At 51.9% G+C, this 113,632-nt stretch carries 110 protein-coding genes and 3 tRNA genes; 44 read left to right on the top strand and 69 right to left on the bottom strand.

Annotation, left to right across the window (positions count from 1 at the left end; translation table 11 throughout):
* Positions 1-100: 100 nt before the first annotated feature.
* The 5 genes from PsW64_RS00005 to PsW64_RS00025 all read right to left on the bottom strand — a co-directional run bounded on the left by PsW64_RS00005 (position 101) and on the right by PsW64_RS00025 (position 4,556).
* Positions 101-176: transfer RNA gene (locus tag PsW64_RS00005), tRNA-Phe, on the bottom strand.
* 203 nt (positions 177-379) lie between these two features.
* Positions 380-1,492 (bottom strand): Gfo/Idh/MocA family protein, encoded by a 1,113-nt coding sequence (locus PsW64_RS00010; protein ID WP_063287374.1) that lies wholly within the window; start codon positions 1,490-1,492, stop codon positions 380-382.
* A 184-nt stretch (positions 1,493-1,676) separates the two neighbouring features.
* Positions 1,677-2,456, bottom strand: a complete 780-nt coding sequence (locus PsW64_RS00015; RefSeq protein ID WP_057465013.1) for an ATP-binding cassette domain-containing protein — start codon at positions 2,454-2,456, stop codon at positions 1,677-1,679.
* Positions 2,457-2,458: 2 nt separating this feature from the next.
* Entirely contained in the window at positions 2,459-3,565 is a 1,107-nt protein-coding gene (locus PsW64_RS00020; protein ID WP_063287373.1) for an ABC transporter permease, read from the bottom strand.
* 64 nt (positions 3,566-3,629) lie between these two features.
* On the bottom strand, positions 3,630-4,556 hold the full coding sequence (locus tag PsW64_RS00025; protein WP_063302309.1) for a sugar ABC transporter substrate-binding protein: 927 nt from the start codon (positions 4,554-4,556) through the stop codon (positions 3,630-3,632).
* Between the two features lie 343 nt (positions 4,557-4,899).
* On the opposite strand from PsW64_RS00025, the gene PsW64_RS00030 reads away from it, so the two are divergent.
* From PsW64_RS00030 to iolG, 6 genes are all read left to right on the top strand, one after another.
* Complete coding sequence (locus PsW64_RS00030; RefSeq protein ID WP_063302310.1) at positions 4,900-5,751, top strand: MurR/RpiR family transcriptional regulator; 852 nt, start codon at positions 4,900-4,902, stop codon at positions 5,749-5,751.
* A 142-nt stretch (positions 5,752-5,893) separates the two neighbouring features.
* Entirely contained in the window at positions 5,894-7,834 is a 1,941-nt protein-coding gene (locus PsW64_RS00035) for a bifunctional 5-dehydro-2-deoxygluconokinase/5-dehydro-2-deoxyphosphogluconate aldolase (protein ID WP_193757729.1), read from the top strand.
* The gene (gene iolD / locus PsW64_RS00040) at positions 7,831-9,663 is read left to right on the top strand and encodes a 3D-(3,5/4)-trihydroxycyclohexane-1,2-dione acylhydrolase (decyclizing) (protein WP_063302311.1); all 1,833 of its coding nucleotides are present in this window, start codon (positions 7,831-7,833) and stop codon (positions 9,661-9,663) included. The genes PsW64_RS00035 and iolD overlap by 4 nt, the downstream gene beginning before the upstream one ends.
* Positions 9,664-9,668: 5 nt before the next feature.
* Positions 9,669-10,577 carry a myo-inosose-2 dehydratase gene (iolE, locus tag PsW64_RS00045; RefSeq protein WP_063302312.1) on the top strand — a complete coding sequence of 303 codons (909 nt, stop codon included), beginning with the start codon at positions 9,669-9,671 and terminating at the stop codon, positions 10,575-10,577.
* Positions 10,574-11,398: a 5-deoxy-glucuronate isomerase gene (gene iolB / locus PsW64_RS00050; RefSeq protein ID WP_063302313.1), complete on the top strand. Its 825-nt coding sequence runs from the start codon at positions 10,574-10,576 to the stop codon at positions 11,396-11,398. Before iolE ends, iolB begins: the two co-directional genes overlap by 4 nt.
* 132 nt (positions 11,399-11,530) lie before the next feature.
* Complete coding sequence (gene iolG, locus PsW64_RS00055; RefSeq protein WP_063301762.1) at positions 11,531-12,523, top strand: inositol 2-dehydrogenase; 993 nt, start codon at positions 11,531-11,533, stop codon at positions 12,521-12,523.
* Between the two features lie 75 nt (positions 12,524-12,598).
* On the opposite strand, the gene paaN is transcribed toward iolG, so the two are convergent.
* Positions 12,599-14,263, bottom strand: a complete 1,665-nt coding sequence (gene paaN / locus PsW64_RS00060; protein ID WP_063302314.1) for a phenylacetic acid degradation protein PaaN — start codon at positions 14,261-14,263, stop codon at positions 12,599-12,601.
* A gap of 367 nt (positions 14,264-14,630) precedes the next feature.
* Here paaN and paaG point away from each other — a divergent pair, with 367 nt between their 5' ends.
* Genes paaG through PsW64_RS00080 form a run of 4 tightly spaced genes read left to right on the top strand, consistent with a single transcriptional unit; the run spans position 14,631 to position 17,851 of the window.
* Entirely contained in the window at positions 14,631-15,446 is an 816-nt protein-coding gene (gene paaG, locus PsW64_RS00065) for a 2-(1,2-epoxy-1,2-dihydrophenyl)acetyl-CoA isomerase PaaG (RefSeq protein ID WP_208980473.1), read from the top strand.
* Entirely contained in the window at positions 15,446-15,877 is a 432-nt protein-coding gene (paaI, locus tag PsW64_RS00070; protein ID WP_063302315.1) for a hydroxyphenylacetyl-CoA thioesterase PaaI, read from the top strand. Before paaG ends, paaI begins: the two co-directional genes overlap by 1 nt.
* A 34-nt stretch (positions 15,878-15,911) precedes the next feature.
* Complete coding sequence (gene paaK, locus PsW64_RS00075; RefSeq protein WP_063302316.1) at positions 15,912-17,225, top strand: phenylacetate--CoA ligase PaaK; 1,314 nt, start codon at positions 15,912-15,914, stop codon at positions 17,223-17,225.
* A gap of 14 nt (positions 17,226-17,239) precedes the next feature.
* On the top strand, positions 17,240-17,851 hold the full coding sequence (locus PsW64_RS00080; protein ID WP_063302317.1) for a TetR/AcrR family transcriptional regulator: 612 nt from the start codon (positions 17,240-17,242) through the stop codon (positions 17,849-17,851).
* 16 nt (positions 17,852-17,867) lie between these two features.
* Here the strand turns inward: PsW64_RS00080 and PsW64_RS00085 are convergent, their stop codons facing one another.
* A complete protein-coding gene (locus tag PsW64_RS00085; RefSeq protein WP_063302318.1) occupies positions 17,868-18,455 on the bottom strand; it encodes a TetR/AcrR family transcriptional regulator in 588 nt (195 codons plus the stop codon).
* A gap of 68 nt (positions 18,456-18,523) precedes the next feature.
* On the opposite strand from PsW64_RS00085, the gene PsW64_RS00090 reads away from it, so the two are divergent.
* On the top strand, positions 18,524-19,153 hold the full coding sequence (locus PsW64_RS00090) for an NAD(P)-dependent oxidoreductase (protein WP_063302319.1): 630 nt from the start codon (positions 18,524-18,526) through the stop codon (positions 19,151-19,153).
* 26 nt (positions 19,154-19,179) lie between these two features.
* On the opposite strand, the gene PsW64_RS00095 is transcribed toward PsW64_RS00090, so the two are convergent.
* A complete protein-coding gene (locus PsW64_RS00095; protein WP_063287360.1) occupies positions 19,180-19,719 on the bottom strand; it encodes a hypothetical protein in 540 nt (179 codons plus the stop codon).
* 201 nt (positions 19,720-19,920) lie between these two features.
* Between PsW64_RS00095 and PsW64_RS00100 the strand changes: the two genes are divergently transcribed.
* Positions 19,921-20,469 carry a sugar O-acetyltransferase gene (locus tag PsW64_RS00100; protein ID WP_057464999.1) on the top strand — a complete coding sequence of 183 codons (549 nt, stop codon included), beginning with the start codon at positions 19,921-19,923 and terminating at the stop codon, positions 20,467-20,469.
* A gap of 55 nt (positions 20,470-20,524) precedes the next feature.
* On the opposite strand, the gene PsW64_RS00105 is transcribed toward PsW64_RS00100, so the two are convergent.
* Positions 20,525-21,100 (bottom strand): cytochrome b, encoded by a 576-nt coding sequence (locus PsW64_RS00105; RefSeq protein ID WP_082830969.1) that lies wholly within the window; start codon positions 21,098-21,100, stop codon positions 20,525-20,527.
* Positions 21,101-21,241: 141 nt separating this feature from the next.
* Between PsW64_RS00105 and PsW64_RS00110 the strand changes: the two genes are divergently transcribed.
* The gene (locus PsW64_RS00110; protein ID WP_063287358.1) at positions 21,242-22,144 is read left to right on the top strand and encodes a LysR family transcriptional regulator; all 903 of its coding nucleotides are present in this window, start codon (positions 21,242-21,244) and stop codon (positions 22,142-22,144) included.
* A gap of 102 nt (positions 22,145-22,246) precedes the next feature.
* Positions 22,247-22,864: a glutathione S-transferase family protein gene (locus tag PsW64_RS00115; RefSeq protein ID WP_063302320.1), complete on the top strand. Its 618-nt coding sequence runs from the start codon at positions 22,247-22,249 to the stop codon at positions 22,862-22,864.
* A gap of 79 nt (positions 22,865-22,943) precedes the next feature.
* Here PsW64_RS00115 and PsW64_RS00120 read toward each other — a convergent pair whose 3' ends face one another.
* From PsW64_RS00120 to PsW64_RS00130, 3 genes are all read right to left on the bottom strand, one after another.
* Positions 22,944-23,657: a DNA helicase gene (locus PsW64_RS00120; protein ID WP_063302321.1), complete on the bottom strand. Its 714-nt coding sequence runs from the start codon at positions 23,655-23,657 to the stop codon at positions 22,944-22,946.
* A gap of 223 nt (positions 23,658-23,880) precedes the next feature.
* A complete protein-coding gene (locus PsW64_RS00125) occupies positions 23,881-24,363 on the bottom strand; it encodes a GNAT family N-acetyltransferase (RefSeq protein ID WP_063302322.1) in 483 nt (160 codons plus the stop codon).
* 11 nt (positions 24,364-24,374) lie between these two features.
* A complete protein-coding gene (locus PsW64_RS00130) occupies positions 24,375-24,872 on the bottom strand; it encodes a MarR family winged helix-turn-helix transcriptional regulator (protein ID WP_063302323.1) in 498 nt (165 codons plus the stop codon).
* 102 nt (positions 24,873-24,974) lie between these two features.
* On the opposite strand from PsW64_RS00130, the gene PsW64_RS00135 reads away from it, so the two are divergent.
* Positions 24,975-25,400, top strand: a complete 426-nt coding sequence (locus tag PsW64_RS00135; RefSeq protein WP_082830970.1) for a PACE efflux transporter — start codon at positions 24,975-24,977, stop codon at positions 25,398-25,400.
* Positions 25,401-25,494: 94 nt separating this feature from the next.
* Here PsW64_RS00135 and paaE read toward each other — a convergent pair whose 3' ends face one another.
* From paaE to yacG, 8 genes are all read right to left on the bottom strand, one after another.
* Positions 25,495-26,577: a 1,2-phenylacetyl-CoA epoxidase subunit PaaE gene (paaE, locus tag PsW64_RS00140; protein WP_057464992.1), complete on the bottom strand. Its 1,083-nt coding sequence runs from the start codon at positions 26,575-26,577 to the stop codon at positions 25,495-25,497.
* A 43-nt stretch (positions 26,578-26,620) separates the two neighbouring features.
* Positions 26,621-27,130, bottom strand: coding sequence for a 1,2-phenylacetyl-CoA epoxidase subunit PaaD (gene paaD, locus PsW64_RS00145; RefSeq protein WP_063301752.1), 510 nt, complete (start codon positions 27,128-27,130; stop codon positions 26,621-26,623).
* A gap of 14 nt (positions 27,131-27,144) precedes the next feature.
* Positions 27,145-27,903 carry a 1,2-phenylacetyl-CoA epoxidase subunit PaaC gene (gene paaC / locus PsW64_RS00150; protein WP_153042319.1) on the bottom strand — a complete coding sequence of 253 codons (759 nt, stop codon included), beginning with the start codon at positions 27,901-27,903 and terminating at the stop codon, positions 27,145-27,147.
* Positions 27,904-27,910: 7 nt separating this feature from the next.
* Positions 27,911-28,198 carry a 1,2-phenylacetyl-CoA epoxidase subunit PaaB gene (gene paaB, locus PsW64_RS00155; protein WP_054664467.1) on the bottom strand — a complete coding sequence of 96 codons (288 nt, stop codon included), beginning with the start codon at positions 28,196-28,198 and terminating at the stop codon, positions 27,911-27,913.
* A 13-nt stretch (positions 28,199-28,211) separates the two neighbouring features.
* The gene (gene paaA, locus PsW64_RS00160) at positions 28,212-29,195 is read right to left on the bottom strand and encodes a 1,2-phenylacetyl-CoA epoxidase subunit PaaA (RefSeq protein ID WP_057464988.1); all 984 of its coding nucleotides are present in this window, start codon (positions 29,193-29,195) and stop codon (positions 28,212-28,214) included.
* 129 nt (positions 29,196-29,324) lie between these two features.
* Positions 29,325-30,215, bottom strand: a complete 891-nt coding sequence (locus tag PsW64_RS00165) for a PaaX family transcriptional regulator (protein ID WP_063302326.1) — start codon at positions 30,213-30,215, stop codon at positions 29,325-29,327.
* Between the two features lie 157 nt (positions 30,216-30,372).
* Positions 30,373-31,971 carry a bifunctional metallophosphatase/5'-nucleotidase gene (locus PsW64_RS00170; RefSeq protein WP_063302327.1) on the bottom strand — a complete coding sequence of 533 codons (1,599 nt, stop codon included), beginning with the start codon at positions 31,969-31,971 and terminating at the stop codon, positions 30,373-30,375.
* 344 nt (positions 31,972-32,315) lie between these two features.
* A complete protein-coding gene (yacG, locus tag PsW64_RS00175) occupies positions 32,316-32,513 on the bottom strand; it encodes a DNA gyrase inhibitor YacG (protein WP_057464985.1) in 198 nt (65 codons plus the stop codon).
* A 383-nt stretch (positions 32,514-32,896) separates the two neighbouring features.
* On the opposite strand from yacG, the gene PsW64_RS00180 reads away from it, so the two are divergent.
* On the top strand, positions 32,897-33,256 hold the full coding sequence (locus PsW64_RS00180; protein ID WP_057464984.1) for a hypothetical protein: 360 nt from the start codon (positions 32,897-32,899) through the stop codon (positions 33,254-33,256).
* An 11-nt stretch (positions 33,257-33,267) separates the two neighbouring features.
* Here the strand turns inward: PsW64_RS00180 and PsW64_RS00185 are convergent, their stop codons facing one another.
* The 8 genes from PsW64_RS00185 to PsW64_RS00220 form a co-directional block, all read right to left on the bottom strand.
* Positions 33,268-33,903: a Maf family nucleotide pyrophosphatase gene (locus PsW64_RS00185; RefSeq protein WP_057464983.1), complete on the bottom strand. Its 636-nt coding sequence runs from the start codon at positions 33,901-33,903 to the stop codon at positions 33,268-33,270.
* Positions 33,904-33,980: 77 nt separating this feature from the next.
* The gene (gene infA / locus PsW64_RS00190) at positions 33,981-34,199 is read right to left on the bottom strand and encodes a translation initiation factor IF-1 (RefSeq protein WP_008549604.1); all 219 of its coding nucleotides are present in this window, start codon (positions 34,197-34,199) and stop codon (positions 33,981-33,983) included.
* 172 nt (positions 34,200-34,371) lie between these two features.
* The gene (locus tag PsW64_RS00195) at positions 34,372-34,803 is read right to left on the bottom strand and encodes an arsenate-mycothiol transferase ArsC (protein ID WP_208980475.1); all 432 of its coding nucleotides are present in this window, start codon (positions 34,801-34,803) and stop codon (positions 34,372-34,374) included.
* 2 nt (positions 34,804-34,805) lie between these two features.
* A complete protein-coding gene (locus tag PsW64_RS00200) occupies positions 34,806-35,315 on the bottom strand; it encodes a UPF0262 family protein (RefSeq protein ID WP_057464982.1) in 510 nt (169 codons plus the stop codon).
* A gap of 31 nt (positions 35,316-35,346) precedes the next feature.
* Positions 35,347-36,642 carry a histidinol dehydrogenase gene (gene hisD, locus PsW64_RS00205; protein ID WP_063302328.1) on the bottom strand — a complete coding sequence of 432 codons (1,296 nt, stop codon included), beginning with the start codon at positions 36,640-36,642 and terminating at the stop codon, positions 35,347-35,349.
* A 126-nt stretch (positions 36,643-36,768) separates the two neighbouring features.
* A complete protein-coding gene (locus PsW64_RS00210; RefSeq protein WP_057464980.1) occupies positions 36,769-37,215 on the bottom strand; it encodes a DUF2948 family protein in 447 nt (148 codons plus the stop codon).
* A 206-nt stretch (positions 37,216-37,421) separates the two neighbouring features.
* The gene (gene murA / locus PsW64_RS00215; RefSeq protein WP_063302329.1) at positions 37,422-38,711 is read right to left on the bottom strand and encodes a UDP-N-acetylglucosamine 1-carboxyvinyltransferase; all 1,290 of its coding nucleotides are present in this window, start codon (positions 38,709-38,711) and stop codon (positions 37,422-37,424) included.
* Positions 38,712-39,015: 304 nt separating this feature from the next.
* A complete protein-coding gene (locus tag PsW64_RS00220; RefSeq protein WP_063302330.1) occupies positions 39,016-39,231 on the bottom strand; it encodes a hypothetical protein in 216 nt (71 codons plus the stop codon).
* A gap of 190 nt (positions 39,232-39,421) precedes the next feature.
* Between PsW64_RS00220 and PsW64_RS00225 the strand changes: the two genes are divergently transcribed.
* The 3 genes from PsW64_RS00225 (at position 39,422) to PsW64_RS00235 (ending at position 40,313) form a co-directional block, all read left to right on the top strand.
* Positions 39,422-39,496: transfer RNA gene (locus tag PsW64_RS00225), tRNA-Thr, on the top strand.
* 32 nt (positions 39,497-39,528) lie between these two features.
* A tRNA-Thr gene (locus PsW64_RS00230) sits at positions 39,529-39,603 on the top strand.
* Between the two features lie 527 nt (positions 39,604-40,130).
* On the top strand, positions 40,131-40,313 hold the full coding sequence (locus tag PsW64_RS00235) for a hypothetical protein (RefSeq protein ID WP_057464977.1): 183 nt from the start codon (positions 40,131-40,133) through the stop codon (positions 40,311-40,313).
* A gap of 80 nt (positions 40,314-40,393) precedes the next feature.
* Here PsW64_RS00235 and PsW64_RS00240 read toward each other — a convergent pair whose 3' ends face one another.
* Positions 40,394-40,903 carry a response regulator gene (locus PsW64_RS00240; protein ID WP_082597066.1) on the bottom strand — a complete coding sequence of 170 codons (510 nt, stop codon included), beginning with the start codon at positions 40,901-40,903 and terminating at the stop codon, positions 40,394-40,396.
* Positions 40,904-41,204: 301 nt separating this feature from the next.
* Between PsW64_RS00240 and hemA the strand changes: the two genes are divergently transcribed.
* Positions 41,205-42,482, top strand: a complete 1,278-nt coding sequence (hemA, locus tag PsW64_RS00245; RefSeq protein ID WP_057464975.1) for a 5-aminolevulinate synthase — start codon at positions 41,205-41,207, stop codon at positions 42,480-42,482.
* A gap of 156 nt (positions 42,483-42,638) precedes the next feature.
* Here hemA and ccoS read toward each other — a convergent pair whose 3' ends face one another.
* The 9 genes from ccoS to PsW64_RS00290 all read right to left on the bottom strand — a co-directional run bounded on the left by ccoS (position 42,639) and on the right by PsW64_RS00290 (position 52,208).
* On the bottom strand, positions 42,639-42,827 hold the full coding sequence (ccoS, locus tag PsW64_RS00250) for a cbb3-type cytochrome oxidase assembly protein CcoS (protein ID WP_057464974.1): 189 nt from the start codon (positions 42,825-42,827) through the stop codon (positions 42,639-42,641).
* 8 nt (positions 42,828-42,835) lie between these two features.
* Complete coding sequence (locus PsW64_RS00255) at positions 42,836-45,055, bottom strand: cation-translocating P-type ATPase (RefSeq protein ID WP_063302331.1); 2,220 nt, start codon at positions 45,053-45,055, stop codon at positions 42,836-42,838.
* Between the two features lie 12 nt (positions 45,056-45,067).
* On the bottom strand, positions 45,068-45,595 hold the full coding sequence (locus PsW64_RS00260; protein ID WP_063287342.1) for a FixH family protein: 528 nt from the start codon (positions 45,593-45,595) through the stop codon (positions 45,068-45,070).
* A gap of 123 nt (positions 45,596-45,718) precedes the next feature.
* The gene (gene ccoG / locus PsW64_RS00265; RefSeq protein WP_063302385.1) at positions 45,719-47,119 is read right to left on the bottom strand and encodes a cytochrome c oxidase accessory protein CcoG; all 1,401 of its coding nucleotides are present in this window, start codon (positions 47,117-47,119) and stop codon (positions 45,719-45,721) included.
* Positions 47,120-47,290: 171 nt separating this feature from the next.
* Positions 47,291-48,166 carry a cytochrome-c oxidase, cbb3-type subunit III gene (ccoP, locus tag PsW64_RS00270; RefSeq protein ID WP_057464971.1) on the bottom strand — a complete coding sequence of 292 codons (876 nt, stop codon included), beginning with the start codon at positions 48,164-48,166 and terminating at the stop codon, positions 47,291-47,293.
* The gene (locus PsW64_RS00275) at positions 48,166-48,324 is read right to left on the bottom strand and encodes a cbb3-type cytochrome c oxidase subunit 3 (protein WP_057464970.1); all 159 of its coding nucleotides are present in this window, start codon (positions 48,322-48,324) and stop codon (positions 48,166-48,168) included. Before PsW64_RS00275 ends, ccoP begins: the two co-directional genes overlap by 1 nt.
* Before the next feature lie 10 nt (positions 48,325-48,334).
* Entirely contained in the window at positions 48,335-49,069 is a 735-nt protein-coding gene (gene ccoO, locus PsW64_RS00280; protein ID WP_063287341.1) for a cytochrome-c oxidase, cbb3-type subunit II, read from the bottom strand.
* A 14-nt stretch (positions 49,070-49,083) separates the two neighbouring features.
* On the bottom strand, positions 49,084-50,736 hold the full coding sequence (ccoN, locus tag PsW64_RS00285) for a cytochrome-c oxidase, cbb3-type subunit I (RefSeq protein WP_057464968.1): 1,653 nt from the start codon (positions 50,734-50,736) through the stop codon (positions 49,084-49,086).
* 359 nt (positions 50,737-51,095) lie between these two features.
* Complete coding sequence (locus tag PsW64_RS00290) at positions 51,096-52,208, bottom strand: AbrB family transcriptional regulator (RefSeq protein WP_063302332.1); 1,113 nt, start codon at positions 52,206-52,208, stop codon at positions 51,096-51,098.
* A gap of 215 nt (positions 52,209-52,423) precedes the next feature.
* Here PsW64_RS00290 and hemN point away from each other — a divergent pair, with 215 nt between their 5' ends.
* A complete protein-coding gene (gene hemN / locus PsW64_RS00295; protein ID WP_063302333.1) occupies positions 52,424-53,773 on the top strand; it encodes an oxygen-independent coproporphyrinogen III oxidase in 1,350 nt (449 codons plus the stop codon).
* 151 nt (positions 53,774-53,924) lie between these two features.
* Here the strand turns inward: hemN and PsW64_RS00300 are convergent, their stop codons facing one another.
* From PsW64_RS00300 to PsW64_RS00320, 5 genes are all read right to left on the bottom strand, one after another.
* Positions 53,925-54,644, bottom strand: a complete 720-nt coding sequence (locus PsW64_RS00300) for a Crp/Fnr family transcriptional regulator (RefSeq protein ID WP_063287338.1) — start codon at positions 54,642-54,644, stop codon at positions 53,925-53,927.
* Between the two features lie 235 nt (positions 54,645-54,879).
* Positions 54,880-55,215 carry a response regulator gene (locus tag PsW64_RS00305; RefSeq protein WP_063302334.1) on the bottom strand — a complete coding sequence of 112 codons (336 nt, stop codon included), beginning with the start codon at positions 55,213-55,215 and terminating at the stop codon, positions 54,880-54,882.
* A gap of 172 nt (positions 55,216-55,387) precedes the next feature.
* On the bottom strand, positions 55,388-55,990 hold the full coding sequence (locus tag PsW64_RS00310) for a response regulator transcription factor (RefSeq protein ID WP_181952038.1): 603 nt from the start codon (positions 55,988-55,990) through the stop codon (positions 55,388-55,390).
* 52 nt (positions 55,991-56,042) lie between these two features.
* On the bottom strand, positions 56,043-57,149 hold the full coding sequence (locus tag PsW64_RS00315) for a two-component system sensor histidine kinase NtrB (protein ID WP_063302335.1): 1,107 nt from the start codon (positions 57,147-57,149) through the stop codon (positions 56,043-56,045).
* 533 nt (positions 57,150-57,682) lie between these two features.
* Entirely contained in the window at positions 57,683-58,408 is a 726-nt protein-coding gene (locus PsW64_RS00320; RefSeq protein ID WP_063302336.1) for a hypothetical protein, read from the bottom strand.
* 160 nt (positions 58,409-58,568) lie between these two features.
* Here PsW64_RS00320 and PsW64_RS00325 point away from each other — a divergent pair, with 160 nt between their 5' ends.
* Positions 58,569-62,102, top strand: coding sequence for a PAS domain-containing hybrid sensor histidine kinase/response regulator (locus tag PsW64_RS00325; RefSeq protein WP_208980477.1), 3,534 nt, complete (start codon positions 58,569-58,571; stop codon positions 62,100-62,102).
* 84 nt (positions 62,103-62,186) lie between these two features.
* On the opposite strand, the gene PsW64_RS00330 is transcribed toward PsW64_RS00325, so the two are convergent.
* Complete coding sequence (locus tag PsW64_RS00330; protein ID WP_014284470.1) at positions 62,187-62,861, bottom strand: response regulator; 675 nt, start codon at positions 62,859-62,861, stop codon at positions 62,187-62,189.
* Between the two features lie 473 nt (positions 62,862-63,334).
* Here PsW64_RS00330 and PsW64_RS00335 point away from each other — a divergent pair, with 473 nt between their 5' ends.
* The 3 genes from PsW64_RS00335 (at position 63,335) to PsW64_RS00345 (ending at position 65,850) form a co-directional block, all read left to right on the top strand.
* On the top strand, positions 63,335-63,631 hold the full coding sequence (locus PsW64_RS00335) for a hypothetical protein (RefSeq protein WP_208980478.1): 297 nt from the start codon (positions 63,335-63,337) through the stop codon (positions 63,629-63,631).
* Positions 63,628-65,340: a sodium:solute symporter family transporter gene (locus tag PsW64_RS00340; RefSeq protein WP_063302337.1), complete on the top strand. Its 1,713-nt coding sequence runs from the start codon at positions 63,628-63,630 to the stop codon at positions 65,338-65,340. The genes PsW64_RS00335 and PsW64_RS00340 overlap by 4 nt, the downstream gene beginning before the upstream one ends.
* Before the next feature lie 147 nt (positions 65,341-65,487).
* Entirely contained in the window at positions 65,488-65,850 is a 363-nt protein-coding gene (locus PsW64_RS00345; RefSeq protein WP_063295652.1) for a hypothetical protein, read from the top strand.
* Between the two features lie 13 nt (positions 65,851-65,863).
* On the opposite strand, the gene PsW64_RS00350 is transcribed toward PsW64_RS00345, so the two are convergent.
* Positions 65,864-66,268, bottom strand: coding sequence for a secondary thiamine-phosphate synthase enzyme YjbQ (locus PsW64_RS00350; protein ID WP_199914776.1), 405 nt, complete (start codon positions 66,266-66,268; stop codon positions 65,864-65,866).
* Positions 66,269-66,385: 117 nt separating this feature from the next.
* On the opposite strand from PsW64_RS00350, the gene PsW64_RS00355 reads away from it, so the two are divergent.
* Both PsW64_RS00355 and PsW64_RS00360 read left to right on the top strand, forming a co-directional pair.
* Complete coding sequence (locus PsW64_RS00355) at positions 66,386-67,438, top strand: alpha/beta hydrolase (RefSeq protein ID WP_082830971.1); 1,053 nt, start codon at positions 66,386-66,388, stop codon at positions 67,436-67,438.
* Positions 67,439-67,507: 69 nt separating this feature from the next.
* The gene (locus PsW64_RS00360; protein ID WP_063302340.1) at positions 67,508-68,377 is read left to right on the top strand and encodes an acyl-CoA thioesterase; all 870 of its coding nucleotides are present in this window, start codon (positions 67,508-67,510) and stop codon (positions 68,375-68,377) included.
* Positions 68,378-68,439: 62 nt separating this feature from the next.
* On the opposite strand, the gene PsW64_RS00365 is transcribed toward PsW64_RS00360, so the two are convergent.
* The 3 genes from PsW64_RS00365 to PsW64_RS00375 form a co-directional block, all read right to left on the bottom strand.
* Entirely contained in the window at positions 68,440-68,964 is a 525-nt protein-coding gene (locus PsW64_RS00365) for a hypothetical protein (RefSeq protein ID WP_063302341.1), read from the bottom strand.
* Positions 68,965-69,107: 143 nt separating this feature from the next.
* On the bottom strand, positions 69,108-69,731 hold the full coding sequence (locus PsW64_RS00370; RefSeq protein WP_063302342.1) for a 2-hydroxychromene-2-carboxylate isomerase: 624 nt from the start codon (positions 69,729-69,731) through the stop codon (positions 69,108-69,110).
* 300 nt (positions 69,732-70,031) lie between these two features.
* A complete protein-coding gene (locus tag PsW64_RS00375; protein WP_057464953.1) occupies positions 70,032-70,424 on the bottom strand; it encodes a DUF4440 domain-containing protein in 393 nt (130 codons plus the stop codon).
* 350 nt (positions 70,425-70,774) lie between these two features.
* Between PsW64_RS00375 and PsW64_RS00380 the strand changes: the two genes are divergently transcribed.
* Complete coding sequence (locus PsW64_RS00380) at positions 70,775-73,303, top strand: ligase-associated DNA damage response DEXH box helicase (RefSeq protein WP_063302343.1); 2,529 nt, start codon at positions 70,775-70,777, stop codon at positions 73,301-73,303.
* A 68-nt stretch (positions 73,304-73,371) separates the two neighbouring features.
* Positions 73,372-74,043, top strand: coding sequence for a ligase-associated DNA damage response endonuclease PdeM (pdeM, locus tag PsW64_RS00385; protein WP_193757730.1), 672 nt, complete (start codon positions 73,372-73,374; stop codon positions 74,041-74,043).
* Positions 74,044-74,107: 64 nt separating this feature from the next.
* Here the strand turns inward: pdeM and PsW64_RS00390 are convergent, their stop codons facing one another.
* From PsW64_RS00390 to PsW64_RS00400, 3 genes are all read right to left on the bottom strand, one after another.
* Entirely contained in the window at positions 74,108-74,893 is a 786-nt protein-coding gene (locus tag PsW64_RS00390; RefSeq protein WP_063302344.1) for a TIGR02186 family protein, read from the bottom strand.
* Positions 74,890-75,819 (bottom strand): sulfite exporter TauE/SafE family protein, encoded by a 930-nt coding sequence (locus PsW64_RS00395; protein WP_063302388.1) that lies wholly within the window; start codon positions 75,817-75,819, stop codon positions 74,890-74,892. Before PsW64_RS00395 ends, PsW64_RS00390 begins: the two co-directional genes overlap by 4 nt.
* A 157-nt stretch (positions 75,820-75,976) precedes the next feature.
* A complete protein-coding gene (locus PsW64_RS00400) occupies positions 75,977-80,587 on the bottom strand; it encodes a peptidoglycan-binding protein (RefSeq protein WP_063302345.1) in 4,611 nt (1,536 codons plus the stop codon).
* 477 nt (positions 80,588-81,064) lie between these two features.
* Between PsW64_RS00400 and PsW64_RS00405 the strand changes: the two genes are divergently transcribed.
* Complete coding sequence (locus tag PsW64_RS00405) at positions 81,065-81,511, top strand: MerR family transcriptional regulator (protein WP_057464950.1); 447 nt, start codon at positions 81,065-81,067, stop codon at positions 81,509-81,511.
* A gap of 139 nt (positions 81,512-81,650) precedes the next feature.
* Here the strand turns inward: PsW64_RS00405 and PsW64_RS00410 are convergent, their stop codons facing one another.
* Positions 81,651-81,959 (bottom strand): antibiotic biosynthesis monooxygenase family protein, encoded by a 309-nt coding sequence (locus tag PsW64_RS00410; protein ID WP_063287327.1) that lies wholly within the window; start codon positions 81,957-81,959, stop codon positions 81,651-81,653.
* A gap of 29 nt (positions 81,960-81,988) precedes the next feature.
* Complete coding sequence (locus PsW64_RS00415) at positions 81,989-82,309, bottom strand: NIPSNAP family protein (RefSeq protein ID WP_063287326.1); 321 nt, start codon at positions 82,307-82,309, stop codon at positions 81,989-81,991.
* 135 nt (positions 82,310-82,444) lie between these two features.
* Here PsW64_RS00415 and PsW64_RS00420 point away from each other — a divergent pair, with 135 nt between their 5' ends.
* From PsW64_RS00420 to PsW64_RS00440, 5 genes are all read left to right on the top strand, one after another.
* Positions 82,445-83,125 carry an ArsR/SmtB family transcription factor gene (locus PsW64_RS00420; RefSeq protein WP_063287449.1) on the top strand — a complete coding sequence of 227 codons (681 nt, stop codon included), beginning with the start codon at positions 82,445-82,447 and terminating at the stop codon, positions 83,123-83,125.
* 245 nt (positions 83,126-83,370) lie between these two features.
* Positions 83,371-85,167 carry an acyl-CoA dehydrogenase C-terminal domain-containing protein gene (locus tag PsW64_RS00425; protein WP_063302346.1) on the top strand — a complete coding sequence of 599 codons (1,797 nt, stop codon included), beginning with the start codon at positions 83,371-83,373 and terminating at the stop codon, positions 85,165-85,167.
* A gap of 100 nt (positions 85,168-85,267) precedes the next feature.
* The gene (locus PsW64_RS00430) at positions 85,268-85,906 is read left to right on the top strand and encodes a glutathione S-transferase family protein (protein ID WP_057464945.1); all 639 of its coding nucleotides are present in this window, start codon (positions 85,268-85,270) and stop codon (positions 85,904-85,906) included.
* 21 nt (positions 85,907-85,927) lie between these two features.
* Entirely contained in the window at positions 85,928-87,136 is a 1,209-nt protein-coding gene (locus PsW64_RS00435; RefSeq protein ID WP_063302347.1) for an acetyl-CoA C-acetyltransferase, read from the top strand.
* Between the two features lie 14 nt (positions 87,137-87,150).
* A complete protein-coding gene (locus PsW64_RS00440; RefSeq protein WP_063302348.1) occupies positions 87,151-89,364 on the top strand; it encodes a 3-hydroxyacyl-CoA dehydrogenase NAD-binding domain-containing protein in 2,214 nt (737 codons plus the stop codon).
* Between the two features lie 18 nt (positions 89,365-89,382).
* Here the strand turns inward: PsW64_RS00440 and PsW64_RS00445 are convergent, their stop codons facing one another.
* On the bottom strand, positions 89,383-89,688 hold the full coding sequence (locus tag PsW64_RS00445; RefSeq protein WP_063295639.1) for a hypothetical protein: 306 nt from the start codon (positions 89,686-89,688) through the stop codon (positions 89,383-89,385).
* Between the two features lie 198 nt (positions 89,689-89,886).
* On the opposite strand from PsW64_RS00445, the gene PsW64_RS00450 reads away from it, so the two are divergent.
* Positions 89,887-90,693: a hypothetical protein gene (locus PsW64_RS00450; protein WP_063302349.1), complete on the top strand. Its 807-nt coding sequence runs from the start codon at positions 89,887-89,889 to the stop codon at positions 90,691-90,693.
* A gap of 9 nt (positions 90,694-90,702) precedes the next feature.
* Here the strand turns inward: PsW64_RS00450 and PsW64_RS00455 are convergent, their stop codons facing one another.
* The gene (locus tag PsW64_RS00455) at positions 90,703-92,052 is read right to left on the bottom strand and encodes a GNAT family N-acetyltransferase (protein ID WP_063302389.1); all 1,350 of its coding nucleotides are present in this window, start codon (positions 92,050-92,052) and stop codon (positions 90,703-90,705) included.
* A gap of 210 nt (positions 92,053-92,262) precedes the next feature.
* Here PsW64_RS00455 and PsW64_RS00460 point away from each other — a divergent pair, with 210 nt between their 5' ends.
* A complete protein-coding gene (locus PsW64_RS00460) occupies positions 92,263-92,535 on the top strand; it encodes a DUF6460 domain-containing protein (RefSeq protein ID WP_057464942.1) in 273 nt (90 codons plus the stop codon).
* Positions 92,536-92,561: 26 nt separating this feature from the next.
* On the opposite strand, the gene PsW64_RS00465 is transcribed toward PsW64_RS00460, so the two are convergent.
* Both PsW64_RS00465 and PsW64_RS00470 read right to left on the bottom strand, forming a co-directional pair.
* Positions 92,562-93,125, bottom strand: coding sequence for a TetR/AcrR family transcriptional regulator (locus tag PsW64_RS00465; protein ID WP_057464941.1), 564 nt, complete (start codon positions 93,123-93,125; stop codon positions 92,562-92,564).
* Positions 93,126-93,282: 157 nt separating this feature from the next.
* The gene (locus tag PsW64_RS00470; RefSeq protein ID WP_063302390.1) at positions 93,283-94,122 is read right to left on the bottom strand and encodes a histone deacetylase family protein; all 840 of its coding nucleotides are present in this window, start codon (positions 94,120-94,122) and stop codon (positions 93,283-93,285) included.
* A gap of 282 nt (positions 94,123-94,404) precedes the next feature.
* Here PsW64_RS00470 and PsW64_RS00475 point away from each other — a divergent pair, with 282 nt between their 5' ends.
* Positions 94,405-95,736, top strand: a complete 1,332-nt coding sequence (locus PsW64_RS00475) for an MATE family efflux transporter (RefSeq protein WP_063302350.1) — start codon at positions 94,405-94,407, stop codon at positions 95,734-95,736.
* 73 nt (positions 95,737-95,809) lie between these two features.
* Here the strand turns inward: PsW64_RS00475 and PsW64_RS00480 are convergent, their stop codons facing one another.
* The 4 genes from PsW64_RS00480 to PsW64_RS00495 all read right to left on the bottom strand — a co-directional run bounded on the left by PsW64_RS00480 (position 95,810) and on the right by PsW64_RS00495 (position 99,238).
* Complete coding sequence (locus tag PsW64_RS00480; protein WP_082830972.1) at positions 95,810-96,847, bottom strand: zinc-dependent alcohol dehydrogenase family protein; 1,038 nt, start codon at positions 96,845-96,847, stop codon at positions 95,810-95,812.
* Positions 96,848-96,975: 128 nt separating this feature from the next.
* The gene (gene wrbA, locus PsW64_RS00485; RefSeq protein ID WP_063302352.1) at positions 96,976-97,575 is read right to left on the bottom strand and encodes an NAD(P)H:quinone oxidoreductase; all 600 of its coding nucleotides are present in this window, start codon (positions 97,573-97,575) and stop codon (positions 96,976-96,978) included.
* Positions 97,576-97,789: 214 nt separating this feature from the next.
* On the bottom strand, positions 97,790-98,896 hold the full coding sequence (locus PsW64_RS00490) for a quinone-dependent dihydroorotate dehydrogenase (RefSeq protein ID WP_063293830.1): 1,107 nt from the start codon (positions 98,894-98,896) through the stop codon (positions 97,790-97,792).
* Positions 98,897-99,238, bottom strand: coding sequence for a DUF952 domain-containing protein (locus PsW64_RS00495; RefSeq protein ID WP_063293829.1), 342 nt, complete (start codon positions 99,236-99,238; stop codon positions 98,897-98,899).
* 212 nt (positions 99,239-99,450) lie between these two features.
* On the opposite strand from PsW64_RS00495, the gene PsW64_RS00500 reads away from it, so the two are divergent.
* Genes PsW64_RS00500 through PsW64_RS00510 form a run of 3 tightly spaced genes read left to right on the top strand, consistent with a single transcriptional unit; the run spans position 99,451 to position 102,213 of the window.
* Positions 99,451-100,095, top strand: coding sequence for a S24 family peptidase (locus PsW64_RS00500; protein WP_063293828.1), 645 nt, complete (start codon positions 99,451-99,453; stop codon positions 100,093-100,095).
* Positions 100,096-100,110: 15 nt separating this feature from the next.
* Positions 100,111-101,007: a thermonuclease family protein gene (locus tag PsW64_RS00505; RefSeq protein WP_063302353.1), complete on the top strand. Its 897-nt coding sequence runs from the start codon at positions 100,111-100,113 to the stop codon at positions 101,005-101,007.
* A gap of 36 nt (positions 101,008-101,043) precedes the next feature.
* A complete protein-coding gene (locus PsW64_RS00510; RefSeq protein ID WP_063302354.1) occupies positions 101,044-102,213 on the top strand; it encodes a calcium:proton antiporter in 1,170 nt (389 codons plus the stop codon).
* Here the strand turns inward: PsW64_RS00510 and PsW64_RS00515 are convergent.
* Positions 102,151-102,927 (bottom strand): SGNH/GDSL hydrolase family protein, encoded by a 777-nt coding sequence (locus tag PsW64_RS00515; RefSeq protein ID WP_082830973.1) that lies wholly within the window; start codon positions 102,925-102,927, stop codon positions 102,151-102,153. The genes PsW64_RS00510 and PsW64_RS00515 overlap by 63 nt on opposite strands.
* Positions 102,928-102,961: 34 nt before the next feature.
* Positions 102,962-104,623, bottom strand: a complete 1,662-nt coding sequence (locus PsW64_RS00520; protein WP_063293824.1) for a lysine--tRNA ligase — start codon at positions 104,621-104,623, stop codon at positions 102,962-102,964.
* Positions 104,624-104,880: 257 nt separating this feature from the next.
* Between PsW64_RS00520 and PsW64_RS00525 the strand changes: the two genes are divergently transcribed.
* The gene (locus tag PsW64_RS00525; RefSeq protein WP_200962360.1) at positions 104,881-105,303 is read left to right on the top strand and encodes a tellurite resistance TerB family protein; all 423 of its coding nucleotides are present in this window, start codon (positions 104,881-104,883) and stop codon (positions 105,301-105,303) included.
* Positions 105,304-105,381: 78 nt separating this feature from the next.
* On the opposite strand, the gene apaG is transcribed toward PsW64_RS00525, so the two are convergent.
* The 4 genes from apaG to PsW64_RS00545 all read right to left on the bottom strand — a co-directional run bounded on the left by apaG (position 105,382) and on the right by PsW64_RS00545 (position 108,841).
* Positions 105,382-105,774, bottom strand: coding sequence for a Co2+/Mg2+ efflux protein ApaG (gene apaG / locus PsW64_RS00530; protein WP_057465027.1), 393 nt, complete (start codon positions 105,772-105,774; stop codon positions 105,382-105,384).
* A gap of 108 nt (positions 105,775-105,882) precedes the next feature.
* Positions 105,883-106,509 carry a CDP-alcohol phosphatidyltransferase family protein gene (locus PsW64_RS00535; protein ID WP_057464930.1) on the bottom strand — a complete coding sequence of 209 codons (627 nt, stop codon included), beginning with the start codon at positions 106,507-106,509 and terminating at the stop codon, positions 105,883-105,885.
* 153 nt (positions 106,510-106,662) lie between these two features.
* Positions 106,663-107,463: an ion transporter gene (locus PsW64_RS00540; RefSeq protein WP_063287308.1), complete on the bottom strand. Its 801-nt coding sequence runs from the start codon at positions 107,461-107,463 to the stop codon at positions 106,663-106,665.
* 559 nt (positions 107,464-108,022) lie between these two features.
* The gene (locus PsW64_RS00545) at positions 108,023-108,841 is read right to left on the bottom strand and encodes an ion transporter (protein WP_063287447.1); all 819 of its coding nucleotides are present in this window, start codon (positions 108,839-108,841) and stop codon (positions 108,023-108,025) included.
* Positions 108,842-109,107: 266 nt separating this feature from the next.
* Between PsW64_RS00545 and PsW64_RS00550 the strand changes: the two genes are divergently transcribed.
* Positions 109,108-109,551, top strand: a complete 444-nt coding sequence (locus tag PsW64_RS00550; protein WP_063302356.1) for a DUF1810 domain-containing protein — start codon at positions 109,108-109,110, stop codon at positions 109,549-109,551.
* Here the strand turns inward: PsW64_RS00550 and PsW64_RS00555 are convergent.
* Entirely contained in the window at positions 109,548-111,500 is a 1,953-nt protein-coding gene (locus PsW64_RS00555; RefSeq protein ID WP_208980480.1) for a glycosyltransferase family 2 protein, read from the bottom strand. The genes PsW64_RS00550 and PsW64_RS00555 overlap by 4 nt on opposite strands.
* A gap of 361 nt (positions 111,501-111,861) precedes the next feature.
* On the opposite strand from PsW64_RS00555, the gene PsW64_RS00560 reads away from it, so the two are divergent.
* Positions 111,862-112,734: a transporter substrate-binding domain-containing protein gene (locus PsW64_RS00560; protein ID WP_063287306.1), complete on the top strand. Its 873-nt coding sequence runs from the start codon at positions 111,862-111,864 to the stop codon at positions 112,732-112,734.
* Here PsW64_RS00560 and PsW64_RS00565 read toward each other — a convergent pair whose 3' ends face one another.
* The gene (locus tag PsW64_RS00565) at positions 112,735-113,580 is read right to left on the bottom strand and encodes a sterol desaturase family protein (RefSeq protein ID WP_063287446.1); all 846 of its coding nucleotides are present in this window, start codon (positions 113,578-113,580) and stop codon (positions 112,735-112,737) included.
* Between the last annotated feature and the right edge of the window lie 52 nt (positions 113,581-113,632).

Below are 113,632 nucleotides of genomic sequence, written 5' to 3' on the forward strand. Positions count from 1 at the left end.
AGTTAGAGCAAAAGTGTCAAACCACACTGAGAAAAGTGTCAAACCTTGAGAAAGCTGAGCGAATACTCGGTTTATTATCTAGTAATTTCAAGAATATAAGTGGTGCCCGGAGGCGGATTCGAACCACCGACACGCGGATTTTCAATCCGCTGCTCTACCAACTGAGCTATCCGGGCATTTCGCGTTGGGCAGTGTGCCCCGCTGAGGTGAGGGTCTTATAGGGCGCCTGATTTCCTCTGTCCAGCACCTCAATGAGTTTTCCCAAAGGCTTTTAGGGGGTTAAATCTTTTTTTCTCAGAACGTATTGCAAGGAAGGGGCTGGCTCACAAAAAAAGGGCGCTGTTCATGCGCCCTTAGTTCTCTTCTACTCTCAACAGACTTAGACGCTGACCCAACTGGCCTGTTCGTGAGATTTGGCCATGGTCTGAACGAGGCCTTCAATGAAGATGCCACGTTCGAAGTCGATCAGGTGACTGTCTTCACCCTGCAGGCTTTTCAGAATCTCGTTGACTTCAATGATCTTCAGATCGTTGAAGCCGAGACCGTGGCCCGGGGCCGGGATGAAGCGGTCGTATGGCGCATGGGCTGGCCCTGCCAGAACTGTGGTGTAGCCCTGCCCTGCGACATCGCCTTCAGCTTTGTAGACGTGCATCTCATTCATACGTTCCTGATCATAAACGATGGAGCCTTTGGAGCCGAAGATCTGTACGGCGATGCGGCCTTTACGTCCCCATGCAGAGCGGTTGAGCTGGAGGGTGCCGTTGCCACCATTTTCCAGTTCAAACAGCACGGTGGCTGCATCAAAGGTTTCAACGGCTTTGTCGTTGCCAGCAGCGTCCTTGCGGGTCGCGTATGGCTTGGTCATATGACACATGACTTTGGCAATGCGCAGATCCAGCGCCATGAGCAAGGACATGGTATGCACGCCGAAGTCATCCAGTGCGCCAAAGCCGGAGGCCAATCCGCTTTTCATGCCCCATTCATCATCCGGGTTGGCCATGAAGTCTTCGTCCATCTCAAGACGGATCTGAAGTACATCGCCGATTTCGCCTGAGTTCAGCAGGTCGCGGATGCGGCGCATCATGGGGTTTTGGATGTAGTTATAACCAAGGAAGGTCTTCTTGCCGGATTTGCGGGAGGCTTCCAGCATTTTCTGCGCATCCGCATAGGATGGAGCCATAGGCTTTTCGCAGTAAACGTGCTTGCCAGCTTCCAGAGCTGCGATTGCCATTTCCGGGTGGAACTCATTCGGCGTGGTAATCGAGATAATGTGAATATCCGGATCGGCCAGCATATCACGCCAGTTGCCCGTGGACCTGGCAAAGCCAAAATCTTTTGCGCGTGCTGCTGCCAGTTCTTCATTCACCTCAGCAAGCGTCACCAATTCTGGCTTCAGCTCACCACCAAACACACCGGATACAGCATTCCATGCCAGAGCATGACATTTGCCCATGTATCCGGTTCCAATCAGACCTACGCCGATTTTTTCCATCTCAGTAATCCTGGAAGTGCCCCTAGAATAGAGTTCATTGGAATAGAACGCGTTATGAACGGGGCATTGATAAAATGAAGGAGCGGCACGATCGGGTAATGCCGCTCCTCAGTGTCTCACTGAACATCCTGTAAGTTGCGTATGCCTGACCCGAAAACCGACAGAGGGTTTTCAGGAATACACATCACACAGTGCCGCCCAATGATGCCTCCAAACTGGCAAGCTCTTGCCCGCCAGCCATGAGATCTTGAAGTTCTTCAGCAGTGATTTCGCCTTTCTTCGCAGTACCAAGGGTTTGCCCCCTGTTCAGCACTGTGAAGCGGTCTCCCACTGCCATGGCGTGGCGTACGTTGTGCGAAATGAACACGACGCCAACACCTTTTTTGCGGACCTTATCCATGGTCGAGAGCACGTTTGACGTCTGGCGTACACCCAGAGCAGAGGTCGGCTCGTCGAGGATGAGGACTTTCGCGCCGAAATACACAGCGCGCGAGATTGCGACTGTCTGGCGTTCCCCACCAGACAGTGTGCCCACAGCCTGATCCGGTTCGCGCAGATTGATGCCCATCTTGGACATTTCTTCCATAGTGACTTCGTTTGCGTACTTATGGTCGAAATAAGAGATCGGGCCGAACTTTTTGACCGGTTCACGGCCAAGCCAGAAGTTGCGGGTGATGGACATGAGCGGGATCATCGCAAGGTCCTGGTGCACCGTTGCAATGCCTGCATTCATAGCATCACGCGGGCTTTCAAAGACTTGCTTCTGACCATCAACGACGATCTCGCCTTTGCTTGGCTTGTGCACGCCGGACATGGTTTTGATGAAGGTGGATTTACCTGCACCATTGTCACCAAGCAGACAATGCACTTCGCCGGGCATGACGGAGAAGGAAACACCTGCCAAAGCAATGACGGAGCCAAAGTGCTTCTCGATGTTCTTCATCTCAACAATAGGTGTCGTCATGATCAGCGCTCCCCTGTGACGCGCTTGCGGATCATGTTGTTAAACAACACCGCGATCAGCAGCATGGAACCGAGGAAGACCAGATACCAGTCCTGATCGATATTGGTGTAGCTGAGGCCGATCAGCACCATTCCGAAGATGATGGAGCCGAAGAAGGCACCGATTGCAGAGCCATAACCGCCTGTCAGCAAACAGCCACCGATCACCGCTGCAATGATTGCCTCAAACTCCTTTTGGAAGCCACGGCGGGCGTCCGTTGAGCCAGCATCCATAACAGTCAGGATGGCAACGAGAGCTGCACAGCATGCGGTGAACATGAACAGGTACATCTTGACCTTGCGCACTGGCACACCGGAGTTGCTTGCTGCGTTGCTGTCGCCACCAGCTGCAAAGATCCAGCTGCCAAACGGAGAGCGAAGCAGAACCCAGGTTGCCAGAAGAGCCAGCAGGCCAAACCAGAGAATATCGACCGGGATGCCGTCTACTTTTGGCTTGCCGGACTTGAAGGTGTCGATCCAGCCCGCTTCAGCCAGCCAGTAGAAGAATGGTGTGAATGCTTCTCCGCTAAAGAAGTCAGCAAGCCAGCTGCCTTCGAATTCTGCACGGATGCCGCGCAGCTGAGTGGAGCCGCCGGTTGCCGCTTTGAGGCCTACCAGAGACAGGCCACGCAGGATAAACAAGAACGCAAGCGTTACAATGAAAGACGGCAAGCCCGTACGGATGACGATCTGTCCGTTGATGGCACCCATTGCAGCTGCCACGATGAAGGTGACAATAATTGCTGCATAGAGTGGCAGGTCGAAGGTGACCATTGCCGCGCCGAAAATCAGGCCTGTGAACGCAACCATAGAGCCAACGGAGAGATCAAACTCACCGCCGATCATGAGAAGTGCTGCCCCAATAGCCAGAATGCCGAGTTGGGCAGCAGGCGTCATGAAGTTCAGGATCCCCGCAAGGGTGAACATCTTAGGGTCAGCAGTAAAAAGAAAGAAGATTGTTACGAGAGCAAGGCCAGCAATGGCGCCGAGTTCAGGACGCTTCATGAGCCGGGAGATGAGCGAGACGTTTTTTACTCTTTCGTCCGCGCTCTCAACAGCAAGATCGGACATTTTATTTCCCTCAGTTTTGCATGACATGAGAGGGATGCGTGCACCCCTCTCATAGCAAAGCTCCTTAGCGGATGCCTTGAGCGGACAGCTCTACAACCTGACCGGCTTTATCAGCGGTGATCAGGTTTGGACCGGATGGAACGTTGCCACCAGGGATAAGTCCGTACTCTGCATTGAGAGCGAGGAAGATAACAGGCAGGTAGCCCTGAAGGAACTGCTGCTGGTCGATTGCAAATGCTGCTTTACCGTCAGCGACTGACTGCAGGAAGCCTGCGGACATGTCGAAGGTTGCAACATTTACTTCGCCAGTGCGTCCAACTGCTTCAACAGCTGCCACTGCTGGCTCACCTACGAGAGATGCACCAAGACCCATGATGGTGTCGATGTCTTCGTTGGATTCCAGAGTTGCCTTGATCTTCGCTTCAACTTCAGCTGGATCGTTGTTGGTTGGAACAACAGTTACGTTGCCGCCAAAGCCAGCTGCAAAACCGTCACAACGCAGGTCGAGGGACACGTTGCCCACTTCCTGGTTTACGCAGATGCCGACTTTGCCGCCCATGTCAGCAAGCTTTTCGCCTGCTGCTTTACCAGCGTCATACTCGTCCTGGCCCACGTGCAACAAAGCGCCAAAGCTTGCAGACACATCACTACCGGAGTTCATGGAGATGACAGGGATGCCAGCTTCAACTGCTTTGGTAATGGATGGGCCGAGCGCGTCACCATCTGGAATGGACACAACAATTCCGTCCGGCTCCTGAACGATCGCTGCATCGATCAGCTGGCTCATGGCCACCATGTCAAAAGTTTCTGGAGCACGGTAAGAAACATTAGCGCCGCTGTCTTTTGCTGCTTTGTCTACACCGTTTTTAACAACAGACCAGAATGGGTCATTTGCCTGGCCGTGGCTCACAACAATGATGTCAGCAGCCATTACAGCAGGTGCAGTCATGATCGCAGCAGCAGCTACGAACGCGCGTAAAGTCTTTTTCATATAAACCTCCCAAGATTGGCGGATGCCAATTTTAAGTCAGGGTTTCCCCTAGAAATCCGGTGTTTATCTCGTCCACAAACACTGGAGTTCGAATGCGTTTCCGCACGAATTGTAGTGCTCAGCCGTCCCACGGGCAAAAGCACCCATCACCCCCATTATATCAACGCAAGCCTGATTGCGGCAAATCCGTGCTGAATCAGCACTTTAAAAGGGTGATGGACAGAGCACGTGTTACCGGCCCTACAATCGTAGAATTCATCCAAATTTGAGTAATTCGGAAAATTCATTCCAAATTTATAGAACGTACATTGCGGTTTTTCAAGTTTTGGAATAGATTTTTTTCATGACACAGAATTTAGACGCAATTAGCCCAGACATTCCCTCGGATTACGAGAGCCTGAAAGCTCGAATAAGTACTCTTTCGGACAGCATGCCCAAGCGCCTTTTGCAGTGCGCAAGATATGCTTTGGCGAATCCGGACAGAATCGCTCTTGGCACCACAGCCGAGATTGCCAGCGCTGCAGGCGTGCAGCCTTCTACTCTTGTTCGCTTTGCCCAAACGCTGGGATTTGACGGTTTCTCGCAGATGCAGCAGATCTTTCAGGGGCAGCTGGTTGGCCGCAACTCTGAATATACGGAGCGCCTGACGAAGATCCGCGAGAGTGGAACAAACACTCCAGGCAGCATTCTTGGCAACTTTGTAGAACGGTCCAAACAGTCGCTTGATGATCTTCTGCGCCAGGTCGACACGGTTGCTCTTGAGCGTTCCATTGATGCACTGTCAGCTGCAGAAAACATACACTTATTAGGCCTGAGACGTGCATATCCGGTCGTCAGCTACCTACACTATACATTGGGCAAGATGGGCGTGAGAACAAACCTGCTGGAATACACGGGTGGCATTTTGGAGGAACGCGTTCAGTTCATCAACGAGAACGACGCATTGTTTGTGGCGACCTTCAGCCCCTACTCTCCTGAGGTGGTTGAGTTTGCAAGCAAGGCCTTTGGCCGAGGTGTCTCCGTTATCTCCTTGACCGACAGCGTTCTGTCTCCAATTGCCCGCGTTTCTTCAACCGTTCTGGAGGTTAATGAGGCTGAGCATGGCGCGTTCAGATCACTCTCCACAACCATGTGTCTTGCCACTTCTATCGCTGTTGCGGTTGGTGATGCGCGAAAGTGGACGTCCCTCTCCTAGAGTATCTCTAAGGAATCAATAGGAAGCCGGCAAAGGACTGAATTTGGAAGAGAGCTTGTTTAAAATTTTGGAACAAAGCTCATTCTATTTTGAACAGATATTCCACTTGTGATTATTTTTGGAATATGTAATCTTTCAGGAAATGCTAGTACCTGATTGGGAGAATCCGTTGAAATCACTTGATGTCATCACAATCGGCCGGTCATCGGTCGACCTGTATGGAACACAGGTTGGCAGCCGACTGGAAGACATGTCTTCATTCAATAAGTATGTCGGCGGCTCACCAACCAATATGTCAGTGGGAACAGCCCGTCTTGGGCTGAAATCTGCCCTTATCTCCCGCGTAGGGGATGAGCACATGGGCCGTTTCATCCGCGAGCAGCTGGTTAAAGAAGGCGTTTGCGTTGATGGTCTTGTTACTGACAAGGACCGCCTGACCGCCCTTGTTATTCTTGGCATTCGCGACAAAGAGCAGTTTCCGCTGATTTTCTATCGCGAAAACTGTGCCGACATGGCGCTGTGCGAAGATGATATTGATCCTGAATTCATCGCCTCAGCTGGCTGTGTGACTGTTACCGGTACCCACCTCTCGCATCCACGCACGGAAGCTGCTGTTCTAAAAGCGCTGCGTCTTGCGAAAGAGAACGGCTCCCGCACTGCTCTGGACATTGACTATCGCCCCAACCTTTGGGGTCTTGCAGGTCATGGTGATGGTGAAGAGCGTTTCATCGCCTCTGAGAAAGTGACCGCGGAACTGCAAAAGCACTTGCACCTGTTTGATTTGATCGTGGGTACGGAAGAAGAGTTCCACATCGCCGGCGGTTCTACCGACACTCTTGAAGCATTGAATGCTGTGCGCAAGGTCAGCAAGGCTGCTCTGGTTTGCAAGCGTGGCCCAATGGGCGCTGTGGTGTTTGAAGACGAGATTGGTGCGAGCCTTGATGATGGTAAATCCGGTCCGGGTTTCCCGATTGAAGTGTTCAACGTGCTTGGCGCAGGCGATGGCTTTATGTCTGGCCTGCTGCGCGGCTGGCTGAAGGATGAGACCTGGGAAACCACCCTCACCTATGCCAATGCATGTGGTGCGTTTGCGGTCTCCCGTCATGGCTGTGCCCCTGCTTACCCAAGCTGGGAAGAGCTGCAGTGGTTCCTTGATAACGGTTCCTCCGAGCATGCTCTGCGCAAAGACAAGAAGCTGGAGCAGATCCACTGGTCTACCAACCGCAAGGGTGAGTGGTCCAACATGAAGGTGTTTGCCTTCGATCACCGCTCTCAGCTGGAAGACATGGCAGCCAAAGTTGGCGCATCCGAAGACAAGATCCCTGAGTTTAAAGAGCTTTGCCTTAAAGCTGCTCAGCAGGTTTGTGCTGGTGGTGACGACTACGGTATTTTGTGTGATGGCCGCCTTGGTGAGGACGCTCTGTTCAAAGCAACGGGTTCTGGTCTTTGGATTGGCCGTCCGGTTGAACTGCCGGGCTCTCGCCCACTGGAGTTGGAGATTGGTCCGGACCTTGGTTCGCAGCTGGCGGAATGGCCGGTTGAGCATGTGGTCAAGGTGCTGTGCTTCTATCATCCAGATGACAGCGCTGAGATGAAGGCCCGTCAGGAAGAGACCATTTTACGCCTTGCGCATGCATGCCGCGAAAATAATCTGGAATTTTTGCTGGAAGTCATCCCGTCCAAGGTTGGACCGGTTGATGATGATACCACCGCGACCATCATTCAGCGCTTCTATGATCTGGGTGTTTACCCTGACTGGTGGAAGCTGGAGCCTTTGAAGACCGATGCAGGCTGGCAGAAAGCTTGTGACGCGATCAAGGCGAATGATCGCTGGTGTCGCGGTATTGTTGTTCTTGGCCTTGATGCACCAGCTGAGGAGCTCGCTGCGAGCTTTGAGGTTGCAGGCAAGTATGACCTTGTGAAGGGTTTTGCTGTGGGCCGCACTATTTTTGCTGAGGCTGCTGAGAAGTGGCTTGGCGGAAACATTTCTGACGCAGAAGCCATCGCTAACATGGCTGCAAAATTTGAAGACCTTGGATCTGTCTGGGAGCAGGCCCGAATGGATAAGAAAGAAGTTGCATGAGCACGATCAGATTAACAGCCGCGCAGGCTCTGGTTCGCTATCTAGCAGCCCAGAAAACGCCTGAGGGAGACAGCTTTATTGCTGGGGTCTGGGCTATTTTCGGTCACGGCAACGTGGCGGGTCTTGGTGAAGCGCTTTATCACACGCAGGACACGCTGCCGACCTATCGCGGTCACAACGAGCAAGGTATGGCCCATGCGGCTATTTCCTATGCCAAGGCATCCAACCGTCGCCGTGCGATGGCTGTGACGACCTCCATTGGTCCCGGTGCAACCAACATGGTGACAGCTGCTGCGCTGGCTCACGTGAACCGCCTGCCGGTTCTGCTGTTGCCAGGTGATGTGTTTGCAAACCGTGCACCGGATCCAGTGCTTCAGCAGATTGAAGACTTTCAGGATGGCACTGTCAGTGCGAATGACTGTTTCCGCCCTGTAAGCCGTTACTATGACCGTATCCAACGCCCTGAGCAGCTTTTGACAGCTTTGCCACGCGCTATGGCGGTTATGACTGATCCGGTCGAGTGTGGCCCTGTCACGCTGGCTATGTGTCAGGACGTGCAGGCAGAAGCATATGACTGGCCTGTGAGCTTCTTTGAAGAGCGCACCTTGCACTTCCGCCGCCCTGCACCTGATGCAGCTGAGCTGGAAACTGCGATTGCTGCAATCCGTGCTGCGAAAAAGCCAATGATCATTGCTGGTGGTGGTGTGCACTACTCTCTGGCAACGGATGATCTGAAGAGCTTTGCCGAGACGCACAACGTACCCGTTGCGGAAACGCAGGCTGGCAAGTCCGCTCTGCCATGGGATCATGAGCTGAATCTAGGCAGTGTTGGTGTGACCGGCTCTTCTGCTGCAAACGCTGTTGCTGAAGATGCTGATCTGATCATTGCAGTTGGCACACGCCTGCAGGACTTCACGACAGGGTCCTGGGCACTGTTTAAGAACCCGGATCGCCGTATTTTGCAGCTGAACGCAGCTTCTTATGACACTGGCAAGCACAATGCACTTCCGCTGGTGTGTGATGCGCGTGTTGGCTTGCAGGCTCTCAGCCAAAACCTGGGTAGCTGGAAGGCCGAGACCGAGACTGCGTCTCACCTTGCGACCTGGCTCTCTGCCGTTGAGAATGCAACAGCTGCCCCTGAGGGCGGTAACGAATTACCAACTGATGCGCAGGTGATTGGCGCTGTTCAACGTGCTTCCAACGCAGACACCACTGTTGTGTGTGCGGCTGGTGGCCTGCCGGGCGAGCTGCACAAGCTCTGGAAGACCGACAAGCCGGGTGGTTACCATCTGGAATACGGCTTCTCCTGCATGGGCTACGAGATTGCAGGTGGTCTTGGCGTGAAGATGGCCAAGCCAGAGAACGAAGTGGTCGTCATGGTTGGTGATGGCAGCTACATGATGATGAACTCCGAGCTGGCGACCTCCGTCATGCTGGGTCACAAGATCATTGTGGTGTTGCTGGACAACCGCGGTTACGGCTGCATCAACCGTTTGCAGATGGCAACCGGTGGTGACAACTTCAACAACCTGCTGGATGACGCCTACCACGTTGAGCCATCCAACATTGATTTTGCTGCACATGCGGGTGCAATGGGGGCAACCTCTGAGCACGTGAAGAGCATCGAAGAGCTGAGTGAAGCTCTGGAGCGCGCAAAAGCCAGCACCAAGTCCTACTGCATTGTGATCGACACTGATCCGCTGCCAACCATGCCGGAAGGTGGCCACTGGTGGGATGTAGCTGTGCCAGAAGTATCAAAAAGAAAAGAAGTTAATGAAGCTCGCAAGGGCTATGAGCATGCGCTGACCAATCAGCGTTTGGGGGACTAAGGCCAATGATCCGTTACGGAACCAACCCAATTGCGTGGAGCAATGACGACGACCGTACTCTTGGTGCGCACATTTCTCTGGAACAGTGCCTGAGCGAGGCTGGCGAAATCGGCTTTGACGGCATTGAAAAGGGCCACAAGATGCCAACCGAGCCAGCTGCTTTGAAAGCTGCGCTCGACCCGCATGGTCTTGCCTTTGTTTCTGGCTGGCATTCCCTGAACCTGTTGGCTCACAGCGTTGAAGAGGAAAAAAAGGCGATCCAGCCGCACCTCGATCTGCTCAAAGCCATGGGCTGCAAGGTTTGCATCACTTGTGAAACCTCCAACGCGATCCACGGTGCTGATGATACCCCGCTGGCAGACAAGCCTGTGCTGGCTGATGACCAGTGGGCGCAGTTTGGCGCTGATGTTGAAGCAGTTGCTGCCTATTGCGCGCAGCAGGGTATCTCGCTCGTTTACCATCACCACATGGGTACTGTGGTACAGAGCGGTGAAGAGATTGATCGCTTTATGGACGTGACCGGACCGAACACCTACCTGCTGCTGGACACGGGCCATGCATGGTTTGGTGGTGCAGATCCGGTGGAAGTTGCCAAGAAGCATATGGCACGTGTACGCCATTTGCATGCGAAGAACGTTCGCCCGACTGTCCGCGCACAGGTTGAAGGCGAGCGCCTGAGCTTCCTGGAAGGCGTCCGCCGCGGTGTGTTCACCGTTCCTGGCGATAAAGAAGGCGGCGTTGATTTTGAACCTGTGCTGAAGGTTGCAGCCGAGCATGGCTATGAAGGCTGGCTGGTGATTGAAGCAGAGCAGGACCCTGATCAGCGCAATCCGTTCACATACCAGAGCATGGGCCTGAAAGCACTGCGTGAGATGGCTATCAGCGCTGGTCTTGATAAGAAGGTAGTCGCATGAGCAAGCTTCTCGTAAAACCCAATGGCACAGAGGGCAAGGTGCACGACATCACGCCTGAATCTGCCGGTTGGGGCTACGTTGGTTTTGGCCTTTATCATCTGGAACCGGGCGCAAACGCCAAGCAGCTGATGAAGGGCAAAGAAGCCATTCTGGTTATCGTAGAAGGCAAAGCCTCCATCACTTCAGATGGTCAGGACTTTGGTGTGCTTGGTGAGCGTAAGAACGTGTTTGAGCGCATCAAGCCATGGTGTGTGTACGTTCCTGCCGGAGCTGAGTGGAGTGCAACTGCTGTTACCAAGCTGACACTGGCTGTGTGTACTGCCCCTGCAAAAGACGGCAGCTACCCTGCCCGCGTGATTGGCCCGGATGACATCCCTAGCGTTGAGCGCGGCGTTGGTGCCAACACCCGCTACATCCACCCGATTGCCATGGAAGACCAGGACTTTGCAGAGAGCCTGCTGGTGACTGAGGTTTACACCCCTCAGGGCAACTGGTCGTCTTATCCTCCGCATCGTCATGATGAAGATAACTTCCCGGAAATGACCTATCTGGAAGAGACGTACTACCACCGTCTCAACCCGGACCAGGGTTTCGGCTTCCAGCGTGTGTTCACTGAAGATGGTGAGCTGGATGAGGCGATTGCTATGTCCAGCGGGGATGTTGTGCTTGTTCCAAAAGGGCACCACCCTTGCGGCTCTCCGTATGGCTACGAAATGTACTACCTGAATGTGATGGCTGGCCCGATGCGCAAATGGCGCTTCCAGAACCACCCTGACCACGACTGGATTGCACAGCGCGACGCAAAACCTGCGGACGCCTAAGGCAACTGATATCCGCGTGTTCCCACTGATATATCCTTGGGAGCACGCGTTTAATAAGCGCGTAGGTTCTGCGGAAACCACCAGGCATTCGTTGGAAATGCGCGATATAAACGCTGTTGTGAAAGATAAGCTATGACTGTTTCAATTGGCCTGTTGGGAGCTGGCCGTATTGGCAAGACCCACGCAAAAGCTGTGAGCCAGCTTGAAAATGCCAAGCTGGCTGCTGTGTTCGACCCGTTTGAAGATGCTGCGAAGGAAATTGCAGCTCAGACAGGTGCACGCGTTGACGGCCTTGACGCCATCATGAATGATCCGGCTATTGATGCTGTGATCATCGCAACCCCAACTGATCTGCACGCTGAGCAGATTGAGCAGGCTGCGCGTGCTGGTAAGGCAATCTTCTGCGAAAAGCCAATCCATCTGGACGGCGACCGTGTGCGCGAATGCCTCAAGGTTGTTGAGGAGACAGGTGCCAAGCTGATGGTTGGCTTCAACCGTCGTTTTGACCCGAACTTCGCTGAAGTGAAGCGCCAGATTGAAGCTGGTGTGATTGGTGATGTTGAGATGGTTCAGATCACCTCTCGTGACCCTTCCCCGCCACCAGTCGACTACGTGAAGCGCTCTGGTGGTCTGTTCAAAGACATGATGATCCATGACTTTGACATGGCTCGCTTCCTGCTTGGCGAAGAAGTTGTTGAAGTAAACGCCATGGGCAGCGCAATCGTATCTGAAGAGATCGGTGCTGCTGGTGATGTGGACACGGCAACTGCAACGCTGAAGACAGCAAGCGGCAAGATCTGCACCATCACCAACTCCCGCCGCGCCACTTACGGCTACGACCAGCGCGTGGAAGTGCACGGTTCCAAGGGTATGGTGTCCGCAGAAAACATGCGCACCACCACTGTGACTGTCGCAAATGGTGACGGCTACACTGCTGAGCCACTCATGGACTTCTTCATGGAGCGCTATGAAGCAGCTTACCGCATTGAGCTTGCTGCCTTCGTTGACGCTTTGACCAGTGGTTCCGAGATCTCTCCAAACGGCTTTGATGGCCTGAAGGCTCTCGAACTTGCTGAAGCTGCAACTGCAGAAGTTGCCAAAGCACGCGATCTGGCAAACGCTTAAGCTGCTTTAAAAACTGAATATGAAAAGGGCCGATGCATTGCATCGGCCCTTTTTTATTGGTCTCAAGCCTTCGCTTTACGCCATTGCTGCCTGACGGCGGACGGTGGCGATGCGGAAGCGGTTGGCGACGTAGGCGCCGTCTGTGAGGCTGGCGTTGCCGGCCGGGTTGGCACCGGTGACGTGGAAGTCAGAGTACGCTGCTGACTGGTTCACGTAGATGTTGCCAGTCAGGTTCACAGAAAGCGGTGCGCCTGCCCAGGCGTAGGCATCGGTGGCCTTGTCAATCACATCTTCATTGGTTGAATACAGCGCTGCGGTGATGGCACCGTGGCTCTTGGCTGAGCCTGCTGCGCGGGCGATGGCATCATCGATATCATCACAGGCGATGATGAAGGAGATCGGGCCGAAGCGCTCCTGCATGTAGGCTTCTTCCTCTTTGGAATCGACCGCCACAACAGTTGGCGTTGCAGAGCGAGCACCGTTCATGCCTTCCACTGGCTCAGAAGAGCGGATCACTTTACCCAGTTTTCCTGCTGCAAAAATACGTTCCAATGTGGATGGGTTCTGCACGGCACCGAGGATGGCAGCGGCACGAGCCGGATCGCCAAGGAGCTTGTCCAGTGAGATTTTGATGGCTTGCGCCACTTCCTCAAAGCTCTTCTTGCCGTCATTGGTTTCAATGCCGTCACGGGGAACGAAGATGTTCTGCGGTGTGGTGCACATCTGGCCAGAGTAGAGCGACAGGGAGAACGCAATGTTGCTGGCCATGCCGCGCAGGTTGTCAGTCGATTCAATGGTGATCGCGTTGACGCCAGCTTCCTCGGTGTAGACCAATGCATCACCTGCATTTTCACGCACCCACGCTCCAAAGGCATTAGAGCCGGTGAAGTCGATGATCTTCACGGCATCATTGGTGACCAGTTCCTTGGTTTTTGGCGCCTCTGCGGTATCCGCAGCCAGCATCAGTACGTTTGGATCGAAGCCAGCTTCTTTGAGCACCTCACGGCCAACCTGAATGGAGATGGCCATTGGCAGGATCGCCATTGGGTGCGGTTTGATGATGACCGGATTGCCAGTGACGAAGCTTGCGAACATGCCCGGATAGGTGTTCCAGGTTGGGAAGGTTGCACAGCCGATGACCAGCGCAACACCGCGCGGCACAACGCGGAATTTCTTGTCCAGCACAATCGGATCATGCTTGCCCTGCGGCTTGGTCCAGGTCACCTCGGTTGGAGTCTGGGTCATCGCGTCATAGGCATAAGCGACGGCTTCCAGTCCTCTGTCCTGCGCGTGCGGGCCACCTGCCTGAAACGCCATCATGAAGGCCTGACCGGAGGTGTGCATCACCGCGTTGGCGATGAGGAAGGATTTTTTGTTGATGCGGCTCAGCATTTCCAGCGCAACGCCAACGCGTTCTTCAACGGTTGCTTTCGCCCAGCTCTTGCCAGCTTCTGAGGCTGCTTTGACCAGCTCTGCAGGGTCGGCATCTTCATAGGTGACGCCCAGCTCTTTGCCGTAGGGAGATGATTCTGCGCCTGTCCAGTTGCCGTTGGTTGGCTGGCCCAGTGCGAATGGCTTACTGAGAATCCCCTCAAATTCTGCAAGCTGATCGTCTTTTGCTGTTTCGCCGTAGATCTTACCGGATGCGATCTCAGGATAAGCGGACCAGTAATCTCTTGATTTACTTGTCTTTACTGCCTGAAAGAGCGTGTCTTTATGCGTTTCAAAAAAGTTACTCATTGTTCCTCCTCGAAAAACCTGCGCCTACCGCAGTGCTTCTTCGACCAATGTGTGACCTTAAAGCGCTCCACAATTACTCCAGATCGCGCGAACACTTTAAGGTCTCTTGTTTCCTGCGTATTCTCTTCCCAAAACCGGATTCCACTTTTGGCGAATACGCTCTGAATTCCAATTGACAGCGGTTTCACTTCCAGACAATAATTTACCGACCGGTCAGTCATTTCAAGCAAAAAGTGCCAGAACCATCGACCAGTCTACGAAATGATTAGGTTTTCCAGAGGGCTCTCCTCATGAATTTGGAAGTTCATTGGGAGCAAATTGGTGGTTCACTGGTGAGTGATGATTGATCTATTTGGAGGGAGAGACCATGAGCGAGACCACAGTCATTTCCGAGCAGAGCATTTTGGTGGATGTGAATGACACCTACCACGTGATTACGCTGAACCGCCCTGACAAGCTGAACTCGTTCAATGACGAGATGCACCGCGCGCTCTATGCGGCGCTGGAAGCTGCGGACGCAGATGACAACTGCCGCGCCATTTTGCTGACGGCTGCAGGCAAAGGCTTCTGCGCTGGTCAGGATCTTGGTGACCGCGTGAAGCCGACACCAGACTCCCCTCCACCGGATCTGACCCAGACCATCGGTGATTTTTATAATCCTCTCATCCGCAAGCTGAAGTCGATCAACATACCGATCGTGTGTGCGGTCAATGGCGTGGCAGCTGGCGCAGGCGCCAACATTGCCATGGCCTGCGACATTGTGATTGCCTCTGAGAAAGCCAAGTTTATTCAGGCGTTTGCTAAAATCGGGCTGGTGCCGGATTCTGGCGGCACCTACTTCCTGCCGCGTCTCGTGGGTTCTGCTCGTGCACGTGGCCTTGCCATGCTGGGCACGCCGATCACCGCTGCGCAGGCTGCAGAATGGGGCATGATCTGGAAGTGCTCTTCTGCCGAGACCTTTCTGGAGGAAGCCACTGCCATGGTGCAGGAGTTTTCTGTTGGGCCAACCATCGGCCTTGGCCTGATCAAGCAAGCGCTGAATGCGTCTGAAGGCAACACACTGGATGAACAGCTTGATCTGGAGCGGGATTATCAGGGTGAAGCGGGCCGTACGCCGGATTATCTGGAGGGCGTGACGGCCTTCATGGATAAGCGGGCTCCAAAGTATTCAGGCAAGCGCTGATGAACAAGCAGGAATTAGCGGAGGCCGTTGCGGCCTCCATGTGGGACGAAGACGAGGCGACACAAGCGCTTGGGATGACACTGGACGAGATTGCACCCGGACGGGCTGTGATTTCCATGAAGGTGATGGAGCGCATGACCAACGGGCATAAGACCTGTCATGGCGGGTACATTTTTACCCTTGCAGACAGCGCTTTTGCATTTGCATGCAACAGCCATAACCAGCGCGTTGTGGCGTTTCAATGCTCCATTACATTTCTCGCCCCGGCCTTTGAGGATGATGTTTTAACGGCAACAGCCGAGGAACTTACCGTGCAAGGCCGATCCGGCATCTACGACATTCATGTGCGCAATCAGGACGGCGCGCATATTGCAGAATTTCGCGGAAACTCGAGGACCATCAAAGGGACGCATATCGAGTTAAGCACCTAGTTTTTATGGATGACCAGCATTTGAGGAGGAGAAAATGTTGGAGGTTGAAGAACGCAGGCCCGATCTGGAGCCTATTGAAACGGCAGGACGAGACGAGCTGCAAGCGCTGCAACTGGAGCGCATGCGATGGTCAGTGCGGCACGCCTATGAGAACGTAAAGTTCTACAAAGACAGTTTTGATGCAGCTGGCGTGCATCCTGATGATCTGCAAAGTCTTGCTGATCTGGCGAAGTTTCCATTCACCACCAAGCAGGATTTGCGCGACAATTATCCATTCGGGATGTTTGCTGTTCCGGAAGAGGATATCTGCCGTATACATGCATCCTCTGGCACCACAGGCAAGCCAACCGTTGTTGGTTACACCAAGAAGGATATTGAAACCTGGGCCGGTGTGGTTGCGCGGTCCATTCGTGCAGCAGGTGGCAAGCCGGGTGACAAAGTGCACATCGCTTATGGTTATGGGCTGTTTACAGGCGGTTTAGGCGCGCACTACGGGGCGGAAGCGCTTGGCTGTACTGTCATTCCAATGTCTGGCGGCATGACAGAGCGGCAGGTGCGGCTGATTGAGGATTTCAAGCCAGAGATCATCATGGTCACCCCGTCTTACATGCTCTCCATTTTGGATGAGTACCGCAAAGAAGGGCTGGACCCGCGTAAGAGCTCCATCAAGATCGGTATCTTTGGGGCTGAGCCATGGACCAACTCCATGCGCGAAGAGATTGAACAAGCCTTCGACATGCATGCGGTTGATATTTATGGCCTTTCAGAGGTGATGGGTCCGGGTGTGGCGCAGGAGTGTGTGGAGACCAAAGACGGTCTGCACATCTGGGAGGATCACTTCTATCCGGAGATCATTGATCCGGTAACTGGTGAGGTTCTGCCGGATGGATCGGAAGGTGAGCTGGTGTTTACCACGCTGACCAAGGAAGGTCTGCCGATCATCCGCTATCGCACCCGCGACCTGACCCGCTTGATGCCGGGCACAGCCCGCAAGATGCGGCGCATGGAGAAGATCACTGGTCGGTCTGACGACATGATGATCGTACGCGGTGTGAATGTGTTCCCGACCCAGATTGAGGAGCAGATGCTGCGCTGTGACGGGCTCTCCCCTCACTACCAGATCCAGATTGCCCGCAAGGGGCGTATGGACCAGCTGACCGTCAACGTGGAAGCCGCTGCACATGCAACGTCTGACGCTGATCGTCTGGCAAGCGCCAAGGAACTGGCGGTTCATGTGAAAAACAACATCGGAATTTCGGTTGGGGTAGACGTAGGCCTGCCAAATTCCATAGAACGAAGCCAAGGCAAGGCCACGCGGGTTATCGACCTGCGGCCTAAAGAAGATTAACGGAATTAAAAAGCATGGCGCGCACCAGAGCAGCGGATTATGACGACAAACGCAAATCCATATTGAAACTATCGGCGCGCGCCTTTGCGCAGCAAGGCTATGACAAAACCTCGATGGCGCAGCTCGCCAAGATCTGTGGGTTCTCCAAGGCTTTGCTCTATCACTACTACGAGAACAAAGAGACGCTGCTGATCGACATCATCAGCGCTCACCTTGAAGAGCTGGTTGATGCGGTAGAAAGTGTTGCTCAGGCAGAGCAGGACCCGTTGGAGCGCTTACGCGGCCTGTGCCGTGCTTTACTGCTGGCTTATGAGGACGCAGATTCTGAGCATAAGCTGCAGATCAATGAGTTGTCCTTTCTTCCAACTGAGAAGAAACAGGACATCATTGAGCTGGAGCGCAAACTTGTTGCCATCTTCGCCAAGGCAGTTGCGGCTACAAACCCGCAGTTTGGCGATGGAAGTGCCCTGATCAAACCCGTGACCATGAGCCTGTTTGGCATGCTCAACTGGTCTTATCTATGGTTTAAACCGGGCGGCGACCTGACCCGCGAAGGTTACGCGGATCTGGTGGTGCAATTGTTGCTGAACGGCTCGCAGTCCATACAAGGTACGGCGGTGAGCTAAGCCTCGCCTGCCGCTCTTACGATTTCACCAGTGCCTGCGCTGCAAGTTGCTGCATCATGTCTATGTAGCGAGCTTGCGTCCAGTTGCAGTCGATGCACAGCTGTTCCCAATTGCGGACGGAGAGGATGGTGAGGAGCATATCGGTCGCTTCCTCTTCGCTCATACTGTCTGTCAGTGCGCCATCTGCGTTGAGCGCCTGAACCGCTTTTTCGCAGCCATCACGGATGGCGCAGATTCGGTCGTTCCAAGCGGCAGCTGCCTCTTCATCGGTCTCCTGCATGGCCATCAAAGCTTTGGCCACACCAAAAATAGTCGGGATGTAATTGCCCCAGGTTTCGACCCAGGCCTCCAGCCTTTGCGTACCGGATGCAGCGCTTCGGCTTTTAGCCAGCTTTGCGTCTATGTCGTGCACTTCATCCAGATAACGCGTTGTAGCAGTGAGCAAATCTGCCCGGTTGGGAAAGTGCAGATAGAGCGCCTGACGGCTGATTTTTGCAGCTTTTGCGATGTCTGACATGCGCACAGCACTGCCGTTTCCGGCCTCCAGCAACTGCCATGTAGATTTTAGAATGCGATCACGAGTGGGAATATTCTGACTTGACATGATGTCAATATAGGTGCGATTGACACGATGTCAACTTTACATCATGTAAAGCAAAAAAGGATAGAGCCATGAAAGTTATCGTATTTGGTGCAACGGGCACTGTTGGCAGGCTTGCCACGGAGAAGATGCTGGCAGATGGGCATGAGGTGACGGCGTTTGCCCGCAACCCGAACAAGCTGCAGATTGAGCATGAAAACCTGACGCTCCGGGCTGGTGATGCAGCGTCCCGCGATGCTGTCGCAGCCGCAATTCAGGGCCACGATGCCGTGGTGATTACGCTTGGCGCCGGCATGTCGCGCAACAGCACTATCCGGTCTGTTGGTACGCGCAATGTCATTTTGGGGATGCAACAACATGGGGTGAAGCGGCTGGTCTGTCAGTCCACACTTGGAGCACATGAGAGCTGGTCCAACCTCAACTTCTTCTGGAAGCGGATCATGTTTGGCGCGTTGTTGCGACCTGTGTTCAAGGACCATGAACTGCAGGAAGAGCTGGTGCGGGTGAGCGGTCTAGACTGGACTATCGTGCGGCCCAGCGCGTTTGCTCCAGAACTTGCAACTGGCAGTTATAAAGAGGACTTTCCAGCCACAGACCGACGTCTTTCTTTGAAGATTGCGCCTTCAGATATTGCCGGATTTCTCAGCCGTCAGCTCTCAGAGGTGCAGTACCTTCACCGTGCTGTGGGGATCTCCACTTGAGGTCTTATAGCGAGGGGCAACCGGAGTTAGATCAGAGATTTCTTGCATAAGCCGCTGCTTGTGTAGACCTCTTCAGCTGCTAAAACAGCTTCTTCTTTGCTGGCGCGTTGTCCGTCTTCGATGAACTCTGAGCCATCGCTTACAAGGAAGTACCAGACAATCTGACCTCCCTCCTCTGTGTATCTGTTCACCTGCATGAGTGCTTTGGGGTCGTCTGGTACACGGCCCACGCCTTTCCCGTCCCCAACCTTTGCTCCTTCGGCGGGACCCCAGATGTATTTCAGTTTTCCCACTTTCTCTCCCTCTGATACCTTTGCCATGAGAGCACCAACATAACGAGAATAAGCAATCTGAGAGGCTATTGTGCCAAGCGCCTTTGTTGCTTCCCCTCCGGATGCTCTCACAAGAGCTTCATGCAAAATCTGCCATTGCCACATAAGGGATGGGGGCATCGCCAACTCTTCCCAAAGCAAGATTGCCACTTCAAGGGACTGAAAGGAGCCGCCGATGAAAGTGTTTCTTTTGCCGTCTTTCTCTTTCCAGTAGAAGCCAGGTAGCCATTGCATGCTTCCGCTCCATATGTTCACTTTATGTTCTACATCAGCAAATACGTTTAAACAAGCCAGTAGAATGTACTGAGCGAGGGAAGGTTTCACCCTGTACGATGCCTGTGTTTTGCCCGGATTGAGCTCTGCAGTAAAAATGCAGCTTGCAAGACTCTTCTATTTTTCCGAGAGTTACGGGAAGACTCAAGGAACAGACCCATCATGAAAACAGAACGCGAAAAGATGGAAGCGGGTGAATGGTACACCTGCATCGATGACGAGCTGGAAACGCTGCGGCAAGCGGCCTACCACGCTATACATGAGCATCGTACACTGCACCCAAGCAAGCGTGGCTGGATAAGCCCTGCCCTGCGTGCGCTGCTTGGCAGTTCCACCGACAGCACAATCATCGAAGCGCCGTTTCATTGCGCTTATGGCATCAACATTCATTTGGGAGAACGGGTTTTCCTCAATGCGGGCTGCACCATTTTAGATACCGCGCCTGTGCGAATTGGTGACCAGACCATGCTTGGGCCGAATGTGCAGATCTATTGCGCCCAACACCACAAAGATGCAGAGAAGCGCTGTGCGGGACTGGAAATCGCAAAGCCGGTGACCATTGGCAAGCGGGCGTGGATTGGCGGGGCTGCGATCATCATGCCGGGCGTGACCATTGGCGATGAGGCCATTGTTGGCGCAGGCAGTGTGGTGACCAAAGACGTACCCGCCGGAGCCACCGTGGTAGGCAACCCCGCGCGGGCGAGAGGCTAACCCTCTAAAGAGAAACTGGCTGCCGGGTTTCCCATGCAGCCAGTTTGGATCGGGGTCAGGCTTCCAGCGTTTGTTGCCCGGCCTCTGCCTTTGGAGCTGCTTGTCTCTTTCCAAACCACATTCTGCTGATGAGGTTATCTCGCAGGATAAACTGGTGAAACGCCCATCCAACAATATGCAGCACAAGCAAAGCGGTCAGCACGTTCGCGATGACACCATGGGCGACACGTGCCGGATACACTGTGAGGTCTGCGGGGAGCGGGGCTCCGGAACCGCCCAGCGTGATTGCGAAGAGATCTGCGTTATAGGCCATAACGAGACCGGAGAGCACCATACCTGCGACCAGCGCATACATGGCCCAATGTGTCAGCCCAGCGGCAGTATTGAGTGCGGCTTTTCCCGTGTCTGCTTTTGCAGGCTTTGTTGTTACAAAACGGATGATGAGGCGCAGGAGGATGAGCACGCCGATGGTCATGCCCCAGATGATATGTCCGGTCATACCGGTGAGTTTTTGCGGGTCGGTGCTTTCCATAGCTGCCATCATGGGCCCTCCCACCACCAGCGCCATAAATATCATCAGGGCGAGGATCCAGTGCAGGGCTACTAAGGCCGGGTGATAGCGTGTTGTCATCGGGTGTTCCAATCATCAATCTTCAACGGAACCAGCGGTGGGTTCCTGATTATGTCTGGAGTGCATTTTACGTTACCTAATGAGAACAAGAATGATATAATAAGAAACATGGCATTACTCTGACGTAACAAGAGAGACACCATGAGGTCACTGGACTGGGAGCTGTTGCCGTCTTTTCTTGCTGTTGCGCGGGCGGGCAGTTTGAGAGCGGGCGCTGAGTTGCTTCATACCAACTATGGCACTGTGAACCGCAACATTCAGGCTCTTGAGGCCAGTTATGGCGTGGCGTTGTTTAGTCGCTCCACCAAAGGCTTCAAACTGACTGATGCCGGCGAAACCGTGCTTCCGTTTGCCGAGCAGGCAGAACAGGTGATCATCAATGCGCGCAAACGTGTTGAGGGGCTGGACAAGAGCGAAGCGGGGACGCTCCGCTTTTCTGTCACGCCCACGTTTGCCTATGATGTGATTTCTCCAATCATCAGCAGGTTTCAGGAGGCCTATCCTGATATTCAGGTGGAGCTGAGGCTCACTTCTGCCGTTGAGGAGATCAACAAGGACGAGACAGATGTCTCTCTGCGTGCGGCCTATGAAGTGAGCGAGGATGTGGTTGCCCGCAAACTCTACCCCATAGCCATCGGCATCTATGCAAGCCAGGCCTACATTGACGCCGCGTTTGCGCAGTCCGGGTCACAAGGCTCTGGTCTTTCCTGGATCGGTTGGCCAGGTGACGCACACACGACCAACTGGGTCGCTCAAAGCCCCTTCCCTCATGCTGACATCCGGCACATGGTGTCCGATGGATATATGCGCCTCCGATTGTTGAGAGAGAACTGCGGTCTCTCTTACCTCCCTGTGGTTTTTGAACGGTTCTTTCCTGATTTGTGCCGCGTGCCCGGCACCAAGACTGAGTTGGGGCAATCGCTTTGGATTGTGCTTCACGCAGACCTGCGCAAAACCGTCCGCATCCGCCGCTTTGTGGATTTTCTGGCTGAGGAACTCATGGCCCTGCGAGAGGACATGCAAGGCGAACTTTACAGGCGCTAAAGCAGTTCGCTTAAGTGCTGGTCACAATAAGCTCAATTGCAGGTTGGTAAAGCTGCGTATAGGCTGTGGGCATCTGATCATTCCAGCAAACATAAGTGACCTATGAAACTGTTTTACGCTCCCGGCACCATTTCAATTGCCGTTGCCATTGCCCTTGAAGAATCCGGTGTCCCTTACACCACGCACAAGATCAACTTTAAGAACCCGGAGGTCAGCCGTCCGCAGCTGTTAGAGGTGAACCCGAAGGGACGTGTTCCTGTTCTGGTGACAGACCATGGCGTTTTGACAGAGGCCGGTGCGCTGCTCGATTACGTTGCTGATCTTGCCCCGGATGACAGTCTGAAGCCTTCTGATCCTTACAAGGCCGCCAAGATGCGAGAGGCCATGTACTATCTGGCTTCCACCATGCATGTGAACCATGCCCACAAACTGCGCGGTGCCCGTTGGGCAGACAAGGAAGCCAGCTGGGACGACATGCGCACCAAGGTGCCGGAAACCATGACTGCCTGCTGCGCCTATGTGGAAGAGAACATCATCACCGGCCCTTACGTGCTAGGCGACACCTTCAGCATTGCTGATGCCTACCTTTACGTGGTCAGCACCTGGCTTAAAGGCGATGGTGTGGACATCACGCCGTTTCCAAAGTTCCACGCCTTCCAGAAGCTGATGGAAGAGCGGGATTGCGTGAAAGCGGTGAAAGCTGCGGGGATGCTGGGCTAGGCTCCTGACCCAAACAGGGCAGCTGCCGCTTTACATCCGAGGCAGCTGCTTTGCATTGGCTCACTACCAATTGGGCGGTTTAGTTGACCACCTCAAATGCAATTTCTCCGTTATGGAGAAAACAACATTTGGTGAAAACCGCCAGATCAACCGGATTGGGAAGACGAATATCAGACAGGTCCGGCAAGGGTTTCATCGCAAGATCAAAGTCCCTTTGAACCTGCGATATCAAGGTGATGATAATCCCTGTTTTCCTTGCAAACTCTTTGAGCTCATTCAGCTGAGAGGAAAGTTCGGGGTTTTGGCGTTTCTGATCAAGCAGCTGCAGGTAATCAATGACAACAAGCGTCTTTGAGGGCGCATGTCGAAGTTCATTTATGATGTAGCGGGCACAAATCTCATCCGAGCAATCCAGATGGAAAGCCTCCCTCAGCTGAGCAGGATTATAGCCGAGCTGGGACACACGCTTCAAAACATCTGCAGGCGTATACTCAAGGGTAAAAAAGTAACTCTCGCCCCCTGCTCTACTGGCTTGCATGGCCAATTCCAATCCAAACAGGGTTTTGCCTTGGCCCGGGCGCGCAGCAATTAAAACAAGGTCTCCGCAGTCTAACTGGCGAAGGCATTTTTGAGCGCGGCCAGACCGTGAGCCAGAAACCGACAGATGGCTCCAGCTGCTATAGCCTTCTTTTTGCGCGAGCTGATCCAGCGCCGCATGCAGCGGCATGCCACTTTCGCGTGCGGTTAACTTCGCTTGTCTTTTCAGTTGGTGAACAGGACTGGACAGTTTCATTGAAGAACCCTCTCATCAGAGCATACATTGCAGTCCCTCCTTATGCGCTTGCTCGAACAGTATGGTTCTGATCCTGACGTCCTACATGTGCAATGCTTTCCGGATTGGAGGGCGGAGGCTTGGACTTAGCCTTGCTGCAAGGATAGAAATCTGGCTTACCGCAATCAAGAGCCAGTTGGGCTTTTCAACATGCTGCTGAGAAGACCCAGCCTCTGCCGGTTGCTCAAAGATCAAGCCGATAGACAACTTGCTGCTCGCCAAACCGTTCAAGTTGCCGGGTTTGTTGCATGCCCAGTTTTTGTAGCAGGCGGATGGAGCGGGTGTTTTGAAGTTGGGTTTCAGCGAGAAGGGATGTCAGGTTCTGATCCTGCATAGCGAATGGCAGGTAGGCTTTGAGGGCTTCCTCGGCATATCCCTGCCCCCAATGTTCCGGCAGGAATTCGTAGGAGACTTCCATGTCGTCTCCTTGATGATAAGGAGCTAGGCTGAGCAGGCCGAGGAACTCGTTGGTTCTGCTGGATCGCACTACAGCATGATACACCCCTGCTTCAGCAACCACCCTTGCACATCGGGTTTCGATAGCTTCAGGGCTTTGCTTTCCTCCCAGAAACATTCTTGTTTGCTCATTGGCGAACAGTCGTCGGAGTGCGGGTTTATCTGAATGCGTTGGCTGGGAGAGCAAGCAACGTTTGGTGGCAAGATACATAGTCCCCTCCCCTACACCCCCAGCTTCACGACCACGTTGAGGAGGATATCGCGGAGGGATTGGACTTCTTCTTTGGTGAGGTTCTGGTAGATGACGCGGCGGTCGCCGGCCATGACACTTTCCATGGCTTTTTCGACGGTGGTTTTGCCTTTGTTGGTCAGGCGGACGATCTTGCTGCGTTTGTCGGTATCGTGATCAATGCGCGTGACGAGGCCATCAGATTCCAGCTGCTTAAGGATCTTGGTCATACCGCCTGAAGTCATCAGCAGAGCGCGGTACAAATCACTGGGGGACATTTCCCATGGCTCAGGACGGCCTCGCAGTGCCACCAGCACCTCAAAAGCGCCGTTGGTCAGGCCATAGACCTCCAGCTCTTTTGTGCAGTTCTGATCGAGGATTTCACTGAACCGGTTCATACTCAGAAACAGCTCGGTTTCTACAGAGACAGCTTCTGGCCAGTTCTGGCGCATCTGTTCCAGGGCTTTGCCCATTGGGTAGGCTTTCGACATGAGATCCTCATCACAACTCTATCGGTTTTCTAAATTAAACCTTGCCAGAAAGATAGTTTGAATATATCTATCCAGAAAGCTACTTAGATAGATAGGTGTGACATGAGAAGTTTCTGGGACAGAGTTCGACACTCCGTGCTGTTTGAAGGGATCGCCCTTTCCATCGTCGCGGTGTTTGGAAGCTGGATTACTGGTCATTCCATTTCAGAGATTGGTGTTCTTGGACTGGTCATGTCCCTGATCGCCATGGGCTGGAACTTTCTTTACAACTGGCTCTTCGACAAATGGTATGTGGCCAACCGTGGTACCAAGCCAAGGACTGTTGCCATGCGTATTGTGCACGCCCTGTTGTTTGAAGGCGGGCTGCTTGGATTTGGCATTGTCGCAATCATGTGGCTTCTGCAGATGAATTTTGTTCAGGCATTGTTGCTTGATATCGGCTTTGCGATGTTCTTTCTGGTTTACGCCTTCGTCTACAACTGGGTTTACGATCTGGTGTTCCCCGTTCCGGTCGCAAAAGCCGTTTGAACGTGTGGTGCTGACATAAGAACGCAAGAAAAGCCGGAATAACGCAAATTCCGGCTTTTCCTTTCAAACCAACGCAAACTGGCTGTTTGATAGATCAGATGTCGTCGTAATCGACTGTTACATCATCTGTTTTCGGTCTGGACTGGCAAGTGAGCACGTAGCCAGCCTCAATCTCCCATGGTTCCAGCGAGTAATTGACGGCCATGTCGACTTGACCGGAGACCACCTTGGCGCGGCAGGTGCAGCACATTCCACCTTTACAGGAGAACGGTGCTTCTATGCCCAACCGCAGGGCACCATCAATGATGGTTTCACCCGGCTCCAGAGTGACGTCGTGGCGGGCACCATCAACGATCATGGAGACCTTTGCTTTATGGTCTACAGCGCTGGAATCCTTGGCTTTATGGGCTGCGTGCGGATCACCGCCATCAGCAGGCACAAAGAGCTCGTTATGGATGTGTTCCAGCGGAATGCCATGGCTTTGACAGGCTTGTTTGGCTGCCTCAATCATATCACCCGGACCACAAAGGAAGACGTGGTCGATGCTGTTCTCACCAACGGTTTTGGTGATGAATTCCTCAATCTTTTCAGATGTTAAGCGACCATTGAAGAGGCTCAGTTCCTGCTCTTCACGAGACAAAACATGATAGACACTCAAGCGATCAAGGAAGCGATCCTTCAGGTCATCCAGCTGATCCTTGAAGATCACGCTCTGGGAATTCTTGTTGCCGTAGAACAGGAAGAAGTGGCTGTTCGGCTCATCTTCCAGCACAGCCTGCACCATGGACATGATTGGCGTGATGCCGGATCCTGCTGCAAAAGCGGCATAAACCCTTGCTTCTTCAGTGGTTCCTCTTGGCAGATTGAAGCGGCCCATCGGGGTCATCACGTCAATCTCGTTGCCAACAGAGACATGATCCAGAGCAAAGCTTGAGAAGCGGCCTCCCTCCACTTTCTTGATCGCAACGCGGATGTCATCATCCTTTGGAGACGAGCAAATAGAGTAGGACCGGCGGGTGTCTTCGCCATTAATAAATTCGCGCAGGGTGAGATACTGCCCTGGAATAAAAGAATAATCTGACTTCAAGTCCGCAGGAATTTCAAAGGCGATAGAGACAGCTTCCTCTGTTTCCTGATGGACTGACTTGATCTTCAATCTATGAAACCGTGGTGACATGGTTTCCTCCCTTACATCTGTCGGCGCCTTTCAGGCGAGCGGATCAGATGCACTTGAAATAATCAAAAGGCTCAGAGCAATCGTTGCAGCGGTACAGCGCTTTGCAAGCAGTAGAGCCAAACTCGGAAATACGGCTGGTGTTGGCAGAGTTGCACTTTGGGCAACGGACTTGTTCCTCACCAAACAAGGCCCGGCGCGAGGCCTTGCCGTTTGGAGGCGCAATGCCGTAAACCCTTAGCTTTTCACGCGCTTTTTCTGAGAGCCAATCGGTGGTCCAGGCTGGAGTGAGGACGGTTTTGACGTCCACCCTCTCAAAACCAGCGGTGAGCAGAGCCGCTTCAATATCGAAAGCGAACATGCTCATGGCCGGGCAACCGGTGTAGGTTGGTGTGATGGTCACCTCTACAGAACCATCTGCCTGCACGTGCACATCGCGCAAGACACCAAGGTCCTCAATGGTGAGCACCGGCACCTCAGGATCGGGTACATCGCACACCGCATCCCAGGCCTTTTGGTCCAACTCAGATCTCAGAATTTTCGCTGCAACTGCCATGGGTTAGCTCCCGATCACCACTGGGCTTGCGGGAACGAGCGCTGCAGATACTGCATTGGCGACAGAATATGTCCCAGATGCTCGCTGTGCTCGCCCTTACGGCCACCTGTCTGCATCCAGCTTTCAGTTGGACGTTCCAGATTGGCACGTGCCAGAACGGTGTTCACCGTCTCGTCCCATAAGTGCTTGATAGACATAGGATCTACAGCAACTTCTTTGGCAACTAATGATGATACAACTTCGTCACATTCAAACATCTCGCCGGTGTACATCCAGAGGAACTCCAACGCATCACTTATGCGATTGTGGCTCTCCTCGGTGCCGTCTCCCAGACGGATCACCCACTCAGCAGAATGGCGCAGATGGTAAGCTGCTTCTTTCTCTGCTTTCGCTGCCAGTCCGGCCAGTTGCTCGTCTTTTGAGTTCATCATCGCTTCCCAGAACGGGTGCATGAACGCGGAGAAGAGGAACTGGCGCATGATCGCATAGGCGAAGTCATCATTGGGCTGTTCGACCAGCAGAAGATTATTGAACTCCCGCTCAACCCTATGGAAACACAGGGCATCTTCGTCGCGGCCTTTGCCTTCGATTTGCCCTGCATAGGTGTAGAGCTCACGGGCATGGCCAATGAGATCAAGCGCGATATTGGTGAGTGCGATGTCTTCTTCCAGGTGAGAAGCGTGACCACACCATTCGCCCAGTCGCTGACTAAGAATTGCGGTGTCATCAGCCAGCCGCATGCAATATGTAAATAGTGCCGTATCTGTCATCATGGCCTCCTTACATATTCGCGACTTCGTCAGGCAACTCATAGAACGTTGGGTGGCGATAGATCTTTGAAGCTGTTGGCTCAAACATCTCGCCCTTCTCGTCCGGATCATTCGCGATGATTGCCGCAGACGGGACAACCCAGATAGACAGCCCTTCTCCGCGGCGTGTGTAAACGTCTCGCGCTGCCTGCAGAGCCATCTCCGCATCAGCTGCATGGACAGAACCTGCATGTCTATGAGACATGCCATTGCGCGCTCTGATGAATACTTCCCAAAGTGGTGTTGCTTGTTCGCTCATGTTCTGTCCTCCCTTAAGCAGCTGATTTCTTTGCGGCTTGCTTTGCAGCGTACGCCTGCGCAGCCTCGCGCACCCAGGCACCGTCTTCATGTGCTTTGATGCGGTCTTTCATCCGCTGCTTGTTGCAGATGCCATTGCCTTGAATGGTGTTGTAAAACTCGTCCCAGTCCGGTTCACCATGCTCCCAGTGCCCCGTTTCCTCGTTAAGTTTGAGGTCAGGATCCGGCAGAGAAATGCCGAGAACCTTTGCCTGAGGCACAGTGGCATCGACGAACTTTTGACGGAGCTCATCGTTGGTAAAGCGCTTGATCTTCCACTTCATGCTGGCGGCTGAGTGCTTACTGTCCTTGTCAGAGGGACCAAACATCATCAATGCAGGCCACCAGAGGCGATTGACGGCGTCCTGAACCATCTCCTGCTGCTCTGCAGTGCCTTTCATCATGGCAACGAGAAGATCGTAGCCCTGACGCTGATGGAAGCTCTCTTCCTTACAGATGCGGATCATTGCACGGGAATATGGCCCGAAAGAACAGCGACATAGCGGAATCTGGTTCATGATCGCGGCACCATCAACCAACCAACCAACGGCCCCAACATCTGCCCAGTTGAGCGTTGGGTAGTTGAAGATGGAAGAGTATTTGGCTTTGCCGGTCAGCAACTGATCCACCAGTTCCTCGCGAGAAACACCCAGGGTTTCTGCGGCGGAATAGAGGTAGAGGCCGTGACCACCTTCATCCTGAATCTTGGCAAGCAAGATGGCTTTGCGCTTCAAAGACGGAGCCCGTGTCACCCAGTTTCCTTCTGGCAACATGCCGACCACTTCTGAGTGCGCATGCTGCGAGATCTGCCGGACCAACGTTTTGCGATAGGCTGCTGGCATCCAGTCGTTGGGCTCAATCTTCTCTTCACGATCAATGCGAGCTTGAAAAGCTGCAAGCTTCTCTTCGTCCTCAACACCAGCCTCAACTGCCGGGTTGTTCAATGCTTGCGTGTACATAGGTAAGGTCCCTCCCAAGAGCACACCAATGTTCGTTTCCGCTTCAATATGTCACAGAATATCATTCTAACAAGTATTTTCTGTAACATTTAAGGGTGCATTTTAGGACAATTCTAAATTCGCTAATGATTACAAAGGTTGGAACCGTTCAAAAAAAGCAGGTTCAGGAGATGGCAAAGCGCCCTCTGCATTCTTGGCGTTAGAATCAAGCCAGACCTCACCGTGATCTCTCAGGGTGTTGTAGATGCCCGCTGCAAGTTCTCGTGCGACGCTTCCCTCCCACTTATCTGGCAGGGCTTGTAAAGGCAGCTCAGGATCTCTGAGAACCAATCGCCGGAGGTCATGGATCAGTATGATGCGGATGATCAGGGCTGTTTCTGGCGCAACAGGAGCGCGGCCTCCACACTCAAGAAGCGCTTGCAAGCCGCTGTAATTCTCAATGAACTCGCGGTATCCCTGTTGCAGGCTCTCCAGGTTCCAAGCTTGCCGGGCAAGCTGCACGGCTTTGTCAGATGGCGCCGTGGATTGCATAAACACGATCTTTTCTGAGGATTTGGGCAGTTGCTGGCCGATGTCCGGTTTAATCAGCACGTTCGGCGCGATCACGCCAAAGCCCTGATCTGTCAGGCGTTCCCGGCGTTCAGCCCGCCCCTCCCCTTCACTCAGGATTGCCGTGATCCAGCTGCCATTCCCGTTCGCCGGACCGCGGGCATAAATGCGCGGCGTTGCCTGATCAAAAGCCTCGCGGCCCATTTTGGTAAGGCGATAGAACGAGTTGCGACCGATGCGTGTGCGCTCCAACCAGCCATCGGTGGCCAGACGAGACATGGCGGTGCGGACCACTCCGGAATTGATCCCAACCATCTGCATGATCTCGGTGATGTTTCCCATCCAGAGCTCGCCACCACGCGGCGCAACGCAGTCTCCAAAGATCGAGATGATCATGGACCATGAGCGGATTGGCTTTTGCGCGTGAAAGCGATCAATGAGCTTTTGTTGTTCCGTTTCGAGAATGCTCACGTTCACACGCCTTTAGAAGTTCAGAAGCTGCATATTTGTAAGGGGTCAATGCGCTTTTGTGCAAGTCTCTGTTTGAAAAGAGCAATAATGAGCAAGGCAAAGAAAAAGCCGGAGGCGTGTGCCTCCGGCTTAAATTCATCTACTCAACAAGACCAGCCTATTTTGCAGTTGCATCAGTGATGCGACCAGCCAGTTTAGGCTCGTATGCACCGCCCTGCGCTTTCAGGAAGTCAGCAAGTACGAACTCAAGGCCTGGACCGTAGTCGTATGCGTTTTTACCTTCTGCTGCAAAGATCTTGTAGCCGTCACCACCGTTACGAACGTAGTTGTTGGTTGCAAGCTTGTAGACTTTGTCTGCTTCAATTGCAGAACCGTTTTCCAAGGTTGCTTCAACAACACGCTCACCAGCAGGCTTGGATGCATCGAAGGTGAACTTCAGACCAGCAACCTGTGGGAAGCGTCCGCCGCCTTCTTCGATCTTGGACAGACCGTTTTCCAGAGCAGTTTTGATGAACTTACCCTGAAGCTCGAAGGTCGCCAGAGTGTTCTGGAAAGGAAGAACTGCCAGAGCTTCGCCCATGGTTACTTCGCCAGCGTCGATAGAAGCGCGCAGACCACCACCGTTGGTGATTGCGATTTCAACGCCTTTGTCTTTGGTTGCTGCAAGCATAGCGTCAGCTACGAGAACACCCATTTCACACTCACGTGCGCGGCAAGACTTGCGGTCACCATCTACTGGTGCTGCAGTTGCGCCGATAACTTCGGTGCGAATTTCGTCAAGCGGACCAGCAAGTTCTGCGATACGTGCTTTGGTTACTTCGTTTTCAGCAACCTTCGCGTCCATGATGATTGGCTCGCCAACAGCTTCGATCACGTCGCCGTTGTCGTCAAACTTCACGTTCAGCTCACCAAGGAATTTGCCGTAAGCGTATGCAGATACGATCGCAGCTTTCTTACCGTTTGGAGCTTCAACCCAAGTTGGGTATGGGCCTTCAGCACGGTCAGACGTGTTGGACAGATACGTGTTGGTGTGACCGCCAACAATCACATCAATACCGTCTACAGCAGCAGCGATTTTCTTATCAACGTCGTAACCGGAGTGAGACAGAACGATGATCTTGTTCACACCCTGCGCCTGAAGCTCAGCAACGTGTTTGTTAGCTGCTTCGATTGGGTCGTAGAATGTAACATGATCGCCAGGGCTGGACAGCTCATGAGTGTCATCTGGCGTCAGGCCGATGAAACCGATTTTTTCGCCGTCACGCTCAACGATGGAGGTAGGCTTCAGAACGCCGATCAGCTTGCCTTCTTTGGAGAAGTCAGCGTTTGCAAGAAGAACCGGGAAGTTCACGATATCCATGAAGCCACGCAGAACTTCCGGACCATCATCAAACTCATGGTTGCCGACGGTCATTGCGTCGTAACCAAGAGTGTTCATGAACTCAGCAGCAGCCTTACCTTTGTAGTAAGTGTAGAACAGAGAACCCTGGAACTGGTCACCACCATCCACGAGGATAGAGTTTTTAGCAGCTGCACGGCGCTCCTTGATTGCTGTTTCCAAACGGGCAGTGCCACCCAAACACTTGCCTTTTGCATCATCCTTTGCGGAACAATTCGAGTCGTACTTGTTGATTGGCTCAATGCGGGAATGGAAGTCATTCGTATGCAAAATGGTCAGATCAAATTCTGCCATAGCCGGCGCGGAAACGCCAAAAGACAACAAAAGCGCAGTTGCGCCCAAGAGATGCTTTTTCATAGGTCTTGCCTTTATTCAATTGCCCCAAGCAATTTAACGAGACGGCTACGCGAGAATCTCTATATCCGCGCAAACCTCCCAAGAACACGCTCGGTACAATTGCCCATAACTGTGACAGGCACAAGACTAAAGGAGATATATTTCGCCATCTAACTGAAAAAAAATTCAGAGCCTGACTTTTTAATCGCGAGCCCTATTAGTACCTATTACAAGGGGTAGGATTGTTGAGAATCCTTATAATATATCAACTTGTTGGCTCAATAAATCAGAGGTAGAAAACACCCGAATTTGGTAAAATTTATCGAAAAAACCCTTAGATTCTCGAAATATTTATCCCCAAATGCTCAGTGCAGAATACGTGAATTTTCTAGGTCAGTGATATCAGATTCAGAGAACTCTTCCTCAACCGCGGGTACGGAATAATGACCACTCAACCACTTGTTGAGATCCACCTGTTTACACCTGTCTGAGCAAAACGGCTTTGTTGCCTCTTGCGCTGGTTTCTCGCAGATCGGGCATTTTACTGATGGCTTCTTCATCATCTCTCTCAACTGCTAGTTTTGATCTTCGCAGATATGGCTGTTCACCTATCCGGCTCAGCAGAGCATCTGCCAGTGCCTCTAGCCAGAAATCTACAGGACATCAAGAGATAAAATCAGATCATTTTGATGGTTTTGTCGAATTTGGAGTAACGTCGCGTCAGCCCTCCCCTTCACAACTGCAAATTATCTCCTAAATTTAAGGCGTTAAACAGTTTAGGTGCAAACAACTTTGCAGTAATTAGAGTTCAGACTAAGATTAGCCATAGGCAGGCACTTTTGAACATGTTCGTATCCTTATCCGAACACCAGAACCACCTTTCAGGGATACACTCTGAGTTCTGCATGGATTTGAAAGTATCTCGCGAACACCGGGGAAGCGTATAATGAACAATGAAGTTTCTTGGATCCTGACAGCGCACCTGGCCACCGCGGAACCGAAAGTCTTTGAAGGACTAATGGTGGAGATGGTGAAAGCAGTGCAGCAAATGCAGGGTGATACCACAGCTTATGTCTGGTACCTGAGCGAAGACGGGCAATCCTGCGAGATTTTTACGAGCTTCAAGGACAGCAACTCAGCAATGTTGCACCTGACGTGGTTCTCCAACACCTATGCCAAGCAGTTTATGGACACATTGCACCCAACAGGCATGACGGTTTATGGCAAACCAACTCAGGAGCTGCGAAATGCACTTGCGAGCCTGTCACCACGATATGTGCAAACTGTGGGTGGGTTTGCGCGTTAGCCTTCTCCTGCCTATGCTGCAGGTACAGCGTCTTCGTCCCATGTTTTTTGAGTTGGATAGCCAGCTGACTGTAAGAGGCTTGCGGTCTCCAGCAGAGGCAAACCGACAACGCTTGGGTAAGATCCAATCACACGCGCAATAAACGCGCCAGCGAGGCCCTGAATAGCGTAGCCGCCTGCTTTACCACGCCACTCCCCTGAGGCGAGGTACTTTTCAGTGTCATGAGAAGACAAACGACGGAAACGTACGCGGGTTTCAACCAGTTTTGTGCGAACTACGCCATCAGGCATGTTCACGCAAACGCCGGTGTAAACCTTGTGCATGCGACCGGAAAGCAGTTGAAGGCAGACGCTGGCCTGCTCCTTACTCTCGGCCTTTGGCAGGATGCGGCGTCCTACTGCAACAACTGTGTCAGACCCCAGGATGATGGAATGCGCTTTTTCGTCATCCCGGTCGATCAGAACACGTGCAGCGGCTGCTTTGCCGCGTGCAAGTCTTTGAGCCAGCGCGCGCGGGCTTTCCCCACGCACAGGCGTCTCATCAATATCTGCAGGCAGGAGGAATTCCGGTTCTATACCAATCTGCTGAAGCAACGCCAGACGACGTGGTGACCCGGAGGCCAATACTAACGGCAGTTCTTTGGTCATATGCCAGTTCCCCGATGAATTACAGACCAGAGCTCAACTAAGGCAGGCTCATCATGAACCCGCGCTCAGTGGATCGCTTATTTGTAGCGATAGGTGATACGACCCTTTGTCAGGTCATATGGCGTCATTTCCACGAGCACTTTATCGCCAGCCAGAACGCGAATACGGTTTTTACGCATACGACCAGCAGTGTGAGCGATAATTTCGTGATCGTTTTCAAGTTTCACACGAAAAGTCGCATTAGGAAGGAGTTCGACGACGACGCCTGGAAACTCCAGCATTTCTTCTTTAGCCATTAGGATTCCTGATTAGTTAAATGGAATTTTCGCGGAACCTACCGGATAACTCGCCAAAAGTGAACAGGCTACCTCCATTTCTTGGAGGGCAGTTTGACGAGTTTTACCGCTTATTCCTTGTTTTGGGGTGGAAAACACATGCAAAGGCCACGCGTAGAGTATTTTCAGCAGCTTATTGCATACGTTGTTCTATCTTTCTCTTAAGCGTATCACGCACCGCTCTGTACGCATCCATGATTTGTGAACGGCTTCCTGTTGCCACTGTCGGGTCAATCGTCGGCCAGTACTCAACATCGACGTGCTGTGCGCGTGTCAGCTCCAATGCCATGTGGTGGGCCTCCGGAGCAAGCGTAACAATGAGGTCGAACCCGTCTTCGGCCAGATCCTCGAAGGTTTTTGGATGGTGATTGCTCAGGTCCATCCCAAGCTCATCCATAACAGAGTCGACAAACGGATCACGTTCGCCTGCAAAGACGCCACAGGAGCGCGTGTAGACCTGTTTGGGGTAGAGCAGTTGGGTCAAGCCCTCTGCCATCGGAGAGCGTACGGCGTTCATTCTGCAGATAAACAGGATGGAACTTGGCCGTGACATAAACTCGGCCATACTTACCCCCGGTGCTGCAAGGCGCAAATGAGCGTAAACAGTCGTCGGGCGGTTTGATGGTCGATGGTGATTTTCCCTTTCAGGCGCTCTTCCAATATGCAGGCGCCGTCGTCGTGTAGTCCACGACGCCCCATATCGATTGCTTCGATCTGCTTTGGTGAGGCACTGCGAATTGCATCGTAGTAGCTCTCACAGATCATGAAGTAGTCTTTAATGATCTTCCTGAAAGGGGTGAGCGAGAGGATGTGGGTTGCGATTTCGCTGCCCATTTCATCCCGAACTCCCAGCACAAGCTTACGCTTGATCATAGCCAGGTCCAACCGGTACGGGCCCTGATCGGGCCCGACCGGAGAAAACATGTTTTCCTCTACCAGATCAAAGATCGCAATTTTCCGCTCCCGCTCGACGTCTTTGTCGGCGCGCACAATAGAATCCGGATCAAGGACCACCTCAAAAAGGCGTTCTATTCCTTGTTGTCTCTGTTCTTCGTTTACAGGGACTTCCTTATTCATCAAGCGATCTTTTCCGTCCTGGATCAATTAACTAGTGGTTTAAGCGAATAGAGACTGAACGTCCATGCGCCTGCAGACCTTCCACTTCTGCCAGTGTGACGGCCGCAGGGCCGATCTGTGCGAGGTTTTCCGGGTTACAGCGCAGAAGCGAAGTTCTCTTTACGAACTCCAGCGTAGACAGACCAGAGGAGAAGCGCGCCGAGCGAGCCGTCGGCAGCACATGGTTTGAACCGCCGACATAATCACCGATCGCTTCTGGTGTGTAACGTCCAACAAAAACTGCGCCAGCATTTCTCATTTTTGGCAGCAGTGCATCAGGGTCCTCAACACACAGCTCAAGATGTTCTGGTGCAAAACGGTTGGAGAGCACCATTGCATCGTCTAAATTGTCAACGGTGATGATCGCTCCGAAGTCATTCCAGCTCTGACGCGCAACGTCTGCACGTGGCAGCGTGGTGAGCTGACGCTCCACGGCCTCTTCTACAGCTGCTGCCAGTTCTTCGCTGTCCGTGATGAGAATGGACTGCGCAACCGGATCATGCTCTGCCTGAGAAAGCAGATCGACGGCAACCCAGTCCGGGTTGTTATCTTTGTCAGCAACGACGAGGATTTCGGATGGGCCAGCGATCATATCGATGCCGACAGTTCCGAACACACGGCGCTTTGCTGCTGAAACATAGGCATTGCCCGGACCAACAATCTTGGAGACCGGCGCAATTGTTTCTGTGCCATATGCCAGCGCCCCAACAGCCTGAGCGCCGCCTACGCGGTAGATCTCTGAAACACCAGACATCTTAGCTGCTGCCAACACGAGTGGGTTAAGCACGTCATCAGGGCTTGGAACCACCATTACGATGCGCTCAACGCCAGCAACCTTTGCAGGCACGACATTCATCAGCACAGAAGATGGATAGCTGGCAAGTCCGCCAGGGACATACACACCAACAGCTTCCACTGCAGTCCAGATGGCGCCCAGCTCTACGCCGATGGCATCTTTGTAAGTGTAGCTTTCTGGCAGCTGCTTTCGATGGTGGGAACGAATACGATCATGGGCAAGCTGCAAGGCTTCCAGTGTTTCAGCAGGGATTTGAGCAACAGCTGCCTCTATCTCCGCTTCAGTTACTTTCAGCTCGTCCATAGATTTGGCCGACATGCGGTCAAATTTGTTGGTGTATTCGAGCACAGCTGCATCACCGCGCATTTCGACATCCCGCAGAATGTCGCGCACGATATGATCCACATCCTCTGAAGTTTCCCGCTTGCTTCCAAGCAGGGCACGAATTTCTTCTTCGAAACCTTCAGACTTTGAGGAGAGCTTAATCGCCACGTTATCGTTCCCAATTTATTATAGTTCCCGGGACTGTTCTTCCCGAGATGATGTCAGAATTTTCGAAATGCAGTCCAAGCCTTCAGGTTGTGCCGGGATTTTACGAAACTATCCCGCGCTTTCCAACTAGCCTTCTAGATCATGTTCAGGTCTGCTTTCAGTTTCCCAAACGGAGCCCAGATCTGCCAGTTGCGCTTCGATGCACTCGATATTTGCTGCAATAGCAGCCCCACCGGAAAACTCAAGCTTCAACTGACCAGCCGGTGCATTTGTCTCTTCAAACAGCACACAGAGCAAAGACAGGACCATGTCTTTGTTTGTCTGGTTGATTTTCTGAGCTTTGACCGCATCCACCCGCGACACAGAAAGAACGGACCGTGCCCGCATTCTTCGTTTCTGGTTGTTTTCGTCTGTTTCCCAAAGGTATCGATTCATTGTCAGCACCAGGCGGCGCTCAGCAGGTAAGTACTTGATATCTGCGAGTTTCAGAACACTGTCCTGCACCATGGAAGAGATGATCTGCAAATCTTCCTGATCCAGCGCCATCAGCTTCATTGGTTTTACCTGTTCCATATTAATCCCTTGCAGATTTCCCTAGCCTCACGCACCGTATATAGCGCGAGACATCCTTACTATTACAACAATTTACAGAAAAACATCTATGAATGAACGCAGCAGATTTCAAGCATGAAGGTGTGTTCCAGTTTTTTTGAGAATATCTCCATGAAAAAACCCGGACTGAAAAACAGACCGGGTTCAAATCATTTGCTTCGGATTCGTTAGGCCGAGATACGCTCGATCACCGCACCGCAGCGAGACAGCTTCTCTTCCAGCCGCTCAAAGCCGCGATCAAGGTGATAGACACGGCTGACCGTCGTTTCACCTTCCGCCGCCAAACCAGCGATGACGAGAGAAACAGATGCGCGAAGGTCTGTTGCCATAACCTGAGCGCCGCGCAGGGTTTCAACGCCCTCCACAGAAGCCACCTGCCCGTCCAATGTGATCTTAGCGCCAAGGCGTGCCAGCTCCTGAACGTGCATGAAACGGTTTTCGAAGATGTTCTCAGTGATCTTACTCACACCTTTGGAGCGGGTCATGAGCGCCATGAACTGCGCCTGCAGATCTGTTGGGAAACCCGGGAACGGCTCAGTGGAAACGTCTACCGGGCTGATACCAGCACCGTTGCGCTTAATTTTGAGACCCATATTGGTTTCAGTGATTTCTGTTCCGGTCTGACGAAGGACATCCAGTGCCCCTTCGAGAAGATCGCCGCGTGCGCCTTCCAGAGTGACTTCACCACCCGTCATTGCCACTGCCATGGCATAGGTCCCGGTTTCGATACGGTCAGGAATAACCGGATGGCGATGTGCGCCCAGGCTATCTACACCCTGAATATGGATTGTGTCGGTGCCAGCACCTTCAATCTTTGCACCCATGCCAATCAGGCAGTTTGCGAGATCAGTGACTTCTGGTTCCTGAGCAGCGTTTTCGATTACGCTCTCGCCCTTGGCCAGTGTCGCAGCCATCATGACTGTGTGTGTTGCTCCCACGGAGATTTTCGGGAAGACGACCCGGCCACCCTTCAGGCCGCCCTTGGCATCTGCCTGAACATAGCCGCGATCCATCTCTATATCAGCGCCAAGTGCTTTCAGTCCGTCGATGAAGAAGTCGACCGGACGCGTCCCGATTGCGCACCCCCCTGGCAGAGACACACGGGCTGTATGCATACGTGCGAGTAACGGACCGATCACCCAGAAGCTTGCACGCATCTTGGACACCAGCTCATATGGAGCTGTTGTGTCGACAATGTTGCTGGCATTCAGATGAATGGTCTGGCCAGTCATTGTATCTTGACCTGCCCGTTTGCCGTCGACCGAATAATCTACACCGTGATTGGAAAGAATCTGAGTGAGAAGTGCGACATCACGCAAGCGGGGCACATTCTCAAGGGTCAACGTATCTTCGCAGAGCAGTGACGCGATCATCAAAGGCAGCGCAGCATTCTTCGCGCCTGAGATCGGAATAACACCATTAAGCTGATTGCCACCAACAATACGAATTTTGTCCATACTTCTATAACCCCAATAAAGCCCGCGGCGGGAAACACAAATTTGAAGAAGAATTGATCGTGTCCACTAACATCAGGGCTGTGGCATAAGCAAGGCAGCGCTTCTGCCTAGTTTCTTCCCCAACGGTTTTCCCCAATAGATCCTGCTGATATTTCGCATTAGCAGGACTTACAAAGACCGCAACATCCTACTCCGCCCAAAACCTGCAGTTTTCGGCGAGATTTCCATATATTTTCAATTTAGCGATAAATGCTAGATTTTTACTTAACGCCCTCGCGATTGAGCAAAGCGCATGCAGCAATCTCTAGTCTTCGTCAGTATTCTTCTTAGCAGCCTGTTTTCTGCGACGTAAGTTGGCGCGTAAGGCTTCGGCCAAACGATCTGCTTTCGGGTCGCTTTTTGGCTTTGCCACGGACTTTGACTGGTTGCCCGTTGTTTCGGTTTTCTTTGAATCTGTCATGCTCAACAGGTACACGAGGACGGGATTGAAGCCAAGTGCCCTAATATACGACAAGTGCATGGCAATGCTCTCATTTCACTGTGTTATTCAGTTTCCACAGAACTGCCAATAAAACCCCTTGCAGGTTTAAAAGGGTTATGACATAAGCCTCCTCGTTCCGAGGGCGCTGCCTGCGGAGCACTTACCTCGTTGCAAAATACGCTGGTTTGGAAGATACGAGAAGCGCTTAAGTGCTTCATATTTATGCGATGCTGCCGTAGCTCAGGGGTAGAGCACTCCCTTGGTAAGGGAGAGGTCGAGAGTTCAAATCTCTCCGGCAGCACCATTCTTCTAACAGCACTGCACAAATTTCGGCGCGCTGCCGTAGCTCAGGGGTAGAGCACTCCCTTGGTAAGGGAGAGGTCGAGAGTTCAAATCTCTCCGGCAGCACCATTCTTCTCTTTAATCGACTGTTTCACCGATTTACGTCATGCGCATTGCCTTCCTGTTGCGCGTTCTGTGAAATCTGATTTTAAAAAATCACTGAATTTTAGAACAATTTACAACTCTGCCGTGAGCCCTCTCTAACGCGCAGACTTTTCTGAGGGCAAGCAATCGCACTTATCAACGGTAATCCATCGATAATCCAAAGCGGTCGCGAAACAAACAAACTCACCCGAACACATAAATATCAGCTCAATGAAATAAAATTCCACGTTCTTGAGCTGAGCTCTACATGCCTTTGCGGCACTGTGCCTGAGATGCAACGTGCCACAATTCGACCAAATTTCATCTTGGAGTTGGTTTACATGTGATGGGAGTCCTGCGACGTTTCTGTGGTCTTGGGGGCGTATTGGGGTAGTTTTCCAACCAACCGTTTTGCGGATCGGGGAAGAGGGTATGCCTCCCAAGCGCACTTGCATGAGCTCTCGCGCAAGTGTCCGCTGATATTCATTTTGTTGGAGTTTCAGGAGGTAAAAATGGATCAGGCAGTCATCGACGCAGATGTCCCGACAGCAGCACACGGAAAGTTTTCCGAAGCAGAGCTACAGATGCTTCGCTACCAACTTGAGGAAGCAGAGTTCGCCAAACTCATTCGATTGGTATCCAGTCTTCCATCAGAGAAATGGGATCAAGCGATCAAGGCCCTCTCCGCTCTATAGGCGTCATAGATGATCCACCTTGGGGGCAACTCAACGCCTCCGAGGAGGTTGTTGCATGCCTCATTGCGAAAAAAGAAAGCTCAGACCATCGTGGCTGAGTTTGCCTCGCCAATGATGCTGTTTCCGTCCCAGTTCTTTTTGTGTCCGCGGATTTCACGCGGTGCCGGGCCGAAGTAACCTGCTGTTTTCACAAAGTCTCTTGGCTGAAGAATAATCGATGCAATGCGTTGATAGAGCGCTTTGGCAGAAATCGGCTTACACAGCAACTCGTGGATGCCCAGCTTTCTGGCTTCGATAATGCGGCTGCGTTCGGTATGGGCCGTGACCATAATAATCGGGATATAAGCGTACGGATTATTCTGGGTACGGATCATGCGCACCATATCAGCCCCGTCGAGAATTGGCATAACCCAGTCGAGAATCAGGATATCCGGATTAGCGCGGTCCATCGCTTCCAGACCAGACGCTCCGTCTTCCGCTTCGACGATTTTCCGGGCTCCAAAACCTTGAAGCATTGTACGCAGAATTGTGCGCATATAAGCGCTGTCTTCAACCACCAAAAACGATAAGGATGAGAGGTCTATACTCACGCAGTCATGCCCCGGTCACTTGATGTAACCCAATTAAATTAGAACAGAAATTCAGTTATTAGTTACAAGGTGTGGCAGAGAACATAACAAATTGCAAGACTGCCCAATTATAGTTCTATGTCAAAGACTATGTCTGCGATATATATAGGCTGATATGCGTTAGGTGAAAAAATCCTTTGATAAATCCGCAATTCCATGGACCGCGTCAATGTGTCCTTCGACAGGGATAAGGATTATCGCTAAGTTTAGGCTAACTCTAAAGTATCGCCGAATAATACCGCCGCAATATAAGGGGCAAAAAATGGACTACCAAAATATCTTCAATGAGGCGATTGCTTCTTTGAAGGATGAAAAACGGTACCGCGTATTTGCTAATCTCGAACGCATTGCAGGGCGTCACCCACACGCACTGTGGCGTAAGGAAAATCAAAACCTCCGTGAAATCGTCATTTGGTGTTCAAACGACTACCTGGGGATGGGCCAACACCCTAAAGTTATTGATGCCATGACAGAAACCGTTCAGCGCATGGGAGCTGGCGCAGGCGGTACGCGTAACATCTCGGGCACGAATTACCCTCTGGTACAGCTTGAAGAAGAACTCGCAGACCTCCACGGAAAAGAAGGCGCGCTCGTTTTCTCAAGTGGTTTTGTTTCCAACGAAGCGTCCATTTCGACAATTGCAAAGTTGCTTCCTGATTGCCTGATCCTGTCTGACCAGCTGAACCACGCTTCCATGATTGCGGGTGTTCGCGGCGCAGGGACTTCTAAGAAAGTATGGCGTCATAATGACCTTGAGCACCTTGAAGACTTGCTCAAGTCTGCTGGGAACGACCGCGCAAAGCTGATCGTGTTTGAATCCGTGTACTCCATGGATGGCGATATCGCACCGATCGAGCGCATTTGTGACCTTGCCGACAAGTACAATGCGATGACCTACATCGACGAAGTGCATGCTGTTGGCATGTACGGTCCGCGCGGCGCAGGTATTGCTGAACGTGACGCGGTCATGGATCGCATCGACATCATTGAAGGTACACTGGCGAAAGCATTCGGTGTGATGGGCGGTTATATCACTGCTTCTCAGACTATCATTGATGCGGTTCGCTCCTATGCTCCAGGCTTCATCTTTACCACTGCTATTCCACCAGGACTTGCTGCGGCAGCAACAGCTTCCATCAAGCACCTGAAGGAATCCGGTGTAGAGCGCGAAGGTCAGCAGCGTCAGGCACAGCGCACAAAAGATGTACTGAAAGCAGCAGGCCTTCCTGTGATGCCTTCTGACACACACATCATTCCAGTGCTGGTTGCTGATCCTGATCTGTGTAAGCAGGCAACCGATCTGCTGTTGGATAAGCATGGCATCTACATTCAGCCAATCAACTACCCAACAGTTCCACGCGGCACTGAGCGTCTGCGCATCACTCCGGGCCCAGTCCACAACGATGCCCTGATTGATCATCTGCGCGATGCTCTGGTGGATGTATGGCAAACTCTTGAGTTGCCATTCACCGATGCTCCAGCGGAAGAAGATCTGGATGCTGCGCAAGGCCAGGCTGTTTATCAGTTTGCTGGCGGCTAAACGCTACCTCAATTCATTGCAAAAGGCCGGCAAATTTGCTGGCCTTTTTTGTTGCTTTCAAAACTGCATAGAAAAAGGCTTGAAGCGGGTCGCTTACAAGCCTCTCATTTCATTTCTCTTATCGCTAAATACAGCTCGTGACGCTGAGGTCCCTACTCAGGAAACCTTGCGTTTAGCAGCTTCTACCGGTGTACTGTTTTCCTGCAAATCACCATCATCCAGTATACGCCATTTCGGCCCTTCCATATCATCATACTGACCAGAGCGGAGGGACCATAAAAACGCTACCAAACCTGCGCCACCAAGAAACAACGCAATCGGAATGAGGTAGATTAAGACTTCCATAGTTCTGTTCAGGCCTCCGGATTAGGCTGAGTAGATGAGCCTGCGAGCATTCTCAGGCGTACAGCGTTGAGTGTCACAATAATGGAAGAACCCGACATAGCCAAGGCTGCAACAAGAGGTGTGACAAAACCTAGCACTGCAAACGGCACTGCAATCAAGTTATAGACAACAGAAATGGCGAGATTTTGGTTCATCACCCAACGCGCTTTCTTCGAGATTGTCAGTGCGCTCATAACGGGCGCAAGGCTATCTCCCAGGAAGACTGCATCTGCAGCTGCCTGACTGACGTGAACCGCTGAAACAGGCGAGATGGATACGTTTGCTGCCGCGAGCGAGGGGGCATCATTGAGGCCATCACCAACCATCAGAACCTTCTTGCCTTGTGCTTTCAGTTTTTCGATATGGTCGATCTTGTCTTGAGGCTTCATAGCAGCTTGCCAACTTTCAACACTAAGCATCTGCGCTGCGTGTTCGACTGCACCTTTATGGTCACCACTGAGAATTTCAATTGTGTAGCCCGCAGTTTTGAGCTTCTGGATCGTTTCAGTTGCCCCTTCCCTCATAAACTGGCCAACGGGAAGCAATTGTGCAGGCTTGTCTCCAGATTGGAAAGCGACAAAGGAAGCATCCGGTTGCTGCGTTTTTGCTTGTTCGAGCTGCTCATCAGAAACACCGCAAAATGCGGGAGAGCCTAGCTTCGCACACATTCCATCGACGACAGCTTCCACCCCTTTGCCCGCACTCTCTTTTGCATCTGGCAGTGCTTGTTGTGCGCCGGTTGCTTTTGCGATGGCCTGAGACAATGGATGTGAAGAAGACAGAGCAAGACGACCCGCCAGCTCTAACTGTTCAGCTGCAAGACCATGCTCCTTTGAGAGCGAAGCTTCTGGCAATGTCAGAGTGCCGGTTTTGTCGAACACAATGGTATCAACTGTCGCCAGACGCTCAATCGCATCACCAGCGTTCAGCAGCACTCGTTCATTAAAGAACAAGCCGCTTGCCACAACCTGAACTGCCGGAATTGCAAGGCCTAGAGCACAGGGGCATGTGATGATGAGAACGGAGATCGCGATGACCAAAGCCGGCTGCCACGCCATGCCGAGCATGATCCAGCCCACGAGCGTCAGTAGTGCAGCCGCATGCACAACGGGCGCATAAAGCTGTGAGGCGCGATCTGCGATATGAACGTATTTGGACCGACCTTCCATAGCCGTTTCCAAAAGCCTGTTCACTTCATCAAGCAGTGTGCCTTTTGCAGCAGCTGTGACTTCAATCTCCAACACGCCGTAGGTGTTCATGGTACCTGCGTAGACGAGGTCCCCTTCCCCGACAGGCTGTAACAAGGTTTCGCCTGTCACCAGACTCTGATCGACTTCTGATGTGCCCGTGGAGATTTTGCCATCGACGGAAATGCGCTCACCAGCTCTGACCAGAACACGATCACCAATAGACAATTTAGATAGAGGCACATCGAGTGCGCTGCCGTCCTCTTGTATCTTAGCAGCGCTCTCGGCTTTCAAAGTCGCGAGGTTTTCCGCAAAAGAACGCGTTTTTCTGCGCATGAGATGATCGCAGTAACGGCCAACGAGCAGGAAGAACAACAGCATCACTGCGCTATCAAAATAAGCGTGCTCTGCTTCCTGAACGGTTTGCCACATGGATAGGCCAGTTGCGAGCAACACCCCGATTGTGATCGGCACGTCCATATTCAAACGGCCTGTCTTCACAGCCATGTAGGCACTGCGGAAGAAAATGCGGCCAGAGTAAACGACGGTTGGCAGTGCGATTAGTGCGGAAATCCAATGGAAGAAAGACCGGGTCTCAGGATCAATATCTGATGCGTTGCCAGACCAGATTGAGATGGACAACAGCATGATATTCATTGCTGCAAAGCCAGAGACGGCCAGTGCGCGCAAGATCTCTTTGCCCACAGCATCGCCGCGGGATTTTACCTGAGCAGGATCAAAAGGGTACGCTTTATAGCCCAGCCTTTGGAGAAGATCGACAATAGGAGATGGATTGGTCTTCTCTCCATCCCAGTCCACTGAAAGACGGTGGGATGACAGGTTTACGCGTGCTTTTTCTACGCCATCCAATTTCTGGAGGCCACGCTCAATTTCGTACATACATGCGGCACACGTAATACCATCAACGGCAAGGTCCATATGAGCCTTGCCATCATCGGTATTTGTTACGAATGCAGCCCAATCCCTTTCAGGCGCAGACATGCTATTACCGCCTTACTCAGCGAAGAAAATCTTGTTTTTGGAACGGAAGATCGGAAGTGTTTTGTCACTTCGATCCGCGATTTCTACGACCACGTTCCAGTTGCCCGCACCAATGCCAGATGCATTGGCTACATATTCACCCGCGGAGCGCTCAGACAGAACAAGATCCTGATCAGCTGCGGTGATTGTTGGGCGGTGCAGTTTAACGGTGACCATTTCGCCAGTGATTGGAGCACCAGCTTTGTCTTTAGCCAGAACGCGAATATGGGCAGAGCCATCACCGTTGCGTTCAATGGCAGCATTTACGCTCCAGTTCAGAGCGGCCTGAGCATTCGCCTTGGCGATTTCTTTGTTGTATCGCTGGCTTACCTTGTAGGAGCTATCGACTTCCAGTCCTGGAAAGGTATCGAGCGCAATATAGATCATAACAGCATTCATAGCGGCGATAGCACCGAAGAACGCGATAAGGCTGAACAGAACCATGCGGCCGGTAATCTGCCGTGGCTTGCGTGGAGACTTGTGGTCTACAGCCATTGTCATATCCTAGCTCCTTTTGGCGGCTCATAAGATGGGGGGTGAGCTTCGCCTTTTGATTGTTAAAGTGATAAGGGGCGTACCCCTTATCACGCAAGTTTAATTAGGTGCTTTTACAGCCTGTGACGACTATTTGCCGGGTGCCCGGAAGAAGTCGCTGATCACTGTTGTTTCACCCGTCTCTGTGTCCACCAGCTTAAAGCTCATAGGCAGAGAGCTTGGCATTTCAACGCCAGCTGGAGAGAACACCAGTGCTCGTACAGAACGGGTCGTATCAGCATCTACCGACAAGCTCAGCTGAGTATCCTTTGTCACGTCAGCCGCATTCTTGTGAATGCCCACAACCTCAAAGGTAGCCCCTGTAGGCATATCTTCAACGCTAAGCGTGAAAGATTGCTCGTCGTTGTGTTTGTTCAGCAGGCGGAGTGAGTAGCCGTTTCTGAAGGACCCATCACTTTGTTTAACATACAGCGGGTTCCGGTCATGAACGACAGACAAACTCGTCATGGAGCGATTGAGCTGGGCGTACAGCATCCCACCTGCAATCAACGCAATGATTGCTGTATAGACTACAGTACGAGGACGGATCAGACGGTAAACTGCTGTCTCACCTTTCTCACGACGCTCAATGTTATCGTCCGTGTCATATGCGATCAGACCCGTTGGCTTTCCAACCTTGGTCATGATTGAGTCACACGCATCAATACACAGACCACACTGGATGCAATCGAGCTGCGCGCCTTTACGAATGTCGACACCAGTCGGACATGCATAGAAACACTGATTACAGTCGATACAATCACCAGCTGGCAAGCCTTCTGCGATGCGCTTTTTGCTCTCTTTCAAGTGACCACGAGGTTCACCACGGTCGTAGCGATACGTCACATTGAGCGCATGCTCATCCGTAAGAGCTGCCTGAATACGTGGCCAAGGACACATATACACACAGACCTGCTCACGCATGTGACCAGCCAGCGAATAGGTGGTGAACGTCAGGATGCCGATCCAGACATAAGCAGAAAATGCAGCCTGACCGGTTGCCAGATCATACACAAGGGTTGGAGCATCCGCGAAGTAAAGAACCCACGCTCCGCCGGTCCACCAGGCAATCATCAACCAGAGAAAATGCTTCGTTCCCTTTTTGAGAATCTTTTCTGCATTCCAGGGCTGTTTGTCCAGCGTAATCCTTTTGCGGCGATCGCCTTCAATCACGCTTTCTACGCGGAAGAACAGGTCTGTCCAAACTGTCTGCGGGCAAAGATAACCGCACCAGAGACGACCCGCGATAGCATTCATCAAGAACAGACCAACAGCTGCAATGATGAGCAATCCGGCGAGGTAATAGACTTCCTGTGGCCAGATTTCGAGAAAGAAGAAATAACCTCTTTTTCTCTCAAAATCGACGAGAACAGCCTGATCAGGGAGCAAAGGCCCTCTGTCCCAACGGATGAAGGGAGTAAAGTAATAAATTCCAAGGGTAATAAAAAGGATTGCCCATTTGATTTTCCGAAAACGGCCATTTACCTCCATAGGGTAAACTTTAGCCGCTGACGCGAACCAGGCTTCGTCCTCTTCTTTATCGATGGGTTCAACTTGGCTAGACATAATGTCTTCCTCAGTTGGCGATGTGCTTTGTGCAAGTGAAGCGAGGGCACTTACGCGTCCTCGCTTATGTCGTCATCTCAAAAATATTCAGAGATCTTATTGACCGCCACCGAGTGAGTGAACGTACACAGCCAGTGATTTAACTGTGGTTTCACCCAGACGATCGATCCATGCAGGCATCACACCGTGACGTGGTGCATTCACCTGCGCGATGATGTCTTCTACGGACTTGCCATAGAGATAGGTTGGTGCTGTCAGGTTCGGAGAACCTGTTTCCAGATCACCCTTAGCGTTTTCCATATGACAGGCAGCACAGTTCTCTTCATAGATCACTTTGCCTGCTTCCAGATCAACGCCTTCTTGTGTTGGAAGACCTGCTATAGAACCAACATAGTTCGCAACCTGAACAATCTCTTCTTTTTCAAGCAGCTCATCACGGCCGAATGCAGGCATTTCCGCATACCGGGTTTCGTCATGTTCTGAACGAACACCATAAGAGATCGTGGTTGAGAGGGTGTCCAAGTCACCACCCCAGATCCAGCTGTCGTCCTGAAGGTTAGGATAGCCTTCAAAGCCTGTCGCACCAGTTCCATGACAAGGTGCACAGTTGTCACCGAATGCCACTTCACCCTGAGCCATAGCAAACTCGAGCAGTTCCGGAGTATCACGAATTTCTTCGAGAGATGCTTCGAGAAGCATCTTGCCGGTTTCTGCGCGCTCTGCAGCCGCTACATCAAAGTTCTCCGTTGCAACCGCACGCTGGCTGTAGTTCAGAAGACCTTTTGTATAGCCGTTGACCAATGGCCAACTTGGCATGAGGATCCAGTAGATTACGGACCATACGATGGTGCCGTAGAACATATAGAGCCACCACTTAGGGAGCGGATGATTGAGTTCCTTCAGGCCATCCCATTCGTGACCAGTGGTTTCGACACCCGTTACCTGGTCGATTTCCTTTTTGTGCTCAGCCATTAATCGTCCTCCCGCAGCGGGATCTGTGAAGCATCGTTAAAGCGCTCCCCATTGCTTGGCCAGCAAGCGTAAAGAACTACGCCTGCAAAGATTGCCATGAAATAGAGCAGGCCACCAGTTTGCGCGAAGTGTGCAAGAGCGGTGTAAGTCGCGTCCATCATCTTCTCCTTAGCGCAAGTTGGCTTTTTCGTCGTAGAGGCTAAAGTCTACGAGTGTGCCAAGCATCTGCAGATAAGCCACAAGTGCATCCATCTCAGTCACTTCTTTGGCGTTGCCGTCAAAGTCGCGGATGAGAACATCTGGGTAACGCTCTTCGAACGCTTCCGCTGCATCACTATCAGGCTCGGCCTGAGCGAGGAGATCCACTTTTGCGCTTGCGATCTGTTCCTCGGTATAAGGAACACCATACAATGCATTCACTTTCAGATGGTTCTCGATCTCGATCGTAGAGAGCTTGGCATCCATCAGGAACGGGTAGCCAGGCATCACTGAGGTCGGAGACACTGAGCGTGGGTTGATCAGGTGATCACGCTGCCACTCATCAGAGTACTTGCCGCCTACACGAGCGAGGTCAGGACCAGTACGCTTAGAACCCCATTGGAATGGACGATCGTACATGGATTCCGCTGCCAGCGAGTAGTTGCCGTAGCGCTCCAACTCGTCGCGCATTGGACGGATCTGCTGTGAGTGACATGCATAACAGCCTTCACGCACATAGATGTTACGTCCAACAAGCTCAAGCGGAGTGTAAGGGCGCATGCCCTCAGTTTTCTCAATCGTGCTTTTCAGGTAAAAAAGAGGCACGATTTCCACGAGACCGCCGATTGAGATCATGATGATGATGCCAACAATCAGGATCAGCGAGTTTTTCTCGAAGATTTGGTGTTTTTTCCAAGCAGACATTCGTGATCTCCCGATTATTCCGCTGGCGTCAGAGCAGGTTGACCTGCACCTTCGCTCTCAACTGCTTCACCGGCACGAACTGTCATTACGAGGTTGTAAACCATGACGAGAGCACCTGCGAGGAAGAGCAGACCGCCGAATGCACGCATGACATAGAACGGGTACATCGCATCAACTGTTTCGATGAAGGAGTACTCAAGGAAGCCGAGGCTGTCGTAAGCACGCCACATCAGACCCTGCATAATGCCGGATACCCACATTGAACAGATATAGAACACGATGCCAAGTGTAGAGACCCAGAAGTGCCAGTTAACCAAGCGCAAAGAGTACAATGACTTATTGTAAAGCCAAGGAACCAGGCAATACAGAGCACCGAAGGAGATGTAACCAACCCAGCCGAGTGCGCCAGCGTGTACGTGACCAATCGTCCAGTCAGTGTAGTGTGACAGACCGTTCACAGCACGGATGGACATCAGAGGTCCTTCGAAGGTCGCCATGCCGTAGAATGCAACGGAAACAACCATCATACGCAGAACAGGATCTGTCCGCAGTTTGTCCCAAGCACCTGACAGAGTCATCAGACCGTTGATCATACCACCCCAGGAAGGCATCCAAAGGATGATGGAGAAGGTCATACCGAGCGTGCCCGCCCACTGAGGCAGAGACGTGTAGTGCAAGTGGTGAGGACCAGCCCAGATGTATAGGAAGATCAGAGCCCAAAAGTGCACGATTGACAGACGGTAAGAATACACCGGACGCTCAGCACGCTTTGGAATAAAGTAATACATGATTGCCAGGAAGCCAGCAGTCAGGAAGAAGCCAACAGCGTTATGGCCATACCACCACTGCACCATCGCATCTTGAACGCCGCCCCAAACAATATAGGATTTAGTGGAGTAGATGCTGACAGGAATAGACGCGTTGTTGAACAAATGCAGAACTGCAATTGTCACGATAAACGCGAGGTAGAACCAGTTCGCTACGTAAATGTGAGCTTCTTTGCGACGCCAGATTGGCCCCAAGAATGTCAACAGGTAGGCCACCCAGACAATAGTCAGCAGCAAATCTGCGTACCATTCTGGTTCGGCGTACTCTTTACTCTGTGTAACACCAAGCAGGTAACCTGTACCCGCAACAACGATGAACAGATTATAACCCAGAACAACAAACCAAGGCGAAATCGTACCCATCAGGCGGGCCTGACACGTGCGCTGCACAACGTAGAACGATGTCGCAATCAACACGTTTCCGCCAAATGCGAAAATCACGGCTGAAGTATGGAGAGGACGGAGACGCCCAAAATTGGTCCAAGGCAGATCAAAGTTCAACGCTGGGAATGCCAACTGCGAAGCGATAATCACGCCGACGGAAAAGCCTGCGATACCCCAAAAAACAGAAGCCCAAGTCGCAAATTTTACGGGCCCCATATTATAGTTCGGTTTGCCGTTAATCTCTAACGGTGCCGGACTGTTGTTTCCGTCGAAGTATCGGCGAAAAATAAAGAAGATACCCGCCAGTGATGCTAATGCAATCAAAGCGGTATGAAATGCCAAGACCTGATCCCAGGTTTTCCCTGCAATGATCAGACAGAAAATCGCTGCTACCAAAAGAAGTACGGTGTAACCGCCTTCTTCAAGTGACAGATATCGGACTTTCCGCTCACCCATGATGTTCGCCCCATATAAAGTAAACAAGTTCGTCCAGATAGGACTACCTGAGCGTAGTTCTATGGGTGGCAAATTGCCCCGCCCTTGATACATGTCAAAAAGAACTCGAACAAAAAAAATAAAATTACTCTAATTCGCAACTACACCCCCCATTATTGGGTTTTCGTCATATATTACATGAATTTAGGGTAAGATGCGTTGTTTTGGCGCAGCTTGAAGCGAGTTTCACTGGTTCCTGAGAAAGTTAGCGTAATTTGATAGGTGAAGCGGAGGCGGCACGCATACATAGAATCATGATTAGCTAGATCAGTTCTCAATTCCATACCGCAGCGCACCAAACTCTCGCAGCGAAACTCGACCTAGGTCGCAACCGAATTTTCCGTGGGATCTGTTTTTTGCGCGGAGGTTGGCCCCAGCACGTATCTGGTCACAACCGGCATGAACGCTAAAAGTCCCATAAAGCGAGCTAACTGGTGGGTGGCAACGAACACCGGATCAATGTCCAGCAGGATCGATATAAGAAGCATTGCTTCCATACCTCCGGGAGCAAAGGCCAGAAAAACCTTATCGAATGAGATGTCCAGAGCCCAAGACGTCACCAGCGCGCCCGTTAGCGCAACTGACAGACTGATCGCAAACACCACAAGAGACGTGCCAAGCATGGGCTTTAGGGTACTGAGTTCCATCTTCCCAATATAGAGGCCTACATTGGTTCCCATGATTACGTAGCAAGGTATGGCAAGCCAAGCAGGTAAGTTAAACTCTAAAATCCCCGTTGAGTTAAGGGCAGCACTGGCAAAGAATGCCCCGGTGAGCAGTCCAGCAGGTGCCTTCAGCCTTAAGGCCAGCACTGCAAAGATCGTGCAGACCAGAAGAGCAGCTATGAGTTCAACTGCAACCGTTGGACTGAACGCCACTTCGACATCTCTAGTTATAACGTCGGCTGCCCCATTTGAATCGACCATATTTGTGACAATCAAAGGCAGAACAGCAATCAAAAGGAAGAGGCGCACGAGCTGGACAATCATAATTCGGTCCATGGGCGCTCCCCTCTCCAAGGCGAGCGCAGCGGTCATTCCCAGTGCGCCCGGCAAACCTGCGAAGAATGCCTCATCCCTACCCCATTTGCATTTTTTGTAAGCGTAAAGGTAGACCGCTGAGGTGATGCCACCGACAACAGCACCCAGTGCTAACATCGACAAAGGCCACAAAGAGGCCCCCTCCCAGAAATCTGGAGAGACAGCAGTCCCCATTGCAGCTCCGATAAATATGGAATTTGTGGAGGTTAGATGCTTAGGAAACGTGAAATCCTGATTAGCGATCAAAGGTATAGAAAGAGATTTCGCCAGAACCAAGACAACCATAGGCCCTGCCAGAAAACCAGCAGGAAGAGAAAGCAGTTCAAAGACAGCAGCTCCTGCCCCTCCAAGCGCAAGAACTCCAACTAAACTCAGAATGTCTTTTCCGCTCACGGCTTTACCTCCTCATGTCGTCACGACACAAGAAGTACAAATCACAATTCATATGATCAATCTTGATAGAACCAATCAATATATAATTTCAATCAGAGAGTTTAGAACTGTTCGCAAACAGCCACGAATTGCTTGAAGGGACTTGAGTTTTTTAAAAACTCAGTGTTGTTGACAGGGATCAAAGTTCAATTAGTCCATTTGCGTATGGTAGCGTCATGACCGATCTAGAGCAAAAATATGCGTCCTTGAACGTACCCCGTTATACCTCCTATCCAACAGCTCCTCACTTCAGTGAAGCTGTGACGCCGTCTCTCTATGGTGACTGGCTGGAGAGTATTCCTCATGACACTCCTTTGTCGCTTTATCTGCATGTGCCGTTTTGTCAGGAAATGTGCCATTACTGCGGATGTAACACCAAGGCGACACGCAAGATGGCGCCGGTGCTTGCGTATGTGGAGTTGATGCTCAAAGAGATTGACCTTGTGCTGAAGCGCCTTGGTACAGGCCGTCTGGTGCACCACATCCATTGGGGTGGCGGCACACCAAGCCTCGTTCCGCGCGAAGCATTTCTGAAGATTGTCGAAAAGCTGAAGGACAACTTCGTTTTCTCCGAGGACATTGAGCACGCGATCGAGCTCGATCCGAGAACCGTTGGTGATTATCTGGCCGAGACACTTAAGATGGCTGGCATCACACGGACCAGCTTGGGCGTTCAGGACTTTGATGAAGACGTTCAGAAACAGATTGGCCGCATTCAGCCCTACAAAACAGTGATGAAGGCTGTTACCGCTCTTCGCAATGTTGGATTGAACGATATCAATTTTGATTTGATGTATGGGTTGCCGGGACAATCTGAGCAGACAATTCGCGAGACAGTTGAGTACACCAAAGAACTTGCGCCGGGCCGTGTTGCTCTGTTCGGTTACGCGCACGTGCCTTGGTTCAAGAAGCACCAGCAGTTGATCAAGGAAGAGAACCTGCCGGGCGCGAATGAGCGCATTCGCCTTTCAGACGTTTCTCGCGATGCTCTTGTCGATGCTGGCTATGAAGTGATCGGTCTTGACCACTTTGCTCTGCCAACAGACGAAATGGCAATCGCCTTGAAGGAAGGCCGCCTACGCCGGAACTTCCAAGGCTACACCACCGACACTGCTGATACTTTGATCGGCTTCGGTTGCAGCTCCATCGGCTTCTTGCCACAGGGCTATGTGCAAACGACACCATCAGCTCGCGAATGGGAGCGTATGGTTATTGATGATGTACTGCCGATCAAGAAAGGCATTGCCGTTGATCAGGTTGATCTGTGCCGTGCTGAAATCATCATGCAGCTGATGACCTACTATGAGGTCGATTACGCAGCCACAGCAGAAAAGCACGGATTGCCCGTCAGTGAGTTTGACAGCATTCCAGCTGAGATGCAGGCAATGATCGATGATGGCGTTGCGACCCTTGAGGGAACGGTTGTTACAGTGACAGATGCAGGCCGACGCTATGTTCGCGTCGTGGCAGCGGCGTTTGATACTTACCTTGCAACTCAGCAAGCACGGCACTCTGTCGCGGTTTAATCCCGATCTGATCCAAAGATGAAAGAAGCGGCCTTTATGGGCCGCTTTTCTTTTGTCCAGACAACAAAAAAGGCGCTGAGTTTTCAGCGCCTGTTTCATTCATGTACTGCGGATGCCTTATCAGGACATCTTTGCTCTAGAAGTGAGCTTCTTAGTGCATACCAGTCAGCTGACAGATGCCACAAATGTTGGTGATGTGGATGCTGTCCTGTTTTTCAACCTTGATCAGGCCGCGGCGCTTCAACTGAGAAATCACGCGGCTTACGGTTTCAATGGTCAGGCCTAGATAGTCGGCAATTTCCTGACGGGTCATGGACAGAGCAACAGTCTTGGTATCTGGTCGACCCTCTTCATTCGGGCCCGAGCAGCCGTGTCCACCACGGTTTGGCACCAAGCTCATCAGAAAGGTAGAAACGCGCTCCAGTGCGGATTTACGGCCCAGCAGAACTGTGTGTTCGTGAAGGATCTCCATCTGGGAGAGCAAGCAACGATTTACATAGTGCTGCATCATCGGAGAAGTAGAGATCTCGCGGCTTTCGAAAACCTGCAGCTCAACTTCGGTCAGCGCTTCAGCCGTGCAGTCAAAGAAGTCACGGTTAGAGAAACCGAGCATATCGCCTTCACGCAGAATATAGACCACCTGGCGACGTCCGTCCGGAAGCAGCTTGTAGAGCATCATAACCCCACGCACGACTTCATAGAGACGCTCTGCCTTATCACCTTCATAGAAAAGCACGTCATGCGCAGACAAACGCTGTTTACGACCAAGATGCTTTCCCGCGGCTTCTGGCTGCTTGAAGTTTTCCTGACAACCGTTGAATGGTGCCTGGCCATCAAGGTCGCTAAGCTTTGTCAATGTGGCCGATACCATAATCCCTCCTCGCGGATATCTCCGCAAACATCGTGCCTGGGCAAGTAGCGAGAACTATTCGTCTATTCTCTAAATGCCGCTTGGCCATGGCAAACATCCGTCATTGCTTGCCTGACCTGTTGATGCAGATTTACTGATTAGAATGCAACGTCAAAATACGCATTAAAACTTATGGAGCAGGTTCATATCTTAGTAATTTGATCTGAAACAATCGAAATTTTGCGTTAGATCAAGTTTACACGTACATCAATAAATCCTGTTCTTTCAATGGCTTACGAACAACAGGCGTTGTGGTGATTTTTGGCAAATCTCGCGTGATCTTCCAGAGAGGCTGGCCGCTGATTGCGACAATTTGTGGCGCCTCATCCAAAGCAGCAACCTTCTCAATCAGATCAGATCCCGCCAATCCGGGAAGATGCAGATCAACAAAGACAGTGTCATCTATACGAGGTGAAGCATCTGAGAGAAACGATTCTCCATCTGCAAAAGCGGCGCATGAGAGTTCGAGGCTCTCAAACATCCTGGCAATTGCATCTCGCACAGATACATCATCTTCGACAATATAGATCACAACAAACCCCAGCGTTGTTCTCGTAGCTCATGAGACAAAGCACAAAGGTGCAGCACTTTGTCTCACCAGTCACCATAACCAAGCGCCGGGGTCTTGTAATGCGTAGTAACACTCGGGAATAACAAGATTGGCCGAAAGTATAGCCAGTCATTCCCTATGAAGTTGCGCTACATCAAGCAGCTGGTGGCTCACCCGTGAGGACGATGCGGACGAGATCCGCAGCATTACGTGCACCAAGTTTTTCCATGATGCGCGCGCGGTGAACTTCAACAGTACGTGGAGAGATCTTGAGGTTTCTACCAGCTTCCTTGTTGGAGGAACCAGCAGTGATCTCAGTCAACACCTGGCGTTCGCGTGGTGTCAAAGTTTCTGCGCCAGGGAATGTCAGTGTGTTTGCACCACTCGCCTGTGCATTTCTGGAAACAGCTTCACGCACACGAGAGATGATGGATTCAACGTCAAATGGCTTTTCAATGAAGTCGTAAGCGCCTGATTTGATCGCTTCAACAGCCATTGGGATATCGCCCTGACCGGAAATGATAAAGATTGGTGCAGGGAAGTTCTCACCATTCAGGCTTTTCAGAATATCAATGCCTGAACGTCCTGGCATATGAACGTCAAGAAGAACACAGTTCGGTGTTTCTTCTTCTACCCCACCAAGAAACTCTTCAGCATTCGCAAAGGATTTTACGCGAAACCCTTCTGTTTCAAACAGCAGAGAAAGCGCGTCGCGAACCGCTGGGTCATCGTCAACAATATGGATCACAGACGGCATGGTCATGATTGCTCAGGTCCTTATTCTTGTTGTTCTAAACAACAGCTTCAGCTTAGCTTGTTGCTTTTGAGTTTACCGGGAGCCTCAAAGTGAAGGTTGCACCTTTACCTTCCTCATATGGCTCAACAAGTAAATCGCCACCATGGTTTTGGGCTATACTCCGAGAAATCGCAAGTCCAATACCTAAACCGCGCCGCTTTGTCCCAGTAAAGGCCTTGAAAAGGTGCGACACTGCTTCCTCATCCAGCCCTGGTCCGGTGTCCATAACCTTAACAAACACATTGTCATCGTCACGTTCGACAGAAACAACTACTTGCTTAACAGGTTGATCCTTTACGGCTTCGCCTGCATTTCGGATCAAGTTTACAAGAATCTGTTGTATTTGTACGGAGTCCAACTCAAGCTGGTAGTTATAGTCCACGAAAGTAGAGATGAACTCGACATCATCCGCTTCGTGCCCTACCCGAACGAGCTCGAGGCAATCATCAATGAGTGTTGCAAGACCGGTTCCGATGCATTGCGGAGCCTGTCGTTCGACAAAGTTACGCATTCGCTGGATGATCTGACCAGCACGTTCAGCCTCCACCACAGCCTTATCCATCAGGCTGATCATAGGATCATCAGGCTGATCGGCAGCTCTTGCACGGCGCGCTGCCGTTTGCAGAAAGAGCATCAGAGCAGTGAGTGGCTGATTAACCTCGTGAGCAATCGCAGCGCCCATTTCGTCCAGCGCGTTCACGCGGGTCATCGTCACCAGGTTAGATTGCAGCACACGAAGGCGTTCTTCATACTCCTTGGTTGCCCGAAGATCTTTCAGGACGCCAATGAACTGATGACCGCTTTCTGTCTGAGCTTCGCCAACGGACAGCTCTATTGGAATTTCGGTTCCGTCTTTATGGCGACCGACGACTTCGCGGCCAATGCCGACAACTTTCGGGTCTCCGGATTTCAGATAGTTCCGAATGAACTGGTCATGCTGCTTAGCAGTGGCGCTCGGCATCAGTGTGTTGACATTCTTGCCAACGACTTCGGCGCTCTTGTAGCCAAACATGTTCTCGCAAGCACGGTTATAGATCAGGATCGTTCCGTTATCATCAATGACAATGATGCCATTAACGGCTGTATCCAGAACACTGTGCAAGCATGAAGAGGAGACCATAGTAGTTTCCTAGTTGTTGTAGGCGCACCCGTACGCTTATCTAAACGGGCATCTAGATGGGTATTTTGACTAATCAGCTATCCCATGGCCTGAGCTAGGTCAATCACCTAGCCTGCGACTGATTTAACGATTAATTCCCGCTAATTCATTGATATCTTATGTAGGAGACGAGCGTTCTCTAAACCTGAGCGTGTAAATCTAGAGTTTGAAGACATCGGAAGCGAGGCTGCCCTCACGCTAGATAATGCATTTATCTATTGTAAAACCCAGAGAACCCTTAGGTTAGTTTATGTAAAATATTATTTTACGAGTTTCGGGTCGCAACGCAAAATCATTGCGTAATTTGGAATAAGACTAAGTAGAGTAAACCAAAAGTAGTAAGCGTGTTCACCTATACGGCGCGTATATGTCGCAGGATATATCATACTCTGAGCCCAGGTTTTCCACCGTAGCACAACGTTTCAGGCTCTTTTCGCCCGGTATCGAAGCCCCCTCCTTGAGTCGTGTGCGGCGATTGAAATTTTACTTCGCACTCACAAATCGGGGTCAGGAGATCGGATCTGATGGTTTTGTGCCAGTTCTGTAAGTGCTTTGAAGTTGGCACGTATTGAAAACTCATGCTGTAGTTGCAAAAGATTCAAACGCAATCCGTTGAGAAGCAACAGCTCATCATGACCATGCAAACGTTTGTGAACCGGTAGGCTACAAAAGATCTTCGAGACCTGTGTAGCCGCAATGTCTGCAACACTGCGGGCTGGCACTAAAGCATCCGTACGCATTTTGGTCGACATGTTCTGAGCTAAGGCATTCCATTCCTGCGCAGAGCAAACGGAAGCTTCCTGATGCTCAACCAAGATTTCCTTGAGCAGTTGCCCGATCATGCCAGCAAGATCCTGCGGGTCCATTCTCGTTTTTTGCCGCAACACAATGAGAGCCATTTCGCCCACGAGCTCCACAGTGATGGAGAAGGAGCTCCAGCGGGAGACTTCTAGAGCCTGCTGAAAATCGTCCTCATCAAGCAGTGTCTTCCAATGAACACCAGCCCGAGAGCGGGAGTATTCCTGCACATTCTTATAAGTCAGATACGCCGCACTGCGCCCAAGATACCCCTTTAACTTAACAAGGGTATCCAAGTCGGATCTATAAAAGAAGAAAGCATAGATGCGCTTCAGCCAGCTTGGACTGTCGAGAGATACATTCTCGATATTTTCAAAGGCACCTAGCAGGTTCTCTTTGGTAGAATTGCGTTGTTGTCCCAACTCATAGCCTTTCGTCGCGGTCGGAAAAATCTACGGTTACAAAGACGCAATAACTCGTATTGAACTCTTGCCTTTCACAAAAGATCGGTCAACTGTGCAACATTGAGAGACAAAAAACACTTAATGGAAGTAACGGACCTACCAGTCCGGCGGGGGAAGCATGCTTCAAGGTTGGATCGTAGTCCTTGTCGCTTTGGCATATATACTGCTCTTATTTGTTATCGCGAGTTACGGTGACAAAGTCGCCAAGAACCGCGTTAAAAAGACAAGAGGGCGGCCACTCATCTATGCCCTCTCACTCTCCGTTTACTGTACATCATGGACATTTTTTGGATCTGTCGGATCTGCTTCGAGAAATGGTTTCGAGTTTATTGCCATTTACCTCGGGCCTATCCTCGTGTTCGCTTTTGGGTTTCCGCTGATCCTGCGGGTGATCCAACTTGCGAAGGCAGAAAAGATTACTTCCGTTGCCGACTTTATTGCCGCTAGGTATGGCAAAAACCCTATGGTTGGCGCGATTGTCACATTGATCGCCTTTATCGGCATGATCCCCTACATCGCCCTTCAACTGAAGGCGCTGGATCTGTCTGTCGGCACGATTGTGCTGCATCCCTTATTGTCGCTTGATGATGCGGAGATTTCGATCTTTGGTGATGAGACACTGATGATCGCCATTTTCATGGCTGTGTTTACGTGGTTATTCGGCACCCGCCATATTGATGCAACAGAGCACCAAGAAGGCTTGATGCTATCCATCGCGACTGAAGCTGTTGTTAAGCTCGTTGCTTTTCTTGCGATCGGCATTTGGGTTACCTTCATGCTGTTTGATGGGCCATGGGATCTCCTGCACGCTTCCTTTGCTAACACCAACAGCTCACAGGACCTGTTCACGAATATCAATGCCAGCAAGTGGGCAGTTATCACGCTCCTGTCTTTATTCTCGATTGTGCTTCTGCCGCGCCAGTTCCATGTGACTGTGACGGAATACAACAGTGAAGCTGAGTTGAAACGGGCGACATGGCTGTTTCCAAGTTACCTGATCGCTATCAATCTGTTCGTCGTGCCCATTGCCCTTGCAGGTATGACTATTTTGGGCAACACGGTCGACCCGGACATGTTCGTGCTGGCGCTGCCTCGTGCTTATGATGCTGACTGGTTGACCCTGCTGGTGTTTATTGGTGGTCTTTCTGCAGCAACAGCCATGGTGATTGTGACCACCGTTGCGCTTTCCATCATGGTTTCCAACGATCTGGTGATGCCGATTATTCTGCGTCGGCGTAGTGAAGACGAGATCATTTCGACTTCAGGCGAAGACATGAGCCAGCTGGTACTGGGCATTCGGCGCATGTCGATCTTCCTCGTCATTCTGGGAAGTTATGTCTACTATCGCGTTGCGGGTGATAGCGCGGCTCTTTCGAGCATCGGCCTTCTTTCTTTTGCAGCAATTGCACAGTTCGCTCCTGCCTTTATCGGCGGCTTAATCTGGCGCAGAGCGACGGCGCGCGGCGCAATTGCCAGTATGACGGCTGGATTTGCAGTCTGGTTCTACACGCTACTGCTTCCTGTCTTTGCGCGGGAGAGTATCTTTGGCTCAAACATCCTTAGTAACGGCCCGTTCGGCATAGGGTTCCTGAAGCCTGAAGCATTGCTTTACCTTGATATGGATCCGTTTGTGCACGGTGTGCTCTGGAGCCTTTTGTCAGGACTGCTGTTTTACGTGGTCTTCTCGCTCACGCGGCAACCGACTGCGATTGAGCGCATTCAGGCCAACACTTTTGTGCCCACTGGGATTGCACAGGCCCCTGCCCTGCGGAAACTGCGGACAACAGTGACGATCGGAGATCTACAAGCAACGATTTCTCGTTATGTTGGAGAAGAGCGGACACAGCGCTCCTTTGATACTTATGCTGCGGAGCATCGCATCACGATTGACAGCAGCGAAGAAGCCGATGCCGTGATCCTGCGTTTTTCCGAGCAACTGCTTGCCAGTGCAATCGGATCAGCATCCGCACGACTGGTGCTTTCTCTTCTGCTCAAACGGCGGGACCCGGGCACTCAGGAAGCCATCAAACTGCTGGATGATGCGACCGAGGCCATCCAATATAACCGCGATCTTTTGCAGATCGCGCTGGACCAAGTGCGGCAGGGTATCTCCGTTTATGACAAGGACTTGCGCCTGATCTGCTGGAATCGGCAGTATCGCGAAATGCTGATGTTGCCGGCCAAATTTGGACAAGTTGGCACTTCGCTTGAAGAGATGATCCGCCATATTGCAGAGGCAGGCGAGTTTGGTGATGGCGACGTTGACGAGATTGTCGGCCTGCGCATGCACAACTTCATCAATCGCCAAGAGACCTATCAGGAGCACCTGGTCAGCACTGGAACGGTGCTGGAAGTGCGCACCAGCCCAATGCCCTATGGTGGCCTAGTTACCAGTTACACTGATATTACTGAGCGTGTTTTTGCAGAGGAAGCTCTTGCCCGCGCCAATGAGAATTTGGAGCAGCGGGTTCGCGACCGGACCGAAGAGCTGACGAAGGTGAATGAGCAGCTCGAGACTGCCAAGAAGACGGCTGAGCTGGCTTATCAGGACAAAACGCGGTTCCTGGCTGCTGCAAGCCATGACATTTTACAGCCGTTGAATGCAGCACGACTTTATTCTTCTACCTTGACTGATCGTTTCATGGACGGAGACCCGGAAGACCGCAAACTGGTTAGCAATATCGAGGCATCGCTGGAGTCTGTAGAAGAGATCATTGGTGCTGTACTCGATATTTCCCGTCTGGATACCCGAGCGTTCAAGGCAGAGATTTCGACATTCCGCCTTGATGATATTCTCAATCCATTACGCGTAGAGTTTACTCCAATTGCCAAGGAAAAAGGGCTCAAGCTCACAATCCGCAGCACAGATGTTTGTGTGCGCTCAGATCGACGTCTTTTGCGGCGTTTGCTGCAGAACCTCATTTCGAATGGGTTGAAGTACACCACAAAAGGTGGCGTCGTAGTTGGTGTTCGCAAGACGAAGAACAATATGACAAATATTGAGGTCTACGACAGTGGGATCGGCATTCCAGAAAAGCAGCAGGAGCTGATTTTCAAGGAATTCCGCCGCCTTGATGATGGCGCACGCATTGCCTCCGGGCTTGGGCTGGGCCTTTCTATCGTAGAACGCATTAGTAAGGTGTTGGCGCTCAACGTGGCACTCAAGTCTCAGGATGGGAAAGGCTCTCGCTTCTCTCTTGCCATTAAAGAAGCTATGAGCGTACCGGTTGCTGCAAAACAAGCTCAGCCTAGTGCTATCGTCAGTCAGCTGGCTGGTCTCAATGTGCTGGCTATCGATAATGAACCGCAGATTCTGGAGGGTATGGAGTCTTTGTTGCGTACATGGAAATGTAACGTGCTGACGGCTCCAAATGCGCAGGATGCTGCCAAGGCAATCTATGCCAGTAAGACGCAACCAGACATCATTCTGGCAGATTACCATCTGGATCAGGGGACTGGCATTGAAGCCGTTGTTCACCTGCGTTGGAAGTTTGGCGTGCACTTCCCTGCCATGCTTATTACGGCAGACAGAACGGCAGAAGTGCGAACAGAGGCCTCTGACAAAGATATGGAGATGATCCATAAGCCGCTGAAGCCAGCGGTACTCCGAGCACACCTGATGCGGTGTAAGGCAGCTCTAGGAGACACATGATCTTTCATGGGTGGCACATTTGCGTTGCCAACAAAAAAGGCGCTCCAAAGAGCGCCTTTTTTCGTAGATCAACTCGAAGAATCCCTAGCCAGCAATGCTTTGCCACTGACCTGCTTCGATCTTTGCCGCTGCAATGACTGCCTGTGTCCGACTTTCAACGCCAAGCTTCTGCAAAATAGCAGAAACATGCGCTTTTACAGTCGCTTCCGATACAGACAATTCATAGGCGATCTGCTTGTTCAGCAAACCTTGCGAAAGCATCATCAACACGCGCACTTGCTGCGGTGTCAAAGAGGCCAGACGCTGAGCCATTTTGGTTGCTTCATCAACGGTGTTCAGGTCAATGTCTGGTGGAATCCAAACGCCTCCCTCCAGAACTACTGAAACACCATCCTGAATAACATCAATACCAAGTGACTTTGGAATATACCCGGACGCACCAAACTCAATGGCACTGCGAATTGTAGTCGGATCTTCTGTTCCGGAAACGACAACAATTGGCACACCCACATATTGAGCACGCAAGTACATTAATCCAGAGAACCCTCGCATGCCCGGCATGGACAGATCCAGAAGGATCATGTCTACGTCTTCCTCCCGATCGAGAGCAGCGGTGACTTCATCAAGGCTCCCAGCCTCGATAATCTTTACCGATGCGAACTGTTTCTCGATTGTTTGACGCATTGCACCACGGAACAGCGGGTGGTCATCAGCGATAATAAAGCGGTGGACCGCGTTGTGCACGCTGTGCTCCTCCATTTCTTGTCGTGGACTGCCTCTAATGACCTTCGATCCGTCTCGTCGAAATAAGATCATCAGATGTACAGTTTTCGACGCCTTGGGAGCTTGAACGAGATTTTCGCAGCTCTCCCAAAACGCCACGATAGATATTTTACAACCTTAGAACTCCTTAGAGTCTCAATCGGTCGCATCCCCCTATACAAAAGCATTATGCGAAACAGGGAGGTGCTGGCAAGCATGAAGTTGATTGTTTTCACTCATCTCACGCACTTTTACCACAAAACCGTCAGTAATCATTAAGATATTGCAAGAAGGCATGCATAGAACTCAAGAGTTGCTCCCAAAGTATGGGTCTCCCAAATCCTGCGTTTTTCTGTTTTTTGAACTTCGAGGATTGGGGATTAGTATTAGGTAGTAGAATTTTAGTCTAGCGGTTCGCTTAGGGGACTGTAGAGTATGTATACGTTGGGTAATCATTACTGGAGGTGGGAGTGCGTACACCAAATAGAGTCGCCTATTGGACCAAAACACGTGCACTCATGGCTGCAACGCTCATTCTCTGGCTCATCTTCTTTGGCATCGCTGTCTATTATGGAGCACCCGGCTCTGATCCAAATGCGCCTCAAAATGAGTTGAGTGGGCTTTTGGGTTCTCTATCAAACAGTTATGTGTGGGGATGCCTCCTGTTTTTTGTCGCCAGTATCCTGATCTCGTGGTTTTGCGGCGCACAAGACAGGCTTGATGAAAGCAACACAGGCTCTTCTCAGCAGCAGGGGAGCACATCATGACACTCTCCAGCCTCGATCCTCATCCTTCACAATACAAAGGTCTTACGCTTGCACTTTGTCTGTTCACGCTCGCACTCTTTTTGCTGACCGGTCTACTCGCCGTTATGGAAAAAGCGGGCGTTGTTGTCGTGCTCATCGAAGCGTTGATGGCTTTGCTGCCGTTGCTGGTATTTGCCATGGTGGGTATTCTGGCGCGGACGATGAAGCTCTCTGAGTATCATTGGGGTGGTAAGAATGTGCCAGCAGGTTTGACGGGTGTGACCTTAGCTGCGTGCTTTGTTGGTGGCAGCTTCTTTCCCCTGTTCCTCTGTGTGGTTTTCTTGCCAGAATACATCAGCTTCCCAATTGTTTTAGGATGGGTGAGCAGTCTTGTCTTATGTGCAGTGCTCTTTGCCTCTCCTCTCAGGAAGTTTGGTTCGGCGACGGTTCCGGAGTTTCTGGGTGTTCGTTTACAGAGCAATTTGGTGCGGTTGATTGCCAGTGGTCTGGTTGTTCTCGTTGGTATTCCTCTCCTGTGCACTGAGATGCTGATTGGTGGTCAGGTTCTGGCAACATCTCTCAACGCGACCTCAACGACGGGCATTCTGCTCTTTTCAATGGTGTTGCTCATTTCTGTTGTGCTTGGTGGTATCAGCGGAGCTGTGTGGACACAGGCTCTGCAAGGTGTGCTGATGGTGTTTGCCTGCCTTTCGCCAGTCATCCTACTTGGTTTAGACCAGCTAACCTCACCTATGGTTTCCGAGAATGTTGGTTTCACCAATGTTGTCAGTACTTCGCTCACAGAGCAACTCGCCGCGATCATTGATATTGAGAATACAAGTATCGGCTGGTTCTTGATGCAAGGGCCATATGCTGGCGGTCTCTGGCCGTTGATTGGCACAGCTCTCTTCTTTGCTATTGGCATGGCTAGCCTTCCTCACCTTCTCAGCAAGTTTCAGGGAACAGGAAGTTCAGCATCTGCTCGTCGCGCTGCCGGATATTCTCTTTCTTTCCTTTTGCTTTTGATGGTTGTTGGGTCGGCCTATTTCCTGTTGCTGGCGGATGAACGGCTTCAGAACCTGCTTGGGCCGAATGCACTTGATCAGGGCCATCAAAGCGGTCTCATTGCGGCGCTGATCAGGTCTGGGATTGTTGCAGCCGCACTTGCTGCAAGTTCTGCACTCTTGATGGCGCTTTCAACAAGCGTTTCGCGAGATCTCGTTGAGGCTTTGGTGTTGCCACGTGCCTCACTCAATCAGAAAATCGTGCTGGCACGTGTTGTGGTTCTGGTGATCTGTGCCTTTGTCACCTATCTTGCCTATAGCGAGAGCTTGTTGTTTTTGGATATGCTGACATTGTCGCTCTCTCTTGCAGCGGCAGCCTTCTTTCCTGTACTTGTGCTTTCATGCTGGTGGAGTAGGTTTCACGCGACAGCGGCATACAGCACGATGCTCTCAGGTAGCTTGGCAACCCTGTTTTACGCTCTTGCCGTGACCAGTGGTTCCACCGGCTTCTGGTTTGGTTTTCCTGCTGAGATGGGCGGATTGCTCGGTGTGTTCTTAGGATTTGCCGTCGGAATTTCATTCTCCTACGTTACTTTTTCCGAGGATGAGCGTCATTTTTATCTGGCAAGTTTATTGGAGCAACCAGGCGAACGAGACCTCTCGATAGATCTACCTGACACTTCTGACAAGGATGAACCAGAAGAACTCATAGAGATTAAGATGTAATTTTCAGAAAGTTGTAAGTAAACTCTTACAAGCACTGACCGTCGTTTGTAGTCCATTTACGCCGATTCAAATTTACAACTTCCGCTAAGTCGAATTCAATAGAGCTGCGTCTATAGTTTATCTCCAATAGAAGCCTAGGAGAAACCTATGGACGCTTTACAACGTGCTGCCCGTGCCAGTGTTGCTCGTATCTGCGGATTTTATTGCCTCGGCGTGCTCCTGATTATGGCAGCGCTCAGCTTTGATCCGGCAAGTTCTTTCCGTACAGGCGCTATGCTTGCAATCACTCTGAGTGCTGTTCTTGTTTACAAAGCCTGGATTATGCCAAACGGTAAGCATGACGGCGATGATGCGTGGGCCTTGATCAAGGGACAGGACAGCAGCGGGCAAGACCCAAACAGAATGCAAAGCGACGCGCTACGCACCGCCTATCATGAGTATTCCAAGCGGGCGATGGTTGTTGCTCTGGGGCTCTGGTTCGTCAGCGTTGTAGCTAGTATTTCTGACTGACTGCTGTCAGTCGTCAGGAACCAAGATAATGCAGGGTCATGGAGCGTCGATGCGGCGCTCTTCTATGCTCGATCAAATAAATACCCTGCCAGGTCCCCAAATCCAACTCCCCGTCGACCACCGGTATTTGCAGAGATACTCCTGTGAGCATGGTTTTGATATGCGCAGGCATATCGTCCGGGCCTTCATAAGAATGGAGCCACCCACCATTTTCAGGAGCGAGATTTGCCAGAGCCTTTTGCAGGTCCTGCAAAACAGTCGGATCAGCATTTTCCTGAATGGTGACAGAGGCCGAGGTGTGCCGAACGAACAATGTGAGCAGTCCATCTTTCAATTGGAGTGATTTGGCCCATTCCCGGATCTCTTTGGTAACTTCATAAAAGCCCAATCCCTCCGTCATGAACACCAGTCGTCCCATGGACTGAGAAAGCTGCGTCTGACCACTATCAATGGTCCAGACTTCGCAGCTGTTCTTCGTTTTTGACCAACCCGACATGCTCGAAATCCATCCCCTTATTATTCGTTAATTAAGATCGTGTCGTTGTCATTGACGCGAGATTGCGCGACAACTTCTATAACAAACATATTGGCAACATTTTATTGTCGCTTCCGGAGAAACTACATGTCTGAGAATTTCGCTCCTCTGTCGATAAGTCAAGAGGCCGTCGCTGAAGCAAAGGCATTTAACAAGGAAATGACGGAGCAGCTGCGTGCGCTTCCTGATCCATGGAGTTTCCCCCCAACTGTCACCCGTGAACGTCGGTTACAGGGGCTTGGTGCGTTTCCTATCCCCACCTACTCGGAGCAAGCTGAAGATCTGGAAATTGAAGGGCAGCATGGTTCTATTCCCCTACGGCTCTTCAAAGCTGATAAAAACTCATCAAAAGGTGTGATAATTCATTTCCATGGTGGAGGCTTTGTTTTCGGCTCTGCTTCCTTTCAGGATCCTTATCTGGAGAGCATGGCAAACAACACTGGGCTTGACGTAGTTTCAGTTGAGTACCGCCTTGCTCCAGAACATCCTTTTCCGCAAGGATCAGATGATTGTGAGGCGGCTTGCCATTGGGTTTTGAATGAAGGTGCAAGCCAATATGGCTGGGATGCCTTTGCCCTGACCGGGGAAAGCGCAGGTGCGACATTGGCCCTTACGACCGCCGTGCGTCTGCGGGACAAGCATGGGATGATCCCCTTTAAGGCGTTGGTTTTGTTATCAGGTTGGTATGACATCGGGCTTACGCCATCTGCCCGCCTTTGGGGTGAAGAGGTGCTTTTTCCAACAACTCGTGACCTTCAGATGTTCAGGAGGCATTTTCTGCTTGGAGAGGAAAACGCGGAAGATCCAGCTGTTTCTCCTTTGTATGCCCGGCTGGAGGGATTGCCACCAACACTGCTAAGTGTAGGTACAGAAGATCCACTACTGGATGATACTTGTTTTCTCGCGTCCAGGTTGAAATCTGCCGAAGTGGAGACTTCACTTGAGGTTTATCCCCATGGATGTCATGTTTTTCAAAGTTTTGATCTTGCTCTTGCCAAGCTGAGCACCCAAAGGATAGATAGTTTTTTTCGGACGAAATTCGGTTCGACCTGACCTAATTATTAATAATTAGTGGGTTATCGCAGTAGCGCTTATGGACCGAGGCTGCACAAAGGGTTGGATATGGCAAGCTTAGAAACACTTCTCTCGTTTGTGAATACATGGGAATGCGACGAGAACGACCATTTGAACGTGCAGTTTTACTTCTCCAAATTTGAAGAAGCTGACCGTCAATTCAGAATGATGACCGGATTTAGCGAAGCACTGGTTGGTGCGCGCCGTGTTCGGCACGTGCGTTACCATGCAGAGTTGGTTGCTGCATCCCTGATTACCGTGAAGTCTTATGTGGCCTTTGACGGGCCGCACATGCTCTCTGTTGTGCATGAAATGATTGAAGGCTCCACCGGGGAGATCTGCGCAACCGCAATTGATGGCTATACGCCAAATCCTAGTTCTGCAAAGCAGTTGCGGGCGCGCTTCAAAGATGTTGAGGAGAATATCTCCAAGCCGGCGGTTCCACGTGGCATCTCGCCAAGCCCGTTCTCTGGCAAACCGACCATTGATGATTTGCTCAAGAGCGGCGCCCAGATTACTGGCCGCTCAACAGTTCTGCCACGGAATCTGAATGCTGAGCAGAAAGCTGAAGACGCATTTGCACTTGCCTGCTTCTCTGATGCAGCGGCGCATGTGTGGGAGCGGACTCCGATGAACACGGCGTGGTTGGATGAGAATGAATATGGCCGGGTTGCTCTGGAGCAGAAGCTTTCCTGGATCAGCCCGCTGAAGCTGGGGGATATGGGTCTGGTGATTTCTACGCTGACCAGCGTTCAGGAAAACACCTTCACAATCCGCCATCATCTGTTTGAATCTCGTACCAAGCGTTTGGCGGCGGTGTGTGATCAGGTGTCTATCAGCATGGATCTGAACAGCCGTAAGACTGTCCCTCTGACTACAGATTTCCGCACAGCACTGGTGGCCTTACAAACACAGTAAGCTTTGCGATCAACGCGTTAAGAACCGCCTTCCTTTGAAGGCGGTTTTTTTATGCCCGCTTGTTACTGCGCTGGCTGTTCGTTTTCGCCCTTCTGGAAATCGTCTTTCATTTCTTCGACAACAGAGAAGAAACGGCGCATGGCGTTTTCGGTGAACTCCAGTGCTTCTTCCAGTTTTTGCTCTTCTTCATCGCCGAACCAGCCTTCTTCCTGTTGGTTGGCGATGGAGAGGTCGAGGCCTGCTTCGGGTTTGATGGCGGCGATGCTGGCGTCTTCGGTCAGGGTAGCAAGTGCTTCGGAGATGCGTCTAAGTTCCTGACGCATCTTGTTGTTTTCTGCTTCCAGACGGGTGATTTCATCCTCGTAGACCATGATGCCGTCGAGGGAAGGCTGGCAGACGAGTTTTTCGGCCTTGGTGGCGCACAGTGAAACTATCCCCGTGCGGGTGTCGAGGCGGATCAGTCCTTTATCCGTCTGCTGCATTTCAAAGCGAACGGGAACATCCTGCTCACTTTGGGCAAATGCGCTTTGTCCACTCAGCGCAAAGGTGACCGCAAGGATTCCACTGGCCAGATAAGACTGTTTCACGATTTCTTCCCATCTCTGTTTCAAATCAACGATTTAGAGCAGCTGGAGATTGCAGCGCCATACCTGCTGGCAGATATGGCTTTCAGTTTAGCAGCAATCAGAGCGCCTTGACCATCCGATCAGACATAGGTGTGAAATGGGAACTACTCGAGGCTTTGATAAGGGCCGCGGCCACTTTTCAACGCATCTTCCAGAAGGTCGAGGCGGTCTTGTCCCCAAAATGGCTCGGAGTTGAGCAGATAGGTTGGTGAACCGACAGCATTTGCCGTTTCAGCCATGCGGGAGTTGACTGTGTAAGCTTCCAGCATCTCATCAGACTTTCCAGCAGCGATGAGGTTATCCGCGTCCAGACCGAGCTCATTCAGGATGGCTGTGAGGACGTTTTCATCGGCTGCGTTGAGGTCTTTTTGCCAGACAGCTTCAAAGACTTTCTGGGAATAAGTGCCAACCGGACCGCCCTGCTCCTGCAGACGAATTGCGATGGAATCTGCCAGTGCAATGTCCGCCGGGAAATGGGCTGGCTTGTAGTTCATTGAAACGCCGCGCTTTTCTGCCCAGCGCTGAAGCTCTATAAACCGATACTTCTGGCGAGCCGGATGGCGCTTGCCCAGCGGCAGACCGCCTGTCAACGGGAACAAGACAGCGAGATTGACTGGCCGAAAGGTCACTGTGACATCATAGTTTTCCGCGATGCGCAGAAATTCCTGATGGCCCAGATACGCCCATGGCGACAGGTGCGTATAGAAGTAATCGATCTGTGCAGTCATGATTGTTCCCCAATGTATACACTCAGCCTATCCTGTTGCAAAAACAGATATATTTCAATGAGAAAGCCCTGTGCTGGCGTTCACAAAAACGCGCAGACCGTATGAGCAGCTGTAGAGTTTTGTTTTTACGGCTGTTTATCTGAAAACCGGTCACATTGGAGTCGGATACACATCAGAAATCAGCTTTGCGTTCTTATGTGCGTTGGTTTGCGTTAAAGGCGTTTTTTGTGCGTTGGTTACAAAAAAGCCCCCAAACTTCGCAGTCGGGAGCTTCATTCTTCATTGCTGAGCCGAATTCAATCAGGCAGGCTCGTTCACAATGCTTGCGATCTTCCACCGGCCTTCAATGTTGATAAGCAGGTAGTGACAAGTGAAATCGAAGACTGCTTCGCCTTCGTCATCTTCCTGCTGCCAGTCGAGGCTGACGCTCGCGGTGGAGCCGGAGATGTGAGAGGACACCACTTCGTAGATGGAAGAGGTTACATAATGCTCGCGGTGCACTTCCAAGAGTGCTTCGATGTTCTCGCAAAGCTCAGCCTTGTCGTTGAAGACATGGCCTTCTTCCAGCTGCCAGATTACACAGGGAAATGCAAAGCAATCTGCAATCAGCCCGGCGTCATAATCCTCATAGGCATCTGCATAGCTATCAAACAACTCGGAGAGCATTAGTTCTGTTTCGTCCTGAACACTCATAGTGACTGCCCCTTTTCCCAGCTTATTGATGTGCCAGCATTTTTCACGAAGGTAAGGCTTCTGGAGCCCGTTTTCCCTTATATGCCGTGGATAGGGCTCAGTTTGCCAGTCCTTTTTTCAGAAGGAAACAAATTTCATGGGTATTTTCCGCTTTTTATGCCGATATCCCGACCACCTCACAGAATAAATCTCATGGTTTGACACCAATGGGTTGAGTGAGATCGGTTTATCCCCCTCCCTTCTCGTCTTTGCTAAAATGTTCTTGGTTTGCCCCATTTCTGATTGGCACATGTGATCATTGGTGGCAAAGTGCGCTCAACTGTTTTCAGGATCGGACCTTTTCGTCGTTTATGACAGACACCCCTCACCTTCCCTCAGTCTTTAACAGCTGGTTTGGCAGCCGTGGTTGGGCTCCGCGTGCTCACCAACTGGAGCTGTTTGACAAGGTGACCGCTGGCAATTCTGCCCTTCTGATCGCTCCGACTGGTGGCGGTAAAACACTGGCGGGCTTTTTGCCGTCATTGGTGGACCTGCATCACAAACGAGAAGCGGACAAGCGCAAGGCCGGAGAAGCAAAAACTGCTGGGACGGGTGGTCTGCACACGCTTTACATGTCTCCCCTTAAAGCGCTGGCGACGGATATTCACCGCAACCTTGAAGTGCCAATTGAGGAGATGGGGCTTTCCATCAAGCTGGAGACCCGTTCCGGCGATACGCCCAGCCACAAGAAGCAGCGACAGAAACGTCTTCCACCAGATATTTTGCTGACCACGCCGGAACAGATCTCACTTCTGCTTTCTGACAAGAACGCCGAGCGGCTGTTTGCTGATCTGCATTATGTCATTTTGGATGAGTTGCACGAGTTGGTGACCTCCAAGCGCGGAGATCTGCTCGCGCTGGCTCTGACTCGTTTGCGCAAGCTGGCGCCTAACCTGCGCTGTATCGGGCTTTCGGCCACCATTGCGCACCCTGATGATCTGCGTGCCTATCTGGTAGAACAACCTTTGTCACAAGACGTTCGCCATGCTGAGATTGTGAAGGCCAAAGGTGGGGCCAAGCCGCATATCAGCATCCTGGAAACACAGGAGCGTCTTCCGTGGTCTGGTCATTCCTGCATCTATGCTTTGCCGGAGATCTATGAGGAGATTAAAGCCCACACCACCACACTGGTGTTTGTAAACACGCGCTCGCAAGCGGAGCGGCTGTTTCAAGAACTCTGGCGCATCAATGAAGACACGCTGCCCATTGCGCTTCATCATGGCTCGCTGGATGTGGGACAACGCCGCAAGGTAGAAGCGCATATGGCCGCGGGTCAGCTTAAAGCAGTGGTTTGCACCTCCTCGTTGGATCTGGGTATCGACTGGGGTGATATCGATCTGGTGATCAATGTGGGTGCTCCCAAAGGGGCAAGCCGGCTGGCGCAGCGTATTGGACGCGCCAATCACCGCATGAATGAAGCCTCCAAGGCCATTCTAGTGCCCTCCAACCGGTTTGAGGTGTTGGAATGTCAGGCAGCCCTGGAAGCCTCAGAAGCAGGGGAGCAAGACACCCCTCCTCTTCGCGAGGGCGGACTGGATGTTTTGGCTCAGCACATTATGTGCGTTGCCTGTGCCGCACCGTTTGAGCCCGAGCAGCTTTATGAAGAGGTGATCAGCAGCCAATCCTACAGGCATCTGGATTATGATCTGTTTGTGAAGGCCGTGGAGTTTGTGGCAACTGGTGGCTATGCGCTCAAAGCCTATGACAGATACGCCAAGTTGCGCCCAACCAAAGAGGGATTGTTTCGCGTTTCCCACCCGCAATTTGCCCAGCAATATCGCCTCAACTCCGGCACAATTTTAGATGCGGCAACGCTCAAAGTACGACAGGTGAAACCACGCGGAGCAAACAGCAAACGGCCTCTTGGGTTTGGCGGCAAGATGCTGGGAGAGATTGAAGAGTGGTTTATTGAACAGCTTGCTGTAGGTGACACCTTTGTGTTTGCCGGTCAGGTGTTGAAGTTTGAGGGCCTTAAGGAGAGCGAGGCCTATGTGTCCCGCAGTGCTTCGCAAGACCCGAAGATCCCGAGTTATCAGGGCGGCAAGTTTCCGCTCAGCACCTATCTTGCTGAGGGTGTGCGCAACTTTGCTTCTGATCCTAACAGTTGGTCTTCTTTGCCAGGTCAGGTTCGTGAATGGTTGGAATTACAAAAAGAGAAATCACAGTTACCAGATTATGAACGTCTTCTGGTAGAGACCTTTCCGCGGAACGATAAGCACTACCTTGTGTGCTACCCGTTTGAAGGCAGATTGGCTCACCAAACGCTGGGAATGCTGCTGACACGCCGTCTTGAGCGCGCTGGTCTGCATCCTCTGGGGTTTGTGGCAACTGAGTATTCACTGGCCCTGTGGGGGCTGACAGATTTGGGCGCTGCAATAAAAAGCGGGCGCTTGAAGCTGGATGACCTATTTGAAGAAGATATGCTTGGTGATGACCTTGAAGCGTGGCTTGCTGAAAGTAGTTTGATGAAACGAACCTTTAGAAATTGCGCTATGATCTCAGGTCTCGTAGAACGACGGCACCCTGGCAAAGAGAAAACCGGGCGGCAGATAACTATAAATACGGATCTTATTTATAACGTACTGCACGAACACGAGCCCGATCACCTGCTTTTACAAGCAACCTGGACGGATGCCGCTACAGGACTTCTGGATATCTCTCGTTTAGGTCACTTTCTTTCTCGTATCGACAAAAGAATCACGCATAGTGCTTTGGGTCGCGTTTCTCCTTTGGCTATTCCGGTTCTTCTTGAAATTGGGAAAGAGCCTATCTTTGGAAGTGCGACAGAAGAGCTGCTGGCGGACGCAGCAGATGATTTATTACTGGAGGCCCAATTGTGAGACTTAACAGTCAGTTGCAGCCACGAGTAGAACCGAGTTATCGTCAACCTATTCCTGTATGCCATGACTTGTCTCTCGCAAGAGAACTTGTTGGCCTTCACGACAGTGGAGCCTTGTGGTGGCCAGAAGAGCGGACCCTTGTGGTGTCTGATCTCCATCTGGAAAAAGCAGCCAGCATTGCCAAGAGCAAGGGCCTGATGCTGCCTCCTTATGATACAGCTACCACACTGGAAAAGCTCTCCGCCCTGATCGATCTGTTCGATCCGCGCCGCGTGATCTGCCTTGGTGACAGTTTCCATGACTGCGAAAGCTCCGAGCGCATGCCTGCGGCGTATCTCGCCATGCTGGCAACCATGCAACTGGGACGGGAGTGGATCTGGATCACCGGCAACCACGACCCTGAGATTGCCCGGCACATTTGCGGTGAGCGCTATCAAGAGCTCTCCATCAAATCCCTCAGTTTTCGGCATGAACCGAATGAAGAGGCTGAGCGCGGCGAGATTTGCGGGCACTTGCACCCAGCCGCCAAAGTGCGCCGGATGGGCCGTACCATTCGCAGAGCCTGCTTTGCGACCAACGGCAACCGCCTTGTGTTGCCAGCCTTTGGTGCGCTGACAGGTGGCCTGAATGTGATGGACAGAGCTTTTTCTGATGTGTTTGCCGAGAAGCGGTTCTCGGTGTTCATGCTGGGCAACGGGCGATTGTTCCCATTCACTGCCTCCAAGCTCCTCAGCGAGTAACAAAAAGGCCCTTCTGATTTGAGGGCCTTTTCTTTTGTCTGCAATCGATGAACGCTTTCGCTTCCTAATCTTTCTTGAAGATCACGCCTGCGAGCCATCCGGTGAACAGGGCCAGAATGATGGCCAGTGTGCCGTAGACCGCCGGATGTTGCCGGGACAGGTTGAACGTCACCTGCTCAAAGCCTGTTTTCGCCACGGTCAGCACTTGCTCCTGCTGGTCCAGCAGAACGCCGCCGCTGAAGAGGAAGGTCGTGACTTTGTAGTCCCCTGTCGGGATGGTGGCTGGCAGGTCTACTGTGGTGGAGAACAGGGTCGGGCTCAGGAAGTTGATGGACTTGGACATCTGCGAATAAAGGCCGTGCTGGACACGGGAGCGCAGGAACGCTGCCTTAAACGCATTGCGCTCTAACGCTGGCGCACGGGTGCCCAAGGCTGCAAGCGGCAGGTGTTCCAAACCAATGCGGTACTGTTTGAGCCAGTCGTCTGATGCGATGTTGCGCAGGTCATCCGTTGCATGGACGGCGTAGAAGCTTGGGACAGCGATGTAGGTTTGTGAGGTGGCGTTGATCCAAAGGCCGACGATGCGGTCCTTGCGCCATGTGGTGACGCGCTCCAGCGGGCCTTCCACAACGACGACCACATCCTGATTGCCGGTTCTGGAGACGGTTTCCGCGTCTCTGGCGATCTCTCCGTAAACCAGGATCTGCGTTCCGGTGAAGTTGGAGGTGATGGCCACGTGAGAGGACGAGACGGCAGACACGAGCTTTTCAGCCAGAGCGGGTGCACCAGAGATGAGTGCCAGAAAGAGGACTGTCAGCAGTGTTGTGAGTGAGTAGAGCGCTCGTCTCATTTGACTGGCTCCTCAATTACGCTGACGGAATAGAGGTCTTCCGGTTCCACAATCAGATTGAACGCAAAGCGCAGGCCGACGAGCAGCACCAGCAGGCCGAGGCCGAGGCGCAGGTGTTCACCGCGCATGCCCTGCCCCACCTGCGCGCCGAACTGAGCGCCAATCACGCCACCGATCATGAGCGTCAGGGCGAGCACGATGTCAACGGACTGGGTGTTGATGGCATGCAGGAAGGTTGCCACGGCCATGGTGCCGAGGATTTGCAGCAGTGAGGTGCCGATGACGATGTTGGCCGGTACGCGCAGCAGGTAGATAAGCGCTGGCACCATCATGAAGCCGCCGCCGATGCCGAGGACGGACCCGAGGAAACCGATGGAGCTGCCGATACCGAAGATCGGGATGACGCTCACATAGAGTTTGGACCGGCGGAAACGGACCTTGAACGGCAGGCCATGCACCCAGTTGTGTTGTCCGGGTTTGCGGCCAGCAGGTGCTTTCCCGCTTTTGCGGCGCATGATGGCCTTCATGGATTCACCCAGCATCAGCACGCCGATGGTGCCGAGGAAGGTGACGTAGGCCAGCGAGATCACCAGATCCAACTGCCCGAGGCTGCGCAGGATGCCGAAGATCCAGACACCGATTGCCGAGCCTACGACACCTGAACACAGCAGGACGCCGGCGAGTTTGAAGTCAATGCCCGCTTTGCGCCAGTACGACAGAACGCCGGAGGCCGAGGAGGCAACGATCTGTGTGGTGACAGTTGCAACGGAGACGGCTGGCGGAATTCCGGAGAAAATAAGCAGTGGCGTGAGCAGGAAGCCGCCGCCAATGCCGAAAAGCCCTGAGAGGAACCCGACGGTTCCGCCCATGGCGAAGATCATGAAGACATTAATCGGCAGTTCTGCGATGGGTAGATAGATCTGCAAAATGGCACCGCGGGTCACTCAGGTGACCTGACAGTGCGCCCCGAGTCACCTTTTATCCAACAACATTGTAGAGTGTTAAGCGCCATTCCAGACGCTCTGTCAATCTACGCGGAGCAGCAAGTGCAAATCTAACCAGAAATCCCCTAGTAACGTGAAATTATATGGTCTGAGAGGCCAGCGCCGTCATCAGACGCCGGTCAGGTTCACCCGTTGCTTCCATTCCCAAACGCGCTTGCAAACTCTTGATCGCGCGCCGTGTATTAGGTCCCATTACACCATCTGGGTTGCCTGGATCATACCCCATATCGAGCAAGGCTTGCTGTATTTTTTTCACAGATGGAGAACCGGCCTGTGAAACTGTGGTTTTCGGCTTGCCGGACCACTTGATGTCGATCATGACTTTGTTGGCGGCAGGATCAACCGGCTTCATCTGATAGGTCGCAACTGCTTCCAGAGCCTGTCCGTGCTGGCGCTTGGTCAGGCTGGCGGCGACTTCGTCGCGTTTTCCGGCGGCGTCATCGTCCCCTTGCAGGGCTGCGAGGGCAAACCACTTGTAGCTTTCCACCAGATCCTGCTTCATGCCAAGGCCACGCGCTGCGAGGATGGCAAGGTTGAACTTGCTGTCTGCTACGCCATGGTCAGCAGCGATGCGGAACCATTTGACGGCGGAAGCGTAATCCGGTTTGCCATCGATGCCTTCTACATAGAGAACAGCGAGGTTGTGCATGGCTTTGATGTTGCCTTGCGCGGCTGCCAGAGAATACCAGTCCCGTGCCTGTGCCAGATCCTTCTCAACACCGCGGCCTTTTTCATAGAAGCTGCCGAGGCGGTATTGCGCTGGCGCCAGACCTTGCGCTGCTGCTTTGCGGTACCAGTCCGCTGCTGCACCCAGATTGGCGGGAACCAGATTGCCCTCAGTGTAGCGGCGTGCGACTTCGAACTGGGCGGCAGCTTCGCCAGTGGTGGCGGCTGTGCGCAGATCAATCGGGCCGATTGCATATGGCAGATCGTAGGCGGACTGTTTTGGAGCAACCTGCTGAACTGGCTGCTGCGGAATGATTGGTGTCACCTGCTCTCCAAACCCAGAGGCGGTTGCCTGTGTGGTTGGAACGCTTGCCGTTGTGATCGGATCAGCGGCCACATTGGAAGCAACTTTTTGAGCTGGCTGTGCTTTGCTATTTCCCCCGCCAATGTCGGTTGCCTGACCAAAGATCAATTCTTTGGTTGGTTCGGACGGTGCGGTGGCGGAGCCTGACTGCCAGATGCTTGTGGAACTGACGGGTGACGGTAACTCTACCCCAGAGGGCATGGAGGATACACGGCTGACAACATCAGGCGCTGCAATTGCGTCGACACCACCGCTCAGCAGGGAAGAGTTGTCTTTGCCTGGCATTGGTGCGTCTGGCGCCATGATGCTTGGCGTTGTGTCAGATCCTGCTGTGTCAACGCCGTCTGAACTGGAGAACAGACCTGTGTCGAACACCCGCAACGCGCCGATGGTCAGAAGAAGAGCCGCTGCTGCCAGCATGATTGCGCGGCGGCGATTGGATTTGCTTTCCTTCTTCTTACCCTTTGTTTCTGTTTCAACTTTGCCCAGCTCAATTGGTGCGGCAGACAGATTGATCGGCTCTTTCACCGCAGTCTCTGTCTCGCTTACGATGTCTTCTGAGCTTAAAGAAATAGGCTCTTCGGCCACCTGAAGTTTGCTGAGAACCTCAGCCGTTGCAGCTGCCTTTTTGGCGCGCAGGTTTTCAGGAACCTCAACATTTTTGGTCCGGTTCGGGCTGATGTAATCACGCAGACGACGTGCCCGTTCTGGTGCTTTGCTCGTGCCGGCTGCAGGCTCTTCGTCTTCCTGCTTGGCTGTCTTCGCTTCTTTGGCAGCCGCTTTTGCAGCACGGCGGGCCGCTGCTATGAAGTCTGCTTTACGGTTACGCGGGCCTTCGGGTTCTGCTGCAGCAGCCTGTTCCGCTGAGTTTCCTTTGCGCCCCATATTGAAGGCGCCCAGAATGCTGCTGATCTGCGTGTCGCCAACCAGTTTCTGGTGTTCGTTGGAAATCTCTGTGTTGCCAATGGCGTTGCGGATGCTTTCCAGATTTTCCAGACGATGGGAAATGGTGCCCAGTACATCGCGCACATCTTGCAGCGCATGCTGGTCTACATCGTCTTTCTGGCCGGATGCTTCCAGCAGGGACTGCAGGTCGAGACGCAGCGCAGAAATGGCAGCTTCAACAGCCTCCCCCTGCTCAGCGCCATTGCCCAGAGCCAGATTGTCTGTTGCAGCCTTTACCGCATCCTGTGCGATCTGCTGCGCCTTATCCACCATGTCGGTGTGAAGGCCTTTGATCTCTTGCTCGATGGTGCCGAAGCTGTTTTCCAGATTGCCGATCGCGCCAAACTGGGTCTGAGACATATCCAGCTTTTGAGAGAGGTTTGCAATCTGCTGTTCCAGACGATCAATCTCAACATCTGAAGACAGGCCAGACGGGCTGGAGATGGTTGCAGCCAGCTCCTGCAGTTGGGATTCAATATCGCCTGAGGTTGCCAATGCACCGATGTGGCCGCGCAGTTCTGCGATCTCAGCGCGGATCATGGACATTGCTTTGTCGGAGGAACCGGCATGCGCACTGTCTTCAACCATCTGTGTCAGCGTCATCACACGCTGTTCAAGACGGGCAAGAGCCGCACTTTCGTTCTCGTTCAAAACCACCTCGAAGGAGGTTTCCGTCAGGCGGACTTCGATGTCATCCACTTTGTTGCAGAGATGGTCGAGGCGACCTTCGATGGACGAGAACGCCTGATCGAAGCCTGTTGTGGCTTCCGGGCTTTTCTCCATGCGGTCCAGCTTTTCGCCGATATCAGAAAGGCGATCTTCCAATCGGTTCAGTTGATCGTTGTTGCCTGCTTTTTCCGGGCCTTCAGCCAGAATGTTGGAGATGGAGTCCAAACGGCCATGCAGACGGTCAATCACTTCACCATCTGGCATGCGTGTTTCAACGCTGCTGAGGCGAGACTGGATATCGCGCTGAATTGCAGAGAAATGGTCCAGCTCATCCATGCGAGCTGTCAGGAACCGGATGCGCTGATCCACATCATGGATCATGCGGCCTGAATCCAGACGATCAATAACTTGTCTCAGCTGAGCAACTTCATCGCGGACAACTTCCAGACCAGCGGTGCCGGAGCGCAGCAAAACATCTTCCAGACGGTCGCCCATGGAGGACAGACGGTTTTCCAGCGAGTTGAGCTGATCAACACGAGGCAGCTGGCGGATTTGGTTTTCCACCTCGGCCATCCGCTCAGACAGGCTCTCGTAAATCGCCGGATCGACATTCTTTTCTGCCAATTCCTGCAAGCGAGACTGGATGGATGCGTGCGCCATGCCCAAAGCATTGAGGCTGTCCTCAATGTCAGAGCGGGACAGTGCTGACTTCATCTGCTCCAGTTCGTGGCGCAGTTCTTTGAGCAGCAGGCCGTTGCCCTCTTCATCGCGCAGGCGCCCAATAATCTCGGAGAGCTGCGAGCGATTGTCGGAGGTGCGGTCCATCATTTCGTCGCGCAGGCTGTTGAGCTGTGTCTGCATGCCATCGTGCAACTGCTCAAAGCGCGCCTCATCCGGCTCGCGCAACGTATCAAGCTGACTGGCCAGCTGCTTGAAGTGGCCGTCAATCATTGTGTTGAGTTCAGAATATTCCGCAGTTTGTGCTGGCTGCGGTGCTGCTGGTCTCTGGCTCTGCCGTGCTTCCACACCGTGCGGCATTGCACCTGCGTTGAAGCGAGGCTCCATCTGCGTGACCGGCGGACGAGCATAGTCTTGCGCGGCGGGTGCCCAGTTCTGCTCCATAAGAGCTGGTTTTGGCTCTTGTATAGGCGCAGCATTTTCAGCTTTTGGCGGAACACCCTTCCCTTTTTCATTTTCGTTATGAGCAAGGGAGTTCAAGCGTTCATCCAGGGCGTTCAAGGCATCAAGCACAGAGCTGATGCGCTTTACCTTGGAATTCTCCGCGTTTGGATCTTCGTCCTGTCTGGCCACTGGTGCGGCCCATTCCTGATTTTCCGGCTGCATAGGGGCAGCAGGATGTGCGGATGGCTGGTGCGCACGCGGCTGCATTGGTGCAGGCTCAGCATATTGCTGGGCGCGGCGCTGCGGCGCATAGGCTTCAGGTGCCTGTGGTAAAGGAGCCTGTTCCTGTCTGCGCATAACTGGTGGGCGCGGATGCAGGAGCGGATCACGAGAAATACCAGCGCGTGCATACAGGTGCTGGTCGGCAGACGGATCGTACTGATCCTCATAGGCATGTGGGCTTGTTGACTGGTCGAGACCGGATCTCAGGTCAGAGCGGTGCCATGGATCACGATTTTGGGGATCACGATTTTGGGGATCACGAACTTGGGTGTCACGAGTATGTGGGTCGCGAACATGAGGATCACGCGCATGCGGCGCATGCATGTGTTGATCACGTGCACGTGGCTGTGGTTCTGCATGAGCGAGGGGTGTACGGCCTTCAGACTGCATCAGGCGGCTTAGTGCCTGCGCAACTTCGTTCATCGCCGCTTCCTGAGACGTGGGATGAGGTTGTCCGTAGGGTTGCTGCGCCGCTGTACCAAATTCATCAGAATAGGGAGAATGGGCCGCATGCCTTGCTGCTGCAGGATTATGTTGCGCCATTCCACTTTCCTCCAACCACTTTACGTGGTCTGCATCCAGCCCTTCACCAAAGGACTTGTCTGAAGCGGATTTTCCAAATTCTGGTTTATTCCAAGACATGCCTGAAGGGCCTCATAAAACTATCCGGACCGCGCCATGTCGTCTTTCCCTGCCCAAATCACATTATAAAAATAAACGTCAACCACTTTACGTGGTCTGTGAGTGGGTCAAGAAACGAATCACCTTGCGGTTTTGCACCGGTCTTAAAACTCGTAGGACTAGTTTTTTACTCGTTAGGGTAAATAGCGGGTTAATAGCTCGAATTCTGCGTGAAGAGCCCTTAAGGAATGTGAATTACGGCGGTTATCATGCAGATACCCTGCTATTTCAGGGAGTACGGAACAAACTCATGAAAATAATTCGTGTCCCGATTTACTCGAATTAAGGGTTATCAAGCCGCGCACGCTGGACCTAAGTGTTCTTGCCAATGTATAAACTTGATGGAAATTGCGCGGTGCATCATTTAGCATGTACTTAAGTACGGATGTCGTACATTAGAGGCAGTGTCGTGAGAGCAAAGAAGAACAGGTCAAGCAGATGAGCGAAGCCCTACATATCAATGAGATGATTGTTGATGTTGTTGCCAATGAGCTGGGTAAGGGAAAGAAGACACAGTTTACCATTGGCGACCTGGCAAAAGAATTTGATGTTACCCTCCGCACTCTTCGATTTTACGAGGACAAGGGCCTCCTGAATCCTAAGCGTGACGGGCTTAATCGCATTTACAACCGTCGGGATCGTGCGCGTTTGAAGCTGGTTCTGATGGGAAAACGTGTTGGTTTTTCTCTCACTGAAATCCGCAGTATGCTGGATCTTTATGATCTGCGTGACGGTCAGGTCACCCAGCTTGAGGTGGCACTGAGCCGCTTTCAGGAGCAGATTAAAGTGCTTGAAGGTCAGCGCGCCAATATTGATGAAGCGATTGAAGACCTGCAGAGAACCGTCACGATTGTTGAAGGTATGCTGCGCGAAAAAAGAGGCTGATTTCCAGTCCGGTCAGGTGGGGCTTTTACCCCACCTTTTTGATTTATAGCCACTTATAGGCACCTGAATTTATTCATGAAGAATACGTTCAATATTTTTCACCTATAAAATACCGGCTTATCTCCCGAACTTTCTTAATTTAATTGTTATCCAAACCATAATCTCGCAAAACGCTTGCCACGCGGATGCGATACTTCTGGAAATATTCATTTTTTCCCAGTTGCTGCGCTTCCTGATGCTTTTCCTGAGTGCGCCAGCGCTTCACAGCTTCTTCGTCCTCAAAAAATGACAGTGACAAAATTTTCTCAGGATTGGTGAGACTCTGAAATCGCTCAACAGAGATAAACCCCGGGATTTTCTCCAGTTCAGGCTTAATTGAGGCAGCCACATCCAGATAACTGGCTTTGTGGTCTGCGAAGGGTTCAACTTCAAAAATAACGGCAATCATGCTGGGAACTTTCACGGCTTGTTTGGCGATTACGGCTTTGCATGCGGCGTGGATGCAAGAGTGAGAAACGTTCTGTCTTCTTTCAGGATGAACTTTTCTCTCATAGCGAACTCATAGTTTTCGCGCCCGAGCGGGTCATTTGCAAGAGTGGCTCTGTATTCTTCATAGTGAGCCAAGCTTTGCACATTGTAGATGCCATAGGCCAATGTGGTGGAACCTTCATGAGGGGCATAGTAGCCAATCAAGTCTGCCCCACAACGCGGGATCGCCTGCCCCCAATTGCGCGCGTATTGTTGGAATTCTGCCTTTTTCGTCGGGTCTATCTGGTAGCGGATGACACAGGTGAGCATCACAAATCTCCGGTTCAGTTCGTCAATGCCACCGGTGTAGCAAGCTGGTCTGCGCTATTGTTTCGATCGTGATCGAACTATCAATTTTGCGTGTGTGCTATAGTCATCGGGCAGAATTCAAGAATGGAGCCCCACATGAAAGAAGGTCCGAATATTGCCGGGATTGCCGCGCTCATTGGAGACCCGGCACGGGCGAACATGTTGCAGGCTCTTATGACCGGCGTGGCGTTGACGGCCAGTGAACTGGCTCAGGAGGCTGGTGTTACGCCTCAGACCTCCAGTTTTCATCTGGGACGGCTGGCGGAGGCCGGATTGATTACCCTGCGCAAACAGGGGCGGCACAAGTATTACAATCTGGCAGATGCTGATGTTGCAGCTTTGCTGGAAGCTATGAGCGGCATTGCCATGCGCTCTGGCATGACGCGTGTGCGGACCGGGCCGAAGGAGCCCGCCCTGCGCAAAGCCCGTATCTGCTACAACCATCTGGCCGGAGAGTATGGGGTCCAGGCCTATGACAGTCTGCTGGCGCGAGAGTTTTTGGTGGAAGATGGTGAGCAGCTTCATCTGACCGGAGATGGCCGATCCTTCCTGAATGAGCTGGGTGTGGCGCTACCGGACAAGGAGACCAAGCGGCGGCCCTTGTGCAAATCCTGTCTGGACTGGAGTGCACGGCGGTCGCATCTGGCAGGAATTGCGGGCACCTCCCTGCTCTCCTTCTTTCTGGAGCAAGGCTGGGCCAAGCGTGTGGACGGGAGCCGCATAATCGAGTTTTCCAAAAACGGCGATTCTCGCTTTCACGCCATATTTTCCCTTTAAAATTGAGGGGCAGACAAAGCTTACCCGTCACTTTCATAGTACCAGAGGCAGGGTCCACTAAGATTTCACAGGGAAGTTATCAGGTGCAAACCCGCAGGATTCCGCGGATACGTACCTACCCCTAAGAAATTACACTTGGGTATAACTTGCCGCAGGCGCGAGGGCGCTCTATATTCCGTCACAAGTTGACGTTTACGCAAACGTTAAAGCCATGCCTCTAGGGTTGGTCGGAAGGAAAAATTGCTATGCCGAGTTATAGTGCTCCCGTCGAAGACACTCTCTTTTTGCTCAAAGATGTTTTGGGTTACGAAAAACATTCCAACTTGCCCGGGTTCTCCGAGGCGACGCCGGATCTGGTTGAAGCCATCTTGAAAGAAGGCGCAAAGTTCTCTGAGGAGATCGTGCAACCGCTGAACCATTCTGGCGATAAAGCTGGTTGTATCCGCCATGATGATGGCTCTGTGACAACGCCTCCAGGCTTTAAAGAAGCCTACAACGCCTATGTTGAAGCTGGTTGGGGTGGTCTGTCCGTTCCTGAGCAGTATGGTGGTCAGGGCCTTCCGTCCATCTTCTCCGGCATTGTGAATGAGTACATCTGTTCGGCGAATATGGCGTTTGCCATGTATCCGGGCCTGACAGCTGGCGCGATGGCTGCTCTGCATACGCATGCAAGTGACGAGATCAAGGACACTTACCTGCCTAAGATGGCAACCGGTGAGTGGACTGGCACCATGAACCTGACCGAGCCACATTGTGGTACGGATCTGGGCATGCTGCGCACCAAGGCTGTTCCGCAGGCGGATGGCTCCTACAAGATTTCCGGCACAAAGATCTTCATCTCTGCAGGTGATAACGATCTTTCCGAGAACATCATTCACCTCGTTCTGGCTCGTATCGAAGGCGCTCCTGCCGGCACCAAGGGTATTTCCCTGTTTGTTGTGCCGAAGAAGAAGCTCGATGCAGACGGCAATCCGGGTGAAATGAACGGCGTTTCCTGTGGTTCCATTGAAGAGAAGATGGGCATCCACGGCAATGCAACCTGTGTCATGAACTATGACGATGCGACTGGTTTCCTCGTTGGTGAGGAAAACAAAGGCTTGCGCGCCATGTTCGTGATGATGAACGAAGCGCGTCTTGGCGTTGGTATTCAGGGGCTGTCCCAGTCCGAAGTGGCTTACCAGAACGCAGTTATCTACGCGAAGGATCGCTTGCAGGGTCGTTCCCTGACCGGACCTAAGAACCCGGAAAAGCCAGCTGACCCGATCATCGTGCACCCGGATGTGCGCCGCGTGTTGATGACCATCCGCTCCTTTAATGAGGCAGCGCGTGCTCTTTACATGTGGACTGGCCTGCATGGCGATGTCTCTCATCTTTCCGAGGATGAAGCTGAAAGACAGTCTTCTGACGACATCATGGGTCTTCTGACCCCAGTGATCAAAGGCGTTATCACCGATAAGGGCTTTGACAACGCTGTGATGGCTCAGCAGCTTTACGGTGGTCATGGTTACATTCAGGAATGGGGTATGGAGCAGTTCGTTCGCGACGCTCGTATCGCCATGATCTATGAAGGTGCCAATGGCATTCAGGCGCTTGATCTTGTTGGCCGTAAGCTGCCAGCAAACGGTGGCCGCGCTATTCAGGCATGGTTCAAAGAAGTTGGCGCGTTCATCAAAGAGCATGAAGGCGACGAAGAGCTGACCGTTTACACCACAGCGCTGAAGCAGTCTTTGAAGGACCTTCAGGCCGCGACCATGTGGTTTATGCAGAACGCGATGAAGAACCCGGACAATGCGGGTGCCGGATCCAACGACTACATGCACCTGTTTGGCCTTGTTGCCCTTGGTTACATGTGGACCAAGATTGCGATTGCAGCAAAAGGTAAAATTGCTGAAGGCGCAAACGGCAAGGAAGACTGGCTGAACACCAAACTGACCCTTGGTACCTTCTTCATGGAGCGTATCATGCCGGAATCTTCTGCTCATCTGGCCCGCATCTCCACCGGTGCGGACACAATGATGAGTCTGGACGCAGAAGCGTTCTAATCACTTTATCGCAACTCAAGGGCCTGGGACCTATCCCGGGCTCTTGTCCTGCCCTATTCTCAATCTGATATATTAAGCTGACAGATTTTAGGAGTGCGATATGGCGGAATATGAACTTCAGTGTTTTGCGCAAAGCGGCAATGCCTACAAGGTTGCGCTGATGCTGGAGCTTTCCCAGGCATCATGGACCCCGACGTGGGTGGATTTTTTCAATGGTGCGACCCGCGATCCTGAGTTCCGCAGCGAGCAGAACGAGATGGGGGAGATTCCCGTGCTGATCCACGGGGAAACACGGCTGACCCAGTCTGCCGTGATACTGGAATACCTTTCCCAGCAGCTTGGCACATTTGGCTGGGAGAGCGAGGAAGAACGCCGGGAAATTTTGCGCTGGCTTTTCTGGGATAACCACAAGCTGACCAGCTATGTGGCAACCCTGCGCTATATGCGAGCCATGGTGAAGACCGGAGAAACCGATGTGACCCGCTTTTTTGAAGGCCGGACCATCGCCACGTTGAAGGTGCTGGACCAGCGCCTTGCGAACAGTGACTTCCTTGTTGGAAATCGCCCGACAATCGCAGACCTTTCGGTGTGCGGATACTTGTTTTGGCCAGAAGAGATTGGTGTGGACTTCGGCCCTTATTCAAATGTGAATGCATGGCTTGAGCGGATTAAGGCCCTGCCCCATTGGGTAGCCCCTTATGACCTGATGCCCGGCCACCCCTTGCCTACACCAGCCTGACCAATTTTTGCGGAGGACAATATGGCAGACGCCCTTATATTCGATCATGTGCGCACCCCACGCGGGCGCGGCAAGAAAGACGGCTCCTTGCATGAAGTTTCGACAGCGCGCCTTGCAGCGAACGCTCTTGAAGCCATCAGAGACCGTAATGAGCTTGATACCAAGCTTGTAGATGACGTTGTGCTTGGCTGTGTTGACCCAGTGGGTGACGCAGGCTCTGACATTGCACGCGCTGCTGTCTTCGCAGCAGATTATGACCGCTCAGTCCCGGGTATCCAGATCAACCGCTTTTGTGCGTCTGGTCTGGATGCGGTGAATATGGGTGCCTCCCAGATCATGGCCGGTCAGAACCAGCTGGTTATTTCCGGCGGTGTTGAAGCGATGAGCCGTGTTGGTCTTGGTGCTTCTGGTGGCCCTTGGCCTGCTGACCCGCAGGTGGCTATTCCTGCTTACTTCATGCCTCAGGGTGTTTCGGCTGACCTGATCTCCACCAAATACGGGTTCTCCCGTGATGACGTGGATGCATATTCTGTAGAAAGCCAGCGCCGTGCGAAACAGGCATGGGATGAAGGCCGCTTCAAGAACTCAGTTGTTCCTGTGCGCGACATCAATGGCCTGACCATTTTGGACCGTGATGAGCACATGCGCCCTGAAACAAACATGCAGTCCCTTGCAGGTTTGAACCCATCCTTTGAGATGATGGGCAGTATGGGTGGCTTTAACGCTGTTGGTATTCAGGCACATCCTGAGATCGAAAAGATCAACCACATGCACCATGCTGGTAACTCCTCCGGTATCGTGGATGGTGCTGCGGCTGTGTTGATGGGTACGAAAGAAGCTGGCGAGGCTTATGGCCTGAAAGCACGCGCACGCATCAAAGCGTTTGCAAACATCGGTTCTGATCCGGCTTTGATGCTGACAGGTCCGGTTGATGTGACCGAGAAGCTTTTGAAAAACGCTGGCATGGAAATTGGCGATATCGACCTGTTTGAGCTGAACGAAGCCTTTGCTGCTGTTGTTCTGCGCTACATGCAGGCGTTTGAGATTGACCACGCCAACATGAACGTAAACGGTGGTGCAATTGCAATGGGTCACCCGCTTGGTGCAACCGGCGCAATGATCCTTGGTACAGTTCTTGATGAGCTGGAACGCCAGGACAAAAACACAGCTCTTGTTACGCTGTGTATTGGTGCTGGCATGGGCACAGCAACCATCATTGAGCGCGTTTAAGGGGAGAGACGAACATGACTTACACACACTTTACCCTTGAAACCGATGCGGACGGCTTTGCAGTTCTGAAATGGGACTCGCCTGAAAAGCCGATGAACGTGTTTGACGAGTCCGTCATTAACGAGCTGGACAAAATCATCGACGACATCACCGCTGATGACGCCATCAAAGGTGTTGTGGTTGCGTCTGGCAAGAAAGCGTTTTCCGCTGGTGCTGACCTTTCCATGATTGGCAAGGCTCTTGCCGGCTTTAAAAAGCGTCAGTGCGTTGACCCGGAAGGCGCTGCGAAAGAACTGTTTGAAGGCACTCGCAAGCTTTCTCTCGTGTTCCGTAAAATGGAAACCTCCGGCAAGCCATATGTGGCAGCGATCAACGGCGTTTCCATGGGCGGTGGCACCGAGCTGGCGCTGGCCTGTCATAAGCGTATCGGCGCTGAGGAAAGCCTGAAGATGGCTCTTCCTGAAGTGAAGGTTGGCCTGTTCCCAGGTGCTGGCGGCACACAACGTGTTATGCGCCTGGTTGGTGACCTTCAGGGCGGTCTGCAATTCCTGCTGATGGGTCAGAACCTTGATGCGAAGAAGGCCATGCGCCTGAAGCTGATTGACGCTGTTGCGCCAGAAGCTGAGCTGGTTTCTGCTGCCAAGAAGATGCTGAGCGAAGGTGTTGACCCAGTTGCGCCTTGGGACAAGAAGGGCTTCAAAATCCCAACCGGTAAGGTTTACTCCCCATCCGGTATGCAGTTCTGGCCTGCTGCGAACGCGATTTACCGTCAGAACACCTACGACAACTACCCGGGCGCACGCTACATGCTGCACTCTGTTGTTGAAGGCCTGATGGTACCAATGGACACTGGCCTGACCATTGAGAGCCGCTACTTTGCCCATGTTCTGCAGAGCAAGGAAGCTGCCGCTATGGTTCGCTCCCTGTTTGGTTCCATGCAGGAGCTGAACAAAGGGGCTCGCCGCCCTGCTGGTGTGCCTGAGACACAACTGAAGAAGGTTGGTGTGCTTGGTGCTGGCATGATGGGTGCAGGCATTGCTTACGTGACAGCGAAAGCTGGCCTTGAGGTTGTTCTGATCGACCAGTCTCAGGAAGCTGCTGACAAAGGCAAAGCTTACTCTGAAGGCCTTTTGGACAAAGCCATCAAGCGCAGCAAGTCTACTCCTGAGAAAAAAGAGAAGCTGCTGAGCCTGATCACTGCGACCACTGACTACAACGCCCTGAGCGATGTAGACTTGGTAATCGAAGCTGTGTTCGAAGACCGTGAAGTGAAACGCGTTGTGACCGAGAAAGCAGAAGCAGCAATGCCAGCTTCCGCAGTTTATGCGTCCAACACGTCTACTCTTCCGATCACCTCACTGGCAGAAGCGTCATCGCGTCCAGCTGACTTCATCGGCATTCACTTCTTCTCCCCAGTGGACAAGATGATGCTTGTTGAGATCATTTTGGGTGAGAAGACTGAGGACAAGGCAACAGCTGTTGCTCTGGACTACGTGAAGGCCATCAAGAAGACCCCGATTGTTGTGAATGACAGCCGTGGTTTTTACACCTCCCGCGTGGTCGGCACTTACGTTCGTGAAGGCATCATGATGCTTTCCGATGGTGTTCCGGCAGCTATGATCGAGAACGCTGGCAAGATGGCAGGCATGCCTGTTGGTCCGCTGTCTCTGGGTGATGAAGTTGCTCTGGACCTTGCCTGGAAGATTAAGGAAGCGACCAAGAAAGACCTTGGCGATGCTTATCCTACCAGCGGTTTTGACACCATTTTGGATGCAATGGTTGTTAAGAACGAGCGTTTTGGCCGTAAGAACACCAAGGGCTTTTACGACTACAAAGGCAAGGACAAGGCTCTGTGGCCTGGCATTACTGACATCACAGGTCCATCCAAGTCTGCCGATGAGTTTGACATTGAAGAACTGAAGGACCGTCTTTTGGGCATTCAGGCTCTTGAAACCGCACGCGTGTTTGAAGAGAACTGCCTGACGGACGTTCGTGAAGCAGACGTTGGCTCTATCCTGGGCTTTGGCTTTGCACCGTTCTCCGGTGGCACGCTGTCCTACATCGACGGCATTGGCACCAAAGAGTTCGTAGAGCGCTGTGACAAGCTGGCTGCAAAATGGGGCGACCGCTTCGCACCAAACAAACAGCTGCGCGCAATGGCAGACGCTGGCGAGACCTACTACGGTAAGTTCTCCCCCGCAGAGGCTGTCGCAGAGGCTGCTGAGTAAGACAGGCCAGGCTGAGCTTTATTGCTCAGCCCTCTGGTTTGAGATTGAAGCGCCGGTGGGAGAAATCTCGCCGGCGTTTTTCTCTAGCAAGTTGCTAAAATCAATTTTATCAGCTTCCTCTTTGATATGTATAGTTCCGAAGACTGCAAGCCCAGAAATCACCCCGACGCACCAAAAATGTAAGACCCTTTTGATGACGTGTAGATTTTCTCTACCGCTTTTCTTTTTTGACAACTGGGTCCATTGCGCAAGGCTGCAGACAACACTGTAGAAGAAGTAAAAGGCAGAAACAGCGAGAAGAAATAAATAAAGAGAATAGGGCATGTGGCTATCGCCTTTCGAAATGAGGGCCGCTCTCAGAGCGTTTGCTAGGCCTCGTCGTGTTTCATCATATCCCCCTATGATGATATTGTCTCTGCCTCTTGATTACACCTGCCCCTTGCGATGTGCTGAAGGACACTCGCGAAGCCTGTCAAATCCTATACCAGAGGTTGATGATAATAATGTAGCAAAGATCTCGCGATGCCTATCAATACCCAGCGCCTCACCAATGTTCAGTCCACGCATCCGTTGCAGGCAGCAGCAGGTGCACAAAACGTGCAAAGCGCTAATAAAGCTGTCGAGGTTGGGCAGTCATGGAAGGGAAGCCTCAGCTGGCAATCAGGGGCGACACCGCTTGAAGACAACTCCCACTTTCGCGATCACCTGACCAACCAGGCTGCTTTGCTACAGCCCACTGCGCACAGCTGCATGAACTGCAAGGAAGCTGTTCTGCTGATGGGGCTTAAGGCATATGCGGACACACCGGAGAGCAACCGGGTCATTCGCGAGCTGGAAGACAATCTCAACTACGACATTGGCTACAATGAAATTCTGGATGGGGTTGTCGGGTATGACGACAGCGAGCCAGCAATCTCCTTTGAAGCGGGTGATGTGGTGTTCTTTTTTGCGGACACGCATGTGGCATTGGGAGCGGAAGACGGCAAGATGCTGAGCCTGTGGTTTGGACCGGGCGATAGCAGCAATCTCCAGGAGGCTGGCCCGGACGAGCTTTTTCAGCTGACAAAAGAAAATCCTGAGACCTACTATCAGGCCGCTAAAGGCTGGTTCAATGTAGAATCCGGCGATTATGAAATTGAACTCCAGTTTCTGGAGGTTAAGTCTCAGTTACAGGATGCGTTGGAAGAGAGCGGGACACTTTCAGACACCCAGCGCTATGAGTTCAGAGATAAAATTGACGGACTGCTCCGACAAGCTGGTGCTGATCCCAACAATGCCTGGGAGTTCATCACCGTCGCCAAGCAGCCTTTAGAAGTCCTTGGGACGTAAAGGCCAGTTTCACGCCTCACTTACTTCGAGAGAGCACTTTGCCGCATACTCATAGTAGTTGTTGGAGCCTTCTGAATGGGTCACGCAAAAGCTGTGGCGCTGGTAGAAATCGTTAGCGCGGCTGAAGCGGAGGGCGTCGAGGCGGATGGGTTTGTTTTGCTCATCCGCTTGATCCTTGATCTGTTGCAGGATCTTTGAACCGAGGCCGAGGCCTTGTGCTTCAGGCAGCAGATAGAACATGTCCAGATACAGATGATCGGGGTGGTTCAGGACCACGAAAAAGCCGACTGTCTTGCCGCTCTTCTGGATCTTCCAGGTCTTCTCAGGTGCGTATTCGCTTAGGAAGATCTCTCGGGCTTTATCGTGATGAAACAGCCCATTGGCTTCCGCACTTTCCTTCATAGCGGTGTAGCGAATGTGCTGGAGTTCTTCGAAGTCTTCCTGAGAAGCGGTTTGGAGTTGGAAGGCTGATTCTGGCATAAATTCGTAGTAGTTGTTGAACTCCACGTTGTGCGTGAAGTTGAAGCCTTGCGCCAGATAGAACTTGTTGGAGTTGCTGATACGCAGCGCTCCAAGCTGGATTGGCTTGTTCAGCTGCGTAGCTTGTTCTTTGATGTTTGTAACAATCTGCCCACCGATACCCTGCCCTTGGGTTGTTGGGTGCAGGTAGATCATATCAAGATGGATGTAGTCCTGATATTCATGCACCGATGTAAAGCCGAGCAACTCTTCGTTCTGCACAATCTTTAGCGTTGCCTCGGACTTGAAGTCTTCAAAGAAATGCCTGCGCGCAAGGGCATAGTCCGTGAGATTGTTGGCTGCCCATTCGTCTTTCATCGCTTCATGGCGCAGGTCTGCGAGCTGTTCGATATCTTTGGGTTCAGCGCGTTTCAGAATGAAAGTTGGTGCACTCTGCGGCATGCTTTCCAGCGGGAGTTCGTAGTAGTTGTCGAACTCTGCACTGTGGGTGTGCTGGAAACCGTAGCGCAGATAGAAGGCGTTGGCTTTGCTTTGTTTCAATGCACCCAGGCGGATTGGCTTTCCTTTTGAGAACGCATGCGCTTTGATCCGGGAGATCACGGCGGCTCCTATGCCACCTCCCTGAGCGCTTGGGTGGATGTAGAGGTGGTCGAGCCAGATGTAATCCTGGCGGTCCCGTAGTACATAGAACCCCAAAATCTGTTGTCCTGAGACGAGTTTGAAGGTGTCTTCACAGACAAAGCTGTTCAAGAAACGTTCGCGCGCTCGTTCGGGATCAAAACGGCCCAGCGCTTCAAGGCTTTCGCGCATGGACTGGACGCGGATGTTTGCGAGGAGGTCTGCGTCTTCCGGTTCCGCAGCGTAGACAATAAACGGCACACCAATAACTTTCAGCAATAACCTGAGCGTACAATTTGGATTTGCATCTATGCAATATCCCTCAGGCTTCCTATATAGAAATCAATGTTAAGCAGTATGCACTAAACTTAGGACAGTCAAACTGCTTTGACCTTTTATTACAGTGCGTTTCCTTATCCGAAAAGCGGTTTCCGGCATTCGGGGATACGCTTTGGTGTAGCGGAGATTTTGATGTCAAACGATAAGTTCAACCGTTTTCTTGGAGACTCGCCGGGGCGCGTTCTCATTCGGCTGATTTTTCTATCTTTGATTGTCGGGATTGTTTTGTCTGCGCTGGACTTTTCACCGCTGAGCCTGATTTATTCCGTGCAGGATTTCTTTGTCAGGATCTGGAATATGGGCTTCTCAGCGATTGAACGCTTTGGCTCCTACTTCTTCCTTGGAGCCATCGTCGTGGTGCCACTGTGGTTCATTACTCGCCTTATGAACTGGCGCGGGCGTTAACCGCGCCTGCTCCGGCAGAGAAACCACTACTGCATACAGATGTTGTGTATGTTGGTTGACAGGTTGTCGAAGATCTCCGGATCTTCGCTCGTGTTGCCAATCAAAACGGCAACTTCCAGTGCTGCAAGCACGAAATCGGATTTCACCAGCGCTTCTTCAGAGGACCAGCTGCCACTGTATTCCAACAGGTCCGCCAACCAGACACGGTTGCGGCGCGCGAAAGTCGCAGCAAGTTCCTGAAGCTCATCCGGCAGTTCTTCATCCTTGTCGCCCAGCACTGCTGAGAGGAACAGCTCACCACCGTCTGCCATGCCTGCCTGAAAGGCGGCAATGTAGGTATCCAGCGCTCTGCGAAAGTGAAGAGTTTGCGTGGCAGGGTCACCCAGGATCTGCAGGAAGCGGTCGATATACCTTTGCAGCACGGCATGCTCTACCCCCTTTTTGGAAGAGAACATTTTCGAGATATCCTGCTCGCTTGTTCCAGTACTGCTGGCAAGCTGGTCGACATCCAAGCCCAACAGCCCGCTTTCCCGGATCATGTAATCCGCAGTATCCAGTACAACGCTTCTATTGGTGACTACAACACCCATATGTGTCTCCTAGCCTTCCGAGGCATTTTATTTGCACTTTACGGAGGGGATACTGCGCATTTTTCATAAAATGGCAAGACACATTTACCTATTCAGTTCTTAATGGTAGAATATTACATTTAACTAAAATTTTATATAAATAGGACTTGTTTTTGAATCATAAGTACTTCGCTGCCACACGGTACAGATTTGAATGCCGGTTAACCAATAGTCGAAGATTATACGAATAACCACCTCCCAGCACACCTGCAAGTGGAAGCCCCTCATTCCTTACCAGTTTAAAGACCAGTTCCTCTCGTTTTCGCAGCCCCTCATCAGACAGTGCAAGACGCCCTAAACGGTCATCATGATGAGGGTCGACACCTGCATTGAAGAACACCAGATCGGCTTTGAAGGTGTTGAGAACATGTTTGAGCGTGTCCTCCAAGATCTCAAGATATTCGTCATCCTCCATGCCATCGGTCAGGGGTACATCCAATGTGGAGGCCTTCTTGCGGACGGGGTAGTTCTTTTCTGAATGGAGGGAGAGTGTGAAGACGCTGGTGTCATGAGCGAAGATATCGGCAGTCCCGTCTCCCTGATGGACATCCAGATCAACAATGAGCACGCGGCGTACCATGCGCATGGCCTGTACCGCCCTCACCGCGACGGCGACATCGTTGAACACGCAAAATCCTGCTCCTTGTGCAATGCGGGCATGGTGCGACCCACCGGCGGTGTTGCAGGCGACGCCATACTCCAGCGCCAGCATTGCCGTGAGCAGAGACCCACCTGTTGCGCATTGCGCACGGAAGGAAACGCTTTGGGTCATAGGAAAGCCGATCTCGCGCACGATGGCGTGGGGAACATTGCAGCTGAGAACCTGATCTACATAGTCTTTTGCATGTACCCGCAGCAGGTCTTGTCTGGAGATTGGCTCCGGCTCGTGGAAATCATAGAGTGCACCGTCTGGATCGGTTTGCTTCAACCACTGAGCTACTTCCGCATATTTGCGCATTGGAAACCGGTGGTTTTCCGGAATGTCTGCCGTGTATGCAGGATGGTGCACGATTGGGAGCTTCACAGGGGCAGTACCTTCTCTGAAATCACTTTTGCTTTGTCGTTTCCTGATCCGAAAACTGGTTCCCATGCTTGGGAGATACACTCTTATCTATAGCAGGTCTGCGCAATATGGTATGGACAAACGCAGAACAAACCAATATGCCAATGATACTTTGATTATCCAATCCATTTTGAGCTGCTTGCTGGTGCTGCACTCGTTCGTTTGAAGGTTTCCCGCGTGTCTACAAGTTTCAAGGTGACGAACCGCTCTTTCCTTGCGCTCGCCGTTCCTATGACACTGGCGTATATCTCTACTCCATTGCTGGGGTTAGTTGATACTGCTGTGATTGGACAGCTGCATGATGCGGCCCTTTTGGGTGGGTTGGCTGTTGGCACGATCCTTTTTGATGTGATCGGCGCTTTCTTCTATTTCTTACGCGCAGGAACGACAGGCCTTGCTGCACAGGCTCTTGGTGCCAACAATGGCAATGAACTGCGTGCCGTGCTCGCCCGTGCCCTTTTGCTGGGTATTATTGGTGGCATTGTCGTCATCTTTTTACAGTGGCCGCTTCTGACGTTTGGCTTGCCCATTATTGGCGGGACGGATGCGGTGCAGGAAGCTGCGGCGACATACTTTGCGATCCGTGCGTTTTCAGCACCGTTTGTGCTTGCCAACTATTCTATTCTTGGCTGGTATCTGGGCCTCAGCAAAGCCGGTATCGGACTGCTTATTCAGACCTTCCTGAATGTCATCAATATGGTGCTTTCTGTTGTGTTTGTGCTCGGGTTTGATTGGGGCATTCCCGGTGTTGCTGTGGCAACCTTTATTGCCGAGATGCTGACATTTGGCCTTGGTCTTTTTCTGATCAAGCGCGAACTCCGCGGCGCGCGTTTACCTTCGTTTTCTCAGATCATCATTTGGGAGAAACTGAAGCCGATGCTGGCGTTGAACCGGGACATCATGATCCGGTCCATGGTGATGCTGTTTGCCTTCGGCTTCTTTACCTCTCGCAGTGCTGCTCAGGGAGAAGTGGTGCTTGCCGCCAATGCTGTGCTTGAGAAGTTCATTCTGATCGCAGCATTCTTTCTGGATGGTACGGCATCAGCTGCAGAACAGGTAATAGGGCAAGCAATCGGGGCCAAACAGCGGACTGCCTTCCGCAAAGCCCTGCGGCTCTCCATCGGCTGGGGCTTTGGGCTTTCCTTTGGTGCGGCAGTCGTGTTGTGGGTGGCTGGCGGACCGGTTATTGACCTGCTGACAACACATACAGAGGTGCGAGAAACAGCACGTACCTATATGATCTGGGCTGGACTGACGCCGATCATTGGCACACTGGCCTTCCAGATGGATGGTGTATTTATTGGCGCAACATGGTCTCAGGATATGCGGAACTCTGTTGTGGTCTCCACCATCCTGTTTCTTGCCAGCTATTACCTGCTTTATCCGCTCTACGGAAACCACGGTCTGTGGTTCTCATTGCTGGTGTTCTTCGGGGCGCGTGGTTTGACCCTTAGTTATCTGTGTGTGGTTCGCGAACGCCAGTATTTTGGAGCTCTCCAAAAGGCATAATTTCAGGACTTCCTCAGCTGAAAGCAGCTTGTCTTGCCCGATATGCATACCCGGGCAAGACGCAAGTCACGTGCTAAGCAATGTCGATGGTGACTTTGCCCATGTGCTGTGCCTGATCCATGTAGGCATAGGCTTCGTCGATCTGGGACATGGAGAAAGATTTGTCTATGAGCGGTTTGATCTGGTGCTTGGAGACAAACGCACACAGGTTCTCAAAATAAGCGCGGGAGCCGACCAGAACACCTGACAGCGACGAGTTATTCAGGACAAGCTGGCTGATATTCTCAGGGGCGTGTGCCCAACCAGTCAGAACACCCACTTGTGTAATCAGGCCATGAGCGGCTACGGCACGTATGGATCGCTCCAGTGTTTCCTTCCCGCCAAGGTCCAGAACCACATCAGCGCCGTGCCCATCTGTCAGTTTTCTTAGCTCGACATCCCAATCCGGTGTGGTTTTATAGTTGATCGTTATGTCTGCTCCCATCTCCTTTGCTTTCTCTAGCTTTTCATCTGAAGAGCTGATGAGGACAACGCAGGCTCCAAACGCTTTGGCGAGTTGCAGAGCGAAGATGGCAACACCACCCGTGCCTTGTATCAGGACAGTGTCCTCTGGTCGCAAAGCCCGGTGTTGCTCAAAAAGGGCATGCCATGCTGTGACGCCGGCGCACGGAAGTGTTGCGGCTTCCTGAAAGCTCATATGATCTGGCACACCCACAAGAGTATCCTGATGAAACTGCGCTTGCTCTCTTAAAACGCCCGGCTGATCAGCTGAGCTGATTGCGGAAGATAATGCGCTTGGCTGGAATGGGCCTTCGAGCCAATCCTGAAAGAAGGTTGGCATGACACGGTCGCCAACAGACCATTTTGTGACTTGCTCACCTACAGCAATGACTTCCCCTGCCCCGTCGGACAAAGGCACAAGATCCGCTGGCATTTCACCGTACTGGCCTTTTCGGATCATCTGATCTCGTGCATTCAGGCTTGCAGACTGCAGGGCAATTTTCACTTCGAATGGTCCGAGCGGTTCTGAAGGGAACCTGTGGGAGCTGAATGTATTTCCGTTTAAAACGATACCCTGATGATAACTTTGCGCGTGATTAGGAACGGTCATTGAATGATCTCTTAATGAAATTATATGGGGCAGGCCTTGGCTGCCTTGAAGGTTTTGTTGAGTTGATGCGCCTGATCACACAACGCAGGCAACGTGCTGCTTGATGTGATCAGGCGTGGCACTTGCTTTTAGCTGGCAAGTTTGCTTGCAATTGTTGCGACGTGGCGCCCCTGGTCACGGGCCAGTTTCAACTCATCCTCACTTGGCTGGCGAGAGCCATCCGGGCCAGCAATGGTGCTGGCGCCATATGGGGAACCACCGCGCACTTCAGTGATATTGAAGAGTTCCGGACTTGAGTACGGCAGGCCAACAATCATCATGCCGTGGTGCGCCAGTGTCGACCAGAAGCTGGTGATGGTTGTCTCGTTACCACCACCTGTTCCAGTGGATGTAAACACCGAGCCGACTTTACCAATCAGCTTGCCACCAGCCCACAACCCTCCGGTTTGATCCAGAAAGTTACGCATCTGCGATGCCATATTGCCAAAGCGCGTTGGGGTACCAAAGATGATGGCGTCATAATCCGCCAGCTCACCCGGCTGCGCAATCGGCGCTTTTTGATCAAGCTTGAAGTGACCGTTTACCGCAACTTCTTCCGGCACAAGTTCCGGTACGCGCTTTACAACCACAGTTGTTCCAGCGACATCTTCAGCCCCCTCACGGATGGCCTCTGCCATGGTTTCGATGTGGCCGTAGCTTGAATAATATAAAACGAGAACTTTGGTCATGGGTCTTCCTTCATGTTGCTCTTACAGTGAAGGTAAAGCACCGACATAAATGAACAATATCACATTAAATAGAATGTCTGTTCATTATATATTGACAGTTGTAGAGATTTTCGTGCCACTCAGTGGACGGCGGATATCTTTGGCTGGTGTTCTCACAAAGAAAAAGGCCAGACTTCCTGCGAAGCCCGGCCTCATTTATCGATAGGTGTGAGCCTCAGTTCTCCAGCGATTTATCAGCCCAGATGTCATTGTCGATGCCGACAAGTTCCTGCAAGTTGGCAACCTTGCGGGCAGCAACGAGGCGGGACAGATGGTGGTTGATCTTCTTCACCAGCGTTTGTCCCTCATAAACCATGCCGGAATAAAGCTGGATCTGGTTTGCGCCTGCAAAGATCTTCGCTGCGGCTTTTTCTGGTGTGTCTACACCACCAACGCCAAAGAGCGGCAGATCCGGACCGACTGCACGTCGGGTTTTCGCCAATGCAATGGTGGCTCGTTCAAACAGCGGTGCGCCTGACAACCCGCCTGCTTCTTTGGCCTGCAGCTGATCCTTCAGCGTGGCTGGACGGGCGATGGTGGTGTTGGAGACAATCATGCCATCGACGTTGCTGGTCAGGACGACTTCTGCGATTTCCTTGAGCGCCTCGTCGGTCACGTCTGGGGCGATTTTGAGCATGACGGGCACCTTACGGCCCAGGCGGTCTTCTTGCTCGTTGCGCGCTTCCATAATGGCGGTGAGCAGATGCCCCAGTGCATCCTTCTCCTGCAAGTCCCGCAGGCCGGGTGTGTTGGGAGAGGAAATATTGGCCGTCAGGTAGTCCGCCAGTTCTGCAAAGCGCTTTACACCCAGAACATAGTCCGCAACGCGATCCTCTGAGAGCTTGTTAGCGCCAACGTTGATGCCAAGCACTCCCGGCGTGCGGCCAGCTTTGCGGATGCGCTCGTAGACGACATCGTGGCCGTCATTGTTGAAGCCATAACGATTGATAACGGCGCGGTCTGCACTCAGGCGGAAATTCCTAGGCTTTGGATTACCTTCCTGCGGCAGAGGGGTGACCGTTCCCACTTCAACGTGCCCAAAGCCAAGTTTCATCAGCGGCGCGATGGCTTCGGCATTTTTGTCGAAGCCTGCTGCCATGCCCACCGGGTTCTTAAAAGTCAGATCGCCCCACTTGTATTCGAGAGCCTTGTCCTCGATCTGGCCGAATGTCGGCGCGAAACCTGAGGCCAGCATCTTGATGGTTGCGTTGTGGGAGGTCTCCGGGTCCAGACAATGCAGTGCCCGGATACCGACTTTGTTTATGAGGTTTTCAATCGACATTTACAGCTCCGGAAACTCGTGATTGCCATTTGCATCCAATGGCAAAGGTTTGACCCATATAGCTTTGGAGGTGGGAAACTTGCCATAGAGATGCGGAAAGAGCGTTCCACCCCGGGAGGCTTCCCACTTCATTTGCTCTGCAGGGAAATCTTCGCTGTCAACGGCAATCAGCAGCAAGTCGGTTTGTCCCGCAAAGTACAGCGCTGCTGTTTCTTTTACGGTCTCGGCGCTGGAAAAGTGGATATAACCATCGGCCAGATCGATCGGTGCACCCGCAAAGAAACCGGCTGCTTCAGCTTCTTGCCAAAGCGCCCTGGGGGCGATCTTGAATATGAGGGACATGGGACTTGCCTTTCAGGAGAGACGTCTACTCAACTGAAGTCATGCTCTTACATCCACAAATCAGTGGCTGGCAACCCCTCTCTTTCGTCTAGAGCTTGCAATAGGATTTTATTCACCACATACAAGATTTCTTTGAGATGCGGGCGCAGTTGGCGTTTTAAGTCATATCTGCGTTCGTTTCAGGTGACGCCGGTGCTGCCGCAGGAGGATATATGCTGGATCACGAACACCTTTGGGCCGCACTTGATAAGCTGGCTGCGCAGCATCAACTGACGCCCTCAGGACTGGCGCGCAGAGCTGGGCTTGATCCGACCTCTTTCAATCCTTCCAAGCGGTTCGCTGCAGATGGTCGTCCGCGTTGGCCTTCCACAGAGTCGCTTGCCAAGGTGCTGGAAGTCACCCAGATGTCTTTTCTGGACTTTGCCGCTTTGCTACAAGATAAAACCGAGATTTCAACTACACATTTCAGGTCTTTTCCAGCTTTTCTTTGCACGAGTGATGAGTTGAGGGAGGTTGATCCGCAGCAGCTTTCCGATTTTCAGTTGGACAAATTCTGCGATAGCTTCATTTTTCCGAGTTCTCAGAGTGAGAAATTCTTCGCGCTTGAAGTTTCGAGTAATAGTTTTGAACCATACTACAGGGAAGGACAAATTCTCATCGTCTCTCCCGAGGCTTCTTTGCGGCGGCATGATCATGTTTTGATAGCAACCAAATCCGGAGTTCTTCATTGCGGTGCTTTGCAACGGCAAACAAACGAGCGCATTGAATTTCGACGGGACACTCCTGACGATAAGCCAAGGGTGGTTCAGGTTGCAGATCTGGTTTGGACAGCAAGAGTTTCATGGGTGAGCCAATAAGCAAACAGGGCGCTTATGCGGATTACCAAGACCACGAGTATTCTTTTTGGAGCTTTGCTTCTTGGCGCCGGGTTTTATGCGCTGACAGAGTACAATGCAGCGACAGCCTTGCGTGGGAATGCGCGCACATTGTACCGCCCTTCTTCGTTTCCTATTGAGCATCAGCCGACAGCAGAGGAGAAGCAGCGGGAGCTGGCTGCGCTTGAAGCTGCCCGTGTTGCAGCTGAGGCGAAAATTCCAAAGACGCCGCCCAAGCATCCTCAAACACTTCGCAATGTTGGCGGCAGTCGCACGCCCCCTCCTCCTGTAACGACACAGCTCCAACGCGTTGCACATGTTAAAGTACCTCGCAAATCCAAGCAGCCTCCTCCGAAGGAACTCGTGCTGTATCGCCCTGTTGCCGTTGACGGTGCAACTCTAAGTGATAAAAAGAAGAGAATATCCCTTCATCACATTCAGCCTGTACCGCTCAGCACAACATGCCCCAGTGAAGATGGTGAAAGATGGCCGTGCGGTATCAGAGCGCGGACGGCTTTGCGTGCTTTTATCCGCCAGAAGCGTGTCACCTGCTCAGATATGAAATCAGTGCAAACAGATGAATATGCTGCTTCCTGCAGTGTGGGCAAACATGATCTTGCCACTTGGCTGATTGAAAATGGTTGGGCCAAGGCTGAACGGGATGCGCCAGTTTCACTGAAAGAGATCGCGGCACGGGCTCGGCGGTCTGAGCAAGGCATCTGGCGTTCCAAGCTGGTTCAGCTGAGCGAGGATGAAACCGCAACACTGGTAAACTCCTGGGAGGAGCTGGATGATGACAGCACCTCAACCACACCGCTGGTGATGGAAGGAGAGCCTGCAATAATCTGGCGTCCACGCAACAGCGCGGCTGCGGAGACGTCTGCCACCGAATAATTCATTTTTTACAGGGCCTTGGAGAATAAAAACATAATGTCAGGGTTTTGGAATACACTTAAACGAGAGGCCTGCTTTCTTGCAGGTGCAGCAACCACAGTCTTCTTCTTTCTGGCTGGGGCGGATCTCTTATTGCCCACCTCCGGTCTCTTTGTGCAGATGTTCTGTTTCATCTGGCTTTTCGGTGTCATGCTATGGTGCGCCTTTGGCGTGGTGCGCCATGCAGACTGTCTGGCCGTCATTCTTGGTGAGCCCTATGGAACGTTGATCCTGACGCTCTCGGTGATCGGCATTGAGGTCTCCCTGATCGTTTCCATTATGCTTACAGGTGGGACGAATGAGCCTCTGGCCCGGGATACGATGCTGGCGGTGCTCAATATCGTGCTGAATGGCATGGTGGGCATCAGTCTGCTTCTGGGAGGGCTCAAGTACGGGGAACAGCCTTTCAACACACAGGGCGCCCGCTCTTTCCTTTCAGTCCTAATTCCGCTCGCTACTTTTTCTCTGATCCTTCCCCGCTATACGACCTCAACAGCTGACCCTTCCCTTTCGACGGGACAGCAGATCTCGTTTGCGGTGATGATCAGTCTGCTCTATGCGATCTTCCTTGCCACTCAGAGCATCCGGCATAAGTCTTTCTTCATTCAGCCTAAACCACACTCTGGTGTGGCTCTGTCATTTCTGATGGCGAAGGATGAAGCGGAAGACGATAAGCATGCCCACGATGATGATGATCATCATGACCTGGAGATCTATTCAACCAGCTATCACGCGATCTTCCTGATCCTGACCATGCTGCCGATTGTTCTGCTTTCCAAAAAATTCGCGGTGCTGGTGGACTTTGGCATTGCCAGCTTTCATATGCCTGCTGCGTTTGGTGGTGTTCTCGTTGCGCTTCTGGTTCTTACTCCTGAAGGCTTGGGCAGCTTCCGTGCGGCGCTCTCAAACAGGTTACAACGCTCCGTGAACATCTGTCTTGGATCAGCTCTGGCGACCATCGGTTTGACAGTCCCGGCTGTTCTGATCGCAGCCGGGATCTTTGACATTCACATTGTGCTGGGTGTGAAGGATACGGACATGATCCTGCTCCTCCTGACACTCATTTTGAGTATGATCACGTTTACCGGCAGCCGAACGAACGCCCTACAGGGCGCTGTCCATCTGGTGTTGTTTATCTTCTACTTCATTCTGATCTTCCAGCCCTAGCAGATCACGCTCGACCAACTCGTTGATCACATGATCCACCCAGTGCTGATTACCAATCGGTGCTGCGTGGATTCCGTCCTCGCAGAAACCCTCAGCCGTGATCCCCGGAGTGACAGAGATAGCAATGGCACCGCGCTCATGGCACAGCTGCGTGCCGACACGATTGATCATCTGCCGGCGAGGCTCCAGTACAGCGCCTAGTCCCCACGAGAGCGCGGGCACGTTCATTGGTGACATGAGGTTGGACCAGTAAATCCGGGCATGAGGGTACTTGCTACGCAATGCATAAATCAGCTCGCCGAACCCTTTCTTCCAGGCTTTGCCAGAACGGAAGTTCTTCAGGTCATTGAAACCGATACTGATGTAAATGTGTGTGTAATCGGCGTGCGGCAGATTGGGGACGACCACATCACGGATTTGGCTGGAAGTTGCAGAGTTGTTGCCAGCAGCCCGCCATTTAACAGGCCGTCCGGATACCTCTGCCATTTTGTGAGCCATCTTGCAGGTCAAGCCATTTGTCGTGTGGTCCAGCCCCACTCCGGCAACGGAGGAATCACCAACAACAAGCAGGTTGATCAACTGGCCCTGACCGGGAACCGCACCAAATTGCGGTCCTGGTGCTGGTGACAGCCTTAGGGAATTAGCACGGGCACGTAAGCCTTCGAAAATGTAGACGGGTAAAAGCGCCCAAGTTAGCCAGCTAGGAAAAGACATTAAAAAAGCCCCCTCGTTTGAGGGGGCTAATTCATCACGCTGCAAGCTCTCCTGCAAGTGCTTTTGCAATCAAACTACGAGTTTCCGGAATACCGTAGAGGGCGATAAAGGAACCAAAGCGTGGACCTTTCTCCTGCCCCAGAAGTACTTGATAAATAGCAGAGAAAAAGGTCTGCGCGACACCAGGGCGTCCATCTGGACCCGGCTTTGCGGTGTTCTGGTAACGCTCAATATTACGACCAATGTCGTAAATTGCGTTTTGGATATCGCCGCCGTCAGTCTCTGCTGGCAGGCCAGCAAGCACTTCATCCAGCTTGGTGAGCATTTCTGTCTCAACTTCATCTGCTGCTTTGAACTTCTTCGTTGGCTTCACGAAGTCGTCGTAATAGCGGATGGCGTAGCCAACCAACTCATCCAGCATCTTATGCGTTGCAGCAGAAGAGCCCGGTGCGTAGCGGGAGATGAACGCCCACAGCACGTCCTTGTTCTCTGCGTTAGATGCAGACACCAGGTTGAGCAGCATTGCGAAGGAGATCGGCATCTCTTCTTTCGGCGGTGTGCCGTAGTGGATGTGCCAGACCGGGTTCATCAGCTTCTGCGCTGCATCCATGTTGTCGAACTTGGACAGGAAGGTGCAGTACTCATCAACCGCTTTCGGGATGACGTCAAAATACAGCTTCTTCGCAGTTTTCGGCTTCTGGAAGTTGAACAGGGACAGGCTTTCCTGATTGGCGTACTGGAGCCACTCTTCCATGGTCAGGCCGTTGCCTTTGGACTTGGAGATTTTCTGGCCTTTGTCGTCCAGGAAGAGCTCGTAGTTGAAGCCTTCCGGAGCAGGACCGCCCAGAGCCTTACAGATCTTGCCAGACAGGTTCACACTGTCGATCAGATCCTTACCAGCCATTTCATAGTCGATACCCAGAGCGTACCAACGCAGCGCCCAGTCAGCTTTCCACTGACATTTGACGTTGCCGCCTGTCACCAGAACTTCAACACGCTCTTCAGTCTCAGGGTCAATGTAAGTCACAGTGCCTTTTTCGACATTGCGATCTACCATTGGCACCTGCAGCACAATACCTGTGCGCGGGCAAAGCGGAAGAAATGGAGAGTATGTGGCCTGACGCTCTTCACCCAATGTTGGAAGAATGATCGCCATGATCTTGTCGTAGACTTCCAGCATGCGCAGGAGCGCTTTATCGAACACACCAGACTTGTAGTAGTCGGTGGACGACACAAAGTCATACTCAAAGCCGAACTTATCCAGAAACGCCATGAGTTTTGCGTTGTTGGCCGCTGCAAAGCTTGGGTATTCGTTGGAGAATGGATCCGGCACGCTGGTCAGTGGCTTGCCAAGAAATGACGCCATCATCTCCTGATTAGGCACGTTGGTTGGCACTTTGCGGAAGCCGTCCATATCATCTGAAAAGCAGATCAGCTTGGTCGGGATCTTGTCTTCTGTGAGCACACGAAAAGCGGTGCGCACCATGGTGGTGCGTGCAACTTCGCCAAAGGTGCCCATGTGCGGCAGACCAGATGGACCATAGCCGGTCTCGAACAAGACCGGCCCGGTCTTGGGTTTCTTCTCCAACCGTTTGACCAGTTTGCGTGCTTCTTCAAACGGCCAGGCTTTAGATACCTGTGCCGCCTCGATAAGTTCTGGGCTGAGATCGAGTTGAGGCAAACTGTTCATAGACATGGATTTTGAGATCCGTATTTGGAGATTAAATTGTAACTGAGTTTCGCTTTCTTCAGCAGGATTTAATGCCGGAAAGCTGCGCGAACTTATGTAAAACTAGCGCCCGCGTCAATGACAGTTCTCGGGTTTTCGGCTCTACCCCCTTGTATGAGGCCGGAAGCCCCCTTACCTTTGCAGTCATTAACCGCCGCCAGACAATTTGGCAGAGCGAAAAACTAAAGCAAACCAAGAGGCAAAGCTTTTCGCTTTGGGGAGATATGGGTACAATAGAAAGATTACTGAGCGTAGAAGAAGCTCTCATTCATGTGATGGTGATGGTTTCCGCCGCAGATAGCGCGATGAGCGACGCAGAGCTGCGCCAGCTTGGCGATATTGTGGGCATTCTCCCTGTCTTCAAAGATTTTGACGACAATAACCTGATCAAGATTACCCAGCAGTGCGCTGAGCGTCTTTCCGGTGAAAACGGCATGAACGCAACGCTGGCGCTTGTGGCAGAGTCATTGCCAACCAAATTGCATGACACTGCTTATGCTCTTGGTGTGGAGATTGCTGCGGCAGATTTGCGGGTAAGCCCTGAAGAAGTGCGTATGTTGCAGTTGCTGCGTGACCACCTGAAGCTGGACAAGCTGACGATCGCAGCGATTGAGCGCGGCGCTCAGGCCCGCTTCCGCACACAATAACTCAGTTCAATCTGATTAGCGGGCAGCACGACTGCCCGCAATCCTGCTCTTTGCGCTGCAAGATATTGTTTGCAGCTGTTAATGCACGGTCTTGACCATATCCGGCAGATCCAGCGAGAAAGCTGGAATTTTCACCGCAAAGGACTCCCCCTTTTCAGTTTGCATACGGTAATTGCCCGTCATGATGCCTGAAGGGGTATTGAGTGGACAGCCTGAGGTGTACTGAAACGACCCACCGGGTTCGATGACTGGCTCTTCACCAACCACACCTGCCCCGTTGACTTCCTGCGTGTTGCCGTTGGCATCGATGATATGCCAGTGGCGAGACCGCAGTTGGATAGTATCAGAACTCAGGTTCTCAATTGAGACCGTATAGGCCCAGAAGAACTGCTCATCTTCGGGAGTGGACTCCTCAGCAAGATAATACGGTTCGACAGTGATCTGTATATTTCGGGTAACGGCACGATACATAGCACAACCCATTTCTAAGGAAAATTCCACTGCAAATACAACAGCAGTACGCATCCTATTTTTAATAAGTCTAGCCTTTTCACCCCGATCTTCGCAAGAGCAGCGATCTCACACCGAAGGATCTGGGTGGTTCAAAACCATATGTCGAACCATAAAAACGCGAGAAATGGCCGAAAGTGTGCAGATCGCAGCAAAAGTCCACGCAACCCATGAGAAGTAAGTGGGGAACAAGCAAAATGCGACGAAGACACCAATGGTTTCAAAGCCTTCAGCGAGCCCTCCCAGATAATAGAAGGACTTCTTGCCTCGCAATGAGGTTTGCATGCCCAACTTCTGTGCCAGTGTTGCAAAGGCAAGGAATGTGGAACCGTTAATGTAAAAGCTGAAAAGTAGGGCTGCTGCTGCCAAAGCGTTCTGCTCAGGCGCAACGAAGGCAAAGGCCAGTGGGATTGCACCGTAGAAGATAAAGTCGAATGTGATGTCGTAAAACCCGCCGAGATGTGTGGACCCCGCCGCTCTGGCGATGGCACCATCCAACCCGTCTGCAAAGCGATTGAGCAAGATAAACAGCAGAGCTGTATTAAATTGCCCAGCGGCCACCGCCGCCCCCGCCGCAAGGCCAAACCCAAGCCCGACCAAGGTCACTGCATTTGCAGTAATCCCCAGATCTGCCAGCGCTTTTCCCATTCTATTGAGAGGTGGGTCTATATAGCCGCGGAGTTTTGCATCAAACATATCGTATCCTATCAGATATGCTTTTCGTCTTAGGGCTTTTTTTCCAAGGTGCCTATAACAGCCCGCTCGCAATCCACACGCGCGGTGATCAAGATTACTTCATCAGAACTTGATCATGATCTTCAACGTAAGTAGTTCTGCCGACGGATAATTTTATTCGCGGTTTTTCCGCAATTTTTCCAGCTCAACCATCAGATCAAGTTTCAGGTCTTTTAGTTCACTCAAGACAACCTTTGTCTCTTCATGCACGTTGATACGATCTTGCTCAATATCCTTATCGTGCTCCTGCTGCATTGCTGCAACGATTATACCGATAAACAAGTTCAAGACGGTGAAAGCGGTGCACAATATGAAGGGAATGAAGAACAGCCATGCATTGGGAAAGACCTCCATAACTGGCCGAACGATCCCCATACTCCAGCTTTCCAGTGTCATGATCTGGAACAGCGAGTAGGCAGATGCTCCGATTGAGCCGAACCATTCGGGAAACACCAAGCCGTACAAGCGTGTGGCCATTACGGAGAAGACATAAAAGACAAGAGCCATGAGCAGAACGATTGAGCCCATGCCCGGAAGTGCGAGGATCAGCCCACCAATCACACTTCGCAGAGACGGGACAACCGAAATGAGCCTCAAAATCCTCAGGATCCTGAGCGAACGCAGAATGGTTGCCGGGCCGGTTGCCGGAATGACTGCAATCGTGATGATGAAGAAATCGAAGAGGTTCCATGGCCCCTTAAAGAAACCCGGACCAAACGCGATGATACGCAGTGTCAGTTCAACAACAAAAATTACAAGGATCAACTCATCAAGAAAGCGCAGTATGGGGCCGTACTTGGCAATAAGCATCTGGCTTGTATCCAAGCCAAGGACAACAGCGTTCAACGCGATTATACTTATGATTGTGAATTCCCATTGGCGGCTTTCAATGATGGATCGCAACTTCGCCCGCATTTCGACACTTGACCTCACATTTCGAATTTGGGCCCACCCTAAGTAATTATCTGATGGTTTCAAGTTGAAAGGGGCCAACAAAATATTGACTGGTATAGATGAAGAAATCGCCAAGAACTTCAGGTAGTAAAGTCAAAACAACACTACCAAAATTAACTTATAGTTTTCATAGGCTTGATCATTTCCACAAGAGCTAACAAAAAATTGCATAAATTTTGTAGAAATCGCGGGCATCGCTCAACATCAGAGCCGAAATCTCCTGAATGTATGACCTGAAGAATTAAGAGGCTGAGATTAACACCTGTCAAACGCATCCGGCTTGAAGCCTGCAATTGCAGCTTCCCCCTCTCCTCACGCCGGTTTGATACATGGATGATGTTGCTTCTGGCACTCTCTGCAACTCATAAAACTCTGTATGCCTATTGGCAGATACAACCTAGGCTTTTTTGAGAAGCGGCAGAGACGCCTTCTGAAGGACTGCGCACCAAGTGCTGGTGTTGGTGCGCTGAGGTGCCTCCATGTTGCACAAAGACCGTCGTCTACGATCTGGGAGTCCGCACTAAGTCAACTCTGCTGTTTTCTTTTGAGGGGCCTTACGATTGCGTCTCAGTTTCGCAACATCTTGCCGCAAAGTCCTGAGCTCTTTCATGATAGCATTTGCTTCCATTCGCACATAATGGTGATGCTCTTCCACATCCCTCTCATGCTCTTCCTCCATTGCAGCAACAATGACGCCGATGAACAAATTCAGGACTGTTAATGCAGTGGTCAGAATGAACGGTATGAAGAACAACCAGGCATTCGGATAGACATCCATAACCGGGCGGACGATTGCGTCACTCCACCCCTCCAGTGTCATAATCTGGAACAGAGAATAAGCTGAAGCTCCGATCGTTCCAAACCATTCAGGGAAGGTCTCGCCGTAGAGCTGCGTCGCCATGACAGAGAACACATAGTAGACCAGAGAGAGAAGCAACATGATTGAGCCCATCCCTGGCAATGCCAGGACCAGCCCTCCGATCACGCGCCTTAGCGATGGGACGACCGAGATGAGCCGCAGGACTCGAAGGATTCTCAGTGACCGTAGTATCGCTGCCGGGCCAGTGGCCGGAATAAGCGCAATGCTTACGATAAAGAAGTCGAAGAGATTCCAGGCCCCTCGGAAAAAGCGGAAGCCATATGCAAACACGCGAAGAGAAATCTCAATCACGTATATGCCTACTACGATATCGTCCAATGTGCGGAGTATTGGGCCGTAATGTTGTTGAACAGTCTGGCTGGTTTCAACCCCTAAAGTTATCGCATTCAGGGCGATGATAGATATGATTGTGTATTCCCAAGCCTTACTTTCAATGATCGCACGAAGTTTTTTTCGCATCGTCCACATGTCCAGACATTACGTTAGGGAATGACGATTTAAACTCTGAAACCAGTTGTTTTTATGTTTCTTCAATAACGAACTCAGAAAAACATCAGGAAAGAGAACAGTTCATTATGCTTGGGTCTAAAAATATACTTCACTCTTAGACAACTCTGAAGTTCGACTAAGCATTTTTGTTTCTGTCGTACTACTTGGAGAACCAATATGAAAGGCTGATTGGCGGAAGATAACTGCAATGATGGTGACCTGAGAGCGAGTATCAAATGATAAAAACGACCAAGGATGACATAACCCGGTTTGTAATTGCGCAGGACCCGGTTTTCTCAGAGGTGGTGCAGGAGCTCTCACAAGGCCGGAAGACCTCACATTGGATCTGGTTTATCTTTCCTCAATTACGTGAACTGGGCCGTTCCTCAACCGCGCATTTCTTTGGCATTGCCGATCTTGGAGAAACTCAGCGATATCTTGCCTATCCTCTACTGGCCGCGCGATTACGTGGCTGCTGCGGGTTACTTCTCAAGCATACCGATCTCAGTTCCAAGCAAATTCTTGGCGAAATAGACAGCTTGAAGGTGCGCAGCTGTGCAACCCTTTTTGCATATGTTGCTGATGATCCAATAGTGTTTCATCAGTTACTCGATCAATTCTATAACGGGCAGCCGTGCAATCTCACGATAGACGCTCTCGGGTTGCCTTGGAACGCTTAGTTTCTCTTCGCTCCTATCACTATTGGGCGCTCTTTCTTTCCCCCCCGATGACGCACCATGCCATGCTCTGTTTTTCGCCAGTAATGCGGTTTTATGGCAAATTCAATGAGCGCTTTGTAAGAGGCAAAGCAGCCAAGAACCCAATAGAATGGAATGCTTGCAATCTCCCAGGACCGTGCCCGAAAGCCACGCTTTGCACTACCTTGCAGGACCGTGACAACAGTGCCACCGAGACCAAAGAGAAAACAAAACATGGCATAGATGCTGAAGGCATCAAATGCCTGCAGTCCGGTGTTGTAAAAGTTCAAAGTAAGCTTTCCAAACATGAGCGCAGTCAAGGGAGCTGCCCAAAGGCACAGCATGCCGCCAAAGAACGTTAGGAGCAGTAAAGCAAAGTTTGTCACGCCGAGTTGCTTGTAGGTCAACATTGGATGGCGCAGATGCACAGCGAGCGTTTGTATCCAACCTTTATGCCAGCGTGTGCGTTGATGGAGCCATGCTGTGAGCGTAAGCGGTGCTTCCTCAAAGGTGGAACTATTTAGCGTGCGGGTCTTAAATCCCTGCCGCGCAAACCTGACCGCCAGATCAGCATCCTCAGTCACATTAAATGGATCCCAGCCGCCAACCTTCCGCAATGCACTGACACGGAAGTGGTTGGAAGTCCCTCCCAGAGGCAGCAAAAGGTTTTTGCGGGACAAGAATGGCAGGAAGACATCGAAGAGTGCAGCGTATTCAAAGGCAAACTGGCGGACCAGCCAACTTTCTTCCGCATGATCAATGGACAATGCTGCTTGTAAGCAAGCGACATCATGGCCCTCAAGAGCAAACTGGCAGATGGCTTTTTTTAGTTGCTGTGGCTCTGGCCTGTCCTCGGCGTCAAATACCGTCACAAATTCACCTTTTGTCGCGGCAAGGCCGACGGAAAGCGCGCGAGGTTTGGTTTGAGGTTTTCCGGGTGGCAAGATGATCATCCGCATTGATTTTTTTAGCAGTTTACGGAGATTTTTCTGTGTCAGCTCATCGTCTTGCTCAACCAGAAAGATCACGTCGAGCGCGTCTTTCGGGTAATCCAACGCATCCAATCCATCGACCAGTTGGCGACAGATTGCAGACTCCTTGTAAAGAGGGACAAGGACGGTGTAGTGCGGCCATTTATCCAGCTTTGGGACCGTAAACTCTTGCCGGTCAGAATAAGTGAAAAATGACGCAAGGCGAAGCAACCCTGTGACACCGAGTGACAAAGTCAGCAGGATAAAGAGGCCCCATAAAAATGCATCAAACGCGAAGCCAGCTGCACCGAGGAAGATGATTGGTGAGACTGTCAGCAGCTTTCGTTGCGAAGGCAAAAAGCGATACACTGCCGACATTGAAACATCGTCTTGTGCCAAGGCGTTGGAGCTTGCGGTCGTTACCGTCAACGCCTTTTGGTACTGCGGTGTCACAATCACAATCTTGCTCGTGGCTTCATCGAAATATCCCAGAGCCCGCTCAAAAGCCTCGAGTTGATGACCAAGTGGGGCCGCTGCGAAGACGACCTTTTGATTAAGATCCAGTGCCGGAACGAACAAAATTCCTTCAGTTTCAAATGGCTTTAGCTTCTCATCGATTGGAGCGATTGCTGACAGGCTGCCATCAGATGCATAGCGAATGTTCATTTTGCCGGAAATTCCCCAGTAGAACACTGAGGCATCCAGAAATCCTTGTTCAATCAGGTAATTGCTGATGCACTTGTCTTCCACCGAGATCCTCAACTTTGCGAAGTCAATCAAGGCATCGGAGCAATTGCATTGCAGCAGCACTTCCCGCTCCAGCGCGTTCTTCAGGCGTACAAATTCAGGAACATATCGTTCTTTGAGTGAAGGCCTGGAGACACTTTTGATAAGAGGCCCAGCCCTTTCATCAGGAGAAGGATCATTAGCAGACTGCTCCAGGGGGCTAATCGCTGTCATACGGTTTCGCAGAGCTTGTCCCGCTTCAACAGAACGTGCGCTTTCAATGCGACCAATCGATAGAGCTAAAGAGCGTAAAGTGTTCGCCTGACGCACAGAAAATGGCAGCCCGTTAGCTGCTGATATCTCGCGATATTCTTGCCCTCCCTTTGATACCGTGGCCCTTGTTAATCTAGGAGGCTCATCTTCGGTTACAGGTCTTCCCCTTACGCAGACATTCACTTAGTATCTCCTTGAGAATTTCCCGTTAGGCTTACGCTCTGTTGCAAATTGGATTGGATAACTTTTGCGTTTCCCCGTATTCTTCATATTGCTGATTTTATGTAGTGCCCAGCCGCTCATTTTCGCGGCGTCAAATGCTATGGCACAGAATGCAAATGGCTCGGATAGCTGGGAGGTTTCCCAGAGCTCTCCATTGTTGGGAGGGGGAAACAGTGGCTCGGAAATTGGAGTAAAGTCCCGATCTGATCCGTCATCGGTCGTTATCCCTTTGTTTTCTGGCGGGCAGTCTGGTCTAGCGACAACCGGCAAGGCGCCGGAGCGGATCCGTTTCATTGCTGCAGACAACTTTCCACCCTTCATTTTTCGAGATAGTGAAGAGCGATTGATGGGTTACAACGTGGATCTTGCCCGCGAGATCTGTCAGAGCCTCAAGGCTGCCTGCAGTCTCAAGATCATTCCGTTTAACCACTTGGCCAATACTGTGTTTAATGGAGAAGCAGACGCTGTCATTGCTGGAATGAGCATGACACCGGAAACACTTGAAAAACTGTCGTTTTCTCAGATCTACATGCGATTTCCGGGGCGCTTTGTCGTCGGCAGGAACAGCACACTGGAACCTCTGCCAGAAACACTGGGTGGAAAGCGCATTGCAGTTGTGGAAGGGTCGCGTCATGAAGCATTTTTGGAGCGGTTCTTTACAGATGCAGTTGCAGTTCCGTTTGAAAATGAAGAGCTTGCCCGCAATGCTTTGTCCAGGTCAAATGTGGACGCTCTGTTTGGCGATGGGATGAGGCTGTCATTCTGGTTGGATACGCGCACTGCCGACGGATGCTGCAAGTTTGCAGGTGGGCCGTGGCTGGATCCGAGCTACTTTAGCGGTGGATTAGCGATTGCAACAAAGGCAGGCAATACCAAGATGTTGAATGCGATCAATCTTGGTCTTACCCGCCTTCAATCCAACGGTCGTCTCGGGGAACTCTATCTCAGATATTTCCCGCGTGGTTTCTTCTGATCATCCTTGTTTCGGCGTGCCATCTTTATTGACACGGCTTGAAAGCCAACCTTGCACATGCGCTAAGGCTTTGAACGGCAACAGCAATGTCCAACCTAACTGGCGTGGCTCTTTGCCCTGAAATTCACTCAGACCAAACGTGATATTCTCCTGACCGCCCTTAGGATCATTCACATAAGTGGAGAACAAACGATCCCACCAAGGGAAGTTGAAGCCGTAGTTACTATCGGTTTCGATGGGTCGGGTGGAATGGTGGATGCGGTGCATGTCTGGTGTTACGATCATCCAACGCAAGATGCGGTCTGCTTTGTCAGAGAGCTTGATGTTGGCATGGTTGAACATGGCGGCTGCGTTGAGGACAACTTCAAAAATCACCACAGAGAGAACAGGTGCACCGAGGAGTGCGACGACGATCACTTTCCAAAGCATGGAGACTGCAATTTCCAGCGGATGGAAGCGAAGAGCCGTTGTGACATCAAAGCGTGGATCGGTGTGATGAACCTTATGCAAATGCCATAGGAACGGGACTTTGTGGCTGGCGACATGCATGGCCCAGACCGTAAAATCGAGCGCAAAAAACGCGATTACGCCCGCTATAACTGGGTCAACTGCCAGCCAGTGCGCGAGGCCAAACCCCTCCACCTGTGCCCAGTAAGCCGTTGATACTGCTGCAAAAGGCAAAGCGAACCGTAGCATCAGAGTGTTGATTATCGACAGGAGAAGGTTGGTTGACCATCGTCGTGGCCGCTCCTGGCTCTCTGAACGCCTTGGAATGAAGATTTCCAAGAATGCGAACACTAAGAATGCGCCCGCAAATATTCCCAGGCGAATGACGCCTTCTTCCATGATGAGTTCCGTTCGATTAGCGCGCATCTTCTACGCATTTATATTAGTTAAT

It is taken from the genome of Pseudovibrio sp. W64 (assembly GCF_001623145.1).
Classification (GTDB): Bacteria; Pseudomonadota; Alphaproteobacteria; order Rhizobiales; family Stappiaceae; genus Pseudovibrio.

Excerpts from the sequence above, each read along its gene's own strand:
- PsW64_RS00010 (WP_063287374.1), bottom strand. The coding sequence starts at position 1,492 with ATGGAAAAAATCGGCGTAGGTCTGATTGGAACCGGATACATGGGCAAA.
- PsW64_RS00015 (WP_057465013.1), bottom strand. The coding sequence starts at position 2,456 with ATGACGACACCTATTGTTGAGATGAAGAACATCGAGAAGCACTTTGGC.
- PsW64_RS00020 (WP_063287373.1), bottom strand. The coding sequence starts at position 3,565 with ATGTCCGATCTTGCTGTTGAGAGCGCGGACGAAAGAGTAAAAAACGTC.
- PsW64_RS00025 (WP_063302309.1), bottom strand. The coding sequence starts at position 4,556 with ATGAAAAAGACTTTACGCGCGTTCGTAGCTGCTGCTGCGATCATGACT.
- PsW64_RS00030 (WP_063302310.1), top strand. The coding sequence starts at position 4,900 with ATGACACAGAATTTAGACGCAATTAGCCCAGACATTCCCTCGGATTAC.
- PsW64_RS00035 (WP_193757729.1), top strand. The coding sequence starts at position 5,894 with ATGCTAGTACCTGATTGGGAGAATCCGTTGAAATCACTTGATGTCATC.
- iolD (WP_063302311.1), top strand. The coding sequence starts at position 7,831 with ATGAGCACGATCAGATTAACAGCCGCGCAGGCTCTGGTTCGCTATCTA.
- iolE (WP_063302312.1), top strand. The coding sequence starts at position 9,669 with ATGATCCGTTACGGAACCAACCCAATTGCGTGGAGCAATGACGACGAC.
- iolB (WP_063302313.1), top strand. The coding sequence starts at position 10,574 with ATGAGCAAGCTTCTCGTAAAACCCAATGGCACAGAGGGCAAGGTGCAC.
- iolG (WP_063301762.1), top strand. The coding sequence starts at position 11,531 with ATGACTGTTTCAATTGGCCTGTTGGGAGCTGGCCGTATTGGCAAGACC.
- paaN (WP_063302314.1), bottom strand. The coding sequence starts at position 14,263 with ATGAGTAACTTTTTTGAAACGCATAAAGACACGCTCTTTCAGGCAGTA.
- paaG (WP_208980473.1), top strand. The coding sequence starts at position 14,631 with ATGAGCGAGACCACAGTCATTTCCGAGCAGAGCATTTTGGTGGATGTG.
- paaI (WP_063302315.1), top strand. The coding sequence starts at position 15,446 with ATGAACAAGCAGGAATTAGCGGAGGCCGTTGCGGCCTCCATGTGGGAC.
- paaK (WP_063302316.1), top strand. The coding sequence starts at position 15,912 with ATGTTGGAGGTTGAAGAACGCAGGCCCGATCTGGAGCCTATTGAAACG.
- PsW64_RS00080 (WP_063302317.1), top strand. The coding sequence starts at position 17,240 with ATGGCGCGCACCAGAGCAGCGGATTATGACGACAAACGCAAATCCATA.
- PsW64_RS00085 (WP_063302318.1), bottom strand. The coding sequence starts at position 18,455 with ATGTCAAGTCAGAATATTCCCACTCGTGATCGCATTCTAAAATCTACA.
- PsW64_RS00090 (WP_063302319.1), top strand. The coding sequence starts at position 18,524 with ATGAAAGTTATCGTATTTGGTGCAACGGGCACTGTTGGCAGGCTTGCC.
- PsW64_RS00095 (WP_063287360.1), bottom strand. The coding sequence starts at position 19,719 with ATGCAATGGCTACCTGGCTTCTACTGGAAAGAGAAAGACGGCAAAAGA.
- PsW64_RS00100 (WP_057464999.1), top strand. The coding sequence starts at position 19,921 with ATGAAAACAGAACGCGAAAAGATGGAAGCGGGTGAATGGTACACCTGC.
- PsW64_RS00105 (WP_082830969.1), bottom strand. The coding sequence starts at position 21,100 with ATGACAACACGCTATCACCCGGCCTTAGTAGCCCTGCACTGGATCCTC.
- PsW64_RS00110 (WP_063287358.1), top strand. The coding sequence starts at position 21,242 with ATGAGGTCACTGGACTGGGAGCTGTTGCCGTCTTTTCTTGCTGTTGCG.
- PsW64_RS00115 (WP_063302320.1), top strand. The coding sequence starts at position 22,247 with ATGAAACTGTTTTACGCTCCCGGCACCATTTCAATTGCCGTTGCCATT.
- PsW64_RS00120 (WP_063302321.1), bottom strand. The coding sequence starts at position 23,657 with ATGAAACTGTCCAGTCCTGTTCACCAACTGAAAAGACAAGCGAAGTTA.
- PsW64_RS00125 (WP_063302322.1), bottom strand. The coding sequence starts at position 24,363 with ATGTATCTTGCCACCAAACGTTGCTTGCTCTCCCAGCCAACGCATTCA.
- PsW64_RS00130 (WP_063302323.1), bottom strand. The coding sequence starts at position 24,872 with ATGTCGAAAGCCTACCCAATGGGCAAAGCCCTGGAACAGATGCGCCAG.
- PsW64_RS00135 (WP_082830970.1), top strand. The coding sequence starts at position 24,975 with ATGAGAAGTTTCTGGGACAGAGTTCGACACTCCGTGCTGTTTGAAGGG.
- paaE (WP_057464992.1), bottom strand. The coding sequence starts at position 26,577 with ATGTCACCACGGTTTCATAGATTGAAGATCAAGTCAGTCCATCAGGAA.
- paaD (WP_063301752.1), bottom strand. The coding sequence starts at position 27,130 with ATGGCAGTTGCAGCGAAAATTCTGAGATCTGAGTTGGACCAAAAGGCC.
- paaC (WP_153042319.1), bottom strand. The coding sequence starts at position 27,903 with ATGATGACAGATACGGCACTATTTACATATTGCATGCGGCTGGCTGAT.
- paaB (WP_054664467.1), bottom strand. The coding sequence starts at position 28,198 with ATGAGCGAACAAGCAACACCACTTTGGGAAGTATTCATCAGAGCGCGC.
- paaA (WP_057464988.1), bottom strand. The coding sequence starts at position 29,195 with ATGTACACGCAAGCATTGAACAACCCGGCAGTTGAGGCTGGTGTTGAG.
- PsW64_RS00170 (WP_063302327.1), bottom strand. The coding sequence starts at position 31,971 with ATGAAAAAGCATCTCTTGGGCGCAACTGCGCTTTTGTTGTCTTTTGGC.
- yacG (WP_057464985.1), bottom strand. The coding sequence starts at position 32,513 with ATGATGAAGAAGCCATCAGTAAAATGCCCGATCTGCGAGAAACCAGCG.
- PsW64_RS00180 (WP_057464984.1), top strand. The coding sequence starts at position 32,897 with ATGAACAATGAAGTTTCTTGGATCCTGACAGCGCACCTGGCCACCGCG.
- PsW64_RS00185 (WP_057464983.1), bottom strand. The coding sequence starts at position 33,903 with ATGACCAAAGAACTGCCGTTAGTATTGGCCTCCGGGTCACCACGTCGT.
- infA (WP_008549604.1), bottom strand. The coding sequence starts at position 34,199 with ATGGCTAAAGAAGAAATGCTGGAGTTTCCAGGCGTCGTCGTCGAACTC.
- PsW64_RS00195 (WP_208980475.1), bottom strand. The coding sequence starts at position 34,803 with ATGGCCGAGTTTATGTCACGGCCAAGTTCCATCCTGTTTATCTGCAGA.
- PsW64_RS00200 (WP_057464982.1), bottom strand. The coding sequence starts at position 35,315 with ATGAATAAGGAAGTCCCTGTAAACGAAGAACAGAGACAACAAGGAATA.
- PsW64_RS00210 (WP_057464980.1), bottom strand. The coding sequence starts at position 37,215 with ATGGAACAGGTAAAACCAATGAAGCTGATGGCGCTGGATCAGGAAGAT.
- murA (WP_063302329.1), bottom strand. The coding sequence starts at position 38,711 with ATGGACAAAATTCGTATTGTTGGTGGCAATCAGCTTAATGGTGTTATT.
- PsW64_RS00220 (WP_063302330.1), bottom strand. The coding sequence starts at position 39,231 with ATGCACTTGTCGTATATTAGGGCACTTGGCTTCAATCCCGTCCTCGTG.
- PsW64_RS00235 (WP_057464977.1), top strand. The coding sequence starts at position 40,131 with ATGGATCAGGCAGTCATCGACGCAGATGTCCCGACAGCAGCACACGGA.
- hemA (WP_057464975.1), top strand. The coding sequence starts at position 41,205 with ATGGACTACCAAAATATCTTCAATGAGGCGATTGCTTCTTTGAAGGAT.
- ccoS (WP_057464974.1), bottom strand. The coding sequence starts at position 42,827 with ATGGAAGTCTTAATCTACCTCATTCCGATTGCGTTGTTTCTTGGTGGC.
- PsW64_RS00255 (WP_063302331.1), bottom strand. The coding sequence starts at position 45,055 with ATGTCTGCGCCTGAAAGGGATTGGGCTGCATTCGTAACAAATACCGAT.
- PsW64_RS00260 (WP_063287342.1), bottom strand. The coding sequence starts at position 45,595 with ATGACAATGGCTGTAGACCACAAGTCTCCACGCAAGCCACGGCAGATT.
- ccoG (WP_063302385.1), bottom strand. The coding sequence starts at position 47,119 with ATGGAGGTAAATGGCCGTTTTCGGAAAATCAAATGGGCAATCCTTTTT.
- ccoP (WP_057464971.1), bottom strand. The coding sequence starts at position 48,166 with ATGGCTGAGCACAAAAAGGAAATCGACCAGGTAACGGGTGTCGAAACC.
- PsW64_RS00275 (WP_057464970.1), bottom strand. The coding sequence starts at position 48,324 with ATGGACGCGACTTACACCGCTCTTGCACACTTCGCGCAAACTGGTGGC.
- ccoO (WP_063287341.1), bottom strand. The coding sequence starts at position 49,069 with ATGTCTGCTTGGAAAAAACACCAAATCTTCGAGAAAAACTCGCTGATC.
- ccoN (WP_057464968.1), bottom strand. The coding sequence starts at position 50,736 with ATGGGTGAGCGGAAAGTCCGATATCTGTCACTTGAAGAAGGCGGTTAC.
- hemN (WP_063302333.1), top strand. The coding sequence starts at position 52,424 with ATGACCGATCTAGAGCAAAAATATGCGTCCTTGAACGTACCCCGTTAT.
- PsW64_RS00300 (WP_063287338.1), bottom strand. The coding sequence starts at position 54,644 with ATGGTATCGGCCACATTGACAAAGCTTAGCGACCTTGATGGCCAGGCA.
- PsW64_RS00310 (WP_181952038.1), bottom strand. The coding sequence starts at position 55,990 with ATGCCGTCTGTGATCCATATTGTTGACGATGACCCAGCGGTTCGCGAC.
- PsW64_RS00315 (WP_063302335.1), bottom strand. The coding sequence starts at position 57,149 with ATGGTCTCCTCTTCATGCTTGCACAGTGTTCTGGATACAGCCGTTAAT.
- PsW64_RS00325 (WP_208980477.1), top strand. The coding sequence starts at position 58,569 with ATGCTTCAAGGTTGGATCGTAGTCCTTGTCGCTTTGGCATATATACTG.
- PsW64_RS00330 (WP_014284470.1), bottom strand. The coding sequence starts at position 62,861 with ATGGAGGAGCACAGCGTGCACAACGCGGTCCACCGCTTTATTATCGCT.
- PsW64_RS00340 (WP_063302337.1), top strand. The coding sequence starts at position 63,628 with ATGACACTCTCCAGCCTCGATCCTCATCCTTCACAATACAAAGGTCTT.
- PsW64_RS00345 (WP_063295652.1), top strand. The coding sequence starts at position 65,488 with ATGGACGCTTTACAACGTGCTGCCCGTGCCAGTGTTGCTCGTATCTGC.
- PsW64_RS00350 (WP_199914776.1), bottom strand. The coding sequence starts at position 66,268 with ATGGGACGACTGGTGTTCATGACGGAGGGATTGGGCTTTTATGAAGTT.
- PsW64_RS00360 (WP_063302340.1), top strand. The coding sequence starts at position 67,508 with ATGGCAAGCTTAGAAACACTTCTCTCGTTTGTGAATACATGGGAATGC.
- PsW64_RS00370 (WP_063302342.1), bottom strand. The coding sequence starts at position 69,731 with ATGACTGCACAGATCGATTACTTCTATACGCACCTGTCGCCATGGGCG.
- PsW64_RS00375 (WP_057464953.1), bottom strand. The coding sequence starts at position 70,424 with ATGAGTGTTCAGGACGAAACAGAACTAATGCTCTCCGAGTTGTTTGAT.
- PsW64_RS00380 (WP_063302343.1), top strand. The coding sequence starts at position 70,775 with ATGACAGACACCCCTCACCTTCCCTCAGTCTTTAACAGCTGGTTTGGC.
- PsW64_RS00390 (WP_063302344.1), bottom strand. The coding sequence starts at position 74,893 with ATGAGACGAGCGCTCTACTCACTCACAACACTGCTGACAGTCCTCTTT.
- PsW64_RS00400 (WP_063302345.1), bottom strand. The coding sequence starts at position 80,587 with ATGTCTTGGAATAAACCAGAATTTGGAAAATCCGCTTCAGACAAGTCC.
- PsW64_RS00405 (WP_057464950.1), top strand. The coding sequence starts at position 81,065 with ATGAGCGAAGCCCTACATATCAATGAGATGATTGTTGATGTTGTTGCC.
- PsW64_RS00410 (WP_063287327.1), bottom strand. The coding sequence starts at position 81,959 with ATGATTGCCGTTATTTTTGAAGTTGAACCCTTCGCAGACCACAAAGCC.
- PsW64_RS00415 (WP_063287326.1), bottom strand. The coding sequence starts at position 82,309 with ATGCTCACCTGTGTCATCCGCTACCAGATAGACCCGACGAAAAAGGCA.
- PsW64_RS00420 (WP_063287449.1), top strand. The coding sequence starts at position 82,445 with ATGAAAGAAGGTCCGAATATTGCCGGGATTGCCGCGCTCATTGGAGAC.
- PsW64_RS00425 (WP_063302346.1), top strand. The coding sequence starts at position 83,371 with ATGCCGAGTTATAGTGCTCCCGTCGAAGACACTCTCTTTTTGCTCAAA.
- PsW64_RS00430 (WP_057464945.1), top strand. The coding sequence starts at position 85,268 with ATGGCGGAATATGAACTTCAGTGTTTTGCGCAAAGCGGCAATGCCTAC.
- PsW64_RS00435 (WP_063302347.1), top strand. The coding sequence starts at position 85,928 with ATGGCAGACGCCCTTATATTCGATCATGTGCGCACCCCACGCGGGCGC.
- PsW64_RS00440 (WP_063302348.1), top strand. The coding sequence starts at position 87,151 with ATGACTTACACACACTTTACCCTTGAAACCGATGCGGACGGCTTTGCA.
- PsW64_RS00445 (WP_063295639.1), bottom strand. The coding sequence starts at position 89,688 with ATGCCCTATTCTCTTTATTTATTTCTTCTCGCTGTTTCTGCCTTTTAC.
- PsW64_RS00450 (WP_063302349.1), top strand. The coding sequence starts at position 89,887 with ATGCCTATCAATACCCAGCGCCTCACCAATGTTCAGTCCACGCATCCG.
- PsW64_RS00460 (WP_057464942.1), top strand. The coding sequence starts at position 92,263 with ATGTCAAACGATAAGTTCAACCGTTTTCTTGGAGACTCGCCGGGGCGC.
- PsW64_RS00465 (WP_057464941.1), bottom strand. The coding sequence starts at position 93,125 with ATGGGTGTTGTAGTCACCAATAGAAGCGTTGTACTGGATACTGCGGAT.
- PsW64_RS00470 (WP_063302390.1), bottom strand. The coding sequence starts at position 94,122 with ATGCGCAAATATGCGGAAGTAGCTCAGTGGTTGAAGCAAACCGATCCA.
- PsW64_RS00480 (WP_082830972.1), bottom strand. The coding sequence starts at position 96,847 with ATGACCGTTCCTAATCACGCGCAAAGTTATCATCAGGGTATCGTTTTA.
- wrbA (WP_063302352.1), bottom strand. The coding sequence starts at position 97,575 with ATGACCAAAGTTCTCGTTTTATATTATTCAAGCTACGGCCACATCGAA.
- PsW64_RS00490 (WP_063293830.1), bottom strand. The coding sequence starts at position 98,896 with ATGTCGATTGAAAACCTCATAAACAAAGTCGGTATCCGGGCACTGCAT.
- PsW64_RS00495 (WP_063293829.1), bottom strand. The coding sequence starts at position 99,238 with ATGTCCCTCATATTCAAGATCGCCCCCAGGGCGCTTTGGCAAGAAGCT.
- PsW64_RS00500 (WP_063293828.1), top strand. The coding sequence starts at position 99,451 with ATGCTGGATCACGAACACCTTTGGGCCGCACTTGATAAGCTGGCTGCG.
- PsW64_RS00505 (WP_063302353.1), top strand. The coding sequence starts at position 100,111 with ATGCGGATTACCAAGACCACGAGTATTCTTTTTGGAGCTTTGCTTCTT.
- PsW64_RS00510 (WP_063302354.1), top strand. The coding sequence starts at position 101,044 with ATGTCAGGGTTTTGGAATACACTTAAACGAGAGGCCTGCTTTCTTGCA.
- PsW64_RS00515 (WP_082830973.1), bottom strand. The coding sequence starts at position 102,927 with ATGTCTTTTCCTAGCTGGCTAACTTGGGCGCTTTTACCCGTCTACATT.
- PsW64_RS00520 (WP_063293824.1), bottom strand. The coding sequence starts at position 104,623 with ATGTCTATGAACAGTTTGCCTCAACTCGATCTCAGCCCAGAACTTATC.
- PsW64_RS00525 (WP_200962360.1), top strand. The coding sequence starts at position 104,881 with ATGGGTACAATAGAAAGATTACTGAGCGTAGAAGAAGCTCTCATTCAT.
- apaG (WP_057465027.1), bottom strand. The coding sequence starts at position 105,774 with ATGTATCGTGCCGTTACCCGAAATATACAGATCACTGTCGAACCGTAT.
- PsW64_RS00535 (WP_057464930.1), bottom strand. The coding sequence starts at position 106,509 with ATGTTTGATGCAAAACTCCGCGGCTATATAGACCCACCTCTCAATAGA.
- PsW64_RS00540 (WP_063287308.1), bottom strand. The coding sequence starts at position 107,463 with ATGCGGGCGAAGTTGCGATCCATCATTGAAAGCCGCCAATGGGAATTC.
- PsW64_RS00545 (WP_063287447.1), bottom strand. The coding sequence starts at position 108,841 with ATGCGAAAAAAACTTCGTGCGATCATTGAAAGTAAGGCTTGGGAATAC.
- PsW64_RS00550 (WP_063302356.1), top strand. The coding sequence starts at position 109,108 with ATGATAAAAACGACCAAGGATGACATAACCCGGTTTGTAATTGCGCAG.
- PsW64_RS00555 (WP_208980480.1), bottom strand. The coding sequence starts at position 111,500 with ATGACAGCGATTAGCCCCCTGGAGCAGTCTGCTAATGATCCTTCTCCT.
- PsW64_RS00560 (WP_063287306.1), top strand. The coding sequence starts at position 111,862 with ATGGCACAGAATGCAAATGGCTCGGATAGCTGGGAGGTTTCCCAGAGC.
- PsW64_RS00565 (WP_063287446.1), bottom strand. The coding sequence starts at position 113,580 with ATGGAAGAAGGCGTCATTCGCCTGGGAATATTTGCGGGCGCATTCTTA.